Raw genomic sequence first — 112,829 nt, 5'->3', positions numbered from 1 at the left:
CTCGACGAGCTCGCTCGCCATCGTCCCGCGTTGGCGGACCAGGCGCGCGCGGCCTTCGATCGGGGGAGGGAAGCGGATGGCGTCTTCCGCCCGGATGCCGCCGCCTTCACCGCGATCGAGGGCGAATCGATCGATTACGCCGTCATGGAAAATGCCGATCGCGTGGCGATGGTGCCGGTCGCGATGGGCTGGTCCGATATCGGCAGCTGGCAGGCGCTGCGCGACGTGCGCGTGGCCGATGGCGGCGCCTGTCAGGCGAAGCACCAGCGGATCGATTGCTCCGGCGTGATGATCGAGAGCGACGGTCCGCGCGTCTCCGTCGTCGGCCTGGACGATGTGATCGTGGTCGTGGACGGGGACGAGGTCTTGGTTACTCGGGCTTCCGCTTCGCAGTCGGTGGGCAAGCTGGCCGGGGCCGCCGGCAAATGACGCGGCTGCTCGAAACGCGCGAGGTGGAGAAGATATGGGGGCGCACCGCGCTGCCCGAGCCTTTCGCTGCCGAACGGGACGAGCCGATCGGAGAAATCTGGTTCGAACCGCCCCCGGAATTGCCCGAGCTGCTCGTCAAATACCTGTTCACGGGAGAAAATCTTTCGGTGCAGGTCCATCCCTCCGACGACAATGCCCCGGAAGGGGCAAGCGGGAAGGAGGAATGCTGGCTGATCCTCGATGCCGCGCCCGGCGCGAAGCTGGCGATCGGCCTCGAACGCGAAACCGCGCCGGAGGACTTGGCGCAGGCCGCGCGGGACGGATCGATCGAGGGGCTGTTGCACTGGCACGAAGTGGCCGCGGGGGATTTCTTCTACCTGCCCGCCGGAACCATCCATGCCATCGGCAGCGGCATTACGCTGGCCGAAATCCAGCAGAATTGCGACATCACCTATCGCCTTTACGATTACGGGCGCCCTCGGGAGCTTCAGCTCGACGACGCCATCAGGGTGGCCCGGTCCGGCCCCTACGATACCGATCGGTATGCGAAGCGATTGAACGGAAAGGCGATGCGCCTGGTCGCGGGCCCCCATTTCCGCCTCGAATTTTTCCAGGGGTCTCCGGGTGCGAACGCGTGGAATCCCGAGCAGGACGGCGGCGGGCCGGGTGCCCTGCTGCTGCCTCTCGACGGTTCCTATCGGGCGGGTACCAGCATGGTGAGCGCCGGCGAATGCGCACTGGTCGCGGCGGGTGACCCGGTCACCGCCGCGACGACGGACGCCCGGGGGATGCTGGCCTACCCGCTGCGAGCGTCGCTGGCGAACAGCGAAGCGACCTCTTCCTTGCCATAGGGTTTCTGCAGGATACCCATCGCCCCCAGATCGGCGAACTTGTCGTTCATGTCGCCATAGCCGGTGGCGAGGGCGAAGGGGATGTTCCGCTCGCTCAGCTCCTGCGCCACCGGATCGCTCGATTCCTGGCCCAGATTGTAATCGAGCACGGCGAAATCCGGCGCGTCTTCCTGCAACGCCTTGATCGCCCGCGCGACGCTGGACGCGGTGGTCACCTTCTTGACGCCGAGGCCGCGCAGAATGTCTTCCGTATCGAGGGCGATGATCATGTTGTCCTCGACCAACAGGACGTGGGTCGGGATTGCGTTCACCGAAGCGTCCACTTCGGCGCGGGTGGTTTTTACTTCATCCATTGCGTCTTCGCTTTGCATGTCCTGACTTCCGGAAACATAGCGGGCCGGGATCAAAAACCGGGCCCGCAGGCCGGTCAGGTCGAAATTCACCTCCGCCTCGCCATCCAGCTCGTATGGCAGCGACCGTTCGATGATGGTGCTGCCGAAGCCGCGACGCTTGGGCGCCTGCACCGGCGGTCCGCCCCGCTCCCGCCAGGTGATCGTCAGATCGCCGCTCTCCGCCCTCTCCAGCCCGACCATCAACCGGCCCGTGCTGTCGCTGAGCGAACCGTATTTGGCCGAATTGGTCATCATTTCGTGCAGCACCAGCGCCAGAACCGTATAGGCTTCGGGCGATACCAGGCAGTCACGTCCCTCCACGGTGATCCGGTCGGCCTTGCCGCCGCTATAGGCGTCTGCCTCGTTCTCGATCAGCGCCTTGACCGAGGCGGGCGACCAGTTCTGCTTGGTCACGTTGTCGTGCGCCGCCGCCAGCGCGCCGATCCGGCCGCCGATGATCTCCGCATAGGATGCCGCGTCGCCCGCCTCGTGCCGGGTCTGGTTCACCAGCCCGCGGATCAGGTTCAGGATATTGCGCACCCGATGATTGAGCTCGGCGATCAGCAATTCCTGCTGCTCGGCGTGCCGCTTGCGCTCCTGCACTGCCTCGTCGGTCAGGCGCAGGATCACCTCGAGAAGGGTGACGCGCAGCATTTCGGCAACTTCGCATTCGTCCTCCGTCCACGGAGCCGACTTGCCGGTAACCGTTTCCTGCCACGTCTCGAAGCTCTTGCGCGGCGTCAGGCGCGCGCCGTTGGGCCCCAGTTCCACCGGCTTTTCGGGATTGCCCGCCCAGTTAACCGTCTGTGCCAGGGGTGCGCGCCAGAGGATGAAATAGTCGCGCGGGCGGCGCGATACCGGAATGACCAGGGCACCCACGGCACGTTGCTCGAAAGCGCGGGCGGCCTCGATCCGGTCGCCCATCTGATCGGTCGCGAAGATCGCGCCGGTTTCTCCGGAATTGAGCGCCGGCAGCAATTTGCGGAACTCCCCCTCGGTCGGGGTCTTGCCGCGCGAAACGTAGCGCTCGTCCACGAACACGCTCGCGCCGTCGTGGGGAATGGCATCGCCGATGATATTCGCGACGTTCGACAGATTGTCGATCAGCGATGCGCCGCCGGCGAGGCGCGTCATCAGCCGGTCGTGCAGCTTGCGGCCGACATCGCGGCGATCGCTGCGTTCCTGGTTCAGCGCGCGGTCGAGCACCAGCGAGAAGAGCTGCGAGAACAGTTCCGCCGTCGTGCGCTGCGAGAAGACCAGGTTCTTGGGCGCATAGTGGTGGCAGGCGAACAGCCCCCACAGCTTGCCGCGCACGATGATCGAGATCGAGAGGGAGGCGCGCACGCCCATGTTCTTGAGATACTCGATATGGATCGGCGAAACCGCGCGCAACGTGGACAGGCTCAGGTCCAGCGGCTTGCCGTTGATGGACAGCTCCGGCTCGATCGGAACAGGCTTGTCCGCGATATCCGCGATGATCCGGAACCGGTTGCGCACATAGAGCTCGCGTGCCTGCGCCGGGATGTCCGTCCGCGGGTAGCGCAGGCCGAGGAACCCGTCGATCTCCCGCTCGCGCGCTTCCGCGATCACCTCTCCGCTGCCATCCGGATGGAAGCGATAGACCATGACCCGGTCGAATCCGAGCAGGGCGTGCAGCTGTTCCGCCGCGTATTCGCACATCGGCCCGACTTCGGTAATCGTATTGAGCCGCCGCATCATCGGGCGAATGGAGGCTATGCTATCGGCGTGGAGCAGCCCGTCGTGCCGCTCTATCTCTATGACCAGGTCCTGGCCCGATCGGTGGATGGCGCAATCGAACAGGCGCTCGTCGCCCAGCAGGTCGATCCCGAACAGCCGCTCCACCTCGTCTTCGTGGCGCAGATCCTCGACCACGGAGCGGATCATCTCGATCGCTTCCGGGGAAAAGACCTCACGCAGCTTGGACCCGGTTTCGAGGGGGACTTCGAGGCCCAGGAACTCCTGCAGATTCGCGGACCGGCGCGAGACCATTCCATCGCCATTCACGGCAACCAGTGCCCCGAACGGCTGGATATAACCGAGCTGATGGATCGGTTCGCGGTCGCAGGTTGTCAGATCGACATTGGTCAAGAGGCCGGTTTCACTCATTGCGCGCCATTTGGCAGATAAGCAGCCGCGATGGCAGAAAAATGTGCGAAGGTCCGGTGCGCCGATCGTATCGCCCCATCGGCGGTATCCGCGTAATCGTCGATCCGCGGTCGGAAGTCGTGCCAGAACGCCGCCATGTCGGCATTGCCGAGAAAGGCCGTGGGGAGATCCCCGGCGCCCGATTTCTTCAGATCGGCCAGCATGGCCCGGTTGCCCAGCGAGGAACCGGCGAGAACCCAGGCGACGCCCAGCGCGTCCGAATCCTTGGGCTGATCGAAGCGGGGCTGCTCGAGCGGAAGCGGTTCGCCCATCGCCGCGAGGTCCGTCGCGATGGCGGGGCACTGCGGCGGGGGAACGAGATCGGACGGGGCATGGCGCGTGAGCCACGCTTCCACACCGATGCGCGCCGCGTACTGAATGCGCAGGAACAGGGCATAATCGCGCCTGTTCGTCAGCTTCAGCTGCGCCATCGCATCGTCGAGCTGCCGATGCGCGTCACCGGTGGCGTCGCGCAGGCGCGTCCGAAGGGAGGAGGAGGGGGCGGGAGTGTCGGGCATCATAATAGCGGCCCGCAATCGCTTACGGGCCAATTGTCACTAATGCGTGTAAGCCGCGTCCGTTCCAGTCGGGTGACGCGCCCGGTCGGATCGCGTCTTCGGTCAGGTCGGGCGGGCTAGCAGCTTCGCGCCCTTTTTCTCGATCGCGGCAGAAATCATGGGTTTCAGGAACGACAGGGCAGCCGGCAGATCGAGATTGAAGATCAGGCAAGTGTCCTCGATCTCCACATAGCCGTGGATCACCTGGCCCATGGATTTCACCGCGAGGTTCATCCGGTCCTCGCTCGGCCAGGCGGTTTCGACTTCGGCGACGCCGCCGGGCAGCTGATCCGCGATTTCGCGATCGCTGTTCTTCAGGCGGCGGCGGACCTCGTCCTTGCCGAGCTTGTGCTCGATCGGAACACGCATCAATTTTCCTCCGTTTGCGGCTGGTCGCTGCCGCCGTAGCGATATTCGAGATAGCGGGTCTTCACCGCCAGATCGTCCAGCGCGCCGTCGGCGAGCTGGCGGGTTACCTGATCGATCTCGCGGCTGATCCGGCCCAGCCCGTCGATCAGTTGCCGATCGGGCGTCGATCCCGCGCGCTCCTCAGCGCGCAGATTGCCGGGGATGTTGCGATAGCTGTCGACCATTTCGGGCAACGTCTCGCCCACGAGTTCGCGGATGTCGCGCGCTGCCTGATGGTCTGCCGGAACGCGTTCGAGCTGCAGGCCCAGCGCGTCCAGCTGCACACCCAGGTCGTCGACCAGCTTCACCGCCGGAGCGGGCAGAGCGGGCCGTTGCGCCTCCAGCCACAGCTCGGTCTTGCCGACGAGCTGGCGGACATCCTCGGTGCGGGTCAGGTCCTCGCGCCGGGGCACCTTCATCTGCGGATAGCGCCCGAAGATGAACCCTGCCGCCAGCAGCGCAAAGAACACCATCACGACGCCGGTGAAGCCGATCCCGTCCACGATGATGCCCGCCGCCACCGAGAAGGCGAAGATCGCGGCGGCGGCGATCGCGATGTTGCGGACCTTCTTCAGCAGATGCTCGCGCTTCAGCTCGGCGGAGCCGCGCCCGATCGACTGGCGCCGGTGCCGTCCGCCGGTGCGATTGTCGTCGCGCACGGCTCGTGCGTCCTGCAGCAATCGATCGCTCTGGCGGGTGAGGTCGCTCATCAGCTATCCAGCGCCAGCAGGTCGGGCTGGCTGCCCGTGACTTGTTTGGACGACTTCGCCTGCCCTTCGGACCTCGCGATATACCCTTTGGACTTCTCGACCTCGTCGGACAGGACGTTGACCGTCTGTTTCATGCTGTCGAGCGCGCGCAGTTTGAACGCGTCGACCTCGTCCATCGTGTCGTAGATGTTCTGGAATGCGCGCTGCAGCGTCTCCAGCGGGATCGTACTCGATGCCGCCTGCTCGTGGATCTTGCCCGTCTGCTCGCGCAACATCGTGCCGGTCGAATCGATAATGCCCGCCGTCGTGTCGTTCAGCGCGGTGATCTGTTGCAGCACCAACCGCTGGTTGGTCATCGCCTCGCTGACGGTGACGGCGGTGCGCAGCGCGGAAACGGTGGTGGTGCTGGCACGGTCGACGCCCTTCACCAGCTCGACATTGTTCTTTTTGACCAGGTCGAGCGCGAGGTAGCCCTGCACCGACACCGCCATCTGGGTCAGCAGGTCCTGCGTACGCTGCCGGACGTAGAACAGCGCGGTTTCGCGGATCGCCTTGGCCTTCGCCGGGTCGGTCGCGTCGAGCTCGTTCGCCTTCTCCTCCAACCGGGTGTCCAGCGTTTTCGAGATGTGGATCATCTGTTCGAGGCTGCCCATCGCCTCCCACAGCTTCGCCCGTTCGACATCGATCGCGGCGTTGTCTTCCCACAATTCCTTGCGTCCCGAATGCAGCTTGTCGAGGATCTGCTGGATGTGGGTCTGCGCGCTCTGATAGCTGCGGAAATAGTCGTTCAGCTTGTTGCCGAAGGGGATGATGCCCAGAATCTTGCGCGGACCGGTCAGCTTGCCCCGCCGGCCCGGATCGAGCTCCTCCACCGTGCGGCGCAGTTCGGCGAGATTGGCTCCGACGCCCTCGTCCTTATCCATCGCGCGGATGGGGCGGTCGAGGAAGCGGTTCGATTGCTGCGCCGCGGCGGCGATTTCCTTGCGCCCCATATTGGTCAGCTGATCGACCTTCTGGCCGAATTCGGGTGAGTTCGCGTCTTCGCTGACCAGCGCGGAGATGAAGTCGTCGACCTTCTTGTCGAGCTTGTTCTTCGTTTCCTCGGCCACCGGAACCAACCCGGCCGCCTTTTCCGGCGCGACCTCGGGCACGGGATCGGGGGGCGTCAGTTCCAGCCCGGTATCGGTTTTCGTCTTCGTCGCGGTCACGTCGTCGGCCATGGCTCTTCCTGTCAGTCCTGGGATATCTTATGGCATCGCGCAGTGTGTTATTCAACTAATGCAGTGTTCGCACACGCATAATCTTTCATCCGCCCGGCGGGCGTCGTAGGGACCTTATATGGAAGCGGCACCTGCAAGTCATCCTGCCGATGAGACCCGAACCTACCAGGCGCGCGTGGCCGTCATCGCGCGCTATTGGCGCGGTTGGTGGCGCAACGTCGTGCTGGAGAGCGTCGACCAGGAAGAGGTGATCGCGCGGCGTCGCGAGGAAGCCTACATCTCCGCGCGCTATCTGTTCATGCTGGCGATGTCGGCCGGTATTGCGGTGCTGGGCCTGCTGCTGTCGTCCCCCGCAGTGGTGATCGGCGCGATGCTGATCGCCCCCCTGATGGGGCCCATCATCGGCGCAGGCTTCGCGCTGGCGATCGGCGACTATGGCTGGTTGCAGAAATCGGTCTACGCGCTCGCTGCGGGTACGCTGCTGGCGATCGCCCTGACCGCGCTGGTGGTGTTCCTTTCCCCCCTGCAGACCGTCACGCCGGAGATAGCGGCGCGCACGCGGCCCAACCTGTTCGACCTCGGCGTGGCGGTATTCTCCGCCCTGGCTGGCGCCTATTCGATGATCCGCGGGCGCGAGGGGACGATCGTGGGCGTCGCCATCGCCACCGCATTGATGCCGCCGCTGGCGGTGGTCGGCTTCGGCATCGCGACGCTCAACTGGACGGTGTTTTCGGGGGCTCTGCTCCTGTTCGTCACCAATCTGATGACAATCGCGCTGGTGGCCACGATCATGGCCCGCATCTACGGCTTCAGTGCCCGGCTCTCGGGCCGACAGACCCGGCTGCAGACGATCATCATCGTGGTGGTTTTCGTGGCGCTGGCGATCCCGCTGTTCCTCTCGTTGCGGCAGATCGTGTGGGAAACCAACGCCGCGCGGCAGATCCGTACTTCGGTGATGGAAGGGTTCGGTTCGGATGCACGGCTGTCGCAGATCGATTTCGATCTCGAGAGCAAACCGATCACCGTCGATGCGACGGTCCTGACCCCCGAGTTGCACCCCGCCGCCAAGCAGAAGGGGGAAACGACGCTGGAGGGGCTGCTGGGCGAGCAGGTCGATTTCCGCCTGACGCAGTACCGCGTCGGCACCACCGAACAGGCGGAACAGGCACAGCTCGCCGCGGCACAGGCGCGCGAAGAGCAGGCGAAGGACGAACGGCTCGATGCGCTCGCTCGGGACCTCGCTCTGGTCGCGGGAGTAGCGCCGGACGATGTGACGCTGGATCGGGAGAACCGCCGGGCGATCGTGCGCGCGGTGCCGCTGGCGGGGGCGAACGTGCAGACGTTCCAGCAGCTGGAGCGACGCATCGCCGCGCAATATCCCGACTGGACCATAGCCGTGCAGCCGCCGCAATTGCCGCTGCCTGAAATCGCCTTCGCGGACGGTGCACCGACTCCCGCCGGGCGGCAGGCGCTTTCCACGCTGGTCTGGGCGGCCCAGCGCACCGGCGCGCCGGTTTACCTGCAGGGCGGGGATCCTGAGACGCGGCAGGTCGCGGCCGGTATCCTTGCGGATTCCGGCGTATCGGCGGGGCTTGCGGTCGGAGGGCCGGTGATGCGCGCCCGCTGGGGAACCGCGCCCTGATCGATCAGGCGGCCATTTCGATCGGCCTGATCTCTCCCGACAGATAGAGCTTCTTCGCCTTCGCCCGGCTCAGCTTGCCGGAACTGGTGCGGGGCAGCGTGCGTGGCGGCACCAGCTCGACCACGCAGGCGGAGCCGGTGACGGCGTGCACCTTCTCCCGGATGCTCTCGCGCAGGTTCTGCCGTTCCTCCGGGTCGGACACGCGGCAATGGACCAGCACGGCGGCCGCTTCCTCTCCCTGTTCGGTCTCGATCGAGAACGCCGCGATATCGCCGTGGTTGAAGCCGGGCAGCTGTTCCACCGCCCATTCGATATCCTGCGGCCAGTGATTCTTGCCGTTGATGATGATCATGTCCTTCGCGCGGCCGACGATGAACAGATAGCCATCGGCCATGTAGCCCATGTCGCCGGTATCGAGCCATCCGCGGACGAGGCATTCGCTGGTCGCTTCCTCGTTGCGGAAATAGGAGTGCATGACGCTGGGCCCACGGCACCAGACCTTGCCGATTTGATGGTCGCCGCGCACGGAGCCATCCTCTGTACGGATTTCGACTTCCATGTCGGGCAGCGGCTTGCCGCAATTCACGATCGCGCGATAGCGGGCGGGGCGCATCAGGTTGCGCCGCGTTCCGGAAAGGCGCTCTTCCTCCACTAGCTCGACGCGGATGCCTTCGCCCGGCGGCATCACCGTGACCGCGAGGGTCGCCTCCGCCAGCCCGTAGCTGGGGGTGAAGGCGCTGGCGCGGAAACCGGCATCGGAAAACGCGTTGACGAAATTCTGCATCACGTCGGGCCGGATCATGTCGGCCCCGTTGCCCGCCGTCCGCCAGCGCGACAGGTCGAAGCGTTTGCCGACATGGCTCTGGCTCGAAATGCGGCGCGCGCAGATGTCGTAGCCGAAGGTGGGGGAATAGGAGAGCGTGTTGCCCGCGTTCCTGCTGATCAGTTCGAGCCAGGCGAGGGGGCGACGCGCGAAATGCTCGGTTTTCAGATAATCGACCGAAACCTGGTTCGCGATCGGCGACAGGAAACACCCGACCAGCCCCATATCATGATACCACGGCAGCCAACTCACCACGCGATCGTTCTTGCCCAGATCGACGCCGGTGGCATGCCCGTAGAGGTTGTGGAGCAGCGCCTTGTGCGTCACCGCGACGCCAGTGGGGAAGCGGGTCGAACCGCTCGAATACTGAAGGTAGCAGATGTCGTCCGCCTGCGCTTCGGGCAGCGGGCATTCGGGGGCATCGGTCTGGCCGAAACTTTCCCAGTCGATCGCTTCGCAATGCTGCCTTTGTGCCGCCGCGCTGACCATTTCGGCGATTTCCGGTGGATAGAGCAGAAGTTTCGGATCGGCGCTCTCCAGCTGTGCGGAAAGCTGGTCGATATAGCTCTCCTTCCCGCCGAAAGTGGTCGGCAGGGGCAGCGGCACGGGCCACGCCCCGGTGAAGATGCACGCGCAGAACAGCGCGGCGAATTCCGGACCTGTTTCCGCGATCAGCGCCACGCGGTCCTTCGCACCGACCCCGGCCGCCTTCAGGCGATAGGCCATGGCCAGCGCATCGTCGCGCATCTCGCCATAGGTATAGGGGCGTTCCAGCGCGCCCCGCATATCGTGGAAATTCAGCCCCTTCTCGCTGCGGGCGGCATAATGGATCGCTTCGGCGAATGTCGCGAAGTCCGAACGGCGCCGCGGCAAGGGGCAATCGTTCGGCGTCGGCTTAAGCGTGGTTTCTGTCATGTGCGGAGATTTGTCCCAGTTGTGCGGGCGTCTAAGCACCCTTCCTTCAGGCTCCCGTGCGGTCTTACCCGGCGAAAAACAGGTCCGTCATAAACCTTTCCCATAAGAAAGGAACTATGGCAGCATTATGGCCGATGAACGAGGCAAACCGCGATCGACGGCGTCCCGCCCGGCCCAAGCGGCCACTGGATCGGCCCGGCTTGCGCGATCTCGCCCTGTCCTACGTCGCGCGCTACGCGACCAGCACCGCGCGGCTGGAGCGATATCTGCGGCGCAAGCTGCGCGAGCGCGGGTGGGAGGAAGAGGGCGAACCCGACATAGGTGCGCTGGTGGCGGAGTTCGCGGAACTTGGCTATGTCGACGACGCGGCTTTCGCCAAGGCGCGCGCAGGCGATCTGTTGCGCCGGGGATACGGCGCGCGGCGGGTCGACCAGGCGCTGGGAGAGGCGGGGATCGGTGAGCGGATCCGGCAGGATCTGGAACCGGACGAGCGGGAGCGTCGGCACGCCGCCTTGCTCCTGGCGCGCAAACGCCGCTTCGGGCCCTTCGCCGCCGAACCCCTGGATCGCCCCAGGCGTGAGAAGCAGCTTGCCGCCATGGTACGGGCCGGGCACGGCTTTTCCGAAGCGCGCGCCGTAATCGACGCGAACGACGAGAGAGAGGCGGAAAGCTGGGCCGGCGAACTCGATGAATAAGGCGATATGGCGCTATGCCACGATACGCATGGCGGTACATCGACAAGGCGCTTGGCCGCCCGGCGGCGATCCGCTAACGACGGCACCGATATGAGCTTTCTCGGCAAGATCTTCACCTGGTGGAACGGCGCCACCATCGGCACCTCCCTGTTTACCTCCATGCGCGGCGAGCATGTCGGCACCGATGCGCAGGGCAACAAGTATTATCGCTCTCGCAACAAGCGCGACGATCTGCCCACCGCCGGTTCCTATACCGGGCGGGAACGGCGCTGGGTCATCTACGACGGTGCGAACGACGCCAGCCGAGTGCCGCCTGAATGGCACGGCTGGTTGCACGGCGCGTTCGACGATGTGCCCGAAAGCCATCTTCCCCCCGCGCGAATCTGGGAAACCGAATACACGCCGAACGCGACCGGGACGGCGAACGCCTACCTGCCCAAGGGCGCATTGCAGCGTGGTGGCAAGCGTCAACCCGCCGTCGGCGACTACGAGGCGTGGACGCCCGGCGAGTGATCATGCGCTGCGCAGCGCCGATCTCCGTCCTGCTGGCGCTCACTCTGCTGGCGGGCTGCAACGAGAAGGGTGCGCCCGACGCCGAGCAGGAGGCACCGGCACCCCCTTCGCTCACAGCTTCGGCGCGTCCGCAGCAGCCTGCCCAAGGTGCCGAGCAGGGCACTCCGCTCAAGGACCGTGTGGCGACGCTCGGCCTGCTCAACAAGCGCAACAACCTGTCGCAGGATATCGAACTCAAACCCGGCGAATCTAAACGGGTCGGCGATGTGATCGTCCGGCTCGCCAGTTGCGAGCGCACGCCGCCTTGGGAGGAGCCGGAGGAGACCGGTGCCTTCGTTCAGGTGCTGGTCGCGCAAGGGCGTAACAACGCCGACACCAATGCCAATGGCAATTGGGAAAAGATATTTTCCGGCTGGCTCTTCAAGAATTCGCCCAGCGTCAACGTCGTCGAACACCCGATCTACGATGTGTGGGTCAAGAATTGCGCGATGCGCTTCCCGGGAGAGGAGGCCGCGCCTTCGGATGGCCCATCGCCCGACGCCTCCGACAACAGCGCGGCATAGGCATCGGGAAGGCTCATCGGCTGCGGCGCGTGGGCCGCGGACAGCCGGTCGAGATATTCGTGCTGCGGAATGGCGACGGCACCCAGCGAAGCGAGATGCCCGGTCATGAACTGGCAATCGAACAGCTCGCACCCGGCTCGTTCGAGCAGAGCGAGGAGCCAGGCAAGCGCGACCTTGGAGGCATTACGCCGCCTGCTGAACATGCTCTCGCCGCAAAACACCCGGTCGAACGCCACGCCGTACACTCCGCCCACCAGCTCTCCGTCCTCCCAGCATTCGATGGAATGGGCGTGGCCGGCATCGTGCAGGGCGCGATAGCTGGCGGCGACGCGCTCGCTGATCCAGCTTTCCGGATGGCCGGGGCGGGGCGCGGCGCAGGCATCCACCACTGCGGGGAAGGCGGTGTCGCAGGTGACGGTAAAGACCTCTCGCCGCAAGGTGCGGGCGAGCGAGCGCGAACAATGGAACCCGCCGATCGGAATGATGGCGCGTTCGCGCGGTTCGACCCAGAAAATCTCCGGATCGTCGCGGCTGTCGGCCATCGGGAAGATACCGGCCCGGTAGGCCCTGAGCAGCAGGTCGATCGGAATCAGCGGAGGCCGCGGCGCATGCATCGCCGGTCGCTATGAACGCTTCGACTGCTTGCGCCAAGCCGGGCGTGGCTAATTCCCGCTTGCGCAAGAGGCGCGCTATGGCCTAGGGCGCGGTCCGCCTGCAGGGGTGTAGCTCAGTTGGTAGAGCATCGGTCTCCAAAACCGAGGGCCACGGGTTCGAATCCTGTCACCCCTGCCATTTCTCCGGAATGGCCCAGGCACCTGATAAACCTCAGGTTTCCCTGCGATACAAAACCGTGTGGTACCCTGCCGTGGCACCCCGTCCCGGTGTTATTATTGGCATCATGATTCGAGACGGCCCCCAGTGCAACTGCCCTCGTTTTCTAGTTTCGGCTTCTGCACAGCTTTACCCACATTTCCGGGTATGCCCATCAACCTTTGCGCTTAGTCGGTAGTCAGAGGACTTTCCCGACACCATCTTGCTGTCGAGAATTGTTTCCTAGGAGGGTCAGCTTTGCGCCCCAATTTCGGTCATTCCGGCCAGATCGATTGATGCCTGAAACCGGTCGTTCGTTCAAACCCGACGCAGCTGCGACATGGCACCTAATTTTCGGAAGACCCGGCGACCATTGCGAAAACTTAGATGCTGCTGGATCTCCGCGATTGACTGGAAATGGCTACTGATGGTTCCGTAAGGGTAAAATCACGCTCACCCACGCGCCACCGCCGGCGCCGTTCTTCAGGCTTACCGTGCCTCGGTGTCGTTCGGCGATTTGCCGAACGATTGCCAGACCGAGCCCGCTTCCTCCGGTTGCGGGATTGCGCGATTGCTCGCCGCGGACATAGGGTTCGAGAAGCCGGTCGATATCCTCATCGGGGAAACCCGGACCACTGTCGGATACCGATAGAAGGACATCCTTGACGCGATTTTCGACGCTCAGGCGTGCATCGCCACCGTAATGCAGCGCATTGTCGATCAGGTTCTGGATAAGTCGCCGCAGGGACAGGTCGTGGCCTGATATCACCGCGCTCTGATTTTTAAGAAGAAACACCTCCTTTCCGGCAGCCTGTTCCTGCGCTACGGTTTCGGCGACCAGCAGCGCGAGATCGACAGCATGGGTCGCTCCTTGCCACGGTCTCGCCATCGTAAGGGAATCAGCGAGCAGGCGCTGGATCACCTGAATGTCCTTCTGCGCCGCGATGCGATCTTCCTCCGAAAGTCTGACCATCCGAAAGGCGAGCCGGGCGAGAGGAGTGCCGATGTCATGAGCCATCGCCCCCAGCATGGTCAGCTTCTGTGCGGCGGCGGCAGTCGAACGCTGATGAAATCCACGCAGCGCATCGGCAGAAACGCGTATCTCGGGAGGTGCATTGTGATCGTCGAAGACCCAGTCCTCGCCTGCTTTCGCTTCATCGGCCGCCCGACCCAGCCGGACGATCGGGGTGGCAATCCTCCTCGAGAGAAGGAAACCGAACGCCAGAGCAATCGCCAGGACGGACAGGATTGTCAGGAGCAGCCGTCGCCGCCAGCGCGAAAGCGTCTCGTTGACGGAATTGTCGACCACCCTCCAGTTCCCGTCGCCAAGATCGCGGGCCGCGATGAAGGTGCCGAAGATATCGCCCCCTCGTGCTGGCGAGGGTTCTCGAGAATAAACCACTACACTCGATGCCGAACTCCCGGATGCTTCGGCAAGTTGCCGTGCCAGTGCCGCATTCGTCTCGAAGCCATCCGGCCTTACAGGGGTCCGGTCCACGACCGCTGTCCGAGGGACGCGGCGGGAGCGGTCTGCGGGTATGGCTTCTCCCTCCAGCGCCCGCGCAACAGCGACAAGCCGCAGGGGCGCATCGAACGGAGGGGGGCCCCTCAGAACAAACCAGACCATCGCACCGGCCATCAGCAGCGAAGTCACGGTAACCGCGAGCATCATCTGAAAGGCAATCGGAATGCGGCCGAGCATCAGGCGCGCTCCACCGCCGGTCCAAGGCCATAGCCTTCGCCCCGCACCGTGCGAATGGCGTCCGGAACGCCCGCAATCCCGAGCTTGCGGCGCAGGCGGCTTATCGCGAGATCTATGGCCCGATCAAATTCCTCGTAGTGATCTCCTTTCAGGCGACGAGAGAGTTCGTCGCGGGACAGAACGCGGCGATCGGCCAGCAGGAATATCTCGAGCAGCCGAAACTCGTTTGCTGTTAGATCGACCAGCTCTCCGGTTGGCTGACGCAATTCACGGGTGGCCGCGTCGAATTCCAAGCCGCCGAAACGGTATTTGGCCTGCTGGACCACGTCGCCTAAATTTCGGCGCAGCACTGCACGGACCCGCGCCAGCAATTCGCGGGGATTGCACGGCTTGGCCAGATAATCGTCTGCGCCCATTTCCAGCCCGACGATCCGATCGACGTCGGACCCCATGGCCGACAGCATGATGACCGGCGGTCTGTCGTGGGGATCCATCGTTCTAAGTGCCGCGAGACCATCCTCGCCCGGCATCATCAGGTCGAGAATAATCAGATCGGGTTTAGACCGGGCGAGAATGCCACGCATCGCGGGAACATCCGCGGCTTGCGCGGTCCGGTATCCGTGTTCGCTCAGGAACTGGACGATGAGATCGCGCAATTCCCGATCGTCGTCGACAATCAGGATGGATTGGTCAGCCATGTTGCGATCCTGCCTGGGTCCGTTCGGAAGCCGACCTTCTGCGCTGTGAACAGGCGCCAGACAAGCTTGGAAGAAGGTCACGTCAGGTCGTGAGGCCGACTGTGGCGGACGCGGTGTAGCCGGCAGACATCGAACCCGTCATGGCCAGCGTCATCGCGGTCTTCTGATCCGCCGTATTGTCGCCGAATATCCCGTCGGACGCGATCGAGGTGTTGCGAAATCGAGTGAGGCTGCTGCCGTAGGTGGCGGTGTCAGAATAGACTGTGGCGCATACATCCGCCGGCAGGGCGAGTTGCGATATCAGCCGGGCGTATCGGCCGGTCGTGGCGTTGGCCAGACTGGAGAACGCCTCGAAGTGGATGTGGGGATAACGGCCGGCATAGCACCCCGGAACGATACTAGTGAAACTGACCTGTCCGTTCGCGTCCGTCACCTGGATCCCGCGCAGATAGCTTTCCGAAGGAAGGTCGTAGAGCGAGTAAAGGCCGGTCGCATCGCAATGCCAGATATACACCGCATACCCGGCAAGTGGCGTGCAGGAATTGTTAACGTCAACCAGGGTCAGCGTCATTGGCATCGCCACGCCAGGTGCGACGCTCGAGCTCCCGATCACGCTAGCGCGGACATCGGAACGCTGGAACGCCGCGATCGGCAGGACATTGCTGGTTGAGCCCCGCGACTGATTTGTTCCGTCGGCGGGATAAGGGCCGTTGGTCTCCTGGGCATAAGCGGTGCACGACGCGCTGGATGTCGATGTGGGTGTAGGTGTCGGCGTTGACGTCGACGACGGCGTTGGTGTGAGCGTAGGCGTCGTGGAAACGGGAAGCGTAGAGGATTCTCCCCCGCAGGCGGCGATAAACACGGCTCCGCCAGCCGTCCCGAAAAACCCCAGAGCACGCCTTCGATTGAGGACTTTCAATCGCTCCAGATCGTGCGCCAGACCCAGATCGTGATCCTCCACATTGAACTGCTGCTGGCTTGAATTGTCCATCGTGCGATACTCCTGATTTGGCCTTCCCTTCTAGGAGCAAAGCGTCACAGGCATTCGTCAGTTTTGTATCGGCACCGTAACAATTGGACGAGCCGAGTTCAATGCACCTTGCCATTGCTACAGATCGCAATCCGCTTGGATCGCAATATCGATCCTCCACCAAGTCCTTGTGATAGGATAACGGTGAAATGAAGGGGAAATTTAGAAGTACGGGAATGAGCAGGCGCTGACCGCTATTCGGTGTACTTGGCGCAATGTGGAAATTCGCCAAGTAAACTATTGTTCGCGGAAAGGCAGCAACCTTGGATGCGCGCTCCGATACCGGACCGTCTCCTCTCGGCCCCTTAATGCAGCCGAAGAACCGCAAACGGCAATCGTTGCTTTCCCTCGCTTCCTATCGCGCATAGGTGGGTGCGAGCGGTCGCGACGCGAGGTTTGGCAATTGAAACGTAGCTTATCGAAGATCCTGCTCGCGCTATCGACCCTCCCGATGGCGAGTGCTGCCGTCGCGCAGCCGGGCATTAGTTACGAAGCTGCACGAGTTGCGGCGCAGGCGCATGATCCTGCGCGTGAAGCCGCCGATCTTTCACTCGCCGCGGCCGAGGACCAGGCGGCCGCGCTCGACAATCTCTATCGCCCGACCATAACCGCCTCGGCGAGCGCGATCGCATACCAGAAGTCGCTGAGCGTCGACCTGACCGGCGCCAAGGCGGACGTGGCGCGGCAGGCCGGGCAATTCCTCGACGGACTTCCCGGCCAATTCCCGCCCGAGTTCTCGGCGGTCGTGGCGGCAGTCGCGGGACGCGTCGAAAGCGCCTTGCCGGACCTGCTTGGCCCGCTGCCCGACCAGCTGGACTACACCGCGAGAGACGTCATCGTGCGCCCGACGCTGAGCGCGGTCATGCCGCTCTATACCGGGGGTGCGCTCGAGGCGGTCTCGGAGGCGGCGCGGGGCGGGGTGACGATCGCGAAGGGGCGCAGCCAAGCAACCGTGGCCGCGCGGGAAGTGGCGCTGGTCCAGCGCTATTTCGGACTGCAACTGGCGCGCAACCTGCTCGCGTCGGCAGACACAAGGCTGACCGCGAGCGAAAACCACTTGTCGAGCGCGCAGAAAATGGAAAACGCGGGGATCTTGCCGCACTCCGCCGTGCTCGACGTGACGGTGCTGCGCGATGCGGCCCGGCGCAGCCGCGATCGCGCTGCGCGCGAGGAGGGATTGGCGGTGCTCGCGCTCGAACGGATGCTGGGGCGACCCGTAGAGGCGGTCGCCACGCCACTGTTCGTCAACACCGCACCGCTGCCCCCGCTTGCTCAGTTCCAGGCCGCGGCGCAGGCCAATGGCACCGGCCAAGCGAGCCTCGCCAAGGGCCAGCGTGAGGTGGCCGAGGCGGGTGAAAAACTCGCCCGCGCGGCGCGGCGACCGCGCGCCTATGGCTTCGGGGCCTATAGCGTAGATCCGGCGACCAATCTTCCGACCGAGCCCGACTGGGTTGTCGGCGCGACCGTCAGCTATACGCTGGTGTCGCCCTTCGACCGGGAGCGGATGCTCGCCGCCGCGCGCACGCGTGCCGCCGCCGCTGTCGCCGACGAACGCGCCGCTGCAGACCTGGTCGCAGGCGAGGTCGAGCGGGCCCATGCCATGGCGGAAGGCGCACGCACGGCCTTCCTCTCGATGGATTCGAGCGTCGCGGCGGCGCAGGAGAACCTGCGCCTCCAGGATATCGCGTTTCGCGAGGGCGTGGGCACGACGGACCGGCTGATGGCGGCGCAAGCCGCGCTCGCCACCGCCGAAAGCGAGCGGGCCGCAGCCGCCTACGAATACGATGTGTCGCTCTCCGCGTTGCTGGCGGCCAGTGGCACGCCCGGGCAAATGGGCGATTATGCCCGCCGCGAGGACAGGGTGATCGTCGATGGCAAGTGATGGCGAGATCGAGGGCGAGGGGCAGACATCGGGAGGCGAACCCGCGCGCTCGCAGCGCCCGGCGCTCATCGGCCTGGCTATCGCGGTGCTGATCGCGATCGCCGGACTGTGGTTCGCCTCGCGGCCGGCGCCCGCGCCGCTCCAGGGGGTGGTCGAGGCGGAGGAAGTGGGCGTGGCTACCAAGGCGTTCGCCCGGATCGTGTCGCTCGCCGTCGACGAGGGCGACCAGGTCCGCCAGGGGCAAATCCTCGGGCAGCTATCGAGTCCCGCGCTCGACCTGCTCGTCAGCCAGAGCGAAGCCGGGCTGACCACTGCCGACGCGCTCCAGGCGCTGGCTGACAAGGGCGCGCGGCCGGAGGATATCGCGAGCCTGCGCGAAGTCTCTACGGCTGCCGACGCAGCGGCCAATCTCGCCAGTGTGACCGCCCGGCGGATGGAGCGGCTCTATGCCCAGGGCGTCATTTCCGCCCAGCGACGTGACGAGGCAGTGGCCGGTCGCACCGCTGCGGTCGCCAATGCCGCGGCGGCACGCACGCAATACCGGCGGGCAGTGGCTGGTCGGCGCGAGGAAACCAAGGCGATCGCCGCGGCACAGGACGAGGCGGCGGCAGAACGCCTCGATGCCGCGCGCAAGGCAGATGCGGAAAAGCAGCTTATCGCGCCCATGACCGGGAAGATCGAGCGCCGCCTTGCCGGGCCGGGCGAGGTGGTCGGGCCGGGCGTGCCGGTGTTCCGCATCATCGACGCTGCGCATCCTTACGTCACCCTGCGCGTCGGCGAGAGCCGCCTTGGGGGCCTTCGCACGGGGGGACGCCTGACCGGCCGGGTCCCGGCGCTGGGCGAGCGCGAGCTCGAATTCGTCGTCGCCTCGGTCTCCGCCAGCGCCGGCTTCACCAGCGAGCAGGCGACGCGGCAGGGCGGCGATTACGACGCGCGCAGCTTCACGCTCCGGCTGAACCCCGCCACGGGCGAGAGCGGCCTGCTGCCAGGCATGAGCGTGCTGTTCGACTGGCCGCAGTGAGCCGCTTCCGCGCCGCGTTGCTCCGCGAACTGGCGCTGATCCGCGCCTCCCGCGCGCTGCTGACGGCGATCACCGTGGCACCGGCGCTCTCGCTGCTGATGATCGCAGCGATGCTGTCGCGCGGATCGCTCGGCGATCTCCCGATCGCCATCGTCGACGAGAGCCACAGCCCGGCCAGCCGCACCCTGGCGAATGACATGGTCGCACAAGGCGGGCTGGCGATCGCGGAGGCGCCGGCCAACGAGGCGGAGGCGGACCTTCTGCTGCGCTCGGGCAAAGTTTGGGCGTATGCAGTCATTCCCGCGACCTTCGGCGACCCGCCCCCGACCCCCGAGCCGGTGAGGGTTTCGGTCAACGCGACCTACCTCTCGGTCGGTTCGACGGTGGAGCGCGAGATGCGCCGGGCGGTTCTCGGCGCCTTTGCCGGGCAGGTCCAAGCCGCGGCGGCACAGCGCGGGATTGCGCTTGATCGCGAGAACCTGCCCGGGATCCAGGTCAACCTCCTGTTCAATCCGCAGTCGAGCCTCGAATTCTATCTCGAGGCCCTGATTCAGCCGGCGATCCTCCACCTCGTCGCCGCCTGCGTCGGGGCGTTCGTGGTCGCGAGCGAATTTCGCGGCGGGTCGCTCGCGCGGTGGGCTGCCGAAACCGGTGGTGGCGCCAGCGCATGGGCGGGCAAGTACTTGCCCTACTTGGCTGCGCTCGGCTGGTGGGGTGCAATGTGGATGATCTGGCTGGTCGGCATTCGCGGATGGCGCATGGAGGGGTCGCTCGCCTTTGCCATGACGGGGCAGCTCGCGCTGCTGGCGGCTAGCCTGGCGCTGTCCGGCGCGATCGCGGCGCTGACCCGGCAGAGCGGCGTCGCCTTTTCCGCCAGCGCGCTCTACGCGGGATCGGCGCTCGCCTACTCGGGCGGGTCGCTGCCGATCGAAGGCTCCGCCGCGCCGGTCGTGTGGTGGAGCCAGGCCTTGCCCTTCACCCATTACCTGCGCCTGCAGATGGACCAGTTCCTCGGTTCGCCGATCGCCGTCGACCTGCCGGGTCTGGCGCTGCTGCTGGTCTATGCAGCGGCCGGCTTCGGCCTGTGCCTCGTGGCGACGAGAGCCCGGCGATGAGGATCGGCCAGGCGTTCTTCGGCACCCTGCGCGAAGTCGCGCGCCAGCGCGACGTGGTATCACTAATCGTCCTCGCGGTCTTGCTCTACGGCATCTACTACCCCGCACCCTACGCCCACCAACGCGCGCGTGAGGTGCCGATGGCTGTCGTCGACAACGAAAACAGTACACTGACGCGCGAGCTGGTGCGGGGGATCGATGCCAGCGATGGCGCCGCTGTCGTTGCCGAGCCGAACAACCTTGCCGAGGGCCAGCGCCTGCTGAAGTCACGCAAGGTGGAAGCGGTATTGATCATTCCCCGGGGCGTGACCCGCGCCGCCCTGCGCGGCGAGAGCCCCCGGATCGCGCTCTGGCTCGACGGCGTCTACCTCGTGCGCGCCAAGAGCATCGGTGCCGCGGTCGAGCGTGCGCTGACCGATATCTTCGCCGACCTCGGCGAGGCCTATCTCGGCAGGCGCGGGCTCGCCCCGCCCTTGATCGTCACGCAAAGGTTCAATCCCGGCGGCGGCTATGCGAACTACATCTTCCCCGCGGTGACTCCGGTGATCCTGCAGCAGACCTTGCTGTTCGGCACCGCCGTTTTGCTGGCTTACCGCCGCAGGCGCGGGCGCGCGGCCTTCACGGGAGCGGGCGAGCTGCTCGGCACCTGGCTCGCGCTGGCGGCACTCTCGGCGATCGCGGCGGTGCTCTATTTCGGATGGTTCTTCGCCTTCCAGAGCCTGCCGCAACAGGCAAGCGCCGCCGTGCTCGTCGCGATTGCGCTGGTCGTCGGCGGGGCGACTGCCGCCTTCGCCATGGCCATTGGATCGCTGTTTCGCCAGGCCGAGGCGGCGCTGCTGATCCTGATCCCGACGACCTTGCCCGTGTTCTTCCTCACGGGCGCAACCTGGCCGCGCGAGGCAATGCCGGGCTGGGTCGCAGCCGTGGGCAACTTGCTCCCCGCAACCCACGGCGCGCGTGCATTGCTGCTCGTCGACCAGATGGGCGCCCCGCTTGCGGCGGTACTGCCGGTCCTGGGACGCCTGGCGCTGATCGGCGCGATCTACCTCGGGCTTGCCTATATTATCGGGACCAAGGCAACTGCGAATGAAACCGGACCTGTTGGAGCGCCGCGAGGGAGAGTGCGGGGTTTCTTTAGGTGAGCCGGCCGCGATCCAAACCCCCGATCGGACATTCACCGTGGGCAGCTTTGAGAGCGACCGGCCCTAGCCGACACATGCACATTTCGAGGTGTCGAATAAGGCCTGCGAGTAATGCTCTTAAATGGGTCAGAATTCGCTGAATGGTTCGGATGGACGCTGAACGCGCTCAATTGGTTGTCCGAAGGACGGCCGCTTTGCGCATTCGGAAGGCCAAGACCAGACAGACCGCAAGCGGCCCAAGAAACGACCCGACCGCGTAGGGTTAACTGTGGATCGGCGATACGCTCAAATCTCGGTCGTTTGACAGGTGCAATCGACTGGTCTCATTCGGACTCTCGCTTGGGCATCTGCGGCACCGCGGCGGCGACGCGCAGCATGGCGAGTGCGGCGACAATCCAAGATGCAGCGGCGAAGAGCATCGTCCATACCGGCTCTGCGGGGAAGAACGCCTTCATGATCGATCCCATTACCGTCGCCACGATCAGCTGCGGCACGACGATGAAGATGTTGAACAGGCCCATATAGATGCCGAGCTTCGCCTGCGGCAGGTTGCTGGCGAGGATGGCGTAGGGCATCGCGAGGATGCTGGCCCAGGCGATGCCGATGCCGATCTCGGCCACCAGCAGCGCCTCCGCATTGCGCACGAACACGAACATCAGGAAGCCGACCGCGCCCAGCGTCAGAGAGATCGAGTGCGTCATGACCTGGCCGAAACGGCGGCTGAGCAGGGGCAGCAGGGCGAGCGCCGCCACTGCGGCGACGCCGTTGTAGACCGTGAACAGCACGTTCACCCAGTTCGCACCCTCGTTGTAGGCCGCGCTTGCGGTATCGGTGCTGCCGAAGACGTATTGCGTGACCACCGGCGTCGTGTTGATCCACATGATGAACAGCGCGCTCCAGCTGAAGAACTGGACCAGCGCGAGGCGCTTCATGACGTCGGGCATGCCCGAGAAATCGCCGACGATCTGGGTCAGCATGCCGTTGGTCCGGCCCTGTTTGGCGAGCGATATCGCAAGGGCGCTGAGGACACCGTAAGCTGCCAGCAGCCCGCCGAGCAGGTAGACTTCCTTCTCCAGCCCGAACTCGGCTACGCCGAGCGCGACCACGGTTCCCGCGACGATCCACAGCAGGCACGAAAGGTAGCTCTTGGCCGCGAGTGCACGCACCGGCTGCTCGGTCGGTATCGCCTTCTCGACGGCAAAGGCCGCCTGCTCATCCGGGCTGTATTCGCGGGTGGTGACGACGGTCCACAGCACCGCGCCGAACAATGCCACCGCGCCCGCCCAGAAGCTCCAGCGGACCGTATCGGGCAGGGCGCCGGGCGCGGCCACGTTGGCGACGCCCAGATGCTCCAGCACCCAGGGGAAGATCGACCCGATCACCGCACCCATGCCGATGAAGGCGGTCTGTACGGCGTAACCCGCCGCGTGCTGGTCCACATGGAGCATGTCGCCGACGAATGCGCGGAACGGCTCCATCGAGATATTGAGGCTGGCGTCGAGCAGCCACAGCAGCGTGGCGGCGAACAGCAGCGGCGCACCGAAGCCGGGCGCGAGCGGCATCAGGAACAGCGCGATGCTGGCGAACACCGCCCCGGTCAGGAAATAGGGGCGGCGGCGGCCGAGGCGGCTCCAGGTGCGGTCCGACAGGTGCCCGATGATCGGCTGGACGATCAGTCCGGTCAGCGGCGCGGCGACCCACAGCGCTGGCAGATCGTCCATGCTGGCGCCCAGCGTCTGGAACACGCGGCTCATGTTCGAATTCTGCAGCGCGAAGCCGATCTGGATCCCGAAGAAGCCGAAGCTGATGTTCCACAGGCCCCAGAAACTCTGGCGCGGCTTTGGGCTCGCCTGCATCGTACCCGTCCTTCCCCTGTCGCGGCGGGTCTGGTGCCCGCCTGCGTTCGGGCGATTTGCTGGCACGATCCCTCGCACCCGACAAGTCGCATACGAATACATGGCGCCGGCGCGCCGGGATCAGCCGCCGGTGCTGCCCCGCACCACGAGCCGCGTGGGAAGGTGATGGTCGGGGCCGCCGCGACCCGCGATCTGGGCCATCAGCGTCTCGACGAGGCTCTCCCCCGCGCCGCGCATATCCTGCATCACCGTGGTCAGGGGCGGGTTGGTCAGGCTGGCGGCGGGGATATCGTCGAAGCCTACCACCGCCACTTCGCCCGGCACGCTCTTCCCCGCCTCGGCCAGCGCGCGCAGCGCCCCGATGGCGATCAGGTCGCTTGCGGCGAAGACCGCGTCGAATGGCGCGCCCGACGCGATCAGCGCGCGGCCCGCATCGTAGCCTGCACGTTCTGTCGTGATGGCGTCGAACTGCAGGGCGGCGTCGACCGGTTCGCCCGCGGTGCGCAGCGCCTCGCACAACCCGCGATAACGATGCGCGAATTCGGGATAGTGGTCGTCCGCATGCCCGAGAAACGCGATTTGCCTCCGTCCGCGCGCAATCAGGTGTTCACCCGCCATCCGGCCGGCGCCGATATTGTCGGAGCCGACGGTAGACCCGCCCTCGTCGAGGCTGACCGAACCCCAGCGGGCGAAAAACGTCCCCTGCTCGCGGAGCTGCTCGAGCCGGTGTTCGTAGAGGCTGTAATCGCCATAGCCGAGCAGGATCAGCCCGTCGGCGCGGTGACTGTCCTGATACTGCGTGTGCCAGTCGTCGCTCATGTTCTGGAACGAGATCAACAGGTCGAGCCCGCGATCGGCACAAGCGCGCGTGATCGAACCGAGCATGGCGAGGAAGAACGGGTTGATCATGCTCTCGTCGGGCGTGGGATCCTCGAAGAAGAGCAGCGCGATGGTGTTCGCGCGCTGCGTGCGCAGCGAGGATGCGTTCTTGTCGACCGTGTAGTTGAGCTCGCGCGCGATCGCCTCGATCTTCGCGCGGGTCGCCTCGCTGACCGAGCGATCCCCGCGCAGCGCACGGCTGACGGTCGGCTGGGAAACCCCCGCCCGATAAGCGATGTCGAAGCTGGTCGGCCTTCCGCTCGGACTGCGCGGCACTGGTGCTCTCCCTTGTTGCAAACCTACCGCGTGGGGCCGCCGTTGCAAGGGCGCAGGCACGCGATCATACGCATCTGAGCCATGGCAGATCGGCAACAGACCGCCGTGCTGCGCTGCACAAACATACGTATACCGACTGGTATGCGCGCGCTGGTGACGAATAATCGGGGGCACAGGACACACCCGCCGCCACCGGCGACCGGGAAGAACAACAACGTGGCCCTGCCGAAATTTGACCCGGGGAGGAATATCGTCGTGAGCTCTCGCAAAACCCTTTCGTACGAAGCCAGCGGCTCCGCCATCGCGCTGGCGCTCGCGCTGCTTCCGCAGACGGCCTTCGCCCAGTCGACCCAGCCGACCGCGCCGCAGCAGGAAGACGTCGGCCGTCCGGTGACGGCACCGGAGAAGGCGGACGCCGCCGAGGGGCAAACGCCCGAGAACGTCATCGTCGTGACGGGCTTTCGCGGCGCGCTGCAGAGCGCCGTTTCGGAGAAGAAGCGCAGCGCCTGATCCTCGAATCGGTGGCGCAGGAAGATATCGGCAAGCTCCCCGACAATTCGATCGGCGAATCGATCGCGCGCCTGCCCGGCGTCACCGCACAGCGCCTTAACGGTCGTGCGAACGTCATCTCGATCCGCGGGTTCGGGCCCGACTTCTCGCAGACCTTGCTGAACGGGCGCGAGCAGACCTCGCTTGGGGATGCGCGCGCGGTCGAGTTCGACCAATACCCGGCCGAGGTCGTGAGTCAGGTGGTGGTCTACAAGACGCCCAGCGCCTCGCTCGTCGGACAGGGTCTGGTCGGCACCGTCGATATCCGCACCATCCGGCCGCTCGAATACGGCAAGCAGGTCTTCGCGGTGGGTGCGCGCGGTTCGTATACCGATCTCGGCAAGCTGAACGCCGGGTCGAAGGAATTTGGCTACCGCGCGAACGCGACCTATGTCGACCAGTTCGCCGACGACACGATCGGCATCGCCCTATCGGCATCCTACATCGACGAGCCCTATCAGGTGCAGGAGTTCAACGCCTGGGGCTACAACACCGTCAACGGCAACAATGTCATCGGCGGATCGAAGAGCTACGTCACCTCGACCCAGCTGACCCGTTTCGGCCTGACCGGGACGCTGCAGTTTAAGCCGACCGACACCATCACGTTGACCGCCGACGGCTTCTATTCCGATTTTCACGACGACCAGACCAAGCGCGGCATCGAACTGCCGCTGGCATTCGACGGCCAGAACGGCCTCAGCGTCACCGATCCCGCCAACAATGGCTCCCGCTTCGATCCCGCGACAGCGACCGCCTCCGACGGTCTCTACACCTCCGGCACCTTCACCAATGTCGAGGGGGTCATCCGCAACGACGTGTTCGAGCGCGATGCCAAGCTCTATTCGGGCGGCTTCAACGCCCTGTACGAAGGCGACGACGGGTGGAGCGCGTTCTTCGATTTCGGCTATTCGCGCACCGACCGGCACGAGCTGAGCCTGGAAAGCTATTCGGGCACCGGCTACGGTCGGGGCAACGGCGCGACTGACACGATCGGCTTCGAGACCGGGACCGAGGGGACGTTCTTCGACCCCGCGCTGAACTATTCCAATCCCGGCCTCGTCTTCCTGACCGACCCGCTGGGCTGGGGCGGCAGCACCATTCAGGCCGGCTACAGTAACGACCGCATCGTCAAGGACGAGCTCAAGCAATACCGCGTGCAGGTGCAGCGTGAGATGGACGGCTTCATCTCCGCCGTGAAAGTCGGGATGAACTACACCGACCGCGACAAGTCGCTGACGCCCGAGGAATCCTTCGTGCTGATCCCGGGCGGTGCGACCGAGGCGCCGATCCCCTCGCAATACATCGTCGGATCGACCGACCTCACCTATCTCGGTCTCGGTCCGATCCTGAGCTACGACCCGCGCGAACTGCTTGCGAACGGCGTGCTCGAACTGCGGCCCAACAGCGTGCCCGACGTCATCGCCAAGGCGTACACCATCAGCGAGGATTTGATGACGCTGTACGGCCAAGCCGATATCCGCGTGCCGCTGGGCACAACAGAGCTGACCGGCAATTTCGGCGTCCAGGCGATCGGCACGTCGCAAAAATCGAGCGGGCTCACCATTCCCAACGGCGTGTTCGTGCCCGTGACCCGCGGCGACGATTACTGGGACGTGCTGCCCAGCATCAATCTCTCGCTACGCTTCGACAGCGGCTTCGTGATCCGCGCCGCCGCGGCCCGGGAGGTAATGCGTCCGCGGCTCGACGATCTGCGGGTGGCGATCGCCTACGGCGTCACGACCACGGTCGACGGACAGAGCCCGACCGGCCTCTATCCCTACCTCTCGGGTAGCGGCGGCAATCCCTATCTGCGTCCCTATCGCGCCAACGCCTTCGACCTCAACTTCGAGAAATATTTCGGATCGAGCGGGGTCATCGCGCTCCAATTGTTCTACAAGGATATCAAGAGCTACGTCGACAAATCCAAGGTACCGTTCGACTTCACCGGGTTCCCGCTCCCGACGGGTCAGGCCCCGGCGACGCTGACCGGCCTGGTCGACCAGCCGGCGAACACCGGCAGCGGAGAGCTGTACGGTGCCGAGCTCGCCGCCACGGTTCCCTTCGACCTGTTCACCCGGGCACTCGACGGTTTCGGCGTGACCGGCGGGGTGGGCTATACCGAGACCAAGGTGCTCAACCTGCTCGGCGACGAAACGCAGATTCCGGGCTATTCGAAATGGGTCGCCAACGGAACGCTGTTCTTCGAGAAGTACGGGCTGAACCTGCGGGGCAGCGCTCGCTATCGTACCGGGTTCCTGGGCGACTTCACCGGGTTCGGCGGTTCGCCGACGCGGCGGATCGCGAAGGACGAGCTGATAATCGATGCGCAGATCGGCTACGATTTCGGCGGATCGCTCGATGGCCTGTCCGTCTATATCCAGGGCCAGAACCTGACCGACGAGCCGTTCGTGTCGCTCAACCCGGGCGGCGACCCCCGCCAGGTGATCGACTACCAGAGCTTCGGTCGCCGCTTCCTGGCCGGCTTCACCTACAAGTTCTGATCGAACCCGGCAGCGTCGGGGTCCCGCGGCACGGTTCGCGCCCCCGACGCTTCCGCTGGCAAAAACATCGGCTACCCGGCTCCGGCTCGCCGGGTTAGGAGGGCACCGTGCAGAGCATCAGTTCGCAGCGCTTGCGCAAGTTCGCCGGGATGGTGCGGCTGGCGCCGCTGGCGTCGATATGTTTGGGCATGTCGGCCTGCGTCAGCGCGCAGGAAAGCCCCCCGGCTGCGGCCCCCGTAGCTGGGCCGGACACGCTGCGCGAGCGACTGCCGTCGGAGGAGATCGTCTATTTCGTCCTGCCCGACCGCTTCGTGAACGGCGACACTGCGAACGATCATGGCGACTTCACCGGCGATCGCCTCGCGACCGGCTACGACCCTACCGCGAAGGGTTTTTACCACGGTGGCGACCTGAAGGGGCTGACCGAGAAGCTCGGCTATCTCCAGGATCTCGGCATCACCGCGATCTGGGTCGCACCGATCTTCCAGAACAAGCCGGTGCAAGGGCCCGAGGGTGACGAGAGTGCGGGCTATCACGGTTACTGGGTGACCGACTTCACCCGCCCCGACGGCCATTTCGGCACCCGAGAAGAATTCCGCACTTTCGTCGAGGCGGCACATGCGCGCGGGATGAAGGTCTATATGGACATCATCACCAACCACACCGCCGACGTGATCCAGTATCGCGACGGGAAGGGGCAGGGTTATCCCTATCGCAGCAAGGGCGACTATCCCTATTCGACCCGGGGCGGACCCGGAGGCGAAGCGATCAATCCGGAATTCAGGGGCGACGGGGATTCGAGCGAAGCGAATTTCGCGCGGCTGACCGATCCGGGCTGGGCGTACGAGCCTTACGTTCCGGAGGCTGAGAGGGACGTGAAGGTCCCGGCCTGGCTCAACGATCCGATCCATTATCACAATCGCGGCAACAGCACCTTCACCGGCGAAAGTGCGCGGTTCGGCGACTTTTCCGGGCTCGACGATTTGTTCACGGAGAGCCCGGCGGTACGACAGGGCATGATCGACATCTATGGTCGGTGGATCGACGATTTCGGCATCGACGGCTTCCGCATCGATACCGCGCGCCATGTCGATCCCGGCTTCTGGCAGAGCTTCGTTCCGGCGATCGAGGCACGGGCGAAGGCGCGCGGCATCCCGCACTTCCACATGTTCGGCGAGATCTACAAGGACGTGCCCGACAATGGCTATATCGCGCAATACACCCGGCGGGATCACCTTCCGGCGGTACTCGATTTCGCGTTCCAGGCGGCGATGCGAGAGATACTCGGGCGCGGGGCCGGGACATCGGTACTGGCGCAGATGTTCGACGGCGATGTGCTCTACGAGGGCGGCGAGGAAAACGCCCGCAGTCTGCCGACCTTCCTCGGCAATCACGACATGGGCCGCTTCTCCACCCTGCTGAAGGAGGACATGCCCGGCATCTCGCAGGACGAGCTGCTGCGCGGGTTATGCTCGGCCATGCGATGATGCTGACGCTGCGCGGTTCGCCGGTGATTTATTACGGCGACGAGCAGGGCTTCGTCGGCGACGGTAACGACCAGTCCGCGCGCGAGGACATGATGCCGAGCCGCACCGCGGTCTACAACGACAACGACCTGATCGGCACCGATGCCACGACGGCTGAGGCCAATTTCGACGAGAGCCACCCGCTGTTCCGCCTCATCAAGCAATTCTCCGCAATTCGCTTGGCGCATCCGGCGCTCACCCGCGGGCGGCAGGTGATCCGGCATACCGAGGAGCAGCCGGGGCTGTTCGCGGCCAGCCGCTTCGATCCCGAGGACGGGAGCGAGTACCTGCTCGTCTTCAATACCGCCGGCGACCCGCGCGCTGGCAATGTCGAACTAGGCTACGCCGTGCGGAAATTCGAAACGCTCGCCGGATCCTGCCCCGCTGCGGTAACCGCGCCAGGCAGCGCCGCATTTTCGCTCCCGGCCTTGGGCTGGGCGGTATGCCGCGTCAGCGAGACCGCACGGTGAGCTCGCGACCCGACACGCGAATTGCCCCGGGGGCCGAGGCGTCCGAACGCCCGTGGTGGCGCGGGGCGACGATCTACCAGATCTATCCGCGCAGCTTCATGGATTCGAACGGCGACGGGATCGGCGATCTGCCCGGCATCACCAGCCGGCTGGATCACGTTGCCGAGCTTGGCGTGGATGCGATCTGGATCTCGCCCTTCTTCCGCTCGCCGATGAAGGATTTCGGCTACGACGTCGCCGATTATTGCGATGTCGACCCGATCTTCGGCACGCTCGCCGATTTCGACGCGCTGGTCGAGCGCACGCATGCGCTCGGCCTGAAGGTGCTGATCGACCAGGTCTATTCGCACACCTCCGACCAGCACGCATGGTTCGCCGAAAGCCGGGCCTCGCGCGACAATGCGAAGGCCGATTGGTATGTCTGGGCTGACGCGAAGCCCGACGGCTCGCCGCCGTCGAACTGGCAGTCGGTCTTCGGCGGCCCGGCATGGACGTGGGACGCGCGGCGCGGGCAGTATTACCTGCACAATTTCCTGAACTGCCAGCCGCAGCTCAACCTGCACAACCTGGCGGTCCAGGACGCAGTGCTGGGCGTAATGCGCTTCTGGCTCGACCGCGGGGTCGACGGGTTCCGGATCGACGCGCTCAATTTCGCGATGCACGATCCGGAACTGCGCGACAATCCGCCCGCGCCACCGACCAATAAGCCGCGCACCCGGCCGTTCGACTTCCAACTGAAGACGCGCAACATGTCGCATCCCGACATCCCGCGCTTCATCGCGCGAATCCGCGCGCTCACCGACAAATACGACGGCATTTTCACGGTGGCGGAGGTCGGTGGGGACGAAGCCGAGGCGGAGATGAAGAGCTTCACGCAAGGCGAAGAACATCTGAACTCCGCCTACGGCTTCAACTTCCTCTATGCCGATCGCCTCACCGCCGGCTTGGTCTGCGCGGCACTGGCCGAGTGGCCCGACGAGGACGGCACCGGCTGGCCGAGCTGGGCCTTCGAGAACCACGACGCTCCGCGTGCGCTCAGCCGCTGGTGGGATCTCGAGCATCGCGATGCCGCGGCACGGTTGAAGGTCCTGCTGCTGGCCTGCCTGCGCGGCAATATCATTTTCTACCAGGGCGAGGAGCTGGGACTGACGCAGGTCGATATCCCGTTCGACCAGCTCCACGATCCCGAAGCGATCGCGAACTGGCCGCTTACTCTCTCGCGCGACGGAGCGCGGACGCCGATGCCATGGGTCGGCCACGATTCGCATGGCGGCTTCGGATCGGATGCACCGTGGCTGCCGGTCGGCGCGGAAAACCTGGCGCGCGCGGTGGCGCGGCAGAGCGACGACCCGGACTCGCTGCTGTCCTTCACCAAGCGGGCGCTGGCGTTGCGCAATGGCGATCCCGCGCTGCATCATGGTGCCGTTTCAAGCTGCCGGGCGAACGGCGACCTACTCGATTTCACCCGCGAGCATGGCGGACGGTGCGTCCGCTGCCTGTTCAATCTCGGGCCGGAGCCGAAACCGCTCAACGACTGCTCGGGCCGCGTGCTGGCGGCTGCCAATGACGCCTCGACCGATACGCTGCCGCCATTCGGCGCACTGATACTGGAGATTTGAGAATGCGCTGGTTCGCCCTGATCGCCCCCGTCATGATGCTGCCGAGTGCCGCGCTGGCGGGCGAAGTCGCTTCGCCCGACGGACATATCGTGGTGAAGCTCGACGTCGATGACGAGGGCAAGCCGTTCTATTCAGTGACGAAGGACGGCGCGCAGCTGTTCGCGCCCTCGCATCTCGGCTTCAACCTGACCGACGAAGACCCGCTGCGCCGCGACTTCGCGATTGCGGGCGAGACGACCGACAGTGCCGACACGCGCTGGGAGCAGCCATGGGGCGAGCGGCAGTGGGTGGTCGACCACCATAACGAGCTCGCCACCACCTTCCGCCAGAAGACCGGCGCGCACCGCGAGTTCAACGTGCGGATGCGCGTGTTCGACGACGGCGTCGGCTTCCGCTACGAATTGCCGGCGCGCGCGGACAAGCCCGAGGTGCGGATTGCAGAGGAGTTGACCGAGTTCGACCTCGCTCCGCAGGCGACCGAGGGCGGCACCGCATGGTGGATCCAGGCGGGCGACTGGAACCGCTACGAATATCTCTATCACCAGACCCCGATCGACGCTGTGGCGATGGCGCACACGCCGATCACGTTTCGCCTGAAGGACGGCACGCACATGTCGATCCACGAGGCGGCGCTGGTCGATTATTCGGGCATGTGGCTGCAGCGGATGGATGGCGGACGGTTCCGCGCGGTCCTCGCCCCGTCCTCGCGCGGGGCCAAGGTGGTGCGCAAGGGCGCCTTCACCACGCCGTGGCGCACGATCCGCATTGCTTCGGACGCCGCAGGGTTGGTCGAGAACGATCTCGAGCTCAACCTCAACGAACCGAACAAGTTGGGCGATGTCAGCTGGTTCAAGCCGGCCAAGTATATCGGCATCTGGTGGGGAATGATCTCGGGCAAGTGGACCTGGGCGCAGGGCCCCGACCACGGCGCGACCACCGAGCGAACAAAGCAGTATATCGATTTCGCCGCGAAGAACGGGTTTCGCGGCGTGCTGGTCGAGGGGTGGGACTATGGCTGGGACGGACAGTGGTTCGGCAATGGCCGCGACTTCAGTTTCACCAAACCCTATCCCGATTTCGATCTCGACTACCTCGCGAAATACGCGAAATCGAAGGGCGTCCACCTGATCGGCCATAACGAAACCGGCGGCAATATCGCCAATTACGAGATGCAGCTGGCCGATGCGATGAAGCAGAACGGGCAGCTCGGCATCGACGTGGTAAAGACAGGCTACGTCGCCGATGCAGGCAGCATCATCTCGTGCAATGCCGACATCGCCGACCCGTGCGAAGGACAGGTGATGGAGTGGCACGACGGCCAGCGGCAGTCCCAGCATATGCTGCGCGTGGTGGAGGAAGCGGCGAAAAACCACGTCGCGATCGACACGCATGAGCCGATCAAGGATACCGGGCTCCGCCGGACCTATCCCAACTGGGTCGCGCGGGAAGGCGCCCGGGGCCAGGAATACAATGCCTGGGCGCCCTTCAACAACCCGCCAGAGCACGAGCCGACGCTGGTCTACACCCGGATGCTGTCGGGCCCGATGGACTATACGCCCGGCGTGCTAAGCCTGGAAGGCGGGAACGGCGTGCCGATGTCCTCGACGCTGGCCAAGCAGCTCGGCCTCTATCTCGCGATCTATTCGCCGATCCAGATGGCGGCGGATTTCGTCGAGAACCTGGCCGATCACCCGCGCGAGCTCGAATTCATCAAGGCCGTTCCGGCCGACTGGGCAGAGAGCCATCTGATCGCGGGCGAGATTGGTGACTACGCGATTTTCGCGCGCAAGGACCGCAACAGCGCGGACTGGTACGCGGGCGGAATCAACGATGCGACGGCACGCGACGTGACGCTGGATTTCGGCTTCCTCGACCCTGGCAAGACCTATCACGCGACGGTGTGGAAGGACGGCGAAGGCGCTACCTACCAAACCGAGGCGCGCCATCGCATCGCCTATGACAGCTTCACCGTGAAAGCCGGGGACAAGCGCAGCTTCTGGCTGGCGCCGGGCGGTGGTCTGGCGATCCGCATTCAGCCTGTGAAATGAGAACTCTCTCGCGCTCGGATCAGACATCGTGCGCAAATACCGAGTGGGAACGGTCGACGGATCAGCGACCTCACACGCTCGGTGACAGCGCATCAATTCGCTAACACAAACGAGGCCACCACCACCAAGGCGCTTGCACACCTCGCCATCGGTCAAAATCGCGATTGTGGGCGGACCGCCATTGATGATCGCATTTACAGTGGCCGCTGCCGGAGGGCCGCACGGTCACTTGATGTAGGGCGGTGCCAGGGATGGGAGCGTGGACCGGGCGCGAACAGCCTTCGAGATGCGCTTGGGCCACCCCTTTCACGACGGAACGGGCGTTAGCCGAACGGCCGTTCTGTTGAACTCTCAGCCGTAAAGTGACTGGCAGCTGACGGCCCAGATTTCCACCTTCTTCGGTTGCGCTCCCATCAGCCTATGAAGGCCAAGGAGAAGCAAGAGTAGGATACTCGCGATTTTGTCCCGCCATGCGGAGACGCGTGGCTTGGAACGCTGGCACGAATGTCGGAACCAAGCGGCCGCTAACGCAAAAACGAATATTGGCGATCCGCTTTCACATCGATCGCGAAGGCCGTTTGAGAGACAAGGCGCTCTTCAACCTTGTCATAGACAGCAAACTGCGAGGCTGTGACTTGGTGAAGAGCAAGATCGGCGATGTGGTCGCAGGCGCAGATAATCGTAATCGCCCGATTGTGATCTAGCAGAAGACCAATTGCGCGGTGCAGTTCGAACTCACCGCCGACGTGCGAGCCTGGCTGGAACGGCGGGGCAGTTCAACGGTCGACTATCTCTTCCCGAGCAGAATTGATCATGCCGGGCACATGAGCACACGCCAATATGCCCGCCTCGTCGATTAGCGGGTGACTGCGATCGGACTCCGGAAGTCCGAATACGGCACGCCCTCGCTTCGGCGGACAACGGCCGCGATGATCTATCGAGCCACCGGCAACATTTGTGCGATCCAGATTTTGCTCGGTCATACCAAGATCGAGAACACAGTCCGCTATCTCGGCGTCGATGTGCAGGACGCCTTGCTCTTGGCAGAGCGCACCGAAATCTCACTCATTGCGCGGTCGACCATTGGCATTGGTCGGCCGCTTTAGGGCATCTGTCACGCGCGCTCGGACGGCTGAGATTGGGGGTGGGAAACGGACGTTCCTCTAGCCGGGGCGAAAATCGCATTTTGGCGAGGCGATAGGCTTTATGGAAATCATCCGGTCAACCACATATTCGGAGGGCGAAGCGCCAAGGTGCCCGAAGCCGACGCCCACAATTTGATGATGGCCTTCGAACTTCACCGAATAGGCGGCGACCGGCCAGCTTCCGTATTTGCTCACGAAAGTGCCTGAGTTGCGGTTTGCATCGATGAGCCTGCCCGTCGCACTATCTGCATTCGGATAATAATCGAGCCAAGGGGCATCCATGAAATCGGAATTACAGGCGGTCAAAAGGTCCTCACCTTCAAAGAACCTTGATCCTTCGAACAGGTCTATCCACGTGCCCTCAATCGTGCGCGTCCGTTGCTGAAAAAGCACTGAAACGACCAGTAATGCGCCCGCTCCTACTGTGACTGACACGGCCGCTTTTGTTGGTCCTGCGCACTTCATTCCACACGGATGCACCCAACGCCGAACGTCCGCAATGGGGTCGCAAGCAGACTGTCGGCTTTCGCAATTATGGCGCCTAGAAGCGGACTGGCCGCTAACGGCCCAATAGCTGCCGAACTGTTGGCGAAAATTGTCAACAAGCCTCGCCCTCCGCTTAATTACCGTGCGTCGCTAACTTGAGTTCGGCTACTCGGAACGCTGTTCGAAACTCGCTGGTTAAAGGCGGCACGGACCTAGCGGAACCGAGTCGGGCTCCAGTTCTATATAATAGCACAGAATTTCGTCCCAAAGCGTAAACCCGTGCGCATGCTCGCCGAGCGAATGGACGGCGACGATGATCCTGTTGTCCAGGCTCAAAATTCCGGTATCGATCAGGTCTTTCAACCGATGGCTCGGGGCCGCAAAGATGCTCGTTTCCGGGATCGGTCCATCGAGTACGACATAGGATCCGTCAAAAAGGATCGGCGGATCCTTGCAGAGCGTTATCCAGCTGCCAACGACGGGTAGGCCCCTTCCGATCTGCCGCGAGAAGACAGCCATGCCATTATTGGCGCCGACCGGCACGGAAGGCATCTCGTCTCCGATCTCGAAGTCCCTATCCCGTAACAGGGACATCGCCGCGCTCCTGAGACGTTCTATGTCGTTACCCAACATTGCCGCGAGCGTACGGTCGATCAGCATCCTGTCGCTGGGAAGGTTCGAAGGAATACCATTGGACATCAGACCCTGATCATGCGCTAGGATCCAGCGATCGATCTGCACCCGCAGGGTTGGGCCGATCAGTCCCTCAAGCACCAGCGCAGCCGAAGTCGCGGTGGGTTCGATCGGGGAGATCGCGCTAACCTTTGCGTGTACCCAGTTCTTCTGCATGGTCACCTTCAGGACGTCTCGCGTCATCGCCGAGGTCCAGACATCGGATACGAAGGTGAGTTGCGTATCGTCGGCCGTGATGGTCGGGGTATCCGGAATGCTGGCAGTTGCCTGGTCGCAGGCGGTTTGAAGCAGGTGTGAGAATTCCCGTAGCTCGGCGGGGCCCATCTGGAACATGCTCATGCCCTTTCACTCCGGCCTCGTGCGACCAGGGATCGGACCGGGCTGTTCATCAGCGCGAGGAGCCAGAGTCGCGTCAGGAGCAGCATGTTCTTCCTTTCGACATAGGCTGCCACCAGCTCGGTTCTTGCGAGGCTCGGATTTCCGGCGGTCCTCCTTGCGAGCGATGCGAGATCGAGCGATCTCATGATCACTTCGACATCCGTCGCTATCGCCTCGATGAAGTAGTGTGCATTGGGACTGGCGGAGAAATCCCGATGCACGCGTCCCGCCCTGCTCCCGACCCGCTGGATAGCAAAGTCTGCGTGTTCCGGGGTGGTTATCTCGAAATCGGGGTGCGTGGTCGGCAGCGTAACCACCATGCGTTTGTCCGACCTGCGCTCCCAGATCTGAAAGACCGTGGGCACGCTCGCGCGTTCGCCTTCGAACACGAAAGAATCCTCGTGGAGCACCTCCTCGAAGACGCAATGGAAATGAGGGTCAAGGCGCTTGTGGATCGAATGCTTCTGGAATGTCCGGGGCAGGATGAACCCGATTGTCGAGGCGAACGTTGCCGCGTGGTTGAAGAACTTAACCGCCAGGCTGGAATTCCTGCCGAAGGGCGGATTGCCGATGACCACGATGTCATCGGAAGAAGCCAGTTCGACTTCGAGGAAATTCGCCTTGATGATGTCGGGATGTCTTGGGTCGATATCGACGGCGAGGCTGCCGGGCGGAAGCAGCTTGGAGAAGGCGCCCTCCCCAGCGCTCGGTTCCACGAACCAGACTTCCCTGTCTCCCAGGTATTCGCGGACGAAATCACGGCAACGCTTGGCTACCTCGTCGCGGGTATAATACTTATCCAGCTGCCGAGCGAGCTGAGAAGATGCGCATGGCAGAGCGGTGTCATTGGGGGGTGCTTGGTCCATCGACCAGCTTGTAGATTTCCGCTGACCCCGTTATGCAAAAACGTCACATGACGAAGGTCTGGTTCTATGAAAAAGGTTCGCATGCTACTTCCCAGAGACTTCTGCGCGCTTCGCGAGAACCTGGGTGACATCATTCGCGAGCGCCGGCTGGCATACGAAAACGGCACCGGGCTCAGCCAGCAGGAACTGGCCGACATCGCCGGTATCCGGCGCGAGAGTCTTTCACGCATCGAGAGTGGGCGCCGGTGGCCGTCCTATGACGCGCTCTACCAGATTATGGGCGTGTTGAGCCTCGAATGGCACGACATAGCGCATAAGGGGGTGAGCGAGCGTCCGGCGCGCCTCTACGCTTCTGAACGTCGCCAGGATCTTGGTTCAGCGCTACGCGCCGGCCGTCTCAAGGAAGGGCTCACGCTTCAAGAACTGGCTAGGAGGACGGGCCTCAGCGCTTCACAGCTATCGCGGCTCGAGCGATCGCAGAGCGTTCGTAGCGGGCTGCTAAAAATGATCGATCCGGGTAAGCCGGTAAGGCCTGGCGAGCCTCCAGATCCAGTATTCCAGTTCGTCCACCCCGAACTCGCCCGTCTAGTGAAGTCAGGCATGATGATCTCAAAAGGCCATCGGACCTAGATGTGGCGCCTACCTCGGCTATTTTTACGTACGCTACGGTATTTTTTCGATGAGCGTGGTCGGGACGCCATGCAATGGGTCACCTAATGAACCGAGAGCGAGCAGAAACCCGACCTGCGGGAATGACAATCACAGAGCGGTTCTTAATTTAAGCGAGGTAGTAGAGTGGCGTTTGCTTCACAGTTTCCATAATAGCAGACATCGGTACTAGCGAACTCCCGGTACTTGGCTTGCCGAATGCGGATGCAAAAAAGGGGCCCGGGGCGACCTACAAGAGCAGGCCGCCCCAATCTCTATTCAACCGCCACCGATCCTCCGATCGGCGAATGCGAGCTGCATCAGCCGCTCGCTCAGCGCCCTGGCGCCCTGCCGGTAGGCAAGCTCGCCCCAATCGGGCCAGCGGTCTATGCGCTCGTGAAGCCAGAACAGCATCCTGTCGCGCGCGTAGTCGTCCGCGAACGAGATGGACCACAGGACGCGCGTGAGCGGGATGTTCGGCCCCAGGCCCACTCCTGCCAGCACGATCGCGGGCTGTCCCGCGATGTCCTTGCGCCCGAACCGGTACTGCAGGTGCAGAGTGGCACGCTCCTGCGCCGCGATCAGGCGATCGCGTTCCTCCTGGTCCGGCGTGTCTCCAAGACCGTGGAACGACTTCAGCGTGGGCAGGCCAATCGCGAGCGGCGCCGCGTCGGGGCTACGGGTGGATGCGAGCATCAGCAGCACCGCGTGGCCCTCGGGGGACAGCTCGGCGTTCGGATCGGCCACCGTCTGCGACATCAGCAGCTTCTGGCCGGCGAGCCAGCTCAGATAATGCCGGCTCCGGTCCCAGCTGCCAAACAGGTCGAGCGCGCGTTCCTCGGTGGGGATCACGCGGCGGTCGAGCGAGACCAGAGTGGCGAGCATGAACTCGAGCTCTTCGTTGCGGACATCGTCGCGCGGGATCGGCGCCATGGCGAGCCGCGACACCCAGAAGTATTCACGGACGCTGCGCCAGCGCTGACCTGTGTGGTCGGTCAGCGGCGGCAAGCCGTCGAGTTCGCCCTGGGCGACGAGCCAATAGCCCCAAGGCAACGCGGGGTTGAACCGGTCGGTGTAGGGGATCTCATCCCAGTCGTGCGCGCTCACCGGCGGCGCTCCGGATCGAGACCAACCGGCGGCGCAGATGTCGGATCGAGTTGGGTGTCTCTGCCGCCTCGGCCGTCCACGGTCGCCTTCAGCTGCCGGGCGAGCCGGCAGGTCTGTTCGTAGACATAGGCGATATCACGATAGACCCGGCCGTTTTCGTCACCGAGATCGTTCGTGCTCGCCCGACGGCCGGGGACCAGATCATGGTTCCGGTCACACTCGAACCCGAACCACCAGAGTGGTTGGTGGCTGCCGTGACCGTCATCTCGATCCTTGCTCCGGCTCGGACGTTTCCTGGCAGGCACGATCGGATGGCAGATCGTGATCTCCGTCGGCCCATCCTCGCACGGTGCCGCGTAGTCGAGGCCGCCATGCGGGCTGATGCCAAGCGAACCCGGCACGGCGTCGACCTCGAAGCCGAACAGGGGATGATCGGCACTCACGCCAACGAAGCCGCCCAATACGCCGTCCACCTGTCGCAAGATGGTGCATCGCAGACCGGTGCAGGCATCGACCCAGGCGAGCTTGTCCGGCTCGTCCTGCCACGGTCCGTCGCCCGAGGGATGGCGTGCGGGGACGTGGAACACCTGCGTTGCTTCGATCTGCGTGCCCGCGATGGGGTAGGTTCTGGTCTCGCCGACCGGCACGAGCGCCTGGCTGGTTGTGGTCTTCTTCGTGGGCATTTTCGATAAGTCCTTCTGATACGAAAAAAGCCGCTGTCCTGGATGGACGAGCGGCTGCTGAGCGCCCGACGGATGGCGGGCGCGGATGGCACGGTAGATTGCGAAGGACGGGCCGTGCCGGCTCCCGCCATCCTGCTGGATCAGGTCATCTTTTTCCTCCCTTTTCCTTCCATCGTCATCTTCGTCATCACGGCTGCCGATCCGATCTACGCTCCACCGCTGCGGCGAGGTGATGCTGCTTGGCTTTCAGATCGAAGCGTTTCGCGCTCGCTCGATCAGGCGCCAAGCTTCCCATGCCGAGGCGAGCCAATCGCGCTGCTTTGGCCGGCAGTGGGTCCACAGGAAAATGAGCCACAACGCCTGCGCATCGCGCGAGGCCCTGGCTTCCAGCGTCGTCCACATGGGACCGCTCTCGGCGACGATTTCATAGGCGGCGGCCAGTTCTGCGAGTTCGCGTTGTCCGCACGGGTGGCAGATCGTCGTCAGATCGGGCCGGTAGCGTGCGACCAACGCCGGCGGGTAGGGCGCCAGCAATTCATGTGGCAAAGCGCTGTGCCGCTGCGCGTGGTCCGGCATGCGCCGGGTATGCGACAGCACTGTTGCATCGCGCGGGATCCGCTCGGCGATAGACCGGGTGATCTCGGCTTGCGTCTCGCCGGATCCGAAGGAACGTCGGTCGAGTTCGAACCGCTCGCCGTTCGACGGGTCTGTCCTTACTAAGAGCAAGGCGGCGCCCGGCGTCTCGCCGCGCTCGATACAGACCGATACCAGAACGTGGGGATGCGACCTGCGGCGGCCCACGATCATGCTGCCTGCTCCATCCGGTAGACATTCCCGCGCAATGCGGCTTCGCGCAGCCGGTCACGAGCCCACGGCTTGAAGTCGCGGATCACGAACGCGCTGTCCGGACAGGCCGCCAGTGCCGCGTCGGCGATGGCCATCGCGCTGCGCTCGCGGTCGCAGACGATCTCACCCAATGCCGCCAGCCAGCGCAGGCCGATGATCGTGGTGGTTAGCACATCGGCTAGCACGTGGTCGTGCACTGCTTCCCACTCGCCGGCCTCGACCAGCTTTCCGATGGCTTCGGGCGGCGAGGGTTTGGCGGGGATGCCGCACCCTGCCGCGTACTCGTCGAGATGCACCGCGTCGGCCTGCACTGCGGTCGAACGGCACAGGTCGATCCGCTCGCGTGCGTGCGGCGAGGTATCGTGCAGGTGGGCCGGCAGGTCCAGGCCGTGGCGACAGGCCTGATAACGCAGCACGGCGAGGTCGCGCGCCTCGCCGCCCCAGGTCACCATCCGTGCATCGCGTCCGATCGCATCGAGCGTGTCGAAGAAGGAGCTCAGGATGTCGACTTCGGCATGGTCGCCGAGCGTCATGACGACCGGTTCGGCAATCTCGGGAACATCGCTCTGGCCATCGAACCGCACCACCACCCAGGCGGCGGCGGCGATTGTCTGAAACGGCCAGCGGATCTTCTCTTCAATGCGATGGCCACGCTTGTCGTATCTAAGCTCGCGGCCGTAGGACCAGGCTTTGTGCGCCTCGCGCCTGAACCTGTACTCGAGATCGCAGACGAGAAAGACGCGCGGACAGGTCGTCTCGTCCCGCTCCCGTGCGGCGAGCCAGGCGTTCGCCTGCCGCTCGAGCGTGCGCTCCCACGCGGCGAGATCGGTGGCGATGGTGTGGATGTTGTCGGTCATGTGTTTTCTTCCGGTGCAGATAAACGAAGGCCCGCCGGTTCGGGCGGGCCTTCGTGAGGATCATAATGGGTGGGTTGATCAGCTACGATTAGCGGTGCCGTTCGTGCGCGGTCATGGTGCTGAGCGTCGGATCCGGAAGGCCGCTGCGATAGAACCACGCCCGCTCGTGATCCACGAGTTCGGGCTCGATCTCCTTTTCCCACACCGTCGCGCCCGCGTTCCAGCGATACTGGCGCGCTTTCAGCAGATCCTTCTTCCCGATCGGCGAGCCGGTCGCGCGCACGAGCGTGGTGGTGCGGTCGGCGCCCTCCAGGAGGCGCTTAAAGTGGGTGCGTTCGGGATCGGCGCCCCAACCCGCTCGGCGCTGCTGGAGAAGCCAGAAGAGGCTCCAGACATCGTCGCCTGCCCGGTGGGCCGTGCTGTGCCAGCCCTCCTGCGCCAAGAGCCATTGCTGCGCGCGTCCATCGAGCCCGGCGCGCAGCCAGTCGATGTCCTTCATCGAACAGCCCCAGGCGGCACCGGCGAGCTGCGGATAGCGGCGCTCCAGCCAGGCGATCTCGAACGACGCATTGTGCGCCACCAGCAAATCCGCGCGGTCCAGCACGGCAAGGACCGTGTCGTCGGGGATCGACTTGCCGATCAGGTGGTGGTTCGCAAGGCCTGTGAGCCAGGTTATGCGCGGGTCGATCATGACGCCCGGATCTTCTTGCCAGACGCGCGGCGCGGCGTGGTTCACGACTTCGCCATTTGCGTCCACCCAGACGAGCATGATCGCCAGTTCCATGATGCGATCGTTGGCGGGATCGAGACCGGTCGATTCCAGGTCGATCAACGCGACACATCGCGCATCAGGCGGCGCGCCTTTTGGCGCATCGAAATAGGGCCTCGGGACCGCGCGCAGGACGCGGTAATTGCCATCGGTGGCGAGGCGATGCGCGAGCGCCTCGCTGTCAGGATTGAGATGTTCGGTGTTCATGTAGACTTGCCTTTCGGTTCGTTGCCGAACCGGCGAGGCGGGAGCCGAGCGTTTACGCTCTTTTCCTCTCACCCTGCCGGTTCACCCGGCAGGTCTCCACTCCAGTCTTTTCACGGTTCGCATGACGCCGTGCAGGCGGTCATGTTTTCCTGCTGCGGAAATAAAAAAGGGGCGGCCCCCCGGCCGCCCCGCTCTCGGCCTATCGGGAGGATGTGCTACTCCTCGTAATCGTACCGCGACATGTCGATGGGGTATCCTTCGTCCTCCTCCTTGACTTCCAACGCCTCCTGCACGCGCTCGCTGCGAGCGGGCGCGACATTCAACCTCTTGAAAAGGTTTTCATGCTGGCCACGGACTTCGTCGAGCTTCGCTTCGGCGAGGTCTGCGCGCCTCTTTTCGGCTGCCGCCTCATCCATTAGTGCCGCCAGCTTCTTCGACATTGTCTCGACCTTGCTATCAGCGAGCACACGAGCCTCGCGTTCGCTGTCGAGCTCGCTTTCGAGGAGAGCGATCTTTTCGCCCAGTAAGGTCTCGGTCTGGTGGCTGCGCTGACGCTCCCTGTCGATGGTCTTTCCGGTGAGCCCGAGCGCGATACGGACAATGTCTTCGACACCGGTATGCAGTCGCTCTTCGAGTTCCTCCCGCAGGCCGGTGGGCGCCTGCCGGATATGATGGATGCCCTTCGTCTCCATTCGCTTTTTCCAATCGTCCACCTTGGCGTAGATCGACTGATTGCCTTTGGGCATGCCAAGCGCGGTGGCAACGGCGTTGCCGTGTACCCGGTCGAGATCGCCTCCGGCCTCCCTCAACAACCGATTGGCGATCGCATCGACATCGGCCTGGGTCTTCCAGTCTTCCTTCTTTCGCATGATTTCGTGTCTTTCCTGTCCGCTCGGCGAAAGCAGCGAGTGTCGCTGGGTTCGCTGGTCTTCATTCATTGGTCAGCCGCACGCTTGTCGCGGCCTGCGCTCATCGGGAAAGATCGGGAATTTCCTTGCGCGACGGGGAGCTTGCACCGCAGCGAAGGCAGCGAATTGCGCATCGTCGATCATGCAGTGTCGCAACAACGGGCGCAATCCGGTGGCGATAGGAAGCGAAGCGGGCACGCACGCTAAGCGCGAGATCTCGATCGTCGCGTTTTACGGCAAGCCGGATTCCGAGGATGAGAAGGATGATCACGGTCATCGTTCGAAACCGTCAGGATTGGGAGCGCTAGGATGTCGCGGCCTTCCAGGGCGATCCCGGTCCTTGACGACAGCAGGGCGGGGGGCCGATGTCGCCGGACGGGAAGGCATGTCCGACGCCAGTTCGGAACCAGCGTTGCTCGACTGTACTGCTGCGGATTTATGGGGCGTTCGATTGTCTTCGAACATGGCGGTATTGGTCCGCTCGTAGGCGTGCATCTGCCGCGCGATGGCCTTGGCAAGCGCCGGGTCGTTGTTCTGCAACGCCTGCATTCGGCTCAGCTCTCCAGGCCGCGCGTTCTGGTTATACGAAAACCTGTCCGGCCTTGCCCATGCGACAGCGATCAGGCGCTGGAATGTCGGATCGGCCCGCTGCGCTTTCCAGAAACCTCGCGCCCAGGCAGCCTGCGGACCGTCCATGCGCAGTTCGCCGTCGCTGATCGAGGCGGCACCGGCGACGATCGCAGCAGCGATGATACGTCGCCTATCGAGCTGGATGGCTTCGATGGCGCGCAACCTCTCCTGCAGTTCGCGGTCGACGAGAAGCTCCGGCGCATGGCAAAGCGCTTTCGTCAATGCTTTATCGTCCAGGAAACGGAATTGGTGCCCTGCGTAACGGAGGTGATAGCGCGAGGACGCGAGGAACAGACGGTCGTGATCGATGTCCTGATCCAAGCGTCGCCGCGCTTCGATGACCGCGGCATCATCGGCATGAGCTAGCGTACGCTGATTGTTGTCCAGATACGCGGCGACCATCGCCTTCAGAGAACCGTTGTCTTCACCGCATGCGGCGGCGTCTCTGAAAATCTCGCGTTCTTTCCGATCCCGTCTGGCCGCCTGCCGTGTGCGAGCACGATCATCGGTTGTATTGTGGAACCGAAGGGATGCTTCGAGAATGCTGCCGGTCCTACGCGCTGCAACGGCTCTTCGATGCTCCTGCCCGGCTTTGGCTTGGTCGTCTTCTAGGATCAGGTCGAGCTCTGCGGCGATATTGACGCTGTCCGCGATCGCACGCTGCGTTCCGGCGATCCGGATGCGTTCATACTTCTCGCCGGCAATTTCGAGCGCGTCGATAGTGACGCGCCGCGCAGTATGCCTGACCGTTATGAGGTTGCCGTATTCGACGAAGGCGAGCGTTGCCTCGCCGTCGGAACCGCGCAGCCAGTATTCGACACGGCCTTCCACGGATCTGATATCGTAGCGCTGATCGAGATTGGAACGCCGCTTGGCCGAGGCCTTTTTCCTGCGCTTCCGGAGCGCGCCCCAGATCATCAGGCAGATCGGTCGCCAACCGCTCGCGCGCTCTGTCGCCTTCGGCTTGGTTGCTTCGGTCCTACGCGATCGCCGCGTGCCCTTCGCGATCGCGAACTCGCGCACGGTTTCCTCCTCCTGGCGTCGGCGGGCAGCCTCCTCGGCGACAGACCGGTTATGGTCTTTCCCCAGCTTGGCTTCCTGTATCTCCTTGCGCCGGCGTCTCGCTTCGTCGGCAAGATGCCGCTCGATAGCTTCAATCTCCGGCTTGAGTTCGGCAGCCTCTTGCTTGGCCAGTTCTTTCTTCTCGACTCGCTTATCCGGCGTATCGTCCGGCCTGTTAAACACCGGCATGGTCAGCGGACGCAGATCGAGCTCGCCTGGCGGGGGCTCGAACTTTTCGGACTTGAACCGCTTGCTCAGCCTAGTCGGGGAAGCGTTGGGGTAAGCGACGCCCGCTCCGACCCATTCCCCGCTTGGTTCTCCATTCTCGCCGATGGCTACGAGGCGGCCTGTATTCCCGACCATGACGTATCGTATTCCGAGCGGCGCGAGATTGCGATGCACCTCCTGCCAATTGCGGGCGGCTTTGATCCACCACCGCGATAGCCAGATGCGATGCTTCAATGTACCAGGAATGCGCCAGCGGCTTGCCTTCGCCGCTTCGATCGATCGAGAGCAGATTGCCATGACCGTGGATCCGAGGTTTTCCTCGACGGCTCCCGCGATGATACGCTTCCAGGGAAGGGCAGCCGGATGCTTCAAGCACATGGCGGATGGTGCTGTTCTGCCGGGCCATCTGGTACGGCGGGAACATCTCACCATCGGGGTGTGACCACGTGTAATGGTAGAAATACTCCAGACCCGCCGATGCGGCGGCAACGGCCATCATCTGGATCTGTTCGACGATGTCTCCATCGCCCAGTCCGTGCCCCATCGTTCCGGCGACATCGTGATCGTCCTGGCGCACAATGTAATCACCCGCCCGCCGGGCGTCCGACGAACCATCCGAAACAATCAGGGCATTCTCGAACGCTTCCAAGCACTCAGGTTCGATCTTCAATCCGGCAATGTAACTTGCGCATCCGAAAGCGATGTCGAACGCGTTCTTCTGTGCCGTTCGGGGACGAGTCCCATTCTGCTGCCGAACCTTGTATCGCCAAATCTTGAGGATCATGACGAGCGCGCCCGACGCTGCTGGATGGTCGCCTTGCGCTCCTGCCGCAGATCCCATTCGGCGCAGGCCTTGGCATGATCGAAGATCGCTTTGATCAGCTCGCCGGAGAGATGGACACGTTTTTCGTGGCTCTCCAGTAGCTTGGAGATGAGGGAGCTGATGTCTTCGGTAGCCTGCCGAATGCGAGGATCATTCGTCGCTGCCGAAGAGCGCTCTATTGCATGCCGCAGACCACTGGTCGCGCGCACGAGATCGCCGTTCCGGTGCAGTTCGTCTGACAGTTCGTCGGCCACGCGCAGCAATCGCGCCGCGACGTCGTGGCGGCGGTCTGCATATCCGTCGTCATACAAAACGCGTTCGAGCACATATAGCGATGTGTTTCCGCCCGCCGCGCGTTCAATCCTCCGCTTCTGTTCCTTGCTTTCGCAACACACGCTCAGCATGTGGCGTTCGCGTTTATCGTTCTTCTCCTCCTTGCTCATCCTACGCGCTCCGCGCTGACCGCGCGACCGAAGGCGGCGCGGAAAACCAACGTCACGAAGCACAGCGACACGATGTTGGCCGGGGCGGTCATACCGCCCCCATCCTGCTTAATAGCTACACCCCTTTCGCCGAAGGTTCTCATGACAGGGGGATCCGGAGCTTCGCCATTGTTTCAATGAAGAAAGTCTCGGCCTCTTTACCGAGCCTTTCCATTTCGTCTTTGGCCCATGGGTCCGAGGCGAGTACGAGACCAGCCTGGCGGATGGACTCGATGTCATTGGAACTCCGATAGGCGCGCCAAAAGGTCTTCGCGGTCGACGAGTTTAGCTCGGTGAATCTGAAGGGCATTTCGCGTAGGGTGGACGGCAAATCTTCAATGCCCGGCTGCGCAGGCACGGGGAGCGAGGTTTCATAGTCATCGCTGCCACCCGGAACGATATCGAGGCTGTCGATATCGCCATAGATATCGCGCTCGACATCGAGCGCAACGAGAAGGTCTATGCCAGGGCCATAGCTTCCGCCGGACCGGAGTTTGGTCCTGAACTGCCCGAGATAGCCGATCCAGCCTTCGAGCCAGCTGATCTCGTTTTCTCGCAGGTCGAGCTCCGGGTAGGCGGCCCGCAACTTCTTGACCATTGCCTTGGGATAAAACTGCGTGCCGCTGCGAGCCTTGCGGTGCAGGTCGGCGGCCAACCACCCGAACGCTTCCGACCAGAGTTCGTACTTGCCGCCTTTGCGAATCTTCTCACGCAGGTTGGCGGGCATGGGCTTCTCCATGCTGGCCAACTCCTTGGCTTCCGGTCCATTCGGGAATTTGCTGGCCATCCGAACAATATGGCGCAAGCGGCGTTCGCTAGCCGACAGGGTCTTCGATCGATTGTCATCGGTCTGCGATTTCTTGCCTGTCGATTTTGCAGCTGTCGCATCGGCATCATCGACATCCGTATCGCTGGCCTCATTTTCGAACGACGCTGCATCAGCATGTTCATCTTGCATGTTAAGCACTCCTTTGACGGAGTACATTGTAGGATGCGCTATCGGATCACCCCAAATGGTCCGCGAAATTAATCAGGTTCGCTTACCAGTTACGCTACGCTGCATACTTGCCCTCGCCCGTCCGACGCGCACAGCCCACGCCCGTTAGTGCGTCAAGAACCGATCGCACAATTGCTACACGCTTGCCTATGAACGCCCGGGCGATGTCTTGCGCGGCAAGCAGTTCGGGCGAAGCGGAAAGGATGGACTGGACCGCGCCGATCTGTCCTGGAAGATCATTCAGCCATGCGATGATGTTGTCCGGCAATCGCGCTACGGCCTCACCCAGATCGAGCGTTTCGCTGATCGGCGGGCGATAGCCGGGATCTTGGAGTTCGGGACGCAGATAGCGGATCAGGCCACGCGCCTTTCTGGTCGCTTGTCCGCGGTTCAGAGCGACATAACGGATAACTTCGCAAGGCTGACTTTCTCGGTCCGATTCGCTCAATAGGCATGGCTGTAACCGTCCGCCTTTCACACATTTTAGGCAATAGACGGCGGCTTGTGGGCCGCTTCCTGCCGGTCCGGTTCGTTGAGCCGAATTTGAGAAAGCCGACATTCGGACGAAGTAATGACGCTATCAGCAAAGCGAGAGCCTCAGACCTTCTGACTGAGTGAACGATAGTAACGAAACTGACCGGAACCCGGCGGGTCTTCAAACTGAAAGCAACGGGCGAAATCATCGATCGCCTGCATCACGCCCTTGAGCGACGGCGCGCTGAATGCCTGGGTCTGTCCGGTCGCCCAATGTGAAAGGTAGTTGGTGACAATCGTCGCAACGGAGGTTTGAAGTCCTGTCACTTGTACAGGCTCGAGCACTAAGCTTCCCGCCGCCTGATGGAGATTGACGGCATCCTTGATCGCATCGATCAATGTCTTCGCCATGTGCTTGTCGTCGTTGAAGGCAACACCGATGGGAACTGGAATCGCCACTTTTTGGATGACTTCCTCCAGTTTGAATTCGAGATATTGCCGAATGCGCGGTGCCGCATCGGTGATGTTACCGGTATCGAGGAAGTTGTGGGTTGCATCTCGTATTTTGTGGACAGCGCCAGACTGGGGCAGAACCGATGTTCGCGCTGTTCCCTGAATACATTGGTGCCACCAGCCTCCTTCGTTCGAGTTCGTGTTGAAAAGCTTTTCCAAGGCGGTGTCATGGCTAAGCAAGATGACTTGTGGGCCGTCCGGGACGCCAGGCCGGGCAAATTGGGTCTTGATGACATTCATGAGATGGAATTGGTGCCCTGAATCAAAACTGGAGGTAACGTCGTCGAGGATCAGGAATTTGGCACCGCCACCGTACAGCGCTGCTGCGGCCAGGTAGACGCTGATTGCAAAGGCGTTGCGATAGCTTTCAGATAACACCGCTTGGGCGGAAATGTCAGGCAGCGTCCAGAATTCCGCCAGTGAGATGGCAAGTTCTTCGCTGCCAGCTCTTTTCTTGAGTGCTGGCACAACATCGCTGAACATGATGGCAGCGAAGATATCCTTGGTCCTCGGCTCGATCGCTGCGAGGCGCCGGGCGCTGGCATTGGATTCTGCCGTTGCAAATGCGCCGCTGGCCTGATCGAGGAACTCCTTGACCTGGCGGATATGATTCAGTTCGTTGGTTACCTCTTCGTGCTTTGCATTCGCAGAGCGCAGATCTGACAGATTGGCCTGAAGCCGCCGGGCGGCCTCCGCTTTCTCGACAACTGCTGTCAGCTTCTCCGGCAGACCGGTTTCCAGTTCGACTTTGGCCTGAAGGAGTTCGGAAATCTTGGCCGTTGCCCGATCGGCTAGCGTCTTCACCCATTCAACGAGCGTGCGCGTTTGTTCTCTGCTGAGAGAACCTTTCGCTCCATTGGTCTTGGCGTCGGCAAGCAGACTGGATTCTTCCGGCTGCACACCCAGCTTTTCCAAATCGTCCAATTGATTCCAGCCCTTTGAGATCCAGCTTGCTGCCAGGTTCTTCGAGGCGGCTTCCACCGCGTCGAAAGCGGCGAGCTTGTCGCGGACATGATCGAGCACGCAGTCCGGGCCGGACCTGTCACATGTCGGACAAGTGGTGGGATCCTGCCATGCAGCATCTGCTAGAATGGCCTCGCTGACGGAAAAGAGTTGGCGAAAAACGTCCCCCTGAGTGAGTTCAAGTGCATCATCGCGGGCCTTACTGAGAGCATTGAGTTCGGCGGCGTCTTCCGCCGACGGCGCGGTTGCGAGAGCTTCTGTCCAGCGGGAATGGTCCCTGATAATCGCTGCCAGCTTGTTGCGCGCTTCTCCGCCTTCAGCTGCCTTTGCTGCGTCAACGCATGAGCCCGGATCGATCTCCTCGAATGTCCGCCCATCGCAAAGCGGCTTCAGTAGTGGAATGCTGCTGAGAGCAGAGTGCGCTCGCGCCAACATGTCTGCTTCCGATTGGGCCGGATCATAGTCATCCCCGACAAGCGCTTTATAGGCCTCCTTGATGTTGGCACTGGCGCGTTGTGCGGAGACGGCAGCCGCCTTTTGCTCGGCGTGCTTCGCGGCAACGCCGAAATGGTTGTTGAACGAGCGGGTATGAGCAAGGCTCGCCAATCCCTGGCGCAAAGCCGAGTAGCGTTTGAGTCCAAGGAGGCCTGCGAATGATCGCCCGCGCTTTTGCGGCGTGAGGTCGATGAAATCCTGGAAAGTCTTTCCATCAAGGAGGACGAACTCACGATTCAGATCAGCCAGGATAGCGTTGGCGTCGGCTCCGTTTGATGCGGAAACGGTCCTCTGTCCAGCTGCGTCGCGCTGAATGGTGACCATAACCGGATTGCCGCCGCCAGATGGTGACAAGGTCAACATGATTGTCCCGACCCCGCCGGAGTGGAAACGATTGAGGTAGTATGTTGAGCCCTGTTCGGCGGCTGGAAGATCATCCAGCTTGGCGATGCGACCAGTGATTGCGTAGATCATGGCATCAAAGATCGAGGTTTTTCCGACACCGTTCGGGGCCGATACCGAATTGACCTTTTCGGGCTTGAATTTCAGCACAAGGGGAGCGCCCTCGTTGTTGATCCCTCGGAAACCCTCAATTGAGATTTGCTGGAGATACCAGCCACTCATGATGCGCTGCCACCGTTCTGCTCTGCTGGATCGAGCGGGGCCGATATGGCTGCCAGTAATTGATCGAGAAGTTGGCCTTGGTCGATCGCGGCGTCGTTGCTGAGATCGGGCAATGCTGTTGAAAGTATCTGCGCAAGTCCAGGGTTGAGGTCCTTCAGCTTGTTCACGAATGTCGCTACGTTCTGATCAACCGTTAGGTTGTCCTCAATTTCGAACTCGATGGTCTGCTGCGGCATCACTCAGGTTCCCCTATTTGACATGGCTGTCTGTGCTGGATTGCGAAGACGAGTTTCGAATCCGGCTGCCACGATTCTGCTGCCGCCTATAACATGATATTGCACATTAACACTACTGCCGTTATTGTGCATATCAATGTTAGACAATCACACCACTGTCCGAGACGCCCTGATGCGTACACTTCGTGACTATGTCGAGCAGGTGCTCCAAACACCGCTGGAGTTCCTGGAAGACATCGAAGGAAAGCATGTGCCTGCTTTCCTAACGCACCGATATGATCTGGCTGCGGGCAAGATCCTCGGAAGGCAGTGCGTCTTCATGCTTAGCGATTCCCTCGAAAGCGATACGCCCTCGACAATCTCCAAACATCAAGATGCCCTCCAACGTCATTTTCCCGACAGCATGATTGTCTTCGTCACGGATCGTCTGCCAACACATAACCGCCATCGGCTCATCAGCCATCATGTCGCATTTATCGTCCCGGGCAATCAGCTGTTCCTTCCCGAGCTCGCGATCGATCTGCGCGAGCACTTTCGTGGTATGCGCGAAAGCCCAGGTGAGAGCCTGAGCCCGGCAAGCCAATTGCTCGTAATAGCGGCGGTTCTTGGACAGCTCGAACAGGCGACCCCAACCGAACTCGCCACGCGCTTTCGCTACAGCGTCATGAGCATGGGCAGGGCGATCGCAGAACTCGAGGCGGTTGAGCTAATTCGGGTTGAACAGGCTGGCCGCTCACGGTTGCTCCAATTCTCTTACTCCCCACGCGATCTGTGGAAACGCGCCCGGACTCAGCTACGCTCTCCCGTCCGGAAGCGGCGACACGTAAATTGGGGCAACGCCATTGCAGAACTGCCGCTTGCGGGCGGCTCGGCACTATCGGTCTGGACTGATCTTTCAGAACCTCGCATCGAAACCCGCGCCATTGCGGCGAGCCGGTGGAAGGGCTTTGCACAAGCTCACGATCTCGAAACAGAGCATCGCTGCGGTGGAGGCGAAATCGAGATCGAGACCTGGAGCTATGATCCTCGCCTTTTAGGCAATGATCGGTGCGTCGATCCGATCTCACTCTGGCTGAGCCTTCCCGAAACGGTCGATGATCGCGTCGCTTTTGCCAAAAACATGCTTCTGAAGGAGGCCGGCCTGTGAGGGGACTCGATCTCTTTCGCGAACATTTTGCAGGTTTTGCCCCCAACTACGTGTTGATCGGTGGCGGCGCGTGCGAAATCGTGATGGAGGAAGTGGGACTTGATTTCCGCGCAACGAAAGACCTCGACATTGTGATCCTTGTCGAAGCGCTTGATGCCGCATTCGGTGAAAGGTTTTGGACCTTTGTTGAAGATGGCGGTTACCAGCAGCGCGAACGCAGCACAGGCGACAAGGAGTTCTACCGTTTCCAGAAGCCCGAGAACGCGGAGTTCCCGTCAATGCTGGAACTGTTCTCGCGTGCTCCAGACGTGATCACACCGGCCGATGGTAGTGCATTTACGCCTTTGCCTGTCGATGAAGACATAACAAGTCTCTCAGCCATTCTGCTCGACGAAGACTATTATCAGGCATTAACCGAGCACAGGCGCATCATCGACGGTGTTCCCGTACTCGACGAGCGTCTGCTGATACCTTTCAAAGCAAAAGCTCATCTTGATCTTGCGGCTCGCCGCGAGCGCGGCGAGGCGGTCGACCAGAAGTCGGTACGCAAGCACCGTGCCGATGTCTTTCGCTTGCTCCAATTGCTTGCTGATAGCGAGCGCATTGTCATAGCCGGGCCAATCCTTGCCGACCTTGCCACCTTCGCCGAGAAGGTCGACAAAGATGGGGACTTCAAGCCTTCCGACATTGGCATCAAGAGTGATGTCAAAGAGCAAACGACACGGCTTCGAACCATCTATTCACTCGGGGCAGAATGAGTCGGCGCGATACCCGCTCGTCTGTTCTGGCACCGCCGCGCCAGCGGACCGCGGTAGGGCCATGGACTGACCTTGCGTTGCACACGATTGGTTGGCGTGCTTTTCAGGATCTGTGTTCACAGGTGTGCGAGGTTGTCCTTCAGCGCCCGGTTGAGATATTCAGGGAAGCGCAGGATGGCGGTCAGGATGCCGTTTTCCTCATTCCCGGGAACAAACGACGATCCGCCCCGATCGGCACAGTGCAGTGCAAGCATAGCTCTGACGCTGGAAAATCCCTCAAGCTTGGCGACCTTACCCCCGAACTCGAACATGTTCGGCAACTCGTGGCGGGAGGGCAAGCGGACACCTATGTCTTCCTCACCAGCATGAGCGTGGACGCGCCGGTCGCGAAGGAATTGCGAAAGACGCTCAACCAACTCGGTGTTCGCAAGGCTCACGTGCTGGGACGCCAATTCATTGTGCGTACAATCCGCAGCAGCGCGCGCCTGCGCGCGCTCGTTCCGCAGGTATATGGTCTCGGAGACCTGACTGCGATCATCGACGAGAGGATGGGCCAGCAGAGCCGTGCTCTGCTCGACAGCTGGATTCCGAAGCTGCGCACATATGTGCCGACAAAAGCGCACCGTCAGGCCGTCCATATAATCAACGAACATGGCATCGTGCTGCTGCTAGGCAATCCTGCAAGCGGAAAGTCCGCCATTGGCGCGATCATCTCCACGATGGCGTCGGAGAACCCTGACAGCACCGTTCTTGCATTGACCAGTCCGCGTGATTTTGAGTCTGGCTGGAATCCGAATGATCCCGGTCGCTTCTTCTGGATCGACGATGCGTTTGGCTCGAATGTTGTACGAGAGGACTATGTCCAGGACTGGGCTTCGACTTTCACTAAGGTCAAGGCAGCGATCGCGCACGGTAATCGTTTCCTGTTGACCTCCCGCAAACATATTTACGAGGCCGCCAAACGAAGGCTGGGGCCGCGCAATCTGGCGCAGTTCGGCAGCGAAGCTGCCGTGGTCGACGTCGGTGAATTGACGTTGGAAGAGCGCTCGCAGATCCTCTATAATCATATAAATTTCGGCAATCAGAGCCAAAGCTGGAAGACCAGCGTGAAACCGCATCTGCCCTCAGTCGCAGCGGTGCCGACATTTCTGCCGGGCATAGCCGAGCGCTTGGGTGATCCCAATTTCACCAAGGGCCTGGCACCGCGCGAAACTTCTCTGGTCCAGTTCATGGAAGAACCCTACGAGCACCTGATCGACACACTCAATGCCCTAGATGAAGAGCTCCTGGCCGCATTGATACTGATCTACGTCCATGAAGGTCGATTTGATCCGGGAGCCCAGAATTCCGACGCAGCCCAGGCGGTCGTTGATCTTACCTCTATTAGTCTGGCGCGACTGCAGGATGGGTTTGCTGATCTCGAGGGTTCCTTCATCAAACGATCGGGCAATGGGTGGACCTTCTCACACCCAACGATTGCAGATGCTTTGACCGAAATCCTGCGTCAGAAGCCGCATATGATGGCGGCGCTGTTAAGGGGCGCAACAATTGAAACGATCCTGACCGGGTTCATTTGTGAAGGCGCGACCGGCATCAGGGATGCGCTCGTAGTTCCAGAATCTCTGGACGAAGCGTTGGTTCAGCGTCTTGACCGCACACCGGACGAACTTGCCCGCAATTGGCAGTTGTTTCATTTCCTTGCATTTCGAGCCAATGATAATGTCTTTGGACGCTTGGTGCGCCAACAGCCGGAGTTACTCGAACGGCAAAGTTGGGTGAGTTCCACCATTGGAAACGATCCCAAGTTGAATGTTCATGCGCGTGCGCTCAGACTCGGGCTTCTTTCCAATCAGCTTCGCGAAACAGCCGCGCTACGCTTGGAGGATTCTGCTCTTCGTGAGATGGATCTTTCTTTCTTCGATGATGAGGACATGCTGCATCTCATCCCGCCGATGCGCTTGGTGGAGCTGGGCCTTGCCCTGAGGAGCGAGACGCTGCCGAAGCTTGAAGAGCGCATTGAGGCTGTCACGAGCGATGCGGATCTGGATGAGGATCCAGCTGATCACTTTCAGAAGATCTCAGCTGCCTTGAAACTGATCGAGAATATCGGTCTGGATGATGGCGGTATCGATCTCATCGACGAAGCTAGAAGCCAGATCGACAGCTCTATCGAAAGTCTGGAAGAACGAAAGCGAGAGCGTGACGAGGAAGATGATTCAGCGGACTGGACTCATATCGTCACGCAAAAATCGGCTCCGCCGCCCGTTCCATCCTCTGGAACGATGAGATCAATCTTCGACGATGTCGATCGAAGATAGCTCGCCTGCATTAGGAATGCCAAGAATGTCCACTATCGGTCAGCCGACGGCGGAGCTTCAATGACCGAGATGGGGCGCAAAGCAGTCAGCGCAAGGATCCTTCGATTGCTTGTTTTTAACCGACAGTCGGCTCTCCGTACGGCGCGACCTCGATCAATCTTTCGAGAAATCAAGCGCTCCAGTGTTCGTTGGGATAAAAAAGCTCCTGCCTGACAAGCATTCAAGCGCGAATTCAACTACTCCACCTCTCGTGGTTCCAAACGCTTCGGCCGCGCTTTTCGTGGCTGGCGAAGTCGCTTCGGCAGTAGGTTGATAGGGTTGGGGACGAGGTGGTCGGTGACCTTTGGAATGGTTTCCGCCGCCTCGCGCAGCAATTTCGTGTGCGCGTCAGAGTAGCGGCCTTCGGTCTCGGAGGTGAGCTTGTGGCCGGCAAAGTCGGCGCGAATCTCACTCGGGATGCCTGCGGCTTTCATCGAGTCGATGGCAGTGTGGCGAAACGAGTGATTGGCCTGTCCCTCTACAAGAAACGGCAGCTGCTTGGCGAGGTGAGTCCATCGCGTCTTGTAGAAAGCGCGTCCCAAGGTCCCTATGCCGCTTTCCGGCAGCAGTTCGGGGAAGAGAAGCCATTCGCCCTCAGATCGAAGGGCCTCCACGTATTTGTCAAACCCCAGCTTCAGCAACTGGCTCGCGACCGGCAACACTCGTTTGGAACTATCAGTCTTCAGGGCGCGAAGGGAGTTCGGCTTCACCTGGATCTGCCAATGCCCGCATTCGAACTTGATTTCGTCGAGCTCCAGGCTGCTGATTTCGTCAAGACGCATGCCCGTATACCAGGCGATCATCGGCACCCAATACCAAGAATCGTGGTAGATGCAGGTTCCGGGCTGCATCCGGCGCTTGGGCGATGAGGTACCAGTCCACGGCGGAAGGCTGAAAATCATCCGCCCCTGCTCTTCCGTGTAACGCTGCCGATCCTCCCGCGCATTGCCCTGCTTCTTCATGATGAAGGCGCTGTAATCGAGCACAGCGATCGGATGGTGACGCGCGAACCAGTCTGTCAGCTGGCGGAGAAAGCCGAAATGACGATTGGTCGTCACCAAGGAAAGGCCAAGGTCCCTTCGGGTCAACTGAGCCGGTGCGTCGGCCGCACAATTCTCGGACCCGCGCTTCTGTCGCTGCTTCGCGGCAAGCTTTTCGTCCTCAGCGATTAGAGCCGCGTATTCATCGACGATTTCGAGGATGGTCATATCCTGCTGCTTGGGCGACCGCAGGAGTGTCGCACCGTGCACCCGCTCGAAGCAATAGTTGAGCTTCACTAGATCATCGTGCGTGATCTGGGCTAGCGGCCGGCCTTGCATGACTTCATCGAGAAAACGTGCGGCGACCCTCGCCTGCTTGCGCGTCTTCGCGGTCCAAGCCTGCCCGTTCTTCCGTCTGGATTCCCCGTCCTTCCCACCGGTCCGGGGGTTGTGTTCGAAGAATTTTTCCAGGGCTTCTTTCGCGGTCATGGTCGCATAAGGACCTGTCACCGCGGGCTGGGCGGGGGAAGGCGCAGAGGGAATCGGCGCAGGGACGACATCTTGCGAAACCGGCTCGTGTTCGGTTCGCGGGACCGGCGCGTAAGCGGCCCCGGGATTGGCCAGCACCTCCCGGAACTCGCGGATCGCTACGATGCGCGCTTCATTGACGACCTTGCGGGCCATCGCCTCCCGCAACGCCGACTGCTCCCCACCTAGCTCGGCCAACCGGGCGATTGCAGCCTGTTCGGCTCCCTCGTGCTCGATCGACGCAGCAAGATCTGACCACGCTAGGACCACGATGTCCTCGTTGTCATTGTCGGGATCGACGCGGGCGACTAGGAAATCGTCGATCTTGCCCTGCATCGCGCCGTCCTGGGCCGCCATCTCGCTCGCGCCCAGCCGCAGCGTCAGCGCCTTGCCGATGTCATCGTGGTCTTCGGGCGGGAAGACGTGAAGGCTCGCATGCAAGGCTTCGAGCCGGTCGCGCTCCACCAGGATCTGGCGCCGGAAAATTTCGGCGCGTTGGGCACTGTCCAGTCCGTCGCGCGCCATCTTGCTCATCATGTTCATCGCGACCCTTTCGCAAATCAAAGTCAGGGCCGGCGCGAGCAGACCTGCGCGCCTGCGGCTGGTGGTCTTGAGCGAGAAGCGTATCCGAAAAGGCTTATCAGCGCCTAAACGTATGAGTTTGCGGTAGTAATACGTGCCGTGCTTGCGGGTGACGTTCTGAATGCCGCACATGTGCCGTGGTCCCTTTCCGTGGCACCCTGCCGTGGCAAACCACGACAGGGCTGGAGTGGGAAACGAGAGGGTTCAGATACTTGGGCGATTTCCGGCTGGGGTTCCTGTCACCCCTGCCAAATTCTCTATCATCGCGCGTATGCGCTTGGACGACTGGCGATCTGTTGCCGATTTGCAACAGTTGACCCTTGTGCGTGGAACCTATCGGGAACTGCTGCGCCCACCTGTGCATTATATTCGCCGGATGGAGGGCAAACCGATCATGGAGGTATCTATGTCCAGTCTGACCTTCCGCAGCAGCCGTGCCGATCAGTGGACAAGCCCGCGCGCATACACCGATGCCAGTCATCGCCGTATGAAGCACGGGCCGATCCGGCCGATGGAGGAACCCGGTTTCCTCGCCCGGCTGTTCGGCGCGCGATAGGAGCGTTCGACCAGATACGATGGGGCCGGCACCGGGTAACCGGGCGCCGGCCCTCTTGGCATAATACTCCGCCCGGCCCGCGCGCACGCCTGGCGGCCCCGAAGATCAATACTCCTCGGGCTCTTCCGGCGTCTGAGCATGATAGTCGCGCCCCGCGGTGCGATCGCCCCGCGCGAGCTTGAACACCACGCCCGACAGCAGCATCAGCGCGAGCAGGTTGGGCAGCACCATCGTGGCGTTCGAGATGTCGCCGAAGCGCCAGACCAGCTGCGAGGGCAGCGTCGCGCCGATGAAGATACCGATGCACCACAGCACGCGCCAGGCGATGTGCAGCGTCCTCTCCCCGCCGCGAGTCGAACCCGGAATGCGGTCGTAGAGGAAGGTGATCGCCCGCTCCCCGTAATAGCTCCAGGTCAGCAGCGTGGTGAACACGAACAGGATCAGCGCCAGGCTGGCGACCAGCGTGCCCAGCGGAATGCCCCCGATCTCGAACGGAAAGGCCGCCGCGAACGCGCCGGATGTCTCACGAAGCCGCTCTGCGCCGTGGTGCCGAGGTCGGACTGCCACACATGCTTCACCGCCTCGCCCTGATAGGTGAAGTCGCCTTCCACCGTCAGGATCACCAGCGCGGTCATGGTGCAGATCACGATGGTGTCGATGAAGGTGCCCAGCATTGCCATCCGGCCCTGCTGTTCGGGATCGTCGGTCTGCGCCACCGCGTGGGCGATGGGGGTGGAGCCCTGTCCCGCCTCGTTGGAGAACAGGCCGCGTGCGGTGCCGGCGCGGATCGCGATGATGATCGCCGCGCCCGCAAACCCGCCGGTCGCGCTTTGCGTGTTGAATGCGCCGCCGAAGATCCGCCCGAAGGTTTCGGGCAGGTCGGGGGCGTTCAGGATCAGCGCCGTCGCCGCCATAACGACGTAGCAGGCGGCCATGACCGGCACGATCTTGTCGGCGACGCTGCCGATCGACTTGATCCCGCCGATGATTACGATGAACACGGCGCCGGCGACGACGAGGCCCCCGACCCAGCGTTCCCATCCGAATAGTTCGTTGAGGCCGCTCGCGACCTCGTTCGACTGGATGGAATTGCCGGTGACCAGCGCGGAAAACAGGGTCCCGAGGCAGAACACCACCGCCAGCCAGCGCCATTTCGGGCCGAGACCTAGCATGATGTAGCTCATCGGCCCGCCGCGATAGGTGCCGTCGCTGGTATGCTCGCGATAGCGGATGGCGAGCGAACCCTCGCCGAAAGCCAGTGCCATGCCGAACAAAGCCGTGACCCACATCCAGAACACCGCGCCCGGCCCGCCCAGCGCGATCGCGGTTGCGACGCCTGCCAGATTGCCGGTGCCGACCTGGCCCGACAGTGCGGTGGAAAGCGCCGCGAAGGGGCTGATCTCGCCCTGGCCCGCGCTCTTGCGGCCCTTGAACAGCCCGGCGAAGGCGCTGCCCAGCTTCGCGATCGGGTAGAACCGCAGCCCGATCATGAACCACAGCCCGACGCCGAGCAGGATCACCGCGAGCGGGGGGATGGGAATGACCGGTTCGCCGTTCCAGGTACCGCCCCAGATGAAATCGGAAATATTGGTGACCGGCGCGACCAGCCGGTCACCCAGAGAAGCCTGGGCCTCTGTGTTCATGTTCGTGTTACCCCTCGGAAAAAATGTTTCCGTCCCGTGACGGGGGTGACGCTAGAGCGCCGAACCGCGCGCGGCAAGGGTGGCGCGCTTCGCTTGCTTTTGCGCGGACGGCGCATTAGATGCGGTCGGGTCTTCCGACATCGGAGCCTCGCGAACGCCCAACCCGGACCTGTCCGGGAGGGCGCGGCCCCCTACCCGGAAGCGACGAGACCATAGGTTCAACGAGGCAGCGAGTACGGCACATGGCCGAGAGCGGCAGCAAGAAGAAGACATCCCCGGGCGAATTCCTGCGCCAGGTGCGCGCGGAAATGAGCAAGGTCGTATGGCCGACCCGGCAGGAAACGGTGACCACGGCGATCTTCGTCGGGATCATGATGGTGATCCTGGCGCTGTTCTTCCTGGGCGTCGACACGCTGTTCAGCGCTCTCATGCAATGGCTGCTGACGCTCGCCTGAGCGCCCGCACACGCACACAACACGATTAATCAGGGACGATCATGGCACGTTGGTACATCATCCACGCCTATTCCGGCTTCGAGAACAAGGTGCGCGATGCGATCATCGCGGAGGCCGAGCGGCTGGGCCTGAGCGAAGGCGTCGAGGAGGTCGAGGTGCCGACCGAGACCGTGACCGAGGTGAAGCGCGGCAAGAAGGTCCAGGTCGAGCGCAAGTTCATGCCCGGCTACGTGCTGGCCAAGCTGAACATGACCGACGATGTCTATCACCTGGTCAAGAACACCCCGAAGGTGACCGGTTTCCTGGGCAACAATAACAAGCCCCAGGCGATTTCCGAGAAAGAGGCCGCGCGCTATTTCGGCGGCGTCGAGGAAGCCAAGTCCGCCCCCAAGAAGCAGGTTTCGGTCGATTACGAGATCGGCGACCAGGTCAAGGTGCTCGACGGCCCCTTCGCCAGCTTCAACGGCGTGGTGGAAGAGCTCGATTTCGACAAGCAGAAGGTCAAGGTCTCGGTCTCGATCTTCGGTCGCGCCACCCCGGTGGAGCTCGATTTCGAGCAGGTCGAGCTGTCCAAGTAACCCCGCGCGCCCCGCATTTCGCGGGGCCGCCGGACCTTTGGTCGCCGGATTTTCGACCGAACCTGCTTACCCGGCGGCGACCCAGCCCATCTTCTGGGCATAGCCAAGCAGCATCATGACGGTGTCGACTCCGGCATGGGCCAGCACCAGCGGCAGCAGCGTCCAGCCGACGCGGGTGCGCAGCCAGCCGAGATAGAGCCCGATGATGCCGGTCAGGATCGTGCCGCCCCAGCCCTGATAGATATGGGGCAGGCCGAAGATGATCGCCTGGATGATTATCACAGGCCAGATCTGGCCCCGCAGGCCGGGCAGGCGCAGCAGCCGGTCCATCAGGAAGCCGCGCCACAACAGCTCCTCCCCCAGGCCCGCCGCCAGCCACGCGACCAGCACGATCCACGCGGCGAGCATCAGCGGGCTGCTGGTGATCCCGTCCATCAGGATGCTGACATCGGGTGTGGGCATGCCCAGCGCGCGCAGCAGCATGCCGCCGACGGTGAACCAGGCGACGATGCCGAGCGCGGATCCGAAGCCGACCAGCATGGTGCGCCTGCCGTTGCGGAACGCCGACAGGTTCCATGCCTCGCCCAGAGCGCGGTCCGCCCGCAGCCACAGCCACGCGACCAGCAGGCCGCCGACCATCGATCCCACCACCGACAGCAGCAGACCCAGCGGTCCCATGCCGAACACGGCCACGGCGGGAAGCGACATCGCCATGTAGGCGAATACGACGGTCACGAACTGAAGGATGAAGCGCCACCAGCCCAGCGGTCTTGGTTGGCTGTACAAATTTGCGTCCACGTCTGTCCCCCGGGGCTTTCGCCGGGGTGATAGCCGGGCGCGTCGGCGCGTGCCAGTGCTTGCTTTTCGCGCGCGAGACGCTATGTGCGCGAACCTTCCCCGATCGATGACGGGAAACCCCGTGCGGAAGGGCCGGCGCGTGTCGGCCCGTTCGACCGCTTACCATGACCCCGCGCCGCAAGATGCGGGGAACAGTGAGAAAGGAGGCCCTTCGTGGCCAAGAAGATAGAAGGCTATATCAAGCTGCAGGTGCCCGCCGGCACCGCCAACCCCAGCCCGCCGATCGGCCCCGCGCTGGGTCAGCGCGGCGTCAACATCATGGAATTCTGCAAGGCGTTCAACGCCGCGACGCAGGATCTGGAAAAGAGCGCGCCGATCCCGACGGTCATCACCGTCTATGCCGATCGCTCGTTCAGCTTCGTCACCAAGACCCCGCCCGCGTCCTATTACCTGAAGAAGGCCGCGAAGCTGAAGTCGGGTTCGAAGGAGCCGGGCAAGACCTCTGCCGGGACCATCAAGATCAGCCAGCTGAAGGAAATCGCCGAAGCGAAGATGGCCGATCTGAACGCGAACGATATTGATGAGGCGGTCAAGATCATCGCCGGGTCCGCCCGGTCGATGGGCCTCGATGTGGTGGGAGGCTGATCATGGCGACGCAGACGAAGAAGCAGAAGATGCTGGCCGACAAGGTCGATGTCGAGAAGCTGTACGGTTTCGACGAGGCGCTGACCCTGCTGCGCGAGACCGCCAGCAAGAAGTTCGACGAGACGGTCGAGATCGCGATGAACCTGGGCGTCGACCCGCGTCACGCCGACCAGACCGTGCGCGGCATGGTCTCGCTGCCCTCGGGCACCGGCAAGACCGTGAAGGTCGCGGTGTTCGCGCGTGGCGACAATGCCGATAAGGCGACTGCCGCCGGTGCCGACAAGGTCGGGGCCGAGGATCTGATGGAAGACATGCAGAACGGCAATCTCGATTATGACCGCGTGATCGCGACGCCGGACATGATGGGTGTCGTCGGTCGGCTGGGTAAGGTGCTGGGGCCCAAGGGCCTGATGCCGAACCCGAAGCTGGGCACCGTGACCCCGAACGTGGAACAGGCCGTGAAGGACGCCAAGGGCGGCCAGGTCGAATTCCGCGCCGAGAAGAAGGGCATCATCCACTCCGGCATCGGCAAGCTCAGCTTCTCCGACGCCGATCTGAAGAAGAACTTCGAGGCGCTGACCGGCGCGGTGGTGCGGGCCAAGCCTTCGGGCGCCAAGGGCAAGTATGTGCGCAAGGTATCGCTTACCAGCACGATGGGCCCGGGTCTGAAGCTCGACACCGCCGAGATCGAGGGCGCGTGATTCGCTGACCGCGCGATCCTCGTTCCGGGGATCGCTGGAAATGATTGAAAGGGGCCGGGGGAGCATCCTCCGGCCCCTTTTTCATGTGCTCCGCAACAGCCGCGAATAGACCCAGCCGATCCCGATCAGGCTGAAACCGAGGGCGAGGAAGCTGGCGATCCTGAGCAGTCCCTCGAGCCCGGCGGTGTCGACCAGGAACACCTTGCCCACCGCGATCAGCATCAGCACCAGCGAGCCGATGCGCCAGCTGCGCGTGTCGGAGCGCCAGCCCCAGGCCAGGAAGCCGAGTGCCAGCAGGATGCCGAGCAGCGAGCGCTGCAGGTCCTCGGTCTGCGATAGCGGCGCCGCGGTCAGCACCGGGCCGGCGAACAGGTGGCGCAGCTCGCTGAGGGCATAGGCTGCGATCAGGATCATCAGAATCGCGTCGCGCAGCGGCCGGGCGAGGGGGAGCCCACGCTTGCTTGCCAGTGCGCCCAGCAGCAGCGCGGCGGCAAAGGCGGTGGCGTAGGCCGCCAGCAAGCCGTCGACCAGCGGCCATGGACCGACCGATTGCGTCCGCCATAGCGGGTTGTCGATGCCGATGCCGAACACCGCGAAATGCGTCAGCGCCAAAGCGGCGAACGCTACGCCGGTCCGGGTGATGTCCCGGTGGCGGGCGTAGCGGATCAGCCCGGCGCCCAGCATCAGCAGCAACAGCTCCCATCCCGTCCGCAGCAAGAGGGCCGAGGCGCGCCAGCCCGCCATGTCGACCGGCCCGAGCGCGCGGTAATAGACGATATGCAGCGCGACGATGGCGAGGGCGAGCGCCCCGCCGCCCATCACGCGCGTCTCGAACGCATGCGCGCGCCCGCGCCACGCCGCCAGCGCGCCGAGCACCGTCAGCGGCACGATCCGCAGCAGCGCGTCGCGGGCCGGGGGGAGAGCATGCGCCAGCGGCGGCTCCGCCCACAGCGCGGGCGTTACGGCTTCGAGCCAGATGGCGAAGGGCCCGAGCGCCCATCCGGCCGCGATCAGCAGCAGCGTGCCCCACGCGCCCCCGCGCACAGGGCTCCGCCAGAGAACCGCTGCGCCTGCGACCGCCACTGTGCACACGAGCGCATCGACCGGCACGATCTGCGCGAGCGCTCCGTAGCCGATCAGCGCCGCGAGCGCTTCGGCCGCCCGCCGCCAGCTCTCGCGCGTCTCGATCCAGGCGAGCCCGGCGAAGGGCAGGGCGAGCGCGAGCCAGCGCAGGGTGGAAAGCACGCTGGCGGGCACGGAACGCGCGCCGATCAGGGGGAGGAGCTCGGCCCCGAAGGGATCCATTGCGAACAGCGTGGCGAACGCGATGGTGGCGGCCATCCACGCTGCCGCCCGCGTCCCGCTGGCGGGCCGCTCGCGCGCAATCCACACCAGCCCCCCGGCTATTGTTGCCGCCACGAATGGGAACGCCGAGGGTGGCAGGCCAGCAAAACCGGCGAGCAGCAGAACGGCCCCCGCCGCGGCCGCGGGCAGCCAGAGGCGGCGCCCGTCAGCGTCGGCTCGCCAGAGCAGCGCCAGACCCGCACCCGGCAGCGCGGCGAGCGTGACGAGGCCCAGCGCGAGCAGGACACGCGGCTCCGCCCCCGGATCGAAGCGGAGCGAGGCGACCAGCCCGATGGCGACGCCGCCCAGCGCGAGCTGCCACAGGTCGATCGCGCGCGCCCGCCGCGTGACGAGCGACAGGAGCGGCACGCCGCAGCTTATCGCCGCCAGCACCGTCGCCATGATCGCGAAGCGCCATCCCGGCGGCGCGGTGAGCAGGTCGACGCCATGCCACAGGGCGAGCAGCGCCACCCCGGTTGCGACGGCGAAGGCGCTGCCTTCCCGCAGGCGCTCCTCGCGCCAGGCGAGCGCGGCGAGGGCTCCCGCGAGCAAGAGATAGAGCCCCCAAGTCAGCGGTGCGAAGCCCGCCAGGGCAACCAACACCGCCAGTTGCACGCTCGCCAGCGCGGCGGCGGCGACGCGCGGCCAGCGCCACCGGGCGACCGGTCCCGCCAGGAACGGCACCAGCAGCCCGAGCAGGGCGAGATAGAGGCCCACCGCGATCGCGTCCGTCCGGTCCAGCGTCGCGCTGGCGAGGATCGCCGCACCCCAGCCGAACCCCCCGGCCAGCGCCGCGAACCCGAGCCATGCGGCACCGATCCGGCGACCGGTGATTGCGAGCCCGGCGGTCAGCAATGCGAGATAGAGCGAGAGCACCGGCAGGTTCGCATCTTCGCTCGCGACCATTGCCGGGGTCGCGAACCCGCCCAGCATCCCCAGCACCGCCGCAGGCAGACCGAAGCGCAAAGCTAGTCCGAGCGCGATCGCGGTAACGACCGCCAGCCCGGTGAAGGCCAGCGCAGGCCCGATCAGCCCGTAGGCCGAACCGGCAAGGTAGAACGCGGCGTAGAGCGTCGCGAGGCCAGCACCGGCAAGCGCCTGCCGCACCCGCGGGTCGGCGACACGCGTTTCGAACCGGAACGCCGCCTCGGCCCCCGCAAGCATGAACAGCCCGAAGGCGAAGCTCGCCGCGACGCGCACCGGGGGCGTGAGCATGCCATTCTCGATCGCCAGCCGCACCAGCAAGATTCCGCCGACCGCCAGCGCGATCCCGCCCGCCCAGATCGGCAGGCGTCGACCGAACAGCTCTTCGAAATCCACGCGCGGCAGGGCGAAGGCGGGGCGCTTGCGTGCTTCGGTTTCCGGTTCGGCTTCAGCTGCAACCACCGACGCGAGCGGTTCCGGCGATACGGTCGGTTCGGACGTAGGAGCGAACGGCGATGCGAAGGGTTCGGCCCGCTGCGGCGGCGCATCGGCGCGCGGCATGGAGGTAACAGGCACGGCACTTTCGAGCGGTTCTATAGGACCGGAACCACGGGCGGTCTCGGCCTCCTCAAGCCGCGTGAGAGCGCGTTCGAGCGCCGTCATTCGCAGCCAGAGAACCACCAGCGCACCGCACAGGGCAAAAATGAACAGCCAGACCATGCGGTGCGCCTCCGGCCACCGGTTTGCCGCCGCGTGGCCGGCACCGCAAGCGCCGGTGTGCCGTGAGGCGTGGACAGCGGATCAGGCGCAACAGGCGGCGCATCGGGCCCAGCGCGCCGGTCGATAGGGCGAGGGGGTTAAGGCCGGGTCTGGGACCGGGCCGCGCCTGCGATCAGATTCCGCCGGGGGTGAAATCGTATCCCGCTGTCGCCAGCGCATCGCACAGGGTGTGGACGCAGCTCGCCAGCTCGTCTGCATCGGTGCTGCGGATCACGAAGTTGGCGCCGACCTGCCCTTCGCGAAAGAAGGGATAGCTGCCGATCTGGCAATTCTCGTGCGCCTTTTCCGTTTCGCGCAGGATGTCCGCCACTTCGCTTTCCGCGGTCCAGCAGCCGATCGTCTCGCTCTTGAGCGGTGCGCCCCCTTCCAGCGTGCCGGTCAGCGCATCGAGCATCCCCGCTGTGATATGCGGCACGCCCGCCATAAGGTGGATGTTTGCGACCCTTATGCCGGGCGCGCCCGACATGCGGTTGGGGATCAGCTCCGCCCCTTCCGGCGCGCGCGCCATGCGCAGCCGTGCCTCGGTCAACCCGCCCGGCTTGTCGGCATAATAGCGCTCCAGGATGGCGCGCGCCTCTGGATGGACGATCACTGGCACGCCCAGCGCCTTCGCCACCGCGTCCACGGTGATATCGTCGTGCGTCGGCCCGATACCGCCGGTGGTGAACAGATAGTCGTTGCGCGTCCGCAGCGCGTTCACCGCCTCCACGATCCGCTCCTCCACGTCGGCGACCACGCGCACTTCGGCGAGGCGGATGCCCTGGACCTGCAGCCAGCTGGCGACCTGGGCGATGTTCCGGTCGTGCGTACGGCCGGAGAGGATTTCGTCCCCGATCACGATCAGGGCGGCGGTGAAGATGCGGTCGGCCATGGTGCCGGCAGTCTTACGAAAGGACGGGGCGCTTGGCTACTCCGCCGCGTCGCGCAGGCCGCCGCCGGAACGGTTAAAGGCGAGATTGCCGTCGTCCACCGGGCGCTGACGGAAATCGCGGCGATCCTCCAGATAATCCTGGTTGAGCCGCCAGGGGAGCGTCGGCGCGCTCTTGGGCATCAGGTGCTTGGAACGCAGCAGATAGCCGGAGGAGAAGTCGAAGATGTCGTCTTCCTCCAGCGGTTCGGCCGGCAGTTCGGGAACGACGATATCCGCGCCCTTCGCCCGCATGGTGGCCAGCAGGTCGCAGACATAGGCCGCGTTCTGGTCGACCCGCAGCGTCCAGCTGGCGTTGAGATAGCCGAAGGTCGCGGCGAGGTTGGGCACGCCTGAGAACATGCAGCCGCGATAGAACCAGCGCTGCGCCCAGTCGATCGCCTCGCCATCGACCGAGATGGCGATCTTGCCCCCGAAGACGAGGGCGAGGCCGGTCGCGGTCACGACGATGTCGGCGGGGAGCAGGTCGCCCGATTTCAGGCGGATGCCCTCCGCCTCGAAGCGGTCGATATGGTCGGTGACCACTTGCGCTCGCCCTTCGCGCACGGCGATGAAGAAATCGTCGTCCGGCACCAGGCACAGCCGCTGCTCCCACGGGTTGTAGGGCGGGGTGAAATGGCGTTCGTCGTATGCCGGGCCCAGCGCCTCCCGCGTGCGTTCGGTCAGCCTGGCCGCGATCTTCTCAGGCTTGCGGCGTGCCAGGCGGAAGAAGAACCGGTGGAGCAGGATGTTCTTCGCCCGGGTGAGCTTGTAGGCGATGGCGCCAGGCAGGATCTTGCGCAGCCAGTTGGCCACCGCGTCCTTCGCCGGACGCGATCCCATCCAGGTCGGCGTGCGTTGCAGCATCGTCACCTTCGCCGCCGTCTCGGCCATGGCGGGGACGATGGTGACCGCGGTCGCGCCGGAGCCGATCACCACCACCCGCTTGCCCGCATGGTCGAGATCGTCGGGCCAGAATTGCGGGTGGACGATCCGCCCGGCAAAATCCTCGCGCCCGGCAAATTCTGCATCGAACGGTTCGTCGTAATCGTAATAGCCCGAGCCGAGATAGAGGAAGTTCGCGGTCAGTTGCGCGCCACCCTCCAGCGTCACGCGCCACCGCGCGGCATCGCTGTCGAAATCGGCCGCGGCGACGGTGGAGCCGAAGCGGATGTGGCGGCGAATGCCCCGCTCGTCCACGATGCGGTCGAGATAATCGAGGATCGCGGGGCCATCGGCGATGCTCTTCTCGTGCACCCAAGGCTCGAACGCGAAGCCGAGCGTGTGCATGTCGCTGTCCGAGCGCACGCCGGGATAGCGGAACAGGTCCCAGGTCCCGCCCAGCCGGTCGCGCCGCTCGAGAATGGCGTAGCTGTGGCCGGGCAAGCGGTCGCGCAGATGCGCCGCCATCCCGATGCCGGACAGCCCCGCGCCCACGATCAGGACGTCGAAATGGCTTTCGGCTCGGGGCATCGGCTCTCTCCGGTTTTTCTATGCAATCTATCTAGCGCGAGACAGGGGCGCTGTCGATTGCGGCCCCGCTACTCCCCCGTCAGCTCCGCATCGCGCTGCAGCCGCCGCGAACCGATCGCGAACACGGCGAGGCAGAAGGCGATGATGGTGGCGAAGCCGAGCCAGTCCGAATGCCCATAGAGCCACACACCCAGCGCCGGTGCATAGACATAGCTCGCCCCGTTGACGGAGGCGACCTGACCAGAGACCTGCCCCTGTTCGGCTCGCGACACGGCGAGCGATGCGCCCGCGGTGAAGCCGGGGCGGAACAGGCCGAAACCGAGCGAGGCGATCGCGAAGCCCAGGGCGATCGCGTGCAGGTCCCGCGCGACGGCCAGCAGCGCTACCCCGCCGATCGCCAGCGCCATGCCCCACAGCGCGGCGGCCCGCGGCCCCAGCTTCAGCGTCGGGATCAGCCCCCATTGCGCCAGCAGGGTCGCGACCGCGCCGGTCATCAGCACGATGCCCACCGGACCGGCGCCGGCCAGCGGATCGTCGCGCAGGCTCAGGCGGTCGAGCACCAGGAAGCCGCCGATGCCCAGCACCATCGCCTGCGCATGCCCGCCCAGCAGGCCGGTCAGCAGCCACGGCGAACTGCGCGGATCGGTCCAGCGCAACGGGGGCGCGGTGCCTTCCTCGTGATGCGCCAGCATCTCTTCCTCGCCATGCTGCACCGTGCGGTTGGACTGTGCCCCGCCGCTGTTGCCGTAAGGCGCATCGAAGGCGAAGCCATGGCCGGGAAAGCGCGGCTCGTCGTTCGGCAGGCGCAGCCGCAACGCGATCATGGTGACGAGGCCGATCGCGGCGAAGGCAAGGAACGGACCGGTCAGGCCCACGACCGGGAAGATCAGCAGGGGGGCAAGCGCCGGACCGAGCACGGTGCCGAGGCCGAAGCTGGAGGAAATGAGCGAGAGCGCCTGCGTGCGCTGCGCCGGTTCGGTGCGGCTCGCGACATAGGCCTGTACCGCGGGCGGAGCGGCCGAGCCGAACAGGCCGTAGAGCGAGCGGCACAGGGCGAACACGATCAGCGTCGCGCCCGCCGCCAGCGCGCCGGTCAGCCCGAACCACAGCGTCGCCCCGCAAAGCACCATGGAGGCGGAAAAGCCCGCGAGGCCCAGCGCCATCATCTTCTTGCGCCCGCGCCGGTCCGATCGCCGGGCCCAGAACGGCGCGCACAGCACCCACAGCAGCGCCGACCAGCTATAGGCGAGGCTGATCCACACGTCGGCGACGCCTAGCGAGGTGCCGATGGAGGGCATGACCGACTGCATCGCGGTGTTGCCCGCCGCCGTCACCAGCATCACCGTGAACAGCAGCGCCAGCCGCCCGCGCGGGATCCCGGTCTCCGCCAGCGGTGCTGCGGTTCGGGCGGCGGGCGCGCTGGGCGCGGGCTCGATTGGGGCGGGATCGGTTTCGGCCATGATCGGTTGATCAGCTAGGCCCAGCTATTGCGACTGGCAATGCCGCCGCTTGCAATGTCGCGCCCTTGCTGGCACCGCGCCGCAACCATTTTCGACCGCAGCGGACGAACGGATTTTCCTTGAACAACAGTAACTCGATTGCAGCCGCCCCCAGCCGCGACAGCCTGCAGCGCCGCACGGCCCGGCTGTTCGGCCAATGGGGCGTGTTCCTGCGCGGTTTCATCGAGCATCCCAAGATGGTCGGCTCGATCATCCCATCCTCGCGCTTCACGATCGACAAGATGCTGGCGCCGGTCGACTGGCCCAATTGCCAGCTGTTCGTGGAATACGGCCCCGGCGTCGGCACCTTCTGCCTGCCGGTGCTCGATCGCCTGCCCGCCGACGGCGCTATGATCGCGATCGACACCAATCCGCTCTATGTCGATTTCCTCAACCAGCACATCCACGACCCGCGCTTCACCGCGGTGCTGGGCTCTGCCGAGCACGTCGAACGGATCGTGCGCGATCACGGGCACGAGCGGGCGGACTACATCGTCTCGGGTCTGCCGTTTTCCACCCTGCCCGAGGGCGTCGGCCCCGCCATCATGGCCGCAACGCATCGCATCCTGCGCCCCGGCGGCGCGTTCATGGCGTATCAGTTCACTGCCGCGGTGCGCGACCTCATGGCGCGAGAATTCGACGACATCGAAAGCGATTACGAGTTCTGGAACGTCCTGCCGTGCAAGCTCTTCTGGGGCTGGAAGGACGGGGCGGAAGGCTAGAGCCGCCGGTCGCCGTCGTCCGGCGTATCCATGTCGTGGGCGGTGGCGGGCACGCTGACCCGCTCCGCCGCCAGCTGGCGATAGGTCGCGGCCAGCACCGCCAGGAAAAGAACCACGAATACCGAATTCACCGCCGCACCCACCAGCGCATTGCCCACGATCGCGACTTCGCTGCCCATCAATCCGAAGGCCAGGCCGAAAACCATGCCGATGATGGCCGAGACTATGACGAAGGCGATTAACAGCAGGAAGTAGAACAGGAACAGGCGGAACGCGTTGCCCCGCGTTAACCGCCAGCTGCGGACCAGCGCCGTGACCGGATTGTAAGTGTGCTCCAGCGCCAGCACCGGGATGAACAGCATTACCTTCACATAGGCATAGATCAGCAGGATGAAGGCCGCGACGCCCAGCAGGGTCAGGATGACATGGGACCCGGTCGCCGCGCCGATCGCCGTCACCACCGCGACCACCACCATGAACGCCAGCGCCGTCAGCAGGGACGCGCCGATATAGCTCGGCAGCAGCTTGATCGCGCTGACGATGGCGTCGCCGACGGTCGGCCGCGCGCGATCCCCCAACAGGGCGATCAGTGCGATCATCCCGATTGTCTGGATCAGCAGCATTAGGACGAACACCCACCAGTACTGCGCGTAAACGCCCATCATCGCGTCCATCATGGCCTGCGGGTCCTGGGTCTGCGCCTGCGCCTCGATCCCGGCGAACATCTGCGGCGCGAACAGCATCAGGGCGAGATAGGGGAGGAAGAAGAATACCCCGGCCACGATGGCGACGACGCTGCTGTTGGCCGATACAAGGCCGAGCGCATCGGTCCACGCGCGATTGAGATCGAATTTCATTGCGGGTTCCGCTTCCTGTTGCCTTCCCGCTTGATAAGCGGTCGGGGCTGGGGCAGGCAATCCCCGCTCATGGTTTCGGCCCCCGAAAATATCGAATGGCGCGGTGCGGAAGCGCCCGTACCCTATCGCGAGGCGCTGGCCGAAATGCAGGCGCGCAATGCGGCGGTGGCGGCGGGCGAGGCGCGCGAACTCGTCTGGCTGCTGGAACATCCGCCCGTCTATACCGCCGGGACCAGCGCGGATCCGGACGAGCTGCTCGACCCGCGGTTCGAGGTGGTCGAGGCGGGCCGGGGCGGGCGCTACACCTATCACGGGCCGGGGCAGCGGGTCGGCTATCTCGTGCTCGACCTCAACCGGCGGGGCAAGGATGTGCGCCGCTTCGTCCACGCGGTCGAAGGCTGGGTGATCGACACGCTCGCCGGGTTCGGGGTCGAAAGCTGGGCGGTCGATGGGCGCGTGGGCATCTGGACGCGCGACGTGGACGGGGGGGAGGCGAAGATCGGCGCGATCGGCGTGCGCGTGCGGCGCTGGGTGACGATGCACGGCTTTTCCGTCAATCTCGATCCCGACCTGTCCCATTTCACTGGCATCGTGCCGTGCGGGATCGACGAATTCGGCGTCACCAGCCTCGCCCGGCTGGGGATCGCGCTTGCGCCGGAGGAGTGGGATGCGGCATTGCGCCAGTCCGCGCCGCGCTTCCTCGCCGCGCTGGAAGGAGAAACCGCATGATCCGCCATTCCCGTTTCCTCGCCTGCGCCGGACTGGCCCTCGCGCTGGCGGCCTGCGGCGACAAGGCGGAGAAGAGCGAAGGCGGGTCCGCCAGGGGCGAGGTGCTGGGCGGCACGATCAACGACGACATGCTCCCGCTCGACACGGTGCGCTCGACCTCCCCGGCGCTGACCGCGCAGCCCGGCGAGGGCGCGGCCAGCGGCGAAGCGACCTCCGCGCCGGGTGACGCGACCGCTGAGCCGTCCGAGCCGCAGGCCGGCGAGACTTCCGAAGCCGCCGAGCCCTCGGCCGTCACGGCGCCGGACGAGGGCTGACGCTCAGCCCGCGCGCTGTTCGGCCAGCGTCGGGTAGTCGATATAGCCCGCCGCGCCGGGCAGGTACCAGCTTTGCGGCACGTTCACGTTCGGCGCGAATTCCGCGTCCTGCCGGATGCGATCGGGCAGGTCGGGGTTGGAGATGAAGGGCCGGCCGAAGCTGACCGCGTCGCAGCGACCGCTCGCCACGTCCTGCGCCCCATCCGCCGCGCCGTAATCGCTGTTGAGCACCAGCGGACCCGAATAGAGCTGGCGGATATGTGCATCCTGCTGCGGCACACCGGTATTGCCGAACGTCCCCTCCGGCCCCGGCTGGCGCAGTTCGAGGAAGGCGAGCTTGTGCTTCTCCACCACGCGCGCCGCGGCCCCGAAGGTTTCGACCGGATCGGGATCGTCGCACCCTTGCGTTTCACCGTTGGGAGACAGCCGCACGCCCACGCGGTCGGCGCCCCAGACATCGACCAGCGCGCCCAGCACCTCGTCCAGGAAGCGGGCGCGGTTTTGCGCGCTGCCGCCGTACTCGTCCTCCCTCAAATTGGTCGACCGGCGCAGGAACTGGTCGACGAGGTAGCCATTCGCGCCGTGCAGCTGCACGCCGTCGAAGCCCGCTTCCTTCGCATTCGCCGCGGCCTTGCGGTAATCCTCGACCACGCGCGCGATCTCCTCCACCGACAGCGCGCGGGCGGGCTCGTAATCCTTGCGCCCCGTGGGCGTGTGAGCGTGGCCCGGTGCGGTGGTCGCGCTGGCCGAGACCGGGGCCTCGCCGCCGAGGAAATCGGGATGGACGATCCGGCCCATGTGCCACAACTGCATCACGATGCGCCCGTCGGCCTGGTGCACGGCGTCGGTCACCGGCTTCCATCCCTCGACCTGCTCGGCGCTCCAGATGCCCGGCGCGCTGGGCCAGCCGAGCCCCTCCACGCTGATGCCGGTCGCTTCGGAAATGATCAGCCCGGCACCGGCGCGCTGGCGGTAATAGGTCTGCATCATCTCGGTCGGCACGAAGCCGGGAACATGCGCCCGGCCGCGCGTCAGCGGGGCCATGAAGATGCGGTTGGGGCAGTCGATCGCCCCGATCGAGATGGGCTGGAATAGCGCGTCGTGCATGGTCGGTCCTTTAATCGGGTGGCGAATGAAAACGGATGTCGCCTTGGTCGCAAGCCGCTAAGGGAAGCGGGTGAGCGAGGCAAGCCATCCGAACGATCCTCCGGCGGGCCATCCGCGCTGGCTGCCGCTCGCGGCGCTGCTGGCCGCCAATGTCGCGCTCGCGCTGGGTCCGTGGTCGGTCCGGCTGGCCGACAGCGGGCCGGTCGCGGCGGGGTTCTGGCGACTGGCGCTGGCGCTGCCCTTCCTCGCGCTACTGGCGCGCACCAACGGCCAGCGGCTGACCGGCCTCCCCCGGCGGGTCATGCTGCTCCTCGCCGTCGGAGCGGTCGCCTTCGCGCTCGACCTGGCGAGCTGGCATACAGGCATCGGCATGACGCGGCTCGGCAATGCGACGCTGTTCGGCAATGCGGGCAGCATCGTGCTGCTGTTCTGGGGCTTCGTGGTCGCGCGCCGCCTGCCGCGCGGGGTGGAATGGGCGACGCTGGTGCTGGCCCTGGCCGGGGCGGCGATCCTGTTCGGCACCAGTCTGGAGATATCGCTCGGCACGTTGCTGGGCGACCTCTTCTGCCTCGCCGCGGGGCTGCTCTACGCGGTTTATATCCTCACCTCGCAGGATGCGCGGCGCACCATCGGCAGCTGGAGCCTGCTGACCTGGGTGTGCCTGATCGCGGCACCGGTATTGCTGACCATCGCCATCGCGCGGGGCGAGCCCGTCTGGCCGCATAACTGGTGGCCGCTGATCGCGCTGTTCGTGCTCAGCCAGCTGGTGGGACAGGGGCTGCTGGTATTCGCGCTCGGCCATTTTCCGCCGCTGGTTATCGGTCTCGCGCTGCTGACCCAGCCCGCGATCGCCGCCGTCTACGGCTATGCGATCTTCGGCGAGACGCTCGGCCCGCTGGATATTCTGGGTATGGTGCTGCTCGGATCGGCGCTGGCCGTCTCGCGCGCGGTCAGCGCTTCATCCAAGTGACGAACTGCTGGTAACGGGCCTCGACCATTTCCAGGTTCGGCCCCTCCAGATCGATGCGGGCCTGGCGCATCAGTTGCAGCCCCTCCTGCTCCAGCACATGGAGCCGCTCCTCGTCGTCGATACCGCTGGCGGCGTGATAGATCGTGCTGAACATGACCATCGCCGCGTTGGGGCTGGTCGCCACGCCGGAACGGATCGAACCGAAGCCGCGCTGGACGAAGTGGGTGAAATCGTCCGCCAGCAGGCTCAACCTATCCTCGCCCTCATCGGTCGTGCCGAAATGGCGGTTGAGATCGCGCCGCCCCAGCTCCGCCGTGGCCGCGCCCAGCCAGTGGAGCGCAGCGATCGCAGTGAACGGATCGTTGATGCCGGGCGACAGTGCGCGCAGCCCGATCTCGACCAGCTCGTCCATCAGGAAATGCAGGTCCTGTCCCGGCGTGCGCTTGCCGCCCAGCTGGAAACAGGCGCGGATGTCGGTGTCTCGCAGGTCGTCCAGCTCGTCGTCGTCCTCCCACACGGCGAGGTCGATCTTGGGATGTACGAAATCGCCCGTCCGGACCGCCAGCTGTAAGTGTCCGCCCGCAGTTTGTGCGATCCGTTCCAATCGGTCGAAATCGATGATCTGGACATAGCCGGTTTCCGTCGCGATCACCGATCGTCCCGTGGGATGATCCATCGTAACCGCCTGTTTGGCTGGCTGGTCGAACGTGCGCTTGATGTCGCCGATGAGCCGCTCGCCGATCCCTTCCAGCACGCTGTTGATGCGGATAGACGCGGGAACGTGGTTGAGGAAATAGACCAGCACCATCACGCTCAGCGCCATCAGGCCGTAGGCGACCAGCAGGGACAATTGCGGCACGAAACCGGGCAGGGCCTGATCGTCGGGCAACAATCCGCCTTCGTCCGCCGCACGGACCACGCGCAGCACCGTGATCGCATAGACGAAGGTGCCGACGAAGGTCGCGAGGCTGAGCTGGTTGCCCTTGTTCTCCATGAAATTGGTCAGCAGCCGAGGCCCGTAATTGCCGCTGGCATAGGCGACGGCGGCGATGGTGATCGAAAACACAGTGGACGCGACGCCGATCATCGATCCCGCGATCACGGTCAGCATGTTCGACGCCCCGTCGGGCCGCGCGGGCTGGAGCCAGGCGATCGCGTTCAGGCTTTCCGCATAGCCGTTGCGATCGAGCCAGATGGTCCCGATGGCGAGCAGGACCGCGAGGATCGAGAACTGCGCCGGGTAGAACCAGTAGCTTGCATTGACGTCGTTCCAGAGCTTTTGCAGCCGTCCGGTCATACCTTCTCCCCGCGCATTTCCGCCTGGCGAAGCGCATCGTCGATCGCTTTGCGGTCGACCTCGCTCTCGGCGCGCGAGCGCGCATGCTCCGCTATTTCGCGGGCCAGCCGGGCCAGATGGTCGGCCAGCCCGCGCGGCGCCTCCAGCTCCGCCAGGCGCGCGCGCACGTTGCCGAAATTCTCTATCAGGCGGATCGACACACTGGGATAGGCCGCGGCAGCTTGACGGAAGGCGTTCAGCGGATCGTCGAACAGCCCGACGAAGTCCTGCCCCGGCAGCTCGAAGCGCGGCTCGCGCGCGTAGGCTGCGACCTCGCCCGGTTCGACCCAGTTGTTCGCGTGGGAAAGGATCACTTCGCTCATCCGGTCGGCGCAGGCGAGCGCAGTGTAGAAATCGTTCACCGCCGGAGAGAGGGCGCGCGCCCCGATCTCCACCAGCAGGCGGATCTGGAAAACCGCGCCCTGCCCATCGTTGCGGAACGGCGCGATGGGTATGGAGTGCCGCAGCAGCGCCTCGTCCATGCCGCCATGTTCCAGCGAGACGATAGGCTGCCCTTGCAGCACGAATTGTCCGGGCGCGACTTCGAAGCGCACCACGCCCCCCGCGCCGCCCAGTTTTCGGGAGAGATGTTCGAGGTCGATCCCCTCGATATAGCCGCCGCGTTCGGCCCGGATTTCCTCGGCGAACCGGCCTGTGAACGGGGGCCTGCTCACGATGGGAACGCGGGCGGCGGGAGCGTCTTGCGCCAGCGCCGCGATCGCCTTGTCGACATAGATCGTGCGCCCCAGATCGTTCAGAGCCACCGCCAGCATCGCGATGTTGACGAGCAGCAGGACGACCGAACCCATAAGGGTCAGGAGCGGCACGTCGGTCAGCTGCGTTTCGGCATCGATCGCGAGCTGGTTGAGCACGGTGTAGACGAGGCTGAACGACAGCCCGGCGATGGAAACCCGCACCAGCGGGCGGCTGAGCCAGCGATCCACCAGCCGCACGCCCAGGCTGCTCGCCGCCAGCGTCAGCACCAGCAGCGAGATCGAGAAATAGAGCGTGATGAAGGCCGCGTCCACCGCCGCGATCACACCTGCGACATCCTTCGCCGTATCCGCGCTGGCGACCGGCGACAGGTCGTGATCGAGCAACCAATCGGTCGCGCCGTGACGATCGAGCAACAGCGTCGCGGCGAAAACCACGGGCGCGCTGAGCACCGCGCACAGTGCAAGCGACCAGTAATTCGCGGTCAGACGATGGATCAGCCAGTCGCGCAGACCGCGGATCGGCCTAGTGGTTGCCATGGAAGAACTGCCCCAGCTGCCGCCAATTGCCGTTCAACGCGCAGCCCGGCGAACGGTTGCAACGGGGCCGGACGTGCGCCTCAAACTCGGCCCAGATCGCCCTTGCCGATCGTGCCGCTGGCCATTTCCAGCATCCGGTCGAGGCTCTGCTTCGCCTTCAGCCGCAAGCCTTCTTCGATCTCGATCCGCGGCTCCAGATCGCGCAGCGCGGTGTAGAGCTTGGGCAGGGTGTTCAAAGCCATGTAAGGGCAGATATTGCAGGCGCAGTTGCCGTCCGCCCCGGGCGCGCCGATGAAAGTCTTGTCCGGCAGCGCCTTTTCCATCTGGTGGATGATGTGCGGCTCGGTCGCGACGATCAGCGTGTCGCCTTTGAACGTCTCGGCATATTGCAGAATGCCGCTGGTCGAGCCGACGTAATCGGCATGGTCGATGATCGTCGGCGGGCATTCGGGATGCGCGGCGACCGGCGCACCGGGATGCTGCTGCTTCAGCTTCAGCAGTTCGGTCTCGCTGAACGCCTCGTGCACGATGCACACACCCGGCCACAGCAGCATCTCGCGGTTGAACTTACGGCTCATGTAACCACCCAGATGCCGGTCGGGGCCGAAGATGATCTTCTGGTCTTCCGGTATCTGGCTGATGATCGTTTCGGCGCTGGAGCTGGTGACGATGACATCGCTCAGCGCCTTCACCTCGGTCGAGCAGTTGATGTACGTCAGCGCGATGTGGTCGGGGTGCTTTTCGCGGAAGGCGCGGAATTTCTCCGGCGGGCAGCTGTCTTCGAGCGAGCACCCGGCGTCGAGATCGGGCAGCACCACGATCTTGTCCGGGCTCAAAATCTTGGCGGTATCAGCCATGAACTTGACCCCGCAGAACGCGATCACGTCCGCGTCGGTATCCGCCGCCTTGCGGCTGAGCTCCAGGCTGTCGCCGACGAAATCGGCGAGGTCCTGGATATGCGGTGCCTGATAGTAATGCGCCAGGATCACCGCGTTGCGCTCTTTACGCAGCCGCTCGATCTCGGCGATCAGATCATCGCCCGTCGGGATGTCGGTCTGAAGGGTCATCGGGTCTCCTTTTGCTCTCGCAACGCATATAGGAACGCTACGGTCCGGCTCCCAACCAGATTTCCTGCCACGCGCTTGCCGACCGCTGCGGTTGCTCTTTGTTAATGGGGATGCAAGGGCTCCCAGGAATGAACGATCCTGTTTTCGAAGAAGCGTCACCAATTGCCAAAGGACCGCGCCTGGTCGTGAACCGACCGGTGTTTTTCGGTTCGGCCTCGCTCATCCTGCTGTTCGCCGCCGCAGGCGCGCTGTTTCCCGAACGCGCGAGCGTTCTCTTCGACCGGCTGCAGGCGCTGATCGTCGCCGATTTCGGCTGGTTCTACATCGCTGCCGCGGCGGGTTTCCTGCTCTTCGTCCTCTTCCTGACCGTGAGCGAATACGGCGATATCAAGCTGGGGCCGGACGAAAGCGAGCCCGAATACAGTCATCTGTCTTGGTTCGCGATGCTGTTCAGCGCAGGGATGGGCATCGGGCTCGTATTCTTCGGCGTCGCGGAGCCGATCCAGCATTACGCCAATCCCCCGGTAGGGGACGGTGGCACGGTCGAATCGGCGCGCCAGGCCATGGTGCTGACCTTCTTCCACTGGGGCGTGCACGCCTGGGCGATCTACGCCGTGGTCGGGCTGGCGCTCGCCTATTTCTCCTTCCGCCGCGGCCTGCCGCTGACCATCCGGTCATCGCTCTACCCCCTGATCGGGCGGCGCATCTACGGGCCGATCGGCCACGCGATCGACATCTTCGCGGTGCTGGGCACGATGTTCGGGGTGGCGACCTCGCTCGGGTTCGGCGTGCTGCAAGCCAATGCCGGCCTCAACTACCTGTTCGGCGTGCCGGAATTGCCGACCATCCAGGTCGTGCTGATCGCCGGGATCACCGGGCTTGCGACGCTGTCGGTCATGCTGGGGCTGGACAAGGGGGTGAAGCGCCTGTCGGAACTCAACATCCTGTTCGCGGTGCTGCTCCTGGGCTTCGTGCTGGTGACGGGCTCGACCGTATTCCTGCTGCAGGCCTTCGTCCAGAACACCGGCGCCTATCTTTCGGCGATCGTCGGCCGGACCTTCCGCATGTACGCCTACGAGCCGAACGACTGGCTCGCCAATTGGACGCTGTTCTACTGGGGCTGGTGGATCGCCTGGTCGCCCTTCGTCGGCATGTTCATCGCGCGCATCTCGCGCGGGCGCACGATCCGCCAGTTCGTGCTCGGCGTGCTGGTGGTGCCGGTGCTCTTCACCTTCCTGTGGATGACGGTGTTCGGCAATACCGCGATCGCGCTGGACATGTCGGGTGTCGCGCCGATCGCCCGCATCGTCAGCAACAACCTGCCGACGGCCCTGTTCGCGACCCTGTCCGAATTGCCCCTGGCAAGCGTGACATCGCTGATCGCGACCGTGCTGATCGTCACCTTCTTCGTCACCTCGGCCGATTCCGGCGCGCTGGTGATAGATATGATCACCAGCGGAGCGGCAGAAAACCCGCCGGTCTGGCAGCGTATCTTCTGGGCGGTATGTGCCGGTCTGGTCGCCGCGGTCCTCCTGCTCGCCGGCGGACTGGAAGCGCTGCAGACCGCCGCCATCGCCAGCGCGCTGCCCTTCGCCGTCATCATGCTGTTCATCTGCTACGGTCTGCTGCGCGCACTGCGGATGGAAAAGCGCGGCGACGTTCCCGAATACGGCCATCTGCCCGACGCCCCGATCGATCCGGACATCGGCTGGAAGCAGCGTTTGTCCACGATCACGGGTTCGTTCAAGCGCGAACAGGTGTACGATTTCCTGAAAGAGCGGGCGCGGCCGGCGCTGGACGACGTGGCGGCGGAGATGCGCCGCCGCAGTCTCGCCCCCGAAGTCACCATGGAGGGGCAGGACGTCCTGCTGTCGGTGCCGCATGGCGACCATGGCACCTTCACCTACGAGGTTCGCTGCCGCGGGCTGCGGGCACCCAGCTTCGCCTGGGCGGAGGCCCATCGACCGGGCGAGGACGAAGAACGTCATTTCCGGGCGATGGCGCGCAGCTCTGAGGGCGGGCATCAGCTTGATGTGACCGGCTATTCGACCGAGCAGATCATTCATGACCTGCTCAATCGCTACGCGCATTTCCGCCATACGCGGCGCCTTACCTGACGCCGTCGCGGGTGGGGCTCAGTCGGAGGGCGTCTTCTCGCCGTCGAAATGCACGTTCACCTTCACGTCGCCATAGCCCGCGACCTGCAGCGGAATGGCGAGGTTCTGGCGCACGGCTTCCTTCGCCGCCTGCCGGGCGAGCCGTAGCACTTCGGGGTTCTTGGCGAATTCCGCGGCCTTGCGTTCCGCCTGCTGCGAATTGTTCTTCGCCATCGCCTGTGCCGCTCCGCCGGTGACGAAACTGCCCTGGGTGTAGGTCTTCGCCGCCGCTTCATCCAGGTTGGGGCGCGAGATGCGCAGCGGCGGCAGCGTCACGTCGAGCGTGTCGCTGGCATCGTTCCACGCGAACCGGTCGCGATCCATCTGGCTCAGATCGAGCCGATATTCGACCATAGCGGGGATGATCGCCGCCTGCCGGCTCTTCAGGATATCGATACCCAGCACCCCTTGGGCATTGGTGCTTTCCGCCACCACCTCGAACCGGCTGGAAAAGACGTTGAGCGAGTTCTGCTTCTGGAAGGCGAGCATCGCGCTCCCCACCGGATCGCCTTCCTCCTTGTAGAGAAAGGCGCGCCAGCCGAGCCATGCGACCGCGGCGACCAGCACGATCACGATCAGCCACGGCAGGGCCTGCACGCGCGCGAGGGGGCGATCCTTGTGGATGGTCGGTTCCGTCCGCGAGGTCAGGTCGTTCTTTACGTCGTTTGCCATTGATTTCCCGAACGCCGGACCACGCCGCGCCGTTCCAGATCGATGAGGTGGGCATGCACGGACATCTGCGCCGCCTTCTCCAGCCGGGGGTCGAGCCCCTTGTACATCGGCGCGAGGAAATCGCGCAGCTTGCGCGGCTCCTGCTCCAGCAGGCGGACGATCTGCCGCTCGCGCTGGCGGCGGTGGCCGACCATCCCACGCACCAGCTGGCGCGGCTTCTCCACTGCGGGGCCGTGGGCGGGGTAATAGACCCGATCCTCGCGCGCATAGAGCAGATCGAGGCTGTCCATGTAATCGCCCATGTCGCCGTCGGGCGGCACGATGACGCTGGTCGACCAGCCCATGACATGGTCGCCGGTGAACAGAGCGCCGCTTTCCTCCAGCGCGAAGCACAAATGGTTGGAGGTGTGCCCGGGCGTCGCCACGGCTGTCAGCGTCCAGCCATCTCCCGAAACGCTTTCCCCATCCGCCAGCACGCGATCGGGTTCGTAGCTCGTGTCGAACGGGGCATCGGCGCGTGGGCCGGTATCGGCGAGGACCAGCTTGTCGCACCCGACGATTTGCGCCCCCGTCTCACGCGCCAGCGGCGCTGCCCCGGGCGAATGGTCGCGATGCGTGTGGGTGCACAGGATATGGGTCAGCCGCGCATCGCCCACCGCGCGCATGATGGCGCCGAGATGCTCGGCCTCGTCCGGGCCGGGATCGATGATCGCGCGGTCGGCTCCGGTGCCGACGACATAGGTCTGCGTCCCGGTATAGGTATAGGGGGAGGGGTTGGGCGCCAGCACGCGCGCGACCAGCGGTTCGATCCGCTCCGTCTCGCCCGTGGGCCATGGTTTCGGGGGTGGTCCTGCCATGGGGTTGCATATGGGGACCGGGCTGGCGCATGTCACGCCGCGCCGGGAAGCGGAGAGGGCGATGGGCGATACGATACTGGTGCTGGATGCGGGCACGACCTCGACCCGCGCGATGCTGTTCGGGCTGGACGGCACGGTGGAGCGGCTCGCCCAGGCGGAGCTGACGCAGCATTATCCAAGGCCCGGCTGGGTCGAGCACGACGCGAACGAGATCTGGGACAAGACGCTGGCCTGCGCGCGCGAAGTGGTGGGCGAGGATGCCGCGCGGATCGCCTGCATCGGCATCACCAACCAGCGCGAGACGGTGGTGGCCTGGGATCGCGACACGCTGGAGCCGCTCGCCCGCGCGATCGTGTGGCAGGACCGGCGGACCGCCGATCTTTGTGCGCGGCTTAAGGAGCAGGACCACGAGCCGGAGGTACAGCGCAGGACCGGCCTGCTGCTCGACCCCTATTTCTCGGCGACCAAGATGCGCTGGATGCTAGATAACGACGAGACCGTGCGCGGCGCGGCGGAGCGTGGGGCGCTCGCCTTCGGCACGGTCGAAAGCTGGCTGGTCGCGAAGCTGACCGGGGGCGAACATGTGTCCGACGCCAGCAATGCCAGCCGCACGCTGCTGCTGCCGCTGGACGAAGTTCAATTCGCACCCAACCTGTCGGACCTGTTCGAAATTCCGCTCGCCACCCTTCCCCGAGTGGTGGATACGCACGGGGACCTGGCCGAAGCGCAGCTGGCGCTGTTCGGGCGGGCCATCCCGATCACCGGCATGCTCGGCGACCAGCAGGCTGCGACGGTGGGGCAGGGGTGCCTGTCGCCAGGCGAAACGAAGGCGACCTACGGTACCGGTGCTTTCATCCTGACCAATCAGGGCGACACCCCGCCGACCTCGGACCATCGCTTGCTCGGCACGGTGCTGACCCAGCGCGACGGGCAGCGTCGCTACGCACTTGAAGGATCGGTGTTCGTCGCCGGCAGCCTGATCCAGTGGCTGCGCGATACGCTCGGCCTGATCGAGAGTGCGGCCGAAACCGAAGAGCTGGCGCGCTCGATTAGCGATTCGGGCGAGGTGGTGGTGGTCCCGGCGCTCAGCGGGCTGGGTGCGCCGCACTGGCGGGCCGATGCGCGTGGCAGCATCACCGGGCTCAGTTTTGCCAGCGGTAGGGCACAGATCGCACGTGCCGCGCTGGAATCGATGGCGCATCAGACGCACGACCTTGCCGAGGCCTTCGCCGCCGACGGGCGGCGATGGGCGGGCCTGAAGATCGATGGCGGGATGAGCGCAAACGGCTGGATGGCGCAGGACCTCGCCGATATCCTAGGGCTGGAAGTCGAACGACCCGATTTCATCGAAACGACCGCGCTGGGTGCCGCCATGGCCGCGGCGGTGGGGGCGGGGCTGCATCCCGATCTGCCCGCGGCGGCAGATGCGATGCGCGGCGGCGTGCGCCGGTTCTCCCCCGCGATGGATGCGGGTGTGCGCGAAGAGCGGCTGACGCGCTGGCACCGCGCGCTGGCCGGTATCTAGCGCGTCAGAAGCTTCCCAGTGCCTCGTGCAGACGCTCGCGCAAGCGCGCGACCGCTTCGGGGCGCGATTGCAGGGCGCGCTGCCACTGCCCGTCGATCCGGGACACCCGCCCATGCAATTGTTCGGTATGCGCGATGAGCTCGCAGGTGGTGGGCGATAGCAGGCGCAAATGCCGTGCCTCGCTGGGTCGGTTGGTCGGCAGACGCCCGGCGCGTCGCAATTCGACCTCGCCCATGCGCCCCGACAGATAGGCGCGCTGGTTCATCAGCCACGCCAGCAGATGCATGATGCGGGTCGTCGTCTTCAGCCCTTCGGTCGATAAGGCGATCCGCATCGGGTCGCTTTCGCGGCCCGGGGGGACCGGCATCAGGTCGAAGGTGGCCCGTACCTCGTCCGCCAGGACCAATGCTTCGCTGTAGAGCGATTCGACGATAGCGACGTTGATGTCGGAAGGGGCAGGCATGTCCATCGCGATAGGCGCGGGCGGTGATGGTGCCTAGCCGCAACGCAGCGGTTTCCCGGGCGGGGACAGGTCGCAGAAATCGAAGGTCTTTTTCGCCTGCCTTGGCGGTCTAGGCGATGATGTCGGGGATCAATTCGTCCTCGATCGCGGCGATCTGATCGCGCAGGGCGAGCTTGCGCTTCTTGAGCCGGGCAATCTGCAATTGGTCGCCGCCGCCGCCCGTTTCCGTCAGCGCCGCGATGGCGGCATCCATGTCGCGATGTTCCACCCTCAGGTGCTCAAGGCGCTTGCGAAGTTCCGCTTCGGTCATCGCATCTTGCCCCCGATCACGCCGTCATCGTCTCGTCCCGCGCCAGCACTGGCCCATCGCTATCGGCCTGGCAAGGACTTCGCAGGCTTTGCCAAATATGGTCATATCACCGAGTCGGATCGGTGCTCTCGCGCGCCCTTCCGACCAACGGCCAAAAGGAGAAAGCACATGAATGCATCGCATGTCAGCGCCCTCAAATCCAAGCATGCGGGTATCGAAGCCGCCATCGCGCAGGAAATGACCCGGCCCGCGCCCGACGATGCGATGCTCCAGCGCCTGAAGCGCGAGAAATTGCGCCTGAAGGAGGAGCTCGGCACCTGCTGAGCGCACCCGCGCACGGCATTCACCGTATTTCCCAATTGCCGCGCGATAGGCTAGGCGGTTCGGTATGAGCGCCGCCGCCGCCGCCCGTCAGATCCTGACCCACCTGCACGAGGTAATGGCCTCGCGTCTTCACGCGCAGGGCAAGCTTGACCGCGTGGTGGAGATCGTGGGCGAAGCGCTCGATAGCGAAGTGTGCTCGATCTACCTCCTGCGCGAAGGGATGCTGGAGCTGTTCGCGACCCGCGGGCTGAAGCAGGAGGCGGTGCACGTCACCCGCATGGCACTGGGCGAGGGGCTGACCGGCACCATTGCCCAGAATGTGGAGACGCTGAACCTGGCCGAGGCGAAGGCGCACCCCGATTTCCAGTACCGGCCCGAAACGGGGGAGGAGAAGTTCCACTCCTTCGCCGGCGTTCCGATCGTCTATCGCGAACGCGCGGTGGGCGCGCTCAACGTGCAGCACCTCGATCCACGGCGGTACGAGGATGTCGAGATCGAGGCGTTGCAGACCACCGCGATGGTCCTGTCCGAACTGATCGCCAACACAGGTCTGATCGACGAGGAGGAGGCGCTCGGCCTGACCAGGGCGAGCACCGAACCCGCCAAGATGGAGGGGCTGCCGCTGGTGAAGGGGCTGGCGAGCGGCGTCGCGGTCTATCATCAGCCGCGCGTCACCATCGACCAGGTCGTCGCCGAGGACGTGGAGGTGGAGCGGCAGCGGGTCTATCGCGCGTTCGACCGGATGCGCGACCAGATCGATACCATGGCGCAGCAGGCCGAATTCGGCGCCGGGGGCGAGCACGAGGAGGTGCTCCAGACCTACAAGATGTTCGCCTATGACGAAGGGTGGTCGCGGCGCATCAACGAGGCGATCGATTCCGGGCTGACGGCGGAAGCGGCGATCGAGCGGGTGCAGCAGCGCACCCGGATGCGGATGCGCGAGATCGACGATCCGCTGCTGGCCGACCGGATGCACGATCTGGAGGACCTGTCGAACCGGCTGCTGCGGATCGTCTCGGGCCAGATCGGCACCGCGGCGAGCAAGGGGTTGCCGCGCGACACGATCCTGATCGCGAAGAACCTGGGTCCGGCCGAACTGCTCGAATACGACCGGCGCAAGCTCAAGGGCGTGATCCTGGAGGAAGGCTCGCTCACCGCGCATGTGGTGATCGTCGCGCGGGCGATGGCGGTGCCGGTGCTGGGCCGCGTGCGGGGCCTTCGCGGCATGGTCCGCGAAGGTGACGAGGTGCTGCTGGATGCAGATGCGGGCACGGCAACCGCGCGGCCGGCGCAGACCATGTTGCAGGCGTTCGAGGCGCGTTTCGCCCAGACGAAGAAACGCCTCGCCAGCTATGCCGAACTGCGCGACGTGGAGCCGTTCACGCGGGACGGAACGCGCATCCAGGTGATGATGAATGCGGGGCTGCGCGACGACATCTCGTCGCTCAACCTCGTCGGTGCGGACGGCATCGGCCTCTTCCGGACCGAGTTCCAGTTCCTCGTTTCCGCGACCCTGCCCCAGCGCGAGCGGCAGACTAGGCTCTATCGCGACGTGATGGACGCCGCCGGGAGCAAGCCGGTGGTGTTCCGCACGGTCGATATCGGGGGAGACAAGGCGGTGCCCTATCTCGCCTCCGAGTATGCCGAGCAGGACGAGAACCCGGCCATGGGCTGGCGCGCGCTGCGCTTGGCGATGGAGCGTAAGGGATTGCTGAAGGCGCAGGCCCGCGCCCTGCTGGAGGCCGCCGGTGGCCGCCCCCTCAATGTCATGTTCCCGATGGTGGCGGAGCCGTGGGAATTCGATGCGGCGAAGGCGGTGTTCGACGAACAGCTCGATTACATGCGCGACCGCAAGAAGATGCTGCCAGAAACCATCCGCTATGGCGTGATGTTGGAGGTGCCGGCACTCGCCGAAGTGCTGGACCTGATGATCCCGCGCATCTCCTTCATGTCGATCGGCACCAACGACCTGACCCAGTTCCTGTTCGCCGCCGATCGCGCCAATCCCAAGCTGGCGGAGCGTTACGACTGGCTCAGCCCGGCGATCCTGCGGTTCCTGCGCCGCCTCGTGCGCGGGACGCAGGGCCAGCCGATCGACCTCGGCGTATGCGGCGAGATGGGTGGCCGGCGGCTGGAGGCGCTGGCGCTGCTGGGCGTCGGCATCCGCCGCCTGTCGATCACCCCCAGCTCGGTCGGCCCGATCAAGGAACTGGTGCGCCAGGTCGACCTGGCCGAGATCGAGGCCGCGATGGACGAATGGCTGGTGCGCCCGCCCGGCTGCTTGCGCGAAGCAATAGCCGACTGGGCGCAGGCGAAGGGTATCGACACGCAATAGCGCACACCAGGCGCGGGTGCCGCCTTGACAGGCACCCCCCGGCGCTAGGAAGAGGGGGGAGTAGGGGCCGGACACATGAGCGATTGGGACTGATGCAAGCAGAAGAACGGACCGCCGACGAACCGGTCGCGGAAGGCGCGGAGGGTATCGATGCGCCGGCGGAAGGCGCATCGCCGACGATCCGGGTCGGCGATCGGCTGAAGGCAGCGCGCGAGGAGCGGGGGCTGACACTGGACCAGGTGGCGGACGAAACCAAGGTGCCGCGCCGCCATCTGCAATCGATCGAGGCGAACGATTTCGCCAGCCTTCCTGCCCGAACCTACGCGCTGGGATTTTCCCGCAACTACGCACGGGCTGTGGGGCTGGACGAGGACGAAACGGCGGAAGGCGTGCGCCGCGAGCTCGAGGATGGGGAGGTCGAACGGGCCTATCGCCGCGAGACCAAGTTCGAACCGGGCGACCCGGCGCGCGTCCCCTCGCGCGGGCTCGTGTTCCTCTCCATCGTGGCGCTCGTGCTGCTGATCGTGGGCGGTTACACCTTTTACCGCACCTTCTTTGCGCCGGGCACCGGGCCGGGATCGATCATCGATCGGCCTGAATCGAGCTCAGCCCCACGCCAGGCTGCCGCAGCTCCGCGCGCGTCACAGGCGGCCCCCGCCGCGCCGACCGGACCGGTCGTGTTCACCGCGCTGATGGACGATACCTGGGTGAAATTCTACGATGGCGACGGCAACCAGCTGATGCAGAAACAGATGGCGAAGGGCGAAAGCTACACCGTCCCCGCCGATGCGAAGGACCCGCAGGTCTGGACCGGACGGCCCTACGCGCTGGCGATCACCGTGGGCGGCAAGCCGGTGCCCAAGCTGTCGGAGAAGGACGAGATCGTGAAGGACGTGTCGGTCACGCCGCAGGCGCTGACCGACCGCGCGAACGCCACGCCCGTACCCAGCCCATCCGCGCCTTCGGCGTCGGCGCCGGCCACCTCGCCGACCTGAACCACCGACGAACCCGGCGGCACGGGCGTGTCGTCGCGATTTTCCCCCGCCGCAGCTCGGGCCTCCCTCGACACGCGGCAGGCAAGGGATAGTATCGCGAGCCGGCGTTCAGACGCGGTTCGGACCGGCGGAACCAGGGTGCAGGAATATCAATCGGGACCGCGCGGATGCGGTCCGCAGGGAGCTTACGAGAATGATCAGACGCCATCGCAATATCCTGTGGGGGGCGGCGCTTGCCGTGCTCACGCTGCAGGCGGTGCCCGCCGCGGCGCAGGACGCGGATGCCGAAGTGCGGCTGCGCAAGCTGGAGGCGGAAGTGCGCGCCTTGCAGCGCACGGTCTTTCCCGGCGGCGACAGCCGTTATTTCGAGCCTGAGATCACCGGCGCGCCGCGCACCGGGGCGCAGCCTTCCACCACTTCCACCACGGCGGTGACGGACGTGCTGGCGCGCCTCGATGCAATGGAAAGCAGCCTGCAGCGCCTTACCGCGCAAGTGGAGCAGAACGCCAACAATCTGTCCGAACTCGATACCCGCCTGTCCGCGATCGAGACCACGGGCACCGCCGCGGCGGCGGCGGCGCAGGGGAATTCCACCCCCGCAACGACGGTCGGCACGCCGGCGAACCGGCCCCCGACCACTGCCGCCACGACGTCGAGCCCGCCCGCAAGTTCCACGCCCGCACCGACGCCTTCGGGTCCCACCGCCCAACGTCTGGCGGCGGTGCAGCAAATCATGAAGCCGCAGACCGACGATGCGGGCGACGACGAATATTCCTACGGCTTCCGCCTTTGGGACGCCGGTTTCTTTCCCGAGGCGGAGCAGCAGCTGACCCTGTTCGTCGACAAGTATCCCAGCCACTGGCGCACCACCTATGGCCGCAATCTGCTCGGGCGGGCCTATCTCGACGATGGCAAGCCGCGCGAGGCGGCGGCGTGGTTCATCAAGAACTACCAGGCCGACCGCGCAGCGGCGCGCGCGCCCGATAGCCTGCTCTATCTCGCGGTGTCGATGATCGCACTGGACGACACCAACCGCGCCTGCATAGCGCTGTCGGAATTCAGCGAGACCTATCCCTCGATCGCGGCGGGCCGCTTGCAGAGCGAGTACGAGGCGAACCGCAAGAAGGTCACCTGCAAAAATTGACACCGCGCCTGCCCCCGCGCTGATCGAGCGCTTTCGCGGCGATCTCGCCGCCGTGGGGTTTGCGGGCCGCAGGCTGGGGCTGGCGGTATCGGGCGGGCCGGACAGCCTCGCCCTGCTGCTGCTGGCCCATGCCGCGATGCCCGGCATGGTGGAAGCGGCGACCGTCGATCACGGCTTGCGGCCCGAAAGCGCGGACGAGGCGGCGATGGTCGCGCACCTGTGCGCATCCCTCGGCGTGCCGCACAGAACGCTGCGCGTGGAAGTGGGCGCGGGTAATATGCACCAGCGGGCGCGTGCGGCGCGCTATGCCGCGCTGGGTCGGTGGCTGGCGGAGCGCGAAGTGGCGGGCCTCGCCACGGCCCACCATGCCGACGATCAGGCGGAAACGCTGCTGATGCGGCTCAACCGGGGCAGCGGGCTGGCGGGGCTGGCTGGAGTCCGCCCGCGCGGTCGGCTGAGCTTCGCCGAGCCGCAACCGCTCGATTGCGAGGTCTTTCGCCCACTACTCGGCTGGCGGCGCGAGGAGCTGGAGGCGGTTGTCGCGGCGGCGGAGATAGAGCCGGTGCGCGATCCTTCGAACGAGGATAGCCGCTTCGAGCGCGCGCGGGTGCGTGCCTTTCTCGCCGGACAGGACTGGCTCGATCCGCTGGCAGTGGCCGAAAGCGCCCGCCATCTGGCAGACGCGGAAGAGGCCATCGCGTATGTCGCGAAAGGCACGTTCGACAGCGGCGTGGAGAAGGCTGGAGACGGCTACGTGTTTCGCTACGGCCATCCCCGATTGATCGAGATCGAGGTGGTCGCTCTGATCCTCACTGCGCTGGGGACGGGGGGAGTGCCGCGTTCCGAGATCGCGCGGATGATCGAGCGTTTGCACAATGGCGACAACGCGTCGCTCGGGGGCGTGCTGGCGCGCCGGGAGCCCGATGTCGATAGCTGGCGGTTCGAGGCCGAGCCACCTCGTCGTTCGGGCTGAACTAGAGGATTTTCTCGCCCATCCCGAGCTGCTTGCCGCGAGTGATGACGACCTTGTCGCCCTTTTCGGTCGCGGCGAAGAGCTCGGCCGCGAACCCATCCGGCACGCCCACGCAGCCATGACTGGCATAGCCATTGGTAACCTCGCCTCCGCCATGTCGGTCGGGGAGGGAGCTAGCCGTGCGCGCCGAAGACCTGCGCGATCGCACCGCCGATCCGCAGCGACAGATCGTAGGCGCGCTCGATCGGATCGATATATTCGCGCCCGATCTGGCCATAGCCGTCGGTATCGCGATCCGGAAAATCGCTCGCCTCGTCGAGGTCGAAATCGCCGATCTGCGGGAAGCTGGTCGGGAAGGCACGCCGCATCTGCGCCAGCGCATCGTCGATCCGCAGGGTGAAGACCATTTCCAGCACGTCGTCGCGGCTGATGTCGTTCGCCCGGCTGAAGCTGGGAAGCGCCACCGCCTTCAGGAACATGTGCTGCAACAGGGTCAGCCGCAGCGATTGCAGCACCCCGATGAAGCGCCGCGTCTCTTCGCGTCCCGGCGGCGCCGTTTCCTCCGGCAAAAGATCGAGCAGGCGATGGAATTTGAGCGCGTCGATGCGCAACCGGCTCGCAAGGCGGCGGAACACGCCGTTGCGGTCGTCCTTGGTCAGGTAATCGGCCAGCGCCTGGCATGCATCGGCGATGCTTTCCTCCGTCCCGCGATAGGTCCGGCTGGCCCAGTAGGCGGAGTTGAAAAGTTCGCCGAAGGCGGCGACCGTCTTGATGCTGGCAAGCGCGTTGGACGACCGCGCAAGGCTCATCAGCTGGCGACCGCGCGCGCTCGAATCGAGCAGTTGCGCGATTTCCTCCACATTGCCGTCCGCCGCGCTGCCGATCCCCGCGATGATGTTCACGGGGTAACCCAGTTGCTGCAGGATCGCGTTGTGCGGGATCGCGCGGATCTGCCGCAGGCTCATCTCGCGTTCCGCCGACAGGTCCGACTGGCGGCGCGCGACGCGGCTGCCGGTGGTGTTGAGCAGGCCGAGCCCGAAGGCGGTCACCGCGCGGGCGTAGGTCCGACTCTCCAGATGTTCGTGCTGATGCGTGCGGATCGCGCGGTAGAAATCGAGGCTGAGATCGGTGCGCGTGTAGAACGGATCGGGCTCTTCGCCCCCGGCAGGCGGGCGGTAGGCGGCAATCTGCTCCAGCGTGGCGCGCGCCAGCGTGGGGGTCTCGAACAGCAGGTAGCCGTCGCCGCCCTGGAAGCTGGCCTCCGGCTCCAGCCGGATGCGTCCGCGCGCGAAACGACCGCGTGCCCATGGCGACATCGGCCATTCGAGCCGGTCGGCGAAGCTGGCCGGATGCGCCCCGCGGCCCATCCCCTCGCCATGCGTGTTGAAGACCAGCGCGGCGACATCAGTCAGCGCGTTGGCGCGCAGGCATCGGCCATGCGGCCTTGCAGGCGCTCGATCGAGAGCCCGGCGGGAATCTGGCCGACGAAGCGACCCGCGTCGGAAAAACCGGTCTGTATGCAGATGCGCCCACGGGTGCGGGCGTATTTCTGGAATTCGCTTTCCTGCAGCAGCGCGTCGAGCAGGCGGCCACCATGCTCCAGCGCGTTCTCGGTTTCGAACAGGGGCGAGACGTCGACCTTGTCGGAGATGCCGAACAGCTTCGCGAAATAGAGCGCAGCCATGACCGTGCTCGGTTCCTCGCATTCGGCCACCAACATGCGGATCGGCTGATCCGCGTCGATATGGTGGAGGATCTGCGCCATGGCGAGGAACTGGCGGATCGCGGTGCTCGCCTCGATCGCCAGGGCGCCGAAATTGGATCGCAGCGGCTCGATATCGGCGATCATCCGGCGCAGCACCTTCATCGCGCCCTGGCTGCCGATGTCGAGATCCTCGCCGCCCTCGATCCGGCGGCGGATCGCGTTGTGGAGCTGCTTCGCATTCACGCGGAAATGGATCCAGCCCATGCCGAGCCCGTCGGCCCGCATCGCGGCGGCGAGGGTCAGCAGCTCGGTCGCCCGTGCTTCGGTCGCGCTGCCCGCTTCGGCCTCGAGCGAAGCGATGACGGGTTCGAGGCTCAGCAGCTTGTGCGGATCGTTGCGCGTCAGGCGATTGGCCGCTTCCGAAAGGTCGCCCGGCGCGGACAGGTCCTGCGCGAAGTCGTCGGCGCGCGCGGCGGCATAGTCCTGCGCCGGACGCAGCGTGTCGAGCAGTTCGTGTTCGGCATCGATCGCCGCCAGCTGGTCGCAATAGCGCTGCAACCGCATGGCCTTTTCCTTCAGCCGGAAGCCGATCGAATCGTGCCAACGGATGTCGGTCCGCCCGTCCATGTCGTAGCCCACCCAAGTGGCGAAGCGGAACGGTAGCGGCTTCAGCTCGCGCCACCGCTCGGGGAAACGGTCTGCGGCATCGCGCAGGATGCGGGTCACGATCGTATCGCGTGCGTCCTGCGCATGACCTATCGCGCGCATGGCGCGCTCGTGTTCGTAAGGGAGGGTGATCGCCGGGCGATCCTTCACCTTCACGCACACCTCGTCCCCAACCGGCGTTTCTTCGCCCGCGGCCGCCGCGAGCGCGGCAGACTGATCCGGCGTCATCAGGAAGGTCGGGTGGGCGGTGAACACCGCGTGCAGGCGCGGGTGCTCCCATTCCTCGCGCAGCGATCCGAAATCGGCCGGCTCGGGCAGGGCGGACGCCCCGCCTTCGTTCAGGCCCAGCAGATCGCGAACGTGGTCGCCGCGCCTCGTCAGCGCCTCCTGCTCCAGCGAGCAGACCATGTGCTCGATCGTGTCGAGGTCGATCTCGCCTGCTTCCAGTTCGCGCGACAGATCGAGCGCGAGCTGGAAGACGGGATTGAACATGGGCGTTTCAGCCGTGCGCTTGTGCAGTTCCTGCAGGCGCTCGCTGAGATCTTGCGGTGTGTTCATCGGTTCAATTCCTTTGCGGCCCTTGCGCTGGCGGCGATGGCGGCATGATCGGGCGCGCCGCGCGGGGCGACCCAGCTGCCGCCGACGCACAGCACCGGATCGAAGGCGAGCCAGTCGGGGGCGTTTTGTTCGGTAATGCCACCGGTCGGGCAGAACCGGCATTGGTGGAAGGGTGCGGCTAGCGCTTTCAACGCAGGCAGGCCGCCCGCCGCCTCCGCCGGGAAGAACTTGAAATGGGTCAGGCCCAGGTCGAGCCCGCGCATGATGTCGGCAGCGGTGGCGATGCCGGGCAGGAACGGCACGTCCGCCCGCTCCGCCGCCTTCGCCAGCGGTTCGGTAAGGCCGGGGGAGACGATGAACTCGCTTCCCGCCTCGACGGCGGCATCCAGCTGCTCGCCATTGCACACTGTGCCGGCCCCGACGATCGCCCCGTCGACTTGCTTCATCGCGCGGATGGCGTCGAGCGCGGCGGGCGTGCGCAGCGTCACTTCGAGCACGGGCAGCCCGCCTTCGACCAGCGCCTCCGCCAGCGGTACGGCATGGTCGAGATCGTCGATCACGATCACCGGGATGACCGGCGCGGTTTGCATGATGGTTGCGATCTGGGTCACGGATGCTGCCTCGCGAATGCTGCCGCGGCGCCGAACAGGCCGGGCTGGGGATGGGTGATGAGTTTTACGGGGATGCCCGACATAAGGCCTTCGAAACGGCCCTTGGCGATGAACCGCTGGGCGAAGCCGGAGGCGGGCAGCATCTCGCGCAGGCGATAGCCGAGCCCGCCGGCGATCACGACGCCGGCGAAGCCGCCCTGCGCCAGCGCGATGTCACCCGCCACGCTGCCGAGCGACAGGCAGAAGCGATCGACCGCCGCGGCGGCAAGCGGGTCCGATCCGTCAAGGCCCGCCGTCCAGATAGCGACGTCCTCCAGATCGGGAACGGGGCGCTTCTCCATGGCGGCGAGCGCCTGGTAGATGTCGACGATGCCGGGGCCGGATACCACCCGCTCCACCGATACGCGCCGGTGGCGCCGCCGCAGCCGCGCAAGCAGGGCATCCTCGATCGGGTCGAGCGGCGCGAATTCGATATGCCCGCCCTCGGTTGCCTGGACGCGGTAATCGTCGCCTGCGCGCCAGAGATGCGCCACGCCCAGGCCGGTTCCGGGGCCCAGGACGCTGATCGTCCCTTCGTTCGCCAGCGGCTGGTCCGGGCCGGCGAGATGTTCGAACTGTTCGTGCGGCGCGCGGGCCACGGCATAGGCCACCGCTTCGAAATCGTTGACGATGGTGAAGCGGTCGCAGCCCAGCTTGCTACCGATCAGCGCAGGGCGGATGACCCAAGGGTTGTTGGTGAAGCGGATGACCTCGCCCCCAACCGGCCCGGCGATCGCGATGGCGACGTTGCCGGGCAACGATCCGCCCTGCCGCTCGCGATAATCCTGCCACGCCGTCTGGAAGCTGGCGTGATCGTCGGTATGCAGCGTGGTCGGTTCGCGCAGAGAGATCGTACCGTCGTCTGCGACGCTCGCGAGGGCGAAGCGCGCATGGGTGCCGCCGATATCGACGGTGACGAGCTCGATGCTCATAGCCCCGCCGCCGCCAGCACCGGGCTCGCGCCCTGTTCCGCGCCGTCGGCGTTCTGGCGGAACATCGCGAACAGCTCGCGCCCGACGCCCCAGTCAGGTGCGGGAGCGGGGGCAGGATCGCGGCTGGTGAGATCGGCATCGGTCGACAGCGTGCCGGTGTCGGCGCACAGCTTCACCATGTCGCCGTCACGCAGATAGGCGAGCGGACCGAAGCTCCCGTCGTCCGCCTCCAGCGCCTCTGGCGTGACGTGGATCGCGCACGGCACCTTGCCGCTGGCACCCGACATGCGCCCGTCGGTGACCAGCGCGACGCGGTAGCCGCGATCCTGCAGTACCCCCAGCGGCGGAGTCAGCTTGTGCAGTTCGGGCATGCCGTTGGCGCGCGGGCCCTGGAACCGCACGACGACGATCACGTCGCGGTCGAGCTCGCCCGCCTTGAACGCCTCGGCCACCTCGTGCTGGTCGGCGAACACGCGGCACGGCGCCTCGATCGTCCAGCGTTCCTTCTCGACCGCACTGGTCTTGAAGCAGGCGCGGCCCAGATTGCCCTCCACCAGCCGCATCCCGCCATCGGATTGGAACGGGTTACTGGCCGGGCGCAGCATGGTGTCGTCGCCCGACGGGCCGGTCGCGCGGTGGGTCAGCTCGTCGCCGTCGAGCCCGGGTTCGAGCGCGTAGGCCGACAAGTCCCCGTCCCAGATCGTGGCAATGTCGCGGTGGGCGAGGCCCGCGTCGAGCAGTTCGCCGATCACGTAGCCCATTCCGCCCGCATCGTGGAACGCGTTCACGTCGCCCGAACCGTTGGGATAGACGCGCGCCAGCAAGGGCACGACATGGCTGAGCTCGGCCAGATCGGTCCAGTCGATCGAAATGCCCGCCGCGCGGGCCATCGCCGGGATGTGGATCGCGTGGTTGGTCGATCCGCCCGTGGCGAGCAGGCCCACCGCCGCGTTGACGATCGCTTTTTCGTTCACGCACCGCGCGAGACTGCGCTCGGTATCGCCCGCCAGCGCGGCGAGCCGGTGCACCGCCGCCCGGTCCAGCGCCTGACGCAGCTTGGTGCCCGGCTGGACGAAGGCTGCACCCGGCACGTGCAGGCCCATCATCTCCATCATCATCTGGTTGGAATTTGCCGTGCCGTAGAAGGTGCAGGTGCCGGGCGAATGATAGCTCCGGCTCTCGCTTTCGAGCAGCTCGTCGCGGCCCACCTTGCCCTCGGCATAAAGCTGGCGCACGCGCTGCTTTTCCTTGTTGGGAATGCCGCTGGGCATCGGGCCGCTGGGTACGAAGATGCCCGGCAGATGGCCGAACCGCAGCGCGCCCATCAGCAGACCCGGCACGATCTTGTCGCAAATACCGAGCAGGAACATCCCGTCGTACATCGCGTGGCTCATTGCGACGCCGGTGGCGAGCGCGATGGTGTCGCGGCTGAACAGCGAAAGCTCCATGCCGTCCTGCCCCTGCGTCACACCGTCGCACATCGCGGGCGTTCCACCAGCGACCTGCGTGGTGGCCCCAACCTCGCGCGCGTAGATCTTCATGCGCTCCGGATATCGGCCATAGGGCTGATGCGCGGACAGCATGTCGTTATAGGCGGTAACGATGGCCAGATTGACCGCGCCGCCCGCCTTCAGCCGTTCCTGATCCTCCAGCGCCCCGGCATAGGCGTGGGCGAGATTGGAGCAGGACACATGCGCACGGTCCGGCGCGCGGTCGCGCTCGCGGTCCATCAGCTCCAGATAGCGGTCGCGCCCTGGCCTGGAGCGCTCGATGATCCGCTGGGTCACGGCATGGACGGTGTCGTGTAGTTTGCTCATGACCGGTTACTCATGCCAAGTTACTCCGTCGCGTTCGGCGAGCGCGATCGCGGCGCTGGGACCCCAGCTGCCTGCGGTGTATTCCTTCGGCTCGCTGCCTTCCTCGGCCCAGCGTGCGCGGATCGCGTCGATCCATTCCCATTGCGCCTCCACCTCGTCGCGCCGCACGAACAGCGTCTGGTCGCCTTCGATCAGGTCGAGCAGCAATCGCTCATAGGCGATCCGGCGATGCGGACCCTTGAAGGCATCGGGCAGGCTGATGTCTAGCGGTACGGAGCGCAGGCGAATGCCCTCGCGGTCGAGCCCGGGCATCTTCGCCATGAGCGCCAGATGCACGTTCTCCCGCGGCTGGATACCGATCACCAGCCGGTTGGGCTGCGTCTTCGCGCCGCGCCCGTCGAAGATCGAATAGGGGATCTGGCGGAACTGGACCACGATCTCGGTAATGCGCTTGGGCAATCGCTTGCCGGTGCGCAGGTAGAAGGGCACCCCCTTCCAGCGCCAGTTGTCGACATGCGCCTTGATCGCGACGAAGGTTTCGGTGTCGCTGTCCTTGCCCAGCTCGTCGTCGTAACCCGGCACCGCTTCGCCGCCGACCGCGCCCGCGCGGTACTGCCCGGTCACCGTCTCGCCATCGGCCACCCGGCGCAGGGCACGCAGCACCTTCACCTTTTCATCACGGATGGCGGTAGCGTCGAAGCTGGTGGGCGGTTCCATGCACACGAGCGCGAGGAGTTGCAGCATGTGGTTCTGTACCATGTCGCGCAGCGCGCCGCTGTCGTCGTAATAGGCGACGCGCGATTCCAGCCCGACCGTCTCCCCGACGGTGATCTGGACATGGTCGATGTAGTTGGAATTCCAGATCGGCTCGAACAGGATGTTCGCGAAGCGCAGGGCGAGCAGGTTCTGGACCGTCTCCTTGCCCAGATAGTGGTCGATCCGGTAGATTCGGTCCTCGCTGAAGGCGCTGGCGACCGCGTCGTTGATCTCGCGGCTGCTTACCAGGTCGACGCCGAGCGGCTTCTCCAGCCCGATCCGCACGTCTCCGGTGGTAAGCCCTGCATGCTTCAGCCCGGCGATCGTCGGTTCGAACAGGCTGGGCGCGGTGGAGAGGAAGATCGCCAAGCCGTTGCCGGTGCGCCCGGCCTTCTCGGCCAGCTCCTCGTACCCCTCCAGCGTGGTAGCATCGAGCGGCTGGTAGCTGAGGCGGTTGAGGAAATCCGCCATCCCGCCGCGCCGGTCGGCGGGCAGGTATTTCTCCAGCGCCTTGCGCGCGAAATCGCGAAAGCCCGCATCGTCCATTTCGGACCGTGCGGTGCCGATGATCTTCAGATCCGGATGGATCAGTTCGTCGGCGTCAAGCGCGCAAAGCGAAGGCAGCAGCATCCGCTGCGCCAGATCGCCGGTCGCGCCGAACAGGATCAGCCGGTCTGCGGTAAAGCTCATGCGCGCGCTAAATCCCCCGTCGAACAATCGTGGTGCGATGCAGCAAAGCTATCATCCGATGGCCCGCACCACCACCCGATGCGCGCCGGAAAGTCAAAACACCCGCATACCTATTCACGAACGACGCTGACCGTCTTTTCGAGGAACTCGGTCATTCCGAAACTGGTCATGAAGCTGACATCGGCGGCGTCGCGCCCAATCCCGATCTTCACGATCTCGCCCGGCTCGGCCATTCCGGTCGCATCGACCAAGTGCCAGGCACCGCCGCCCGGCGTGGTCTCGTCGGCAAGGAAAACCTCCGCCACCGCATGGAAATCCTGCGGCGTAACGTCGGGGGCGTAGCAGCTGACGAAGCGCGCGGGGATCCCCGCGGCACGGGCGAAGGTCACCATCATGTGAGCATAGTCCCGGCAGATGCCGCGGCGTTCGGTGAAGCTATCGAGCGCGGTGGTGGTCGCGGTGCTGCTACCCGGGGTGTAGGTGAACTTGCGCGCGATCCAGTCGCGCATCGCGACGATCTGCCCTCCACCGGAAAGCGTCCCGAACTCGTCATGGACGAAGGTCTGGAAGCGGTCCGCCGGACAATAGCGGCTGTCGAAGAGATAGGGCACCGTCTCGCCCGGCAGGTCGTGCAGATCCATGCGCTCCAGCTGCGACAGCTCGCTCAGCATGCGATCGACCTGAACCCGGGCGCGGTACCCAGCCTCGACCCGCCCCTGCGCCCGGATCCACAGCCGGTCGCCGATCCCATCCTGGGCCGGAATGCGCGCGAAATGCTCGTGCGGCGGAATTAACGTGTGATAATCGCGCAGCGTCTGCTCCGGGATCATCGCCGCTTCGAATTGAAGCAGCACGTCGATCACCTCTTCCGTGCGGAAGGCGAAGTTCATCTCGATGGAAAGGGCCATGCCTTCCCAACGCCGCCTTGCCGATCTGGTTTCGCGGCGGCGTCGATTGGCGGTCGCTACGGTGGCCCCTCTTAACATTTTTTCATCCGTATCGTTCTAGAGGGTGGCGGCGGAGGGACATGTATGAGCGATCCGGCAGGACTATCATATCTGCAGCGGTTGAAGGCGCGGCCTTGGCAACAGGTCGGGGCCGAAGTCTTCCATGGCGTGCTGACGCTGGGGCTGACCGTCGCGTTGTTCCTGCCCGCGATCGGCGCGAAGGCTATGATCGTGGTAGCCATTGCGGCCTCGCTCGGCCTCATGGTCATGCGCTACCGCATCCGCCATTCGGTCATGGGCGCGCTCGAACGCACCCGGGCCGAACGCGAGGAAGCAAGTCGGCTTAAGCATCACAACGAAGAACTCTTCGCGATGACCGACATGTTGCAGGCGGCGGAGGGGCACGAGGATGCCGGCTCGGTGCTGGAGGCCACTGCCTCGCGCCTGCTGCCGAGCTTCGCGGGCGCGCTCTATGTCTTCAACAATTCGCGCGACCGCCTGGATCTGGTGACGCACTGGAATACCGGCGACCTGCCCACTCCGAACGATACGCTGATACCCGGCCACTGCTGGGGGTTGAAGCGGGGCAAGCCGCATATCAACGACCCGCACTGCCAGACGCTGGTCTGTTCGCATCATGCGGCCGGGGTCGCGTCTGTCGAAGTGCCGATGATGGCCCGCGGGCAGATCTATGGCCTGCTGGTGGCATCCTGCGCCAGCGACGAGGGATCGTTCGACCGATTGATGGAGGTTCGCCGCGTCTGCCGCGCGCTGGCCGACTCGATGTCGCTCGCCCTGTCGAACATTTCGCTGCGCGAAAAGCTGCGCACGCAGTCGCTGCGCGATCCGCTGACGGGCCTCTACAACCGGCGCTATATCGAGGACGTGCTGGAGCGCTATATCTGCCTTGGCGAGCGGACCGGCCAGGCGACGTCCGTGATCATGCTCGATCTCGACAACTTCAAGACGCTGAACGATGTCCATGGCCATGCGATGGGCGATACGGTGCTGCGCGACGTCGCGTCGCAACTGGTCGGCGCATTGCGACCGTCGGACGTGGTCGCGCGCTATGGCGGCGAGGAGCTGCTGGTGATCCTGCCCGGCTGCGATCAGGACGGGGCGCTGGTGAAGGGTGATCTGCTGCGCGAGCGGATCGAGACCCTCTCGGAAATTCACGGCGCGAAGATCAGCGCGTCGCTGGGCGTGGCGACGGTCCCCGAATCGGCCTCCGGGGTGGGAGACGTCGTCGCGCTGGCGGATGCCGCGCTCTACCAGGCGAAGGCGGACGGGAAGAATTGCGTGCGCATGGCGGATCGCCGCGGCGACAAGGAAGAGGCTAAGCCCCGCCTGGTCGTCTGAGCCGGTCGGGCTACTCGCCCAGCAGATGCAGCGCGATCTCGCGCCGGTGGGGGCGTGCGCGGTGCTCCACCAGAAGCACGCCCTGCCAGGTGCCCAGCAGCGGCTTCCCGCCCAGAACCGGAATGGACAGGTTCACCCCCGTCAGCGCCGCCTTGAGGTGGGCGGGCATATCGTCCGGCCCCTCGTCGTCATGCTCGTAGGCCGCGCTTTCGGGCGCGATCCGGTCCAGCCAGTGCACGATGTCGCGGCGCACGGCGGGCGCGGCGTTCTCGTTGATCATCAGGCTCGCGCTCGTATGGCGGCATAGCACGGTCAGCAGACCTTCGGTGATGCCGGTGTCCGCGATCCACTCCGCGATCTCTTGCGTGATTTCGGTCAGCCCGGGGCCGGGCGTCTCCACGCCGAGGATGGTTTGCCGCTGGCGCACTACGAGCCTCCCTAAACCGACGCGAGAGTGTTTACCGTCAAGGCCAGAATACCCAGGTTGAACACAAATGCGAACAGCGCGTGGAACGTCGACACCCGGCGGATGTGCCGCCCGGTGATCTCTATGTCCGCCGTCTGGCAGGTCATCCCGATGACAAAGGCGAAGTTCACGAAATCCGAGAAACCCGGGGCCGCGCCGCCCGGAAAGTCCAGCCCGCCGCGCTTGCCCGCCCGGCCCTCGTCCGGATCGTCGCTCCAGTACAGGCGCGCGTAGTGGAAGGTGAAGACGAGATTGGCGAAGCACCAGTTCGCCAGCAGGGTCCCCACCATCAGCGCAATTTCCGGACCGGACAGGGAGCTTTTCCCGGCCAGCAGGGCCGACAATGCCGCGGTCACGCTGGCGCTGATCAGCGCGGTGATGAGCAGCAGCAGGATGCCGCCCGCATCGTTCGCCTGTGCGTCGGCGCGCAGGACCCCGGCCTCACCATGACGCCAGAGCGGAATGCACGACAGCACGAAGGCGATAACGCCGACATCGAACGCGATCAGCAGCGCGCTGGCCCAGCCGGCGACGAGCAGCGCGGGCCAGACGGCGAGCGCCATTACCAGCAGGAACAGCAGATACCGCCGGTGCTGTATCCTCATCGGGGCGGCGTCAGCGCACGACCCCGAACAGGTCGTGCGCGTCGGCATCCTCGACCGCGACCTGCACGATGTCGCCCGGCGCGAGGGTTTCGGGAACGTTGCGCAGGAAGACCTGCCCGTCGATCTCCGGCGCGTCGGCCTGGCTGCGCCCGGTGGCACCGATATCGCCGTCCTCGTCGGGTTCGCCCACCTCGTCGATGATGACGGGCAGCGTGCGTCCGACCTTCGCCTGTAGCTTGGCTGCGGAGATACGCGTCGTGCACTCCATCAAGCGGGCGTAGCGTTCTTCCTTGATATCCTCGGGCACCTGGTCGGGCAAAGCATTGGCCTGCGCGCCTTCGACCGGCTCGAAGCGGAAACCGCCGACGCGGTCGAGCTGCGCCTCTTCCAGCCAGTCGAGCAGATAGCGGAAATCATCCTCCGTCTCGCCGGGGAAGCCCACGACGAAGCTCGACCGGACGGCGATGTCGGGGCAGATTTCGCGCCAGCCCTTCAACCGCTCCAGCACCTTCGCCTCGTTCGCGGGCCGCTTCATGCGCTTGAGCACCGAAGGAGCGGCGTGCTGGAACGGGATGTCGAGATAGGGCGTCAGCAGCCCTTCGGCCATCAGCGGAATGACCTGATCGACATGGGGGTAGGGGTAAACGTAATGCAGCCGCACCCACGGGGGCGCGCCTTCGGACGTACGCAGCTGCCCGAGTTCGCGGACCAGGTCGGTCATATGCGCACGGACCTCGTGGCCCTTCCACTCGCGCGCTTCGTGGCGGGTATCGACCCCATAGGCCGAGGTATCCTGGCTGATGACCAGCAGTTCCTTCGTCCCCGCCGCGACCAGCTTTTCCGCCTCGCGCAGCACCGCGTCGATGCGGCGGCTGGCGAGCTTCCCGCGCAGATCGGGGATAATGCAAAAAGCGCAGGAGTGATTGCACCCCTCCGAAATCTTCAGATAGCTGTAGTGGCGCGGGGTCAGCTTGATGTCGGGCTGAGGGATCAGGTCGATGAACGGCCCCTGCGTGGGCGGCGCGTATTGGTGCACCGCCTCCACCACCTGTTCGTACTGGTGGGCACCAGTCACCGCCAACACCTGCGGATGGGCGGCGCGGATCGCGTCCGCTTCCTCACCCATGCAACCGGTCACGATCACGCGGCCGTTCTCCGCGATCGCCTCGCCGATCGCGGCCAGGCTTTCCTCCTTCGCGGAATCGAGGAAGCCGCAGGTGTTGACCAGCACCACGTCGGCCCCGGCGTAATCGGGGCTCATGGCATAGCCATCGGCGCGTAGCCGGGTCAGGATCCGCTCGGAATCGACGAGCGCCTTCGGGCAGCCGAGGCTGACCATGCCGACCTTCTTCTGATCGGCCAGAACCGTGGGTTGGGTGGTGGCGGCGGTATTCATGCGCGCCGCCTCTACACCCCGGACGCGCAATGCGCTAGCGGGGGCGGGTTTACGCGGGAGCTTTGGACATGGGACAGATTTCGATTCTGCCGATCGTGCTGGCAGCGCTGGCATTCTTCGTGGTCGGCGCGCTGTGGTACGGGGTTCTGTTCGGCAAGGTCTGGCAGCGGGCGGCCGGCCTGTCGGAAGAGACGTTGCGGGGCGGCAAGCCGATGTGGCTGATATTCCTGCTCGCCTTCCTGTTCGAGATGCTGATCGCGCTGGTCCTCGCGCATCAGTTCGCGATGACGGGTGCGAGCGACCGGGCGATCTGGATGATCTCGATCGGCTTCGGCGCGTTCGTGATGAGCCCGGCGATCGGGATCAACTACCTGTTCCAGCGCAAGCCGGGCCTGTTGTTCCTGATCGACGCGGGCCATTTCGTCGTCGGTATGGCGGCGATGGGCGCGGTATTCGTGGCGTTCAACTGACCCGCGCTCAAATAGTGCGAAGCGCGGCGACCTACGTGAACTGCACGTACTCGCCGCCATTCGTCGGAATGATCTCGACGATGATGTCGCCCGCCTCCAGCGCCGCGCAGGCATCTTCCCAATAGCCCAGCGCATGGCCATCGCGATAGACGCGCAGGCCGATCCCCTCCTGGCACGATTCCTTCAGCGAGCGCCCGATCTCGTCCGCCCGCACTTCGCGCTCCACCAGCTGGACCTTGCCGCTGACGGAGGCGAGGTCGGCGAGATAGTCGGCGATATGCGCGCCCTTCGCGCTGCCCGCCAACAGCAGGCCGGTGAAGCGCACCGGGTTGATGACGTTGTTCGCGCCCGCCTGCCGCGCCAGCAATTCGTTGTCGTCCGCGCGCACCACCACGCTGATCGGCACATTGGGCGCGAGGTGGCGCACGGTCAGCACGATCAGGATGGAGGTGTCGTCGCGCCCGGCGGAGACCAGCACCGATTGCGCGTTGGCGATCCGCACCGCCTCCAGCGTGTCGTCGCGGGTGGCATCCGCCGCCATGACGTTGCAGCCCAGCTTCTCCGCCTCGGTCAGGCGCTCCTCGCTCGGGTCGATCACCACGATGCAGCTTGCTTCGATCCCGCGCTCGATCAGTTCCTCGACCGCCTGCGAGCCGCTGATGCCGTAGCCGAGGACCACCACGTGGTCGGACAATTGTTCCTGGATACGGGCCATGCGGAATTTCTCCCAGCTGCGCTTGATGATGAAGTTGTAGGCGGTGCCGACGAAAATGAAGAGCACGGCGAAGCGGACGGGCGTCACGATCACCGCCTCTACCAGCCGGGCCCGATCCGAAATCGGCGCGATATCGCCGAAGCCGGTGGTGGTGATGGAGATCATGGTGAAATAGATCACGTCGAGGAAGCTGACCTCCCCATCGAGATTGTCGACCAGCCCGTCACGGTCCCACCAGTGGATCATGACCACCAGCATGATGAGGCCCAGCGCCAGGCTGATCCGGATGCCAAGATCGCCCCAGACGGGGATCTTCACCGCGCGCCGCAGCGGTTTGTAGCGGGGTCCGCGCGCCGTGCGACGGCCGACGGTTTCGATCTGCTTCGCCATGGAGAAGGGGTGGCTAGCCTATTTGTCGCGAGGCGGCAATTTGCTCTTGGGGTCTATGTCCTTGCCATCGTGCCGGATTTCGAAATGAAGTTCGGGCCGGGTGGCGGTGCCCGCCGCGCCCGCCAGCCCGATCCGCTCTCCGGTCTTGATGACGTCGCCCTTCCTCACGGTGATGCGCGACAGGTGGCCATAGGAGGTCTGCCAGCCATTGCCGTGATCGATCAGCACCTGCCGGCCGAAGCGGGTCGGTTCATTGTCGGCGAACACCACGGTGCCGCTCGCCGCCGCGCGGACCATGTCGCCCGTCTGGACCGCGATATCGATCCCGTCGTGCGTGGGTGAGAACGGCAGCAGCACCCGCCCGTCATGCGGCCAGCGGAAATAGGGTTCGGTGCGCGGCGCAGGACGGGCGGTGGCGGTGGGGGCTTGCGCCACCTGCGCCGGGATGATCAGTTGCTGCCCGATCTGCACGGGGTAGGGCTTCTCCAGCCCGTTGGCGATGGCGAGATTGTCGAGCGGCACGTCGTATTTCAGCGCGATGCCGAACGCGGTTTCGCCCGCTTTCACGGTGTGGCTGCGCTGGCGCGGGATTACCAGCACCTGCCCCGCCTGCACAGCGTAGGGTTCGACGAGCCCGTTCGCCGCCGCGATCGCCGCCTTTTCCACCCCGGCCCGGTTGGCGATGCCGCCCAGCGTTTCGCCTTCCTCGACGGTGTGCCGGGTCTCGGTCGCGGGATTGCCCGCCGCGACCAGCAGGAGCGCGGCAGCGGCCAGCGCGAGGGGCGCCGGCCTGCGCATCAGGCGAAGCGCTCGCCCAGTTCGCCGAGCGAGGCGTGGTGGGTGAGGTCCAATTGCAACGGCGTCACCGAAACATAGCCCTCGTCGATAGCCTCCAGGTCGGTGCCATGGTCGAGCGAGTGCTCGATCGCCTGCAATCCGAACCAGTAATAGCGGAAGCCGCGCGGATCGCGCCCCTCCACCACGGTGCCGCGCGAATAGTCGTGGAAGCCTTGGCGCACGGCGCGGATGCCCTTCACCGCTTCGCCCGCGATGGCCGGGAAGTTGACATTGACCAGGGTGCGCTTGGGCAGCGGCGCGTCGAGCAGCGGGGCGAGGACCTTCGCGCCCCATTTGCGCGCGGCGTCGAACGTATCGGCCCCCGCTTCGCCGTCGCGGCTGGTCACCTGGCTCAGCGCGATGGAGCGGATGCCCGCCAGCGCGCCCTCGATCGCCGCCGAGACGGTGCCCGAATAGGTGATGTCGTCGGCGAGGTTGGCACCACGATTGACGCCCGACAGGATCGCGTCGGGCGTGCCGTCCATGACGTTGCGCAGCCCCATGGTGACGCTGTCGGTCGGCGTACCGGTGACGGAAAAGCGCCGCTCGCCGTGCTTCCGCAGCCGCACGGGACGGGTCAGCGTGAGCGCGTGGCCCATGCCCGACTGCTCCTCGTCCGGCGCGCAGATCCAGATGTCGTCGGTGAACTCGCGCGCGATCGCTTCCAGCACTTCGAGGCCGGGGGCGTGCACGCCGTCGTCATTGGTGAGAAGGATTTTCATTTCGGTATCTCTATCCGCTCGGCCTGAGCTTGTCGAAGGACTGCTCTTTCTTCCGCGAGCATCGCTAAAAGTAAGTACGGCCCTTCGACAAGCTCAGGGCGAACGGGGGTTAGGGGGCAAGGACTTCGATGCCGCCCATATAGGGCTTCAGCGCATCGGGCACGCGCACCGATCCGTCGGCTTGCTGGTAGTTCTCCAGCACCGCGACCAGGGTCCGCCCGACCGCGAGGCCGGAGCCGTTGAGGGTGTGGACGAACTCTGTTTTCTTCGCGCCGTCCTCGGGCCGGTAGCGCGCGTTCATCCGCCGCGCCTGGAAATCGCCGCACCAGCTGATCGAGCTGATCTCGCGATAGGCGTCCTGCCCCGGCAGCCACACCTCCAGATCGAAGGTCCGCCGCGCGCCGAAGCCCATGTCGCCGGTGCACAGCAGCATGGTGCGATAGGGCAGCTCCAGCGCTTCCAGCACGCCCTTCGCGCTGCGCACCATGTGCTCGTGCTCCGCCGCGCTGTCTTCGGGGCGGCATACGCTGACCAGCTCGACCTTCTCGAACTGGTGCTGCCGGATGAAGCCGCGCGTATCGCGCCCCGCCGCGCCCGCTTCGGAGCGGAAACAGGGCGTGAGCGCGGTCATCCGTAGCGGGTTCGACAGATCGTCGATGATCGTCTCGCGGACCGCATTGGTGAGGCTGACCTCCGCAGTGGGGATCAGCCAGCGATCGTCGGTTGTGCGGAAGAGGTCTTCGGCAAATTTCGGCAACTGTCCGGTGCCGAAAACCGCCTCGTCGCGCACCAGCAGCGGCGGCGCGCATTCGGCGTAGCCGTTCTCGCGCGTCTGGCGGTCGAGCATGAACTGGCCCAGCGCACGATGCAGCCGCGCCATATCGCCGCGCAGGAAGGTGAAGCGCGCGCCCGAAATCTTGGCGCCGGTTTCGAAATCCATGCCCAGCGCAGGGCCGAGATCGGCGTGCTCCTGCGGCGCGAAGTCGAAGCTGCGCGGCGTGCCCCAGCGATCCTGCTCGACATTCTCGCTCTCGTCCGCACCCTCGGGCACGTCGTCGGCGGGGCGGTTGGGGTAGGCGGCCAGCAGGGCCTCGAGCTGCGCGCCCACGCGACGTTCGGTCTCCTCCAGCGCCGGGAGCGACTGCTTGAGCTCGGCGACTTCTTTCTTCAGCGCCTCGGCAGTGTCGGTATCGCCTTGGCCCATCGCCTGGCCGATCGCCTTCGAGGCCTCGTTGCGGCGGCTCTGGCCTTCCTGCAATTTGGTCGTCACTTCGCGCCGCTGCGTATCGAGCGCGAGAATGTCGGCGGCGGCCGGTTCCAGCCCGCGGCGGGCGAGAGCGGCGTCGAAGCTTTGCGGATCGTCGCGGATCAGGCGGATGTCGTGCATGGGCGGCAGCCTATGCCGATGCGCGAGGGCGATTGCCAGTGCCGACTTGCAGGGCGCGGGCTTTCGCGCGAAGGCAGAGGCGGTCATGCCCGAGCCTGTCCGCCTCGTCCATTTCGTCGGCTTTCGCGACGATCGCTACTGGAATGCGGTGCGGGTGTTCGGCCCGCCCGACATGATCCACCCGGTCTGGGATATGTACGCCGCGAACGACGTGGCCCCGGGCGACACGGTGGTGTTCGCGACCGGAGAGGCGGACCGAGCGCCGCGCAGCTTCTCGAGCGAGGCCACGCGCAACCGCGCGGCCCGCGCCCGCGGCGTCAGTTCGCCTTCGCGACCGCCTTCTGGTCCATCAGCTGCTGCAGTTCGCCCGCCTCGTACATCTCCATCATGATGTCGCTGCCGCCGACGAATTCGCCCTTCACATAGAGCTGGGGGATGGTCGGCCAGTCGGAATAGGCCTTGATCCCCTGCCGGATTTCCTGGTCCTGCAGCACATCGACGCTGTCGAAAGCGACGCCGCAATGTTCGAGGATCGCGACCGCGCGGCTGGAGAAGCCGCATTGCGGGAAGAGCGGTGTGCCCTTCATGAAAAGCACGACGTCGGCCTCCCCGACGATGCCTGAAATGCGCGTGTTTGTATCGGCCATAGCCAGAGCGTCCCGTTGCTGAATTCCTGAGTGGGGAATCAGTTGGGCACTTGGGTCGTCAGTTGCAAGGCGTGCAGCGCGCCACCCATGTTACCGCCCAGCGCCTCGTACACCATCTTGTGCTGCTGCACCCGGCTTTTGCCGACAAAGGCGGGGGAGACGACATGCGCGGCGTAGTGGTCGCCATCGCCCGCAAGATCGCGGATCTCGACCTCGGCATCTGGCACGCCGGCCACGATCATGCGCTCGATCTCGCTTGCGCTCATCGCCATCGCAGCCGCCTATTCGCCGGTCATGAACTGGCGCCGCGCCTCGACCGCGCATTCTTCCAGCTTCAGGCGGATGTCGGCTTCGGCCACGTCCTTTCCCGCCGCAGTGAGGTCGCCCAACACCTTGCGGATCACGTCCTCGTCGCCCGCTTCCTCGAAATCGGCCTGCACGACCGCTTTCTTGTAAGCGTCGGTTTCCTCCGGCGTGAGGTTCATCTGACCCGCCGCCCATTCGCCCAGCAGGCGGTTGCGGCGCGCCGCGACACGGAACGCGGTATCCTCGTCGAACGCGTATTTGGCTTCCTCGCCGCGCTCGCGATCCTTGAAATCGGTCATCGGTAACTCCCCGAAAGATGGCTTGCGCCCGCCGATAGCCGCGTGCCCGGCACCGGGCAAGCGCGGCGGGCGCCAGCGGCTACATCTTCACGACCAGCTTGCCGACCGCCTTGCGTGCTTCCAGCTTGGCGATCGCTTCGTGTGCGTTCTCGAGGCTGTAGGTCTCGCTCACCTGCGGCTTGATCTTGCCCGCCTTCCACAGATCGAACAGCTCGGCGATGTTGTCGGCATTTCGCTTTGGCTCGCGCGCGGCGAAGGCACCCCAGAAGACACCGCGAATGTCGCAGCTCTTGAGCAGGGAGAGGTTGAGCGGCATTTTGGCGATGCCCGCCGGGAAACCGATCACCAGGAAGCGGCCTTCCCACGCGATCGACCGCAGTGCCGGTTCGGAATAGTCGCCGCCGACGATATCGACCACGATGTCCGCACCGTTCTGACCGACCGCCGCCTTGAAATCGCTCGCCAGCTGCTTGGAGGCATCCTTGTCGAAGGGCTGGCGTGGATAGACCACCGTTTCGTCGGCCCCCGCATCCTTCGCGGCCTGCGCCTTCTCCTCGCTGGAGACGGCGGCGACCACGCGCGCGCCATAGGCCTTGGCCAGCTCGACCGAGGCGAGGCCCACGCCGCCCGCCGCGCCCAGCACCAGCACGGTATCCCCTTGCGAGATGTCGCCGCGATCCTTCAGCGCGTGGATCATGGTGCCATAGGTCATCAGCAGCGCGCTCGCATCGACCAGTTCGATGCCCTCGGGTACATGGAACAGCTTGCCCGCATCGAGCGCCACCCGCTCGCGCAAGCCTCCGCTGCCGATCCCCGCGAGCACGCGGTCGCCGACCTGCCAGCCATCGACGCCTTCGCCCACCGCGCTGATCGTGCCGGCGATCTCTCCGCCGGGCGAATAGGGGCGCTCGGGCTTGAACTGGTAGAGATCGCGGATCATCAGCGTATCGGGGAAATTGATCGCGCAGGCCGCGACATCGACCACCACCTGGCCGCTGCCGGGGGAGGGAGCGTCGATATCCTCCACCACCAGTGTTTCGGGTCCGCCGACATCCTTGGTCAGAACGGCTTTCATTGATCTCTCCCTGGTTGTGTATGTCCGGTTCAGGCCGCGGGGGCGAGCCACGGGCGATCCGCCCGCAACCTGTCCTCGAACCGGCCGATCGCTTCATCCCGTGCCAGCGTCAGCCCGATCTCGTCCAGCCCCTCCAGCAGACATTCCTTGCGGAACGGGTCGATTTCGAAAGTGAAGCGGTCCTGAAACGGGGTAGTGACGGTCTGGTTTTCCAGGTCCACGGTGACGGGATCGCTCTCGGAGACCTCCAGCAACCGGTCGACCTGTTCTTGCGGCAATTCGACCGCGAGGATGCCGTTCTTGAACGCATTGCCGCTGAATATGTCGGAGAAGCTGGGCGCGATCACGACCCGGATGCCGCGGTCTAGCAGCGCCCAGGCGGCGTGCTCCCGGCTCGATCCGCAGCCGAAATTGTCGCCTGCGATAAGGATCGGGGCGCCAGCGAATTCGGGTCGGTCGAAGACGTTGCCAGGCTCGGCACGCACGGTTTCGAACGCTCCTTCGCCCAGCCCGTCGCGCGTGACCGTTTTCAGCCAGTGGGCCGGAATGATGACGTCGGTATCGACATTCTTCGCGCCAAAGGGAATCGCGCGCCCTTCGACGGTGTCGACCGCCTGCATCAATCGGTCTCCGGCTTCTCGCCGGAGGGGATGGGGCCAGGCTGGGTCGGGCTCTTGCGCTTGCGGCCGGTGGCGAACAGCAGCGCGCCGGCGATGGCGGCGGAACCGATCGCAGCCCCGGCGGCGATGGCGGCCTTGCCGCCCTTGCTGGAATTGATGCTCATATCGAAAGTTTCCTCTTCCCCATGGGTTATGCCGAACCAGCGCCTTGCGGCTCGGAGTGTTCCGAGAGAATCATGCCTCGCGCATCGGCCAGCTTTCCCGCCACGGCGGACGCAGCCGCGGTGGCGGGGCTCATCAGATGGGTGCGGGCACCGGGACCCTGTCGGCCCACGAAATTGCGATTGCTGGTGGAGGCACAGCGTTCGCCGGGCGGAACCTTGTCGGGGTTCATCGCGAGGCAGGCCGAACAGCCCGGCTCGCGCCATTCGAAGCCGGCATCGGTAAAGATGCGGTCGAGCCCTTCGGCTTCCGCCTGCAGCTTGACGAGGCCGGAGCCGGGCACCGCGATCGCCCACCTGACGTTGCGCGCGATCCGCCGCCCGCGCAGCACCTCGGCGGCAGCGCGCAAATCCTCTATCCGGCTGTTGGTACAGCTGCCGATGAAGACGTTCTCGATCGCGATATCCGCGATCCGCTCGCCCGGCTGGAGGCCCATGTAGGAAAGGCTTTTGCGCGCTGCCTCCTGCTTGGCCGGATCGGGGAAGCTGGCGGGATCGGGCACGGTGCCGTCGATCGCCACGGTATCTTCCGGGCTGGTGCCCCAGGTGACGGTCGGCTGCACGTCCGCCGCGTCGATCACGACGGTGCGGTCGAAGCGCGCGCCATCGTCGGTATGCAGCGTGCGCCAATAGGCGAGCGCTGCGTCCCAGTCCGCCCCGCGCGGCGCCATTGGGCGATCCTTCAGATAGGCGAAAGTGGTTTCGTCCGGCGCGACCAAGCCGGCGCGCGCGCCCGCCTCGATGCTCATGTTGCACACCGTCAGCCGCCCTTCGATGCTCATCTCCTCGAACACCGTCCCGCGATATTCGATCACATGGCCCGTGCCGCCCGCGGTGCCGACCACGCCGATGATATGCAGGATCAGATCCTTAGCCGTCACCCCGGGCCCGAGCGATCCCTCGACCCGCACCTCCATTGTCTTCGAGCGCTTGAGCAGCAGGGTCTGGGTCGCGAGGACATGCTCGACCTCGCTGGTTCCGATGCCGAAGGCCAGCGCGCCGATCCCGCCATGCGCGGCGGTGTGGCTGTCGCCGCACACGATTGTGGTGCCGGGCAGGGAGAAGCCCTGTTCCGGGCCAACGACATGGACGATGCCCTGCGCGGGCGCGACCGCGTCGATATAGTCGACCCCGAACTCGGCGGTGTTGCGTTCGAGCGCGGCGAGCTGGTTCGCGCTCTGCGGATCGGCAATCGGCAACCGGCTGCCGTCCGCGGCGAGGCGCGGCGTGGTCGGCAGGTTGTGATCGGGCACCGCCAGCGTCAGGTCGGGCCGTCGCACCGGCCGCCCGTTCGCACGCAGCGCCTCGAACGCCTGCGGGCTCGTCACCTCGTGCACCAGATGCCGGTCGACATAGACCAGCGCGGTCCCGTCCGGCCGCGTTTCGACGACGTGATCGTCCCAGATTTTCTCGTAAAGGGTGCGCGGGTTTGTTGGCATGGGGCTGTTGTGCAATCGGGGCGGACACCGCGCAAAAAAGCAATATGCGGGTCATGGAAAAGAAACCTTCACCGTGCTAACTTACACCCATGTCAGCAATTCCCTTCGCGCACCCGATAACGATCCGGCCCGACGATATCGATTTCATGGGGCATGTGAACAATGCCCGCTATCTCGGCTGGGTGCAGGACGCGGTGCTGGCGCACTGGCAGAAACTGGCCCCCGCGGAAGCGGTGGCGAGCCGGCTGTGGGTCGCGCTCAAGCACGAGATTACCTATCGCAAGCCCGCCTTCCTGGAAGACGACGTGATCGCCAGCACCGTGCTGGAAAGCACGAAGGGCGCGCGCGCTTTCTACCACACCGTGATCGAGCGCGGGGGCGAAGTGCTGGCCGAAGTCAAGTCGAGCTGGTGCTGCGTCGATGCCGAAACGCATCGCCCGGCGCGGATCGGGGAGGAAATCGCCCGGTTCTTTTTCCCGCGCGACTGACCTATATCGGATGACGCAATGAGCGTCGCCCTGCCTGTCCTGATTGTCCTCGCTACCATCCTCGCGATGGAGGGCGTCGCGTGGGGCAGCCACAAATACATCATGCATGGCTTCGGCTGGGGGTGGCACCGCGACCATCACGAGCCGCACGACAAGCTGATGGAGAAGAACGACCTCTATGCCGTGGTGGGCGCGGTGTTGAGCATCTCCATGTTCGCGCTTGGGAGCCCGCTCGTCATGGGCGATGCCGCCTGGTGGCCCGCGACCTGGATCGGCGTCGGCGTGCTGGGCTACGGGATCATCTATACGCTGGTCCATGATGGCCTGGTCCACCAGCGCTATTTCAAATGGGTGCCCAAGAGCGGCTATGCCAAGCGGCTGGTCCAGGCGCACAAGCTGCACCATGCGACCATCGGCAAGGAAGGCGGGGTCAGCTTCGGCTTCGTCTTTGCGCGCGAACCGGCCAAGCTGAAGGCGGAGCTGAAGCGCCAGCGCGAGGCGGGGATCGCCGTCGTTCGCGACAGCGCCGGGGCCTGACGCGCTAGAATCGCTTGCGCAGTGACAGCGTGACCGTGCGCCCGATTGGGTCGATCAGGTTGGCCTGATAGCGGAAGGGGACGGTGCCGTTGCCGTCAACGACGCGCTGGCGTGCATCGGTGAAATTCTGCGCGTCCAGCCGCAGCTGCAGGTTCTTCGCCCAGCCCGCCTCGCGCACCAGATCGCTGACGGGAACATAGGCGGTGAGGTTCAGCTGGAGCAGGCGCTTGAAGCGCAGGTCCGACGAGGGGATATCGCTGCGGATCCGGCGGGCATTGGCATAGTAGAAGCTGAAAGTGCCGCCGTACCCCTCCTTGTTGAGGCCGAGATAGCCATAGCCGGAGAATTGCGGCTTGTAGCCGCCGACGCTGTCGCCGCCGACCAGGTCGAGCGCGCGGGTTCCCGGGCGCAATCGCAGATCGTCCCGCAGGACGAAGGTGGGGACGAGTCCGGCGTAATAGGTCGGGCGCGTATCCGCGACGGGCGGCGCGCCTTCCGCCGGCGGGGGCGGTGGCTCGCCCAGCCGCCCGTTTGCCGTAATGGAAACCTGCACGGTCTCCAGCCGCTCCGAATAGAAATTGATCGGGCGATAGGTGACCGCCGTCAGCGTTCCGTTCGCGTCGCGGGTGAAAAGGTCGGGCACCAGCGCTTCGGTCTCCGGCGAGTTGGAGATAATGGTGCCGGTCTGGTTGCGGATATGGCTATCGGTATAGGACAGGTTGAACCGCAACTGGCTCTTTTCCATCGGCTGGATATTGAGCGAGAGCGTTTTGACGGACTGGCGCTGCGCCAGCAGGTCGGGATTGCCGCCGGTGAACAGCGTGACGATCTCCGTCCGGCCCGAGGCGAAGTCGAACACCGGCACGTCCTCGATCCGGCGTGGCGGGGTCGATTGCTGCGCGAGATCGGGCGCAGCCTCGTCCCGCCGGGCGGAGGCATTGATCTGCAGGCCCTTGATCGGCGACCAGACCAGGCCGAGCGTGCGATCGCGCAAGCTGCCGAAGCCGCCGACATGGCGCAGGTTCGCCGAGGCATTGAGCGACAGGTCGCCTATCGCGGGCAACACATCCATCTCGCGCTTCGCGATCGGCAGGTCGAGCGCCAGCCCGCCCTCGAACCGGGAGCGGCCCAGTGACAGGTCGAAGGGGCTTTCGCCGCGCAGCGATGATACCGAACTAAGGCGCGCGGCCTCCACGGTGGCGGTGGCGGTGGCACTTCCGGCGGGCAGTTCCAGCGG

106 protein-coding genes, 1 tRNA gene and 3 pseudogenes (2 of these 110 only partly in view) are annotated in these 112,829 nt (G+C 64.9%); 41 read left to right on the top strand and 69 right to left on the bottom strand.

Annotated elements, in window-relative coordinates; all coding sequences use genetic code 11:
• Positions 1 to 429, top strand: the end of a protein-coding gene (locus F7D01_RS04940; RefSeq protein ID WP_215229109.1) for a mannose-1-phosphate guanylyltransferase. It extends 600 nt beyond the left edge of the window; the window shows 429 of its 1,029 coding nt (coding positions 601–1,029); the start codon falls outside the window, past its left edge; its stop codon occupies positions 427 to 429.
• Complete coding sequence (locus F7D01_RS04935; protein WP_215229108.1) at positions 426 to 1,280, top strand: class I mannose-6-phosphate isomerase; 855 nt, start codon at positions 426 to 428, stop codon at positions 1,278 to 1,280. The genes F7D01_RS04940 and F7D01_RS04935 overlap by 4 nt, the downstream gene beginning before the upstream one ends.
• On the opposite strand, the gene F7D01_RS04930 is transcribed toward F7D01_RS04935, so the two are convergent.
• The 5 genes from F7D01_RS04930 to F7D01_RS04910 all read right to left on the bottom strand — a co-directional run bounded on the left by F7D01_RS04930 (position 1,226) and on the right by F7D01_RS04910 (position 6,733).
• Positions 1,226 to 3,799, bottom strand: a complete 2,574-nt coding sequence (locus tag F7D01_RS04930; RefSeq protein ID WP_215229107.1) for an HWE histidine kinase domain-containing protein — start codon at positions 3,797 to 3,799, stop codon at positions 1,226 to 1,228. The two genes, F7D01_RS04935 and F7D01_RS04930, sit on opposite strands and share 55 nt — an antisense overlap.
• Positions 3,796 to 4,359 carry a biliverdin-producing heme oxygenase gene (locus F7D01_RS04925; RefSeq protein WP_215229106.1) on the bottom strand — a complete coding sequence of 188 codons (564 nt, stop codon included), beginning with the start codon at positions 4,357 to 4,359 and terminating at the stop codon, positions 3,796 to 3,798. The genes F7D01_RS04930 and F7D01_RS04925 overlap by 4 nt, the downstream gene beginning before the upstream one ends.
• A 99-nt stretch (positions 4,360 to 4,458) precedes the next feature.
• Entirely contained in the window at positions 4,459 to 4,764 is a 306-nt protein-coding gene (locus F7D01_RS04920) for a polyhydroxyalkanoic acid system family protein (RefSeq protein WP_215229105.1), read from the bottom strand.
• Positions 4,764 to 5,513 (bottom strand): hypothetical protein, encoded by a 750-nt coding sequence (locus F7D01_RS04915; protein ID WP_215229104.1) that lies wholly within the window; start codon positions 5,511 to 5,513, stop codon positions 4,764 to 4,766. Before F7D01_RS04915 ends, F7D01_RS04920 begins: the two co-directional genes overlap by 1 nt.
• Complete coding sequence (locus tag F7D01_RS04910) at positions 5,513 to 6,733, bottom strand: toxic anion resistance protein (protein WP_215229103.1); 1,221 nt, start codon at positions 6,731 to 6,733, stop codon at positions 5,513 to 5,515. Before F7D01_RS04910 ends, F7D01_RS04915 begins: the two co-directional genes overlap by 1 nt.
• Positions 6,734 to 6,851: 118 nt before the next feature.
• Here F7D01_RS04910 and F7D01_RS04905 point away from each other — a divergent pair, with 118 nt between their 5' ends.
• Complete coding sequence (locus F7D01_RS04905) at positions 6,852 to 8,375, top strand: DUF389 domain-containing protein (RefSeq protein WP_215229102.1); 1,524 nt, start codon at positions 6,852 to 6,854, stop codon at positions 8,373 to 8,375.
• Positions 8,376 to 8,379: 4 nt separating this feature from the next.
• On the opposite strand, the gene F7D01_RS04900 is transcribed toward F7D01_RS04905, so the two are convergent.
• Positions 8,380 to 10,113: a fatty acyl-AMP ligase gene (locus tag F7D01_RS04900; protein ID WP_215229101.1), complete on the bottom strand. Its 1,734-nt coding sequence runs from the start codon at positions 10,111 to 10,113 to the stop codon at positions 8,380 to 8,382.
• 116 nt (positions 10,114 to 10,229) lie between these two features.
• On the opposite strand from F7D01_RS04900, the gene F7D01_RS04895 reads away from it, so the two are divergent.
• The 3 genes from F7D01_RS04895 to F7D01_RS04885 all read left to right on the top strand — a co-directional run bounded on the left by F7D01_RS04895 (position 10,230) and on the right by F7D01_RS04885 (position 11,884).
• The gene (locus tag F7D01_RS04895) at positions 10,230 to 10,808 is read left to right on the top strand and encodes a regulatory protein RecX (RefSeq protein WP_371819681.1); all 579 of its coding nucleotides are present in this window, start codon (positions 10,230 to 10,232) and stop codon (positions 10,806 to 10,808) included.
• A gap of 90 nt (positions 10,809 to 10,898) precedes the next feature.
• The gene (locus tag F7D01_RS04890) at positions 10,899 to 11,321 is read left to right on the top strand and encodes an NADH:ubiquinone oxidoreductase subunit NDUFA12 (protein ID WP_215229100.1); all 423 of its coding nucleotides are present in this window, start codon (positions 10,899 to 10,901) and stop codon (positions 11,319 to 11,321) included.
• Between the two features lie 2 nt (positions 11,322 to 11,323).
• A complete protein-coding gene (locus F7D01_RS04885; RefSeq protein ID WP_215229099.1) occupies positions 11,324 to 11,884 on the top strand; it encodes a DUF2155 domain-containing protein in 561 nt (186 codons plus the stop codon).
• Here the strand turns inward: F7D01_RS04885 and aat are convergent.
• Complete coding sequence (aat, locus tag F7D01_RS04880) at positions 11,782 to 12,498, bottom strand: leucyl/phenylalanyl-tRNA--protein transferase (RefSeq protein ID WP_215229098.1); 717 nt, start codon at positions 12,496 to 12,498, stop codon at positions 11,782 to 11,784. The genes F7D01_RS04885 and aat overlap by 103 nt on opposite strands.
• A gap of 102 nt (positions 12,499 to 12,600) precedes the next feature.
• Between aat and F7D01_RS04875 the strand changes: the two genes are divergently transcribed.
• Positions 12,601 to 12,676 (top strand) — tRNA-Trp (locus F7D01_RS04875).
• Between the two features lie 439 nt (positions 12,677 to 13,115).
• On the opposite strand, the gene F7D01_RS04870 is transcribed toward F7D01_RS04875, so the two are convergent.
• The 3 genes from F7D01_RS04870 to F7D01_RS04860 form a co-directional block, all read right to left on the bottom strand.
• The gene (locus tag F7D01_RS04870) at positions 13,116 to 14,096 is read right to left on the bottom strand and encodes a HAMP domain-containing sensor histidine kinase (RefSeq protein ID WP_215229097.1); all 981 of its coding nucleotides are present in this window, start codon (positions 14,094 to 14,096) and stop codon (positions 13,116 to 13,118) included.
• Positions 14,097 to 14,395: 299 nt separating this feature from the next.
• Complete coding sequence (locus tag F7D01_RS04865; protein WP_371819680.1) at positions 14,396 to 15,175, bottom strand: response regulator; 780 nt, start codon at positions 15,173 to 15,175, stop codon at positions 14,396 to 14,398.
• A 1-nt stretch (position 15,176) separates the two neighbouring features.
• Positions 15,177 to 16,085 (bottom strand): intradiol ring-cleavage dioxygenase, encoded by a 909-nt coding sequence (locus tag F7D01_RS04860; RefSeq protein WP_215229096.1) that lies wholly within the window; start codon positions 16,083 to 16,085, stop codon positions 15,177 to 15,179.
• 490 nt (positions 16,086 to 16,575) lie between these two features.
• On the opposite strand from F7D01_RS04860, the gene F7D01_RS04855 reads away from it, so the two are divergent.
• Genes F7D01_RS04855 through F7D01_RS04840 form a run of 4 tightly spaced genes read left to right on the top strand, consistent with a single transcriptional unit; the run spans position 16,576 to position 21,284 of the window.
• A complete protein-coding gene (locus tag F7D01_RS04855; protein ID WP_215229095.1) occupies positions 16,576 to 18,006 on the top strand; it encodes a TolC family protein in 1,431 nt (476 codons plus the stop codon).
• A complete protein-coding gene (locus F7D01_RS04850) occupies positions 17,996 to 19,027 on the top strand; it encodes an HlyD family secretion protein (protein ID WP_215229094.1) in 1,032 nt (343 codons plus the stop codon). Before F7D01_RS04855 ends, F7D01_RS04850 begins: the two co-directional genes overlap by 11 nt.
• Positions 19,024 to 20,142, top strand: coding sequence for an ABC transporter permease (locus F7D01_RS04845; protein WP_215229093.1), 1,119 nt, complete (start codon positions 19,024 to 19,026; stop codon positions 20,140 to 20,142). Before F7D01_RS04850 ends, F7D01_RS04845 begins: the two co-directional genes overlap by 4 nt.
• Positions 20,139 to 21,284, top strand: coding sequence for an ABC transporter permease (locus F7D01_RS04840; RefSeq protein WP_215229092.1), 1,146 nt, complete (start codon positions 20,139 to 20,141; stop codon positions 21,282 to 21,284). The genes F7D01_RS04845 and F7D01_RS04840 overlap by 4 nt, the downstream gene beginning before the upstream one ends.
• Positions 21,285 to 21,607: 323 nt before the next feature.
• Here F7D01_RS04840 and F7D01_RS04835 read toward each other — a convergent pair whose 3' ends face one another.
• Complete coding sequence (locus F7D01_RS04835; protein WP_215229091.1) at positions 21,608 to 23,140, bottom strand: MFS transporter; 1,533 nt, start codon at positions 23,138 to 23,140, stop codon at positions 21,608 to 21,610.
• Between the two features lie 120 nt (positions 23,141 to 23,260).
• Complete coding sequence (locus tag F7D01_RS04830; RefSeq protein WP_215229090.1) at positions 23,261 to 24,295, bottom strand: LacI family DNA-binding transcriptional regulator; 1,035 nt, start codon at positions 24,293 to 24,295, stop codon at positions 23,261 to 23,263.
• 255 nt (positions 24,296 to 24,550) lie between these two features.
• Between F7D01_RS04830 and F7D01_RS15150 the strand changes: the two genes are divergently transcribed.
• From F7D01_RS15150 to F7D01_RS04805, 6 genes and pseudogenes are all read left to right on the top strand, one after another.
• Positions 24,551 to 24,805, top strand: a complete 255-nt coding sequence (locus F7D01_RS15150; protein ID WP_251567074.1) for a hypothetical protein — start codon at positions 24,551 to 24,553, stop codon at positions 24,803 to 24,805.
• 11 nt (positions 24,806 to 24,816) lie between these two features.
• Positions 24,817 to 27,345 (top strand): TonB-dependent receptor, encoded by a 2,529-nt coding sequence (locus F7D01_RS04825; protein WP_251567073.1) that lies wholly within the window; start codon positions 24,817 to 24,819, stop codon positions 27,343 to 27,345.
• Between the two features lie 149 nt (positions 27,346 to 27,494).
• A pseudogene (locus tag F7D01_RS04820) lies at positions 27,495 to 29,341 on the top strand (alpha-amylase family glycosyl hydrolase).
• Between the two features lie 20 nt (positions 29,342 to 29,361).
• Positions 29,362 to 30,960 (top strand): alpha-amylase family glycosyl hydrolase, encoded by a 1,599-nt coding sequence (locus tag F7D01_RS04815; RefSeq protein WP_371819709.1) that lies wholly within the window; start codon positions 29,362 to 29,364, stop codon positions 30,958 to 30,960.
• A 2-nt stretch (positions 30,961 to 30,962) separates the two neighbouring features.
• Positions 30,963 to 33,008, top strand: a complete 2,046-nt coding sequence (locus F7D01_RS04810; RefSeq protein WP_215229088.1) for a glycoside hydrolase family 97 protein — start codon at positions 30,963 to 30,965, stop codon at positions 33,006 to 33,008.
• Between the two features lie 470 nt (positions 33,009 to 33,478).
• Positions 33,479 to 34,114 (top strand): annotated as a pseudogene (locus F7D01_RS04805) (tyrosine-type recombinase/integrase).
• A gap of 57 nt (positions 34,115 to 34,171) precedes the next feature.
• On the opposite strand, the gene F7D01_RS04800 reads toward F7D01_RS04805, so the two are convergent.
• The 3 genes from F7D01_RS04800 to F7D01_RS04790 all read right to left on the bottom strand — a co-directional run bounded on the left by F7D01_RS04800 (position 34,172) and on the right by F7D01_RS04790 (position 36,426).
• A complete protein-coding gene (locus tag F7D01_RS04800; RefSeq protein ID WP_215229087.1) occupies positions 34,172 to 34,618 on the bottom strand; it encodes a hypothetical protein in 447 nt (148 codons plus the stop codon).
• Positions 34,619 to 34,834: 216 nt separating this feature from the next.
• Positions 34,835 to 35,671 carry a hypothetical protein gene (locus F7D01_RS04795; RefSeq protein ID WP_215229086.1) on the bottom strand — a complete coding sequence of 279 codons (837 nt, stop codon included), beginning with the start codon at positions 35,669 to 35,671 and terminating at the stop codon, positions 34,835 to 34,837.
• Positions 35,668 to 36,426, bottom strand: a complete 759-nt coding sequence (locus F7D01_RS04790; RefSeq protein WP_215229085.1) for an SAM-dependent methyltransferase — start codon at positions 36,424 to 36,426, stop codon at positions 35,668 to 35,670. The genes F7D01_RS04795 and F7D01_RS04790 overlap by 4 nt, the downstream gene beginning before the upstream one ends.
• A gap of 216 nt (positions 36,427 to 36,642) precedes the next feature.
• Here F7D01_RS04790 and F7D01_RS04785 point away from each other — a divergent pair, with 216 nt between their 5' ends.
• Positions 36,643 to 37,206, top strand: a complete 564-nt coding sequence (locus F7D01_RS04785; RefSeq protein WP_215229084.1) for a helix-turn-helix transcriptional regulator — start codon at positions 36,643 to 36,645, stop codon at positions 37,204 to 37,206.
• Positions 37,207 to 37,503: 297 nt separating this feature from the next.
• Here F7D01_RS04785 and F7D01_RS04780 read toward each other — a convergent pair whose 3' ends face one another.
• The 14 genes from F7D01_RS04780 to F7D01_RS04715 form a co-directional block, all read right to left on the bottom strand.
• Positions 37,504 to 38,331, bottom strand: coding sequence for a hypothetical protein (locus tag F7D01_RS04780; protein WP_215229083.1), 828 nt, complete (start codon positions 38,329 to 38,331; stop codon positions 37,504 to 37,506).
• Entirely contained in the window at positions 38,328 to 39,014 is a 687-nt protein-coding gene (locus F7D01_RS04775) for a hypothetical protein (RefSeq protein ID WP_215229082.1), read from the bottom strand. The genes F7D01_RS04780 and F7D01_RS04775 overlap by 4 nt, the downstream gene beginning before the upstream one ends.
• Before the next feature lie 246 nt (positions 39,015 to 39,260).
• Positions 39,261 to 39,821 carry a hypothetical protein gene (locus F7D01_RS04770; RefSeq protein ID WP_215229081.1) on the bottom strand — a complete coding sequence of 187 codons (561 nt, stop codon included), beginning with the start codon at positions 39,819 to 39,821 and terminating at the stop codon, positions 39,261 to 39,263.
• Positions 39,818 to 40,717 (bottom strand): 3'-5' exonuclease, encoded by a 900-nt coding sequence (locus F7D01_RS04765; RefSeq protein WP_215229080.1) that lies wholly within the window; start codon positions 40,715 to 40,717, stop codon positions 39,818 to 39,820. Before F7D01_RS04765 ends, F7D01_RS04770 begins: the two co-directional genes overlap by 4 nt.
• Positions 40,718 to 40,805: 88 nt before the next feature.
• On the bottom strand, positions 40,806 to 41,693 hold the full coding sequence (locus F7D01_RS04760; protein WP_215229079.1) for an exonuclease domain-containing protein: 888 nt from the start codon (positions 41,691 to 41,693) through the stop codon (positions 40,806 to 40,808).
• A gap of 215 nt (positions 41,694 to 41,908) precedes the next feature.
• Positions 41,909 to 42,562 (bottom strand): hypothetical protein, encoded by a 654-nt coding sequence (locus tag F7D01_RS04755; RefSeq protein ID WP_215229078.1) that lies wholly within the window; start codon positions 42,560 to 42,562, stop codon positions 41,909 to 41,911.
• Positions 42,563 to 42,662: 100 nt separating this feature from the next.
• Entirely contained in the window at positions 42,663 to 42,878 is a 216-nt protein-coding gene (locus F7D01_RS04750) for a hypothetical protein (protein ID WP_215229077.1), read from the bottom strand.
• Positions 42,875 to 44,482 (bottom strand): hypothetical protein, encoded by a 1,608-nt coding sequence (locus F7D01_RS04745; RefSeq protein ID WP_215229076.1) that lies wholly within the window; start codon positions 44,480 to 44,482, stop codon positions 42,875 to 42,877. The genes F7D01_RS04750 and F7D01_RS04745 overlap by 4 nt, the downstream gene beginning before the upstream one ends.
• A 70-nt stretch (positions 44,483 to 44,552) precedes the next feature.
• Positions 44,553 to 45,305: a hypothetical protein gene (locus F7D01_RS04740; RefSeq protein WP_215229075.1), complete on the bottom strand. Its 753-nt coding sequence runs from the start codon at positions 45,303 to 45,305 to the stop codon at positions 44,553 to 44,555.
• Positions 45,302 to 45,787, bottom strand: a complete 486-nt coding sequence (locus F7D01_RS04735) for a hypothetical protein (RefSeq protein WP_215229074.1) — start codon at positions 45,785 to 45,787, stop codon at positions 45,302 to 45,304. The genes F7D01_RS04740 and F7D01_RS04735 overlap by 4 nt, the downstream gene beginning before the upstream one ends.
• A gap of 139 nt (positions 45,788 to 45,926) precedes the next feature.
• The gene (locus F7D01_RS04730; RefSeq protein WP_215229073.1) at positions 45,927 to 46,784 is read right to left on the bottom strand and encodes a hypothetical protein; all 858 of its coding nucleotides are present in this window, start codon (positions 46,782 to 46,784) and stop codon (positions 45,927 to 45,929) included.
• A 94-nt stretch (positions 46,785 to 46,878) separates the two neighbouring features.
• A complete protein-coding gene (locus F7D01_RS04725) occupies positions 46,879 to 47,271 on the bottom strand; it encodes a hypothetical protein (protein ID WP_215229072.1) in 393 nt (130 codons plus the stop codon).
• Between the two features lie 149 nt (positions 47,272 to 47,420).
• Positions 47,421 to 49,892: an ATP-binding protein gene (locus tag F7D01_RS04720; protein ID WP_215229071.1), complete on the bottom strand. Its 2,472-nt coding sequence runs from the start codon at positions 49,890 to 49,892 to the stop codon at positions 47,421 to 47,423.
• Positions 49,889 to 50,128 carry a hypothetical protein gene (locus F7D01_RS04715; protein ID WP_215229070.1) on the bottom strand — a complete coding sequence of 80 codons (240 nt, stop codon included), beginning with the start codon at positions 50,126 to 50,128 and terminating at the stop codon, positions 49,889 to 49,891. The genes F7D01_RS04720 and F7D01_RS04715 overlap by 4 nt, the downstream gene beginning before the upstream one ends.
• 172 nt (positions 50,129 to 50,300) lie before the next feature.
• Between F7D01_RS04715 and F7D01_RS04710 the strand changes: the two genes are divergently transcribed.
• Both F7D01_RS04710 and F7D01_RS04705 read left to right on the top strand, forming a co-directional pair.
• A complete protein-coding gene (locus tag F7D01_RS04710) occupies positions 50,301 to 51,275 on the top strand; it encodes a hypothetical protein (RefSeq protein ID WP_215229069.1) in 975 nt (324 codons plus the stop codon).
• Positions 51,272 to 52,033 carry a hypothetical protein gene (locus F7D01_RS04705; protein ID WP_215229068.1) on the top strand — a complete coding sequence of 254 codons (762 nt, stop codon included), beginning with the start codon at positions 51,272 to 51,274 and terminating at the stop codon, positions 52,031 to 52,033. The genes F7D01_RS04710 and F7D01_RS04705 overlap by 4 nt, the downstream gene beginning before the upstream one ends.
• A gap of 116 nt (positions 52,034 to 52,149) precedes the next feature.
• On the opposite strand, the gene F7D01_RS04700 is transcribed toward F7D01_RS04705, so the two are convergent.
• Entirely contained in the window at positions 52,150 to 52,344 is a 195-nt protein-coding gene (locus F7D01_RS04700; protein WP_215229855.1) for a hypothetical protein, read from the bottom strand.
• A 54-nt stretch (positions 52,345 to 52,398) separates the two neighbouring features.
• Between F7D01_RS04700 and F7D01_RS04695 the strand changes: the two genes are divergently transcribed.
• A complete protein-coding gene (locus F7D01_RS04695; RefSeq protein WP_251567071.1) occupies positions 52,399 to 54,351 on the top strand; it encodes a hypothetical protein in 1,953 nt (650 codons plus the stop codon).
• 236 nt (positions 54,352 to 54,587) lie between these two features.
• Here F7D01_RS04695 and F7D01_RS04690 read toward each other — a convergent pair whose 3' ends face one another.
• Positions 54,588 to 56,612: a site-specific integrase gene (locus F7D01_RS04690; RefSeq protein WP_215229067.1), complete on the bottom strand. Its 2,025-nt coding sequence runs from the start codon at positions 56,610 to 56,612 to the stop codon at positions 54,588 to 54,590.
• A 274-nt stretch (positions 56,613 to 56,886) separates the two neighbouring features.
• Here F7D01_RS04690 and F7D01_RS04685 point away from each other — a divergent pair, with 274 nt between their 5' ends.
• Entirely contained in the window at positions 56,887 to 57,036 is a 150-nt protein-coding gene (locus F7D01_RS04685) for a hypothetical protein (RefSeq protein WP_215229066.1), read from the top strand.
• A 105-nt stretch (positions 57,037 to 57,141) separates the two neighbouring features.
• Here F7D01_RS04685 and F7D01_RS15145 read toward each other — a convergent pair whose 3' ends face one another.
• Both F7D01_RS15145 and F7D01_RS04680 read right to left on the bottom strand, forming a co-directional pair.
• Positions 57,142 to 57,468, bottom strand: coding sequence for an alanine:cation symporter family protein (locus F7D01_RS15145; RefSeq protein WP_251567070.1), 327 nt, complete (start codon positions 57,466 to 57,468; stop codon positions 57,142 to 57,144).
• An 8-nt stretch (positions 57,469 to 57,476) separates the two neighbouring features.
• On the bottom strand, positions 57,477 to 58,679 hold the full coding sequence (locus tag F7D01_RS04680; RefSeq protein WP_251567069.1) for a sodium:alanine symporter family protein: 1,203 nt from the start codon (positions 58,677 to 58,679) through the stop codon (positions 57,477 to 57,479).
• A gap of 242 nt (positions 58,680 to 58,921) precedes the next feature.
• Here F7D01_RS04680 and secE point away from each other — a divergent pair, with 242 nt between their 5' ends.
• Together secE and nusG are read left to right on the top strand one after the other, a co-directional pair.
• A complete protein-coding gene (gene secE / locus F7D01_RS04675) occupies positions 58,922 to 59,134 on the top strand; it encodes a preprotein translocase subunit SecE (RefSeq protein ID WP_215229065.1) in 213 nt (70 codons plus the stop codon).
• A 41-nt stretch (positions 59,135 to 59,175) separates the two neighbouring features.
• Positions 59,176 to 59,712: a transcription termination/antitermination protein NusG gene (gene nusG, locus F7D01_RS04670; protein ID WP_215229064.1), complete on the top strand. Its 537-nt coding sequence runs from the start codon at positions 59,176 to 59,178 to the stop codon at positions 59,710 to 59,712.
• 66 nt (positions 59,713 to 59,778) lie between these two features.
• On the opposite strand, the gene F7D01_RS04665 is transcribed toward nusG, so the two are convergent.
• Entirely contained in the window at positions 59,779 to 60,510 is a 732-nt protein-coding gene (locus F7D01_RS04665) for a CPBP family intramembrane glutamic endopeptidase (RefSeq protein ID WP_251567068.1), read from the bottom strand.
• 213 nt (positions 60,511 to 60,723) lie between these two features.
• Here F7D01_RS04665 and rplK point away from each other — a divergent pair, with 213 nt between their 5' ends.
• The gene (gene rplK / locus F7D01_RS04660) at positions 60,724 to 61,155 is read left to right on the top strand and encodes a 50S ribosomal protein L11 (protein WP_215229063.1); all 432 of its coding nucleotides are present in this window, start codon (positions 60,724 to 60,726) and stop codon (positions 61,153 to 61,155) included.
• 2 nt (positions 61,156 to 61,157) lie between these two features.
• Positions 61,158 to 61,856, top strand: a complete 699-nt coding sequence (gene rplA, locus F7D01_RS04655) for a 50S ribosomal protein L1 (protein WP_215229062.1) — start codon at positions 61,158 to 61,160, stop codon at positions 61,854 to 61,856.
• A gap of 81 nt (positions 61,857 to 61,937) precedes the next feature.
• Here rplA and F7D01_RS04650 read toward each other — a convergent pair whose 3' ends face one another.
• The 4 genes from F7D01_RS04650 to F7D01_RS04635 form a co-directional block, all read right to left on the bottom strand.
• Positions 61,938 to 64,844 (bottom strand): DUF2339 domain-containing protein, encoded by a 2,907-nt coding sequence (locus tag F7D01_RS04650; protein WP_215229061.1) that lies wholly within the window; start codon positions 64,842 to 64,844, stop codon positions 61,938 to 61,940.
• A gap of 172 nt (positions 64,845 to 65,016) precedes the next feature.
• Positions 65,017 to 65,775, bottom strand: a complete 759-nt coding sequence (locus F7D01_RS04645) for a molybdopterin-binding protein (RefSeq protein WP_215229060.1) — start codon at positions 65,773 to 65,775, stop codon at positions 65,017 to 65,019.
• A gap of 36 nt (positions 65,776 to 65,811) precedes the next feature.
• Entirely contained in the window at positions 65,812 to 67,284 is a 1,473-nt protein-coding gene (locus F7D01_RS04640; RefSeq protein ID WP_215229059.1) for an NAD(P)/FAD-dependent oxidoreductase, read from the bottom strand.
• Between the two features lie 68 nt (positions 67,285 to 67,352).
• Positions 67,353 to 68,744 carry an MFS transporter gene (locus tag F7D01_RS04635; protein WP_215229058.1) on the bottom strand — a complete coding sequence of 464 codons (1,392 nt, stop codon included), beginning with the start codon at positions 68,742 to 68,744 and terminating at the stop codon, positions 67,353 to 67,355.
• Positions 68,745 to 68,863: 119 nt separating this feature from the next.
• Here F7D01_RS04635 and F7D01_RS04630 point away from each other — a divergent pair, with 119 nt between their 5' ends.
• Positions 68,864 to 69,505 (top strand): class I SAM-dependent methyltransferase, encoded by a 642-nt coding sequence (locus F7D01_RS04630; protein ID WP_251567066.1) that lies wholly within the window; start codon positions 68,864 to 68,866, stop codon positions 69,503 to 69,505.
• Here the strand turns inward: F7D01_RS04630 and F7D01_RS04625 are convergent.
• Entirely contained in the window at positions 69,502 to 70,362 is an 861-nt protein-coding gene (locus F7D01_RS04625) for a glycerophosphoryl diester phosphodiesterase membrane domain-containing protein (RefSeq protein WP_215229057.1), read from the bottom strand. The two genes, F7D01_RS04630 and F7D01_RS04625, sit on opposite strands and share 4 nt — an antisense overlap.
• A 69-nt stretch (positions 70,363 to 70,431) precedes the next feature.
• On the opposite strand from F7D01_RS04625, the gene lipB reads away from it, so the two are divergent.
• A complete protein-coding gene (lipB, locus tag F7D01_RS04620) occupies positions 70,432 to 71,091 on the top strand; it encodes a lipoyl(octanoyl) transferase LipB (RefSeq protein ID WP_215229056.1) in 660 nt (219 codons plus the stop codon).
• Positions 71,088 to 71,405 carry a hypothetical protein gene (locus F7D01_RS04615; protein ID WP_215229055.1) on the top strand — a complete coding sequence of 106 codons (318 nt, stop codon included), beginning with the start codon at positions 71,088 to 71,090 and terminating at the stop codon, positions 71,403 to 71,405. Before lipB ends, F7D01_RS04615 begins: the two co-directional genes overlap by 4 nt.
• A gap of 3 nt (positions 71,406 to 71,408) precedes the next feature.
• Here F7D01_RS04615 and F7D01_RS04610 read toward each other — a convergent pair whose 3' ends face one another.
• Positions 71,409 to 72,512: an alkene reductase gene (locus tag F7D01_RS04610; RefSeq protein WP_215229054.1), complete on the bottom strand. Its 1,104-nt coding sequence runs from the start codon at positions 72,510 to 72,512 to the stop codon at positions 71,409 to 71,411.
• Between the two features lie 70 nt (positions 72,513 to 72,582).
• Between F7D01_RS04610 and F7D01_RS04605 the strand changes: the two genes are divergently transcribed.
• Entirely contained in the window at positions 72,583 to 73,482 is a 900-nt protein-coding gene (locus F7D01_RS04605) for a DMT family transporter (RefSeq protein ID WP_215229053.1), read from the top strand.
• Here the strand turns inward: F7D01_RS04605 and F7D01_RS04600 are convergent.
• The 3 genes from F7D01_RS04600 to nadA all read right to left on the bottom strand — a co-directional run bounded on the left by F7D01_RS04600 (position 73,463) and on the right by nadA (position 77,138).
• Positions 73,463 to 74,779 (bottom strand): DUF2254 domain-containing protein, encoded by a 1,317-nt coding sequence (locus F7D01_RS04600; protein ID WP_215229052.1) that lies wholly within the window; start codon positions 74,777 to 74,779, stop codon positions 73,463 to 73,465. The genes F7D01_RS04605 and F7D01_RS04600 overlap by 20 nt on opposite strands.
• Positions 74,776 to 76,071: a DUF2254 family protein gene (locus F7D01_RS04595; protein ID WP_215229051.1), complete on the bottom strand. Its 1,296-nt coding sequence runs from the start codon at positions 76,069 to 76,071 to the stop codon at positions 74,776 to 74,778. Before F7D01_RS04595 ends, F7D01_RS04600 begins: the two co-directional genes overlap by 4 nt.
• A gap of 80 nt (positions 76,072 to 76,151) precedes the next feature.
• On the bottom strand, positions 76,152 to 77,138 hold the full coding sequence (nadA, locus tag F7D01_RS04590; RefSeq protein ID WP_215229050.1) for a quinolinate synthase NadA: 987 nt from the start codon (positions 77,136 to 77,138) through the stop codon (positions 76,152 to 76,154).
• A 128-nt stretch (positions 77,139 to 77,266) separates the two neighbouring features.
• Between nadA and F7D01_RS04585 the strand changes: the two genes are divergently transcribed.
• Complete coding sequence (locus F7D01_RS04585; RefSeq protein ID WP_215229049.1) at positions 77,267 to 79,255, top strand: BCCT family transporter; 1,989 nt, start codon at positions 77,267 to 77,269, stop codon at positions 79,253 to 79,255.
• An 18-nt stretch (positions 79,256 to 79,273) separates the two neighbouring features.
• Here the strand turns inward: F7D01_RS04585 and F7D01_RS04580 are convergent, their stop codons facing one another.
• Positions 79,274 to 79,966, bottom strand: a complete 693-nt coding sequence (locus tag F7D01_RS04580; RefSeq protein ID WP_215229048.1) for a DUF4230 domain-containing protein — start codon at positions 79,964 to 79,966, stop codon at positions 79,274 to 79,276.
• Positions 79,951 to 80,823: an MBL fold metallo-hydrolase gene (locus F7D01_RS04575; RefSeq protein WP_215229047.1), complete on the bottom strand. Its 873-nt coding sequence runs from the start codon at positions 80,821 to 80,823 to the stop codon at positions 79,951 to 79,953. Before F7D01_RS04575 ends, F7D01_RS04580 begins: the two co-directional genes overlap by 16 nt.
• 61 nt (positions 80,824 to 80,884) lie before the next feature.
• On the opposite strand from F7D01_RS04575, the gene F7D01_RS04570 reads away from it, so the two are divergent.
• Positions 80,885 to 82,348 (top strand): glycerol kinase, encoded by a 1,464-nt coding sequence (locus tag F7D01_RS04570; RefSeq protein WP_215229665.1) that lies wholly within the window; start codon positions 80,885 to 80,887, stop codon positions 82,346 to 82,348.
• 4 nt (positions 82,349 to 82,352) lie between these two features.
• Here the strand turns inward: F7D01_RS04570 and F7D01_RS04565 are convergent, their stop codons facing one another.
• Complete coding sequence (locus F7D01_RS04565; RefSeq protein ID WP_215229046.1) at positions 82,353 to 82,811, bottom strand: DUF1465 family protein; 459 nt, start codon at positions 82,809 to 82,811, stop codon at positions 82,353 to 82,355.
• 109 nt (positions 82,812 to 82,920) lie between these two features.
• Positions 82,921 to 83,121, bottom strand: a complete 201-nt coding sequence (locus F7D01_RS04560) for a YdcH family protein (protein ID WP_215229045.1) — start codon at positions 83,119 to 83,121, stop codon at positions 82,921 to 82,923.
• Between the two features lie 168 nt (positions 83,122 to 83,289).
• Between F7D01_RS04560 and F7D01_RS04555 the strand changes: the two genes are divergently transcribed.
• The 5 genes from F7D01_RS04555 (at position 83,290) to tilS (ending at position 88,892) form a co-directional block, all read left to right on the top strand.
• Positions 83,290 to 83,445, top strand: coding sequence for a YdcH family protein (locus F7D01_RS04555; protein ID WP_215229044.1), 156 nt, complete (start codon positions 83,290 to 83,292; stop codon positions 83,443 to 83,445).
• A 64-nt stretch (positions 83,446 to 83,509) separates the two neighbouring features.
• Positions 83,510 to 85,780, top strand: coding sequence for a phosphoenolpyruvate--protein phosphotransferase (gene ptsP, locus F7D01_RS04550; RefSeq protein WP_215229043.1), 2,271 nt, complete (start codon positions 83,510 to 83,512; stop codon positions 85,778 to 85,780).
• A 92-nt stretch (positions 85,781 to 85,872) separates the two neighbouring features.
• Entirely contained in the window at positions 85,873 to 86,775 is a 903-nt protein-coding gene (locus tag F7D01_RS04545; protein WP_215229042.1) for a helix-turn-helix domain-containing protein, read from the top strand.
• 193 nt (positions 86,776 to 86,968) lie between these two features.
• Positions 86,969 to 87,919, top strand: a complete 951-nt coding sequence (locus F7D01_RS04540; RefSeq protein WP_215229041.1) for a tol-pal system YbgF family protein — start codon at positions 86,969 to 86,971, stop codon at positions 87,917 to 87,919.
• 52 nt (positions 87,920 to 87,971) lie between these two features.
• Positions 87,972 to 88,892, top strand: a complete 921-nt coding sequence (tilS, locus tag F7D01_RS04535; RefSeq protein WP_251567064.1) for a tRNA lysidine(34) synthetase TilS — start codon at positions 87,972 to 87,974, stop codon at positions 88,890 to 88,892.
• Between the two features lies 1 nt (position 88,893).
• Here the strand turns inward: tilS and F7D01_RS04530 are convergent, their stop codons facing one another.
• The 7 genes and pseudogenes from F7D01_RS04530 to F7D01_RS04500 all read right to left on the bottom strand — a co-directional run bounded on the left by F7D01_RS04530 (position 88,894) and on the right by F7D01_RS04500 (position 97,574).
• Entirely contained in the window at positions 88,894 to 89,100 is a 207-nt protein-coding gene (locus F7D01_RS04530) for a L,D-transpeptidase (RefSeq protein ID WP_215229040.1), read from the bottom strand.
• Positions 89,066 to 91,821: pseudogene (locus tag F7D01_RS04525) on the bottom strand (phosphoenolpyruvate carboxylase). Before F7D01_RS04525 ends, F7D01_RS04530 begins: the two are co-directional and overlap by 35 nt.
• On the bottom strand, positions 91,818 to 92,411 hold the full coding sequence (gene eda / locus F7D01_RS04520; RefSeq protein WP_251567193.1) for a bifunctional 4-hydroxy-2-oxoglutarate aldolase/2-dehydro-3-deoxy-phosphogluconate aldolase: 594 nt from the start codon (positions 92,409 to 92,411) through the stop codon (positions 91,818 to 91,820). The pseudogene F7D01_RS04525 and the gene eda overlap by 4 nt, the downstream one beginning before the upstream one ends.
• A gap of 17 nt (positions 92,412 to 92,428) precedes the next feature.
• The gene (gene glk, locus F7D01_RS04515) at positions 92,429 to 93,403 is read right to left on the bottom strand and encodes a glucokinase (RefSeq protein WP_215229038.1); all 975 of its coding nucleotides are present in this window, start codon (positions 93,401 to 93,403) and stop codon (positions 92,429 to 92,431) included.
• Positions 93,400 to 95,220, bottom strand: coding sequence for a phosphogluconate dehydratase (gene edd, locus F7D01_RS04510; RefSeq protein ID WP_215229037.1), 1,821 nt, complete (start codon positions 95,218 to 95,220; stop codon positions 93,400 to 93,402). The genes glk and edd overlap by 4 nt, the downstream gene beginning before the upstream one ends.
• 6 nt (positions 95,221 to 95,226) lie before the next feature.
• A complete protein-coding gene (gene zwf, locus F7D01_RS04505; RefSeq protein ID WP_215229036.1) occupies positions 95,227 to 96,666 on the bottom strand; it encodes a glucose-6-phosphate dehydrogenase in 1,440 nt (479 codons plus the stop codon).
• A gap of 110 nt (positions 96,667 to 96,776) precedes the next feature.
• A complete protein-coding gene (locus tag F7D01_RS04500; protein WP_215229035.1) occupies positions 96,777 to 97,574 on the bottom strand; it encodes a transglutaminase family protein in 798 nt (265 codons plus the stop codon).
• A gap of 123 nt (positions 97,575 to 97,697) precedes the next feature.
• Here F7D01_RS04500 and F7D01_RS04495 point away from each other — a divergent pair, with 123 nt between their 5' ends.
• Entirely contained in the window at positions 97,698 to 98,972 is a 1,275-nt protein-coding gene (locus F7D01_RS04495) for a diguanylate cyclase (protein WP_215229034.1), read from the top strand.
• 10 nt (positions 98,973 to 98,982) lie between these two features.
• On the opposite strand, the gene F7D01_RS04490 is transcribed toward F7D01_RS04495, so the two are convergent.
• From F7D01_RS04490 to rimO, 3 genes are read right to left on the bottom strand one after another with little or no spacing between them, the layout of a single operon-like run.
• Complete coding sequence (locus tag F7D01_RS04490; protein WP_215229033.1) at positions 98,983 to 99,399, bottom strand: secondary thiamine-phosphate synthase enzyme YjbQ; 417 nt, start codon at positions 99,397 to 99,399, stop codon at positions 98,983 to 98,985.
• Positions 99,400 to 99,410: 11 nt separating this feature from the next.
• Positions 99,411 to 100,091 carry a DUF1345 domain-containing protein gene (locus F7D01_RS04485; protein ID WP_251567062.1) on the bottom strand — a complete coding sequence of 227 codons (681 nt, stop codon included), beginning with the start codon at positions 100,089 to 100,091 and terminating at the stop codon, positions 99,411 to 99,413.
• A complete protein-coding gene (rimO, locus tag F7D01_RS04480; protein WP_215229032.1) occupies positions 100,054 to 101,439 on the bottom strand; it encodes a 30S ribosomal protein S12 methylthiotransferase RimO in 1,386 nt (461 codons plus the stop codon). Before rimO ends, F7D01_RS04485 begins: the two co-directional genes overlap by 38 nt.
• A gap of 68 nt (positions 101,440 to 101,507) precedes the next feature.
• On the opposite strand from rimO, the gene F7D01_RS04475 reads away from it, so the two are divergent.
• Positions 101,508 to 101,909 (top strand): DUF1761 domain-containing protein, encoded by a 402-nt coding sequence (locus F7D01_RS04475; RefSeq protein ID WP_215229031.1) that lies wholly within the window; start codon positions 101,508 to 101,510, stop codon positions 101,907 to 101,909.
• A 31-nt stretch (positions 101,910 to 101,940) separates the two neighbouring features.
• Here F7D01_RS04475 and F7D01_RS04470 read toward each other — a convergent pair whose 3' ends face one another.
• The 11 genes from F7D01_RS04470 to leuC all read right to left on the bottom strand — a co-directional run bounded on the left by F7D01_RS04470 (position 101,941) and on the right by leuC (position 110,567).
• Positions 101,941 to 103,014 (bottom strand): TrkA family potassium uptake protein, encoded by a 1,074-nt coding sequence (locus tag F7D01_RS04470; RefSeq protein WP_215229030.1) that lies wholly within the window; start codon positions 103,012 to 103,014, stop codon positions 101,941 to 101,943.
• Between the two features lie 18 nt (positions 103,015 to 103,032).
• Positions 103,033 to 103,812: a M23 family metallopeptidase gene (locus F7D01_RS04465; protein ID WP_215229029.1), complete on the bottom strand. Its 780-nt coding sequence runs from the start codon at positions 103,810 to 103,812 to the stop codon at positions 103,033 to 103,035.
• Positions 103,812 to 104,573 carry a 5'/3'-nucleotidase SurE gene (gene surE / locus F7D01_RS04460; RefSeq protein ID WP_215229028.1) on the bottom strand — a complete coding sequence of 254 codons (762 nt, stop codon included), beginning with the start codon at positions 104,571 to 104,573 and terminating at the stop codon, positions 103,812 to 103,814. Before surE ends, F7D01_RS04465 begins: the two co-directional genes overlap by 1 nt.
• A 109-nt stretch (positions 104,574 to 104,682) precedes the next feature.
• Positions 104,683 to 105,960 (bottom strand): serine--tRNA ligase, encoded by a 1,278-nt coding sequence (gene serS / locus F7D01_RS04455; RefSeq protein ID WP_215229027.1) that lies wholly within the window; start codon positions 105,958 to 105,960, stop codon positions 104,683 to 104,685.
• A 317-nt stretch (positions 105,961 to 106,277) separates the two neighbouring features.
• Positions 106,278 to 106,607, bottom strand: coding sequence for a Grx4 family monothiol glutaredoxin (gene grxD, locus F7D01_RS04450; protein ID WP_215229026.1), 330 nt, complete (start codon positions 106,605 to 106,607; stop codon positions 106,278 to 106,280).
• A 38-nt stretch (positions 106,608 to 106,645) separates the two neighbouring features.
• Complete coding sequence (locus F7D01_RS04445) at positions 106,646 to 106,879, bottom strand: BolA family protein (RefSeq protein WP_215229025.1); 234 nt, start codon at positions 106,877 to 106,879, stop codon at positions 106,646 to 106,648.
• Positions 106,880 to 106,888: 9 nt separating this feature from the next.
• Positions 106,889 to 107,212, bottom strand: a complete 324-nt coding sequence (locus F7D01_RS04440; RefSeq protein ID WP_215229024.1) for a DUF1476 domain-containing protein — start codon at positions 107,210 to 107,212, stop codon at positions 106,889 to 106,891.
• Between the two features lie 79 nt (positions 107,213 to 107,291).
• A complete protein-coding gene (locus tag F7D01_RS04435; protein ID WP_215229023.1) occupies positions 107,292 to 108,287 on the bottom strand; it encodes an NADPH:quinone oxidoreductase family protein in 996 nt (331 codons plus the stop codon).
• A 29-nt stretch (positions 108,288 to 108,316) separates the two neighbouring features.
• The gene (gene leuD / locus F7D01_RS04430) at positions 108,317 to 108,907 is read right to left on the bottom strand and encodes a 3-isopropylmalate dehydratase small subunit (protein ID WP_215229022.1); all 591 of its coding nucleotides are present in this window, start codon (positions 108,905 to 108,907) and stop codon (positions 108,317 to 108,319) included.
• The gene (locus F7D01_RS04425; RefSeq protein WP_215229021.1) at positions 108,907 to 109,071 is read right to left on the bottom strand and encodes an isopropylmalate isomerase; all 165 of its coding nucleotides are present in this window, start codon (positions 109,069 to 109,071) and stop codon (positions 108,907 to 108,909) included. The genes leuD and F7D01_RS04425 overlap by 1 nt, the downstream gene beginning before the upstream one ends.
• Positions 109,072 to 109,097: 26 nt before the next feature.
• Positions 109,098 to 110,567 carry a 3-isopropylmalate dehydratase large subunit gene (gene leuC, locus F7D01_RS04420; protein ID WP_215229020.1) on the bottom strand — a complete coding sequence of 490 codons (1,470 nt, stop codon included), beginning with the start codon at positions 110,565 to 110,567 and terminating at the stop codon, positions 109,098 to 109,100.
• Between the two features lie 89 nt (positions 110,568 to 110,656).
• Here leuC and F7D01_RS04415 point away from each other — a divergent pair, with 89 nt between their 5' ends.
• On the top strand, positions 110,657 to 111,055 hold the full coding sequence (locus F7D01_RS04415) for a thioesterase family protein (RefSeq protein WP_215229019.1): 399 nt from the start codon (positions 110,657 to 110,659) through the stop codon (positions 111,053 to 111,055).
• A gap of 18 nt (positions 111,056 to 111,073) precedes the next feature.
• Entirely contained in the window at positions 111,074 to 111,592 is a 519-nt protein-coding gene (locus F7D01_RS04410; protein WP_215229018.1) for a sterol desaturase family protein, read from the top strand.
• A 4-nt stretch (positions 111,593 to 111,596) separates the two neighbouring features.
• Here the strand turns inward: F7D01_RS04410 and F7D01_RS04405 are convergent, their stop codons facing one another.
• Positions 111,597 to 112,829, bottom strand: partial view of a TonB-dependent receptor gene (locus F7D01_RS04405; RefSeq protein ID WP_215229017.1) — the 3' end only. The gene runs 1,236 nt beyond the window's last position; only the last 1,233 of its 2,469 coding nucleotides appear in the window; its start codon lies off the right edge, out of view — the gene reads right to left on this strand; its stop codon occupies positions 111,597 to 111,599.

Origin of the sequence: Erythrobacter sp. 3-20A1M (genome assembly GCF_018636735.1) — a bacterium.
Lineage (GTDB): Bacteria > Pseudomonadota > Alphaproteobacteria > Sphingomonadales > Sphingomonadaceae > Alteriqipengyuania.
The sequence above is the reverse complement of the archived record's forward strand: the minus strand, read 5'-3'. Positions and strand labels throughout refer to the sequence as shown.

Bases quoted from the DNA above. Each gene is read 5' to 3' on its own strand.
- F7D01_RS04935 (WP_215229108.1), top strand. From the start codon at position 426: ATGACGCGGCTGCTCGAAACGCGCGAGGTGGAGAAGATATGGGGGCGC.
- F7D01_RS04930 (WP_215229107.1), bottom strand. From the start codon at position 3,799: ATGAGTGAAACCGGCCTCTTGACCAATGTCGATCTGACAACCTGCGAC.
- F7D01_RS04925 (WP_215229106.1), bottom strand. From the start codon at position 4,359: ATGATGCCCGACACTCCCGCCCCCTCCTCCTCCCTTCGGACGCGCCTG.
- F7D01_RS04920 (WP_215229105.1), bottom strand. From the start codon at position 4,764: ATGCGTGTTCCGATCGAGCACAAGCTCGGCAAGGACGAGGTCCGCCGC.
- F7D01_RS04915 (WP_215229104.1), bottom strand. From the start codon at position 5,513: ATGAGCGACCTCACCCGCCAGAGCGATCGATTGCTGCAGGACGCACGA.
- F7D01_RS04910 (WP_215229103.1), bottom strand. From the start codon at position 6,733: ATGGCCGACGACGTGACCGCGACGAAGACGAAAACCGATACCGGGCTG.
- F7D01_RS04905 (WP_215229102.1), top strand. From the start codon at position 6,852: ATGGAAGCGGCACCTGCAAGTCATCCTGCCGATGAGACCCGAACCTAC.
- F7D01_RS04900 (WP_215229101.1), bottom strand. From the start codon at position 10,113: ATGACAGAAACCACGCTTAAGCCGACGCCGAACGATTGCCCCTTGCCG.
- F7D01_RS04895 (WP_371819681.1), top strand. From the start codon at position 10,230: ATGGCAGCATTATGGCCGATGAACGAGGCAAACCGCGATCGACGGCGT.
- F7D01_RS04890 (WP_215229100.1), top strand. From the start codon at position 10,899: ATGAGCTTTCTCGGCAAGATCTTCACCTGGTGGAACGGCGCCACCATC.
- F7D01_RS04885 (WP_215229099.1), top strand. From the start codon at position 11,324: ATGCGCTGCGCAGCGCCGATCTCCGTCCTGCTGGCGCTCACTCTGCTG.
- aat (WP_215229098.1), bottom strand. From the start codon at position 12,498: ATGCATGCGCCGCGGCCTCCGCTGATTCCGATCGACCTGCTGCTCAGG.
- F7D01_RS04860 (WP_215229096.1), bottom strand. From the start codon at position 16,085: ATGGACAATTCAAGCCAGCAGCAGTTCAATGTGGAGGATCACGATCTG.
- F7D01_RS04855 (WP_215229095.1), top strand. From the start codon at position 16,576: ATGGCGAGTGCTGCCGTCGCGCAGCCGGGCATTAGTTACGAAGCTGCA.
- F7D01_RS04850 (WP_215229094.1), top strand. From the start codon at position 17,996: ATGGCAAGTGATGGCGAGATCGAGGGCGAGGGGCAGACATCGGGAGGC.
- F7D01_RS04840 (WP_215229092.1), top strand. From the start codon at position 20,139: ATGAGGATCGGCCAGGCGTTCTTCGGCACCCTGCGCGAAGTCGCGCGC.
- F7D01_RS04835 (WP_215229091.1), bottom strand. From the start codon at position 23,140: ATGCAGGCGAGCCCAAAGCCGCGCCAGAGTTTCTGGGGCCTGTGGAAC.
- F7D01_RS04810 (WP_215229088.1), top strand. From the start codon at position 30,963: ATGCGCTGGTTCGCCCTGATCGCCCCCGTCATGATGCTGCCGAGTGCC.
- F7D01_RS04800 (WP_215229087.1), bottom strand. From the start codon at position 34,618: ATGAAGTGCGCAGGACCAACAAAAGCGGCCGTGTCAGTCACAGTAGGA.
- F7D01_RS04795 (WP_215229086.1), bottom strand. From the start codon at position 35,671: ATGAGCATGTTCCAGATGGGCCCCGCCGAGCTACGGGAATTCTCACAC.
- F7D01_RS04785 (WP_215229084.1), top strand. From the start codon at position 36,643: ATGAAAAAGGTTCGCATGCTACTTCCCAGAGACTTCTGCGCGCTTCGC.
- F7D01_RS04775 (WP_215229082.1), bottom strand. From the start codon at position 39,014: ATGCCCACGAAGAAGACCACAACCAGCCAGGCGCTCGTGCCGGTCGGC.
- F7D01_RS04770 (WP_215229081.1), bottom strand. From the start codon at position 39,821: ATGATCGTGGGCCGCCGCAGGTCGCATCCCCACGTTCTGGTATCGGTC.
- F7D01_RS04765 (WP_215229080.1), bottom strand. From the start codon at position 40,717: ATGACCGACAACATCCACACCATCGCCACCGATCTCGCCGCGTGGGAG.
- F7D01_RS04760 (WP_215229079.1), bottom strand. From the start codon at position 41,693: ATGAACACCGAACATCTCAATCCTGACAGCGAGGCGCTCGCGCATCGC.
- F7D01_RS04755 (WP_215229078.1), bottom strand. From the start codon at position 42,562: ATGCGAAAGAAGGAAGACTGGAAGACCCAGGCCGATGTCGATGCGATC.
- F7D01_RS04750 (WP_215229077.1), bottom strand. From the start codon at position 42,878: ATGACCGTGATCATCCTTCTCATCCTCGGAATCCGGCTTGCCGTAAAA.
- F7D01_RS04745 (WP_215229076.1), bottom strand. From the start codon at position 44,482: ATGCCGGTGTTTAACAGGCCGGACGATACGCCGGATAAGCGAGTCGAG.
- F7D01_RS04740 (WP_215229075.1), bottom strand. From the start codon at position 45,305: ATGATCCTCAAGATTTGGCGATACAAGGTTCGGCAGCAGAATGGGACT.
- F7D01_RS04735 (WP_215229074.1), bottom strand. From the start codon at position 45,787: ATGAGCAAGGAGGAGAAGAACGATAAACGCGAACGCCACATGCTGAGC.
- F7D01_RS04730 (WP_215229073.1), bottom strand. From the start codon at position 46,784: ATGCAAGATGAACATGCTGATGCAGCGTCGTTCGAAAATGAGGCCAGC.
- F7D01_RS04720 (WP_215229071.1), bottom strand. From the start codon at position 49,892: ATGAGTGGCTGGTATCTCCAGCAAATCTCAATTGAGGGTTTCCGAGGG.
- F7D01_RS04715 (WP_215229070.1), bottom strand. From the start codon at position 50,128: ATGCCGCAGCAGACCATCGAGTTCGAAATTGAGGACAACCTAACGGTT.
- F7D01_RS04710 (WP_215229069.1), top strand. From the start codon at position 50,301: ATGCGTACACTTCGTGACTATGTCGAGCAGGTGCTCCAAACACCGCTG.
- F7D01_RS04700 (WP_215229855.1), bottom strand. From the start codon at position 52,344: ATGTTCGAGTTCGGGGGTAAGGTCGCCAAGCTTGAGGGATTTTCCAGC.
- F7D01_RS04695 (WP_251567071.1), top strand. From the start codon at position 52,399: ATGAGCGTGGACGCGCCGGTCGCGAAGGAATTGCGAAAGACGCTCAAC.
- F7D01_RS04690 (WP_215229067.1), bottom strand. From the start codon at position 56,612: ATGTGCGGCATTCAGAACGTCACCCGCAAGCACGGCACGTATTACTAC.
- F7D01_RS04685 (WP_215229066.1), top strand. From the start codon at position 56,887: ATGTCCAGTCTGACCTTCCGCAGCAGCCGTGCCGATCAGTGGACAAGC.
- F7D01_RS04680 (WP_251567069.1), bottom strand. From the start codon at position 58,679: ATGAACACAGAGGCCCAGGCTTCTCTGGGTGACCGGCTGGTCGCGCCG.
- secE (WP_215229065.1), top strand. From the start codon at position 58,922: ATGGCCGAGAGCGGCAGCAAGAAGAAGACATCCCCGGGCGAATTCCTG.
- nusG (WP_215229064.1), top strand. From the start codon at position 59,176: ATGGCACGTTGGTACATCATCCACGCCTATTCCGGCTTCGAGAACAAG.
- rplA (WP_215229062.1), top strand. From the start codon at position 61,158: ATGGCGACGCAGACGAAGAAGCAGAAGATGCTGGCCGACAAGGTCGAT.
- F7D01_RS04650 (WP_215229061.1), bottom strand. From the start codon at position 64,844: ATGGTCTGGCTGTTCATTTTTGCCCTGTGCGGTGCGCTGGTGGTTCTC.
- F7D01_RS04645 (WP_215229060.1), bottom strand. From the start codon at position 65,775: ATGGCCGACCGCATCTTCACCGCCGCCCTGATCGTGATCGGGGACGAA.
- F7D01_RS04640 (WP_215229059.1), bottom strand. From the start codon at position 67,284: ATGCCCCGAGCCGAAAGCCATTTCGACGTCCTGATCGTGGGCGCGGGG.
- F7D01_RS04635 (WP_215229058.1), bottom strand. From the start codon at position 68,744: ATGGCCGAAACCGATCCCGCCCCAATCGAGCCCGCGCCCAGCGCGCCC.
- F7D01_RS04625 (WP_215229057.1), bottom strand. From the start codon at position 70,362: ATGAAATTCGATCTCAATCGCGCGTGGACCGATGCGCTCGGCCTTGTA.
- lipB (WP_215229056.1), top strand. From the start codon at position 70,432: ATGGTTTCGGCCCCCGAAAATATCGAATGGCGCGGTGCGGAAGCGCCC.
- F7D01_RS04615 (WP_215229055.1), top strand. From the start codon at position 71,088: ATGATCCGCCATTCCCGTTTCCTCGCCTGCGCCGGACTGGCCCTCGCG.
- F7D01_RS04610 (WP_215229054.1), bottom strand. From the start codon at position 72,512: ATGCACGACGCGCTATTCCAGCCCATCTCGATCGGGGCGATCGACTGC.
- F7D01_RS04600 (WP_215229052.1), bottom strand. From the start codon at position 74,779: ATGACCGGACGGCTGCAAAAGCTCTGGAACGACGTCAATGCAAGCTAC.
- F7D01_RS04595 (WP_215229051.1), bottom strand. From the start codon at position 76,071: ATGGCAACCACTAGGCCGATCCGCGGTCTGCGCGACTGGCTGATCCAT.
- nadA (WP_215229050.1), bottom strand. From the start codon at position 77,138: ATGACCCTTCAGACCGACATCCCGACGGGCGATGATCTGATCGCCGAG.
- F7D01_RS04585 (WP_215229049.1), top strand. From the start codon at position 77,267: ATGAACGATCCTGTTTTCGAAGAAGCGTCACCAATTGCCAAAGGACCG.
- F7D01_RS04580 (WP_215229048.1), bottom strand. From the start codon at position 79,966: ATGGCAAACGACGTAAAGAACGACCTGACCTCGCGGACGGAACCGACC.
- F7D01_RS04575 (WP_215229047.1), bottom strand. From the start codon at position 80,823: ATGGCAGGACCACCCCCGAAACCATGGCCCACGGGCGAGACGGAGCGG.
- F7D01_RS04570 (WP_215229665.1), top strand. From the start codon at position 80,885: ATGGGCGATACGATACTGGTGCTGGATGCGGGCACGACCTCGACCCGC.
- F7D01_RS04565 (WP_215229046.1), bottom strand. From the start codon at position 82,811: ATGCCTGCCCCTTCCGACATCAACGTCGCTATCGTCGAATCGCTCTAC.
- F7D01_RS04560 (WP_215229045.1), bottom strand. From the start codon at position 83,121: ATGACCGAAGCGGAACTTCGCAAGCGCCTTGAGCACCTGAGGGTGGAA.
- F7D01_RS04555 (WP_215229044.1), top strand. From the start codon at position 83,290: ATGAATGCATCGCATGTCAGCGCCCTCAAATCCAAGCATGCGGGTATC.
- ptsP (WP_215229043.1), top strand. From the start codon at position 83,510: ATGAGCGCCGCCGCCGCCGCCCGTCAGATCCTGACCCACCTGCACGAG.
- F7D01_RS04545 (WP_215229042.1), top strand. From the start codon at position 85,873: ATGCAAGCAGAAGAACGGACCGCCGACGAACCGGTCGCGGAAGGCGCG.
- F7D01_RS04540 (WP_215229041.1), top strand. From the start codon at position 86,969: ATGATCAGACGCCATCGCAATATCCTGTGGGGGGCGGCGCTTGCCGTG.
- eda (WP_251567193.1), bottom strand. From the start codon at position 92,411: ATGCAAACCGCGCCGGTCATCCCGGTGATCGTGATCGACGATCTCGAC.
- glk (WP_215229038.1), bottom strand. From the start codon at position 93,403: ATGAGCATCGAGCTCGTCACCGTCGATATCGGCGGCACCCATGCGCGC.
- edd (WP_215229037.1), bottom strand. From the start codon at position 95,220: ATGAGCAAACTACACGACACCGTCCATGCCGTGACCCAGCGGATCATC.
- zwf (WP_215229036.1), bottom strand. From the start codon at position 96,666: ATGAGCTTTACCGCAGACCGGCTGATCCTGTTCGGCGCGACCGGCGAT.
- F7D01_RS04500 (WP_215229035.1), bottom strand. From the start codon at position 97,574: ATGGCCCTTTCCATCGAGATGAACTTCGCCTTCCGCACGGAAGAGGTG.
- F7D01_RS04495 (WP_215229034.1), top strand. From the start codon at position 97,698: ATGAGCGATCCGGCAGGACTATCATATCTGCAGCGGTTGAAGGCGCGG.
- F7D01_RS04485 (WP_251567062.1), bottom strand. From the start codon at position 100,091: ATGCCGACGCGCACGACCTGTTCGGGGTCGTGCGCTGACGCCGCCCCG.
- rimO (WP_215229032.1), bottom strand. From the start codon at position 101,439: ATGAATACCGCCGCCACCACCCAACCCACGGTTCTGGCCGATCAGAAG.
- F7D01_RS04475 (WP_215229031.1), top strand. From the start codon at position 101,508: ATGGGACAGATTTCGATTCTGCCGATCGTGCTGGCAGCGCTGGCATTC.
- F7D01_RS04470 (WP_215229030.1), bottom strand. From the start codon at position 103,014: ATGGCGAAGCAGATCGAAACCGTCGGCCGTCGCACGGCGCGCGGACCC.
- F7D01_RS04465 (WP_215229029.1), bottom strand. From the start codon at position 103,812: ATGCGCAGGCCGGCGCCCCTCGCGCTGGCCGCTGCCGCGCTCCTGCTG.
- surE (WP_215229028.1), bottom strand. From the start codon at position 104,573: ATGAAAATCCTTCTCACCAATGACGACGGCGTGCACGCCCCCGGCCTC.
- serS (WP_215229027.1), bottom strand. From the start codon at position 105,960: ATGCACGACATCCGCCTGATCCGCGACGATCCGCAAAGCTTCGACGCC.
- grxD (WP_215229026.1), bottom strand. From the start codon at position 106,607: ATGGCCGATACAAACACGCGCATTTCAGGCATCGTCGGGGAGGCCGAC.
- F7D01_RS04445 (WP_215229025.1), bottom strand. From the start codon at position 106,879: ATGGCGATGAGCGCAAGCGAGATCGAGCGCATGATCGTGGCCGGCGTG.
- F7D01_RS04440 (WP_215229024.1), bottom strand. From the start codon at position 107,212: ATGACCGATTTCAAGGATCGCGAGCGCGGCGAGGAAGCCAAATACGCG.
- F7D01_RS04435 (WP_215229023.1), bottom strand. From the start codon at position 108,287: ATGAAAGCCGTTCTGACCAAGGATGTCGGCGGACCCGAAACACTGGTG.
- leuD (WP_215229022.1), bottom strand. From the start codon at position 108,907: ATGCAGGCGGTCGACACCGTCGAAGGGCGCGCGATTCCCTTTGGCGCG.
- F7D01_RS04425 (WP_215229021.1), bottom strand. From the start codon at position 109,071: ATGAGCATCAATTCCAGCAAGGGCGGCAAGGCCGCCATCGCCGCCGGG.
- leuC (WP_215229020.1), bottom strand. From the start codon at position 110,567: ATGCCAACAAACCCGCGCACCCTTTACGAGAAAATCTGGGACGATCAC.
- F7D01_RS04415 (WP_215229019.1), top strand. From the start codon at position 110,657: ATGTCAGCAATTCCCTTCGCGCACCCGATAACGATCCGGCCCGACGAT.
- F7D01_RS04410 (WP_215229018.1), top strand. From the start codon at position 111,074: ATGAGCGTCGCCCTGCCTGTCCTGATTGTCCTCGCTACCATCCTCGCG.